This window comes from Micrococcus sp. FDAARGOS_333 (assembly GCF_002206575.2).
Classification (GTDB): Bacteria; Actinomycetota; Actinomycetes; order Actinomycetales; family Micrococcaceae; genus Micrococcus; species Micrococcus lylae.
The window spans coordinates 788,852-904,194 of sequence record NZ_NJFJ02000001.1; the positions used below are offsets into that span (position 1 = coordinate 788,852).

General features: G+C 70.6%; 80 protein-coding genes, 4 tRNA genes and 2 rRNA genes (2 of these 86 running past the window's edge). 47 read left to right on the forward strand and 39 right to left on the reverse strand.

The genetic code is table 11. From position 1 onward, the window contains the following. Both CEQ11_RS03600 and rrf read left to right on the forward strand, forming a co-directional pair. Window positions 1–2,732: ribosomal RNA gene (locus CEQ11_RS03600) — 23S ribosomal RNA — on the forward strand (it extends 362 nt beyond the left edge of the window). A gap of 173 nt (window positions 2,733–2,905) precedes the next feature. Beyond that, window positions 2,906–3,022 (forward strand): 5S ribosomal RNA (rrf, locus tag CEQ11_RS03605). 215 nt (window positions 3,023–3,237) lie between these two features. Here rrf and CEQ11_RS03610 read toward each other — a convergent pair. Continuing rightward, window positions 3,238–3,591, reverse strand: a complete 354-nt coding sequence (locus tag CEQ11_RS03610; RefSeq protein WP_067191572.1) for a hypothetical protein — start codon at window positions 3,589–3,591, stop codon at window positions 3,238–3,240. 291 nt (window positions 3,592–3,882) lie between these two features. Between CEQ11_RS03610 and CEQ11_RS03615 the strand changes: the two genes are divergently transcribed. Beyond that, a tRNA-Pro gene (locus tag CEQ11_RS03615) sits at window positions 3,883–3,959 on the forward strand. Window positions 3,960–4,054: 95 nt separating this feature from the next. Here CEQ11_RS03615 and CEQ11_RS03620 read toward each other — a convergent pair. The 4 genes from CEQ11_RS03620 to CEQ11_RS03635 all read right to left on the reverse strand — a co-directional run bounded on the left by CEQ11_RS03620 (window position 4,055) and on the right by CEQ11_RS03635 (window position 8,107). Beyond that, window positions 4,055–4,555 carry a carboxymuconolactone decarboxylase family protein gene (locus tag CEQ11_RS03620; RefSeq protein WP_088477770.1) on the reverse strand — a complete coding sequence of 167 codons (501 nt, stop codon included), beginning with the start codon at window positions 4,553–4,555 and terminating at the stop codon, window positions 4,055–4,057. Window positions 4,556–4,702: 147 nt separating this feature from the next. Then, the gene (locus CEQ11_RS03625) at window positions 4,703–6,406 is read right to left on the reverse strand and encodes a DUF5129 domain-containing protein (protein ID WP_088477771.1); all 1,704 of its coding nucleotides are present in this window, start codon (window positions 6,404–6,406) and stop codon (window positions 4,703–4,705) included. 49 nt (window positions 6,407–6,455) lie between these two features. Then, complete coding sequence (locus CEQ11_RS03630; RefSeq protein WP_088477772.1) at window positions 6,456–7,208, reverse strand: NAD(P)-binding domain-containing protein; 753 nt, start codon at window positions 7,206–7,208, stop codon at window positions 6,456–6,458. Continuing rightward, entirely contained in the window at window positions 7,205–8,107 is a 903-nt protein-coding gene (locus CEQ11_RS03635) for a fumarylacetoacetate hydrolase family protein (RefSeq protein ID WP_088477773.1), read from the reverse strand. Before CEQ11_RS03635 ends, CEQ11_RS03630 begins: the two co-directional genes overlap by 4 nt. A 340-nt stretch (window positions 8,108–8,447) precedes the next feature. Here CEQ11_RS03635 and CEQ11_RS03640 point away from each other — a divergent pair, with 340 nt between their 5' ends. The 5 genes from CEQ11_RS03640 to treZ all read left to right on the forward strand — a co-directional run bounded on the left by CEQ11_RS03640 (window position 8,448) and on the right by treZ (window position 15,239). Continuing rightward, entirely contained in the window at window positions 8,448–9,014 is a 567-nt protein-coding gene (locus CEQ11_RS03640; RefSeq protein ID WP_088477774.1) for a hypothetical protein, read from the forward strand. Window positions 9,015–9,033: 19 nt separating this feature from the next. Further along, window positions 9,034–10,050, forward strand: a complete 1,017-nt coding sequence (locus tag CEQ11_RS03645) for an aldo/keto reductase (protein WP_227718716.1) — start codon at window positions 9,034–9,036, stop codon at window positions 10,048–10,050. A 32-nt stretch (window positions 10,051–10,082) separates the two neighbouring features. Continuing rightward, window positions 10,083–10,562, forward strand: a complete 480-nt coding sequence (locus tag CEQ11_RS03650; protein ID WP_070637965.1) for a hypothetical protein — start codon at window positions 10,083–10,085, stop codon at window positions 10,560–10,562. 67 nt (window positions 10,563–10,629) lie between these two features. After that, entirely contained in the window at window positions 10,630–13,233 is a 2,604-nt protein-coding gene (gene treY, locus CEQ11_RS03655; protein ID WP_227718717.1) for a malto-oligosyltrehalose synthase, read from the forward strand. Continuing rightward, a complete protein-coding gene (treZ, locus tag CEQ11_RS03660) occupies window positions 13,230–15,239 on the forward strand; it encodes a malto-oligosyltrehalose trehalohydrolase (RefSeq protein ID WP_227718718.1) in 2,010 nt (669 codons plus the stop codon). Before treY ends, treZ begins: the two co-directional genes overlap by 4 nt. An 18-nt stretch (window positions 15,240–15,257) precedes the next feature. On the opposite strand, the gene CEQ11_RS03665 is transcribed toward treZ, so the two are convergent. After that, entirely contained in the window at window positions 15,258–16,547 is a 1,290-nt protein-coding gene (locus CEQ11_RS03665; protein WP_088477776.1) for a DUF4032 domain-containing protein, read from the reverse strand. A 201-nt stretch (window positions 16,548–16,748) separates the two neighbouring features. On the opposite strand from CEQ11_RS03665, the gene CEQ11_RS03670 reads away from it, so the two are divergent. Both CEQ11_RS03670 and CEQ11_RS03675 read left to right on the forward strand, forming a co-directional pair. After that, window positions 16,749–17,636, forward strand: coding sequence for a DsbA family protein (locus CEQ11_RS03670; protein ID WP_227718719.1), 888 nt, complete (start codon window positions 16,749–16,751; stop codon window positions 17,634–17,636). A gap of 60 nt (window positions 17,637–17,696) precedes the next feature. Further along, window positions 17,697–17,770 (forward strand) — tRNA-Thr (locus CEQ11_RS03675). A gap of 120 nt (window positions 17,771–17,890) precedes the next feature. Here CEQ11_RS03675 and CEQ11_RS03680 read toward each other — a convergent pair. Next, window positions 17,891–19,063: an acyl-CoA dehydrogenase family protein gene (locus tag CEQ11_RS03680; protein WP_088477778.1), complete on the reverse strand. Its 1,173-nt coding sequence runs from the start codon at window positions 19,061–19,063 to the stop codon at window positions 17,891–17,893. Window positions 19,064–19,282: 219 nt separating this feature from the next. Between CEQ11_RS03680 and CEQ11_RS03685 the strand changes: the two genes are divergently transcribed. After that, entirely contained in the window at window positions 19,283–21,031 is a 1,749-nt protein-coding gene (locus tag CEQ11_RS03685; protein WP_088477779.1) for an AMP-binding protein, read from the forward strand. A gap of 315 nt (window positions 21,032–21,346) precedes the next feature. On the opposite strand, the gene CEQ11_RS03690 is transcribed toward CEQ11_RS03685, so the two are convergent. Genes CEQ11_RS03690 through CEQ11_RS03700 form a run of 3 tightly spaced genes read right to left on the reverse strand, consistent with a single transcriptional unit; the run spans window position 21,347 to window position 24,664 of the window. After that, window positions 21,347–22,138, reverse strand: coding sequence for an enoyl-CoA hydratase (locus CEQ11_RS03690; protein WP_087133564.1), 792 nt, complete (start codon window positions 22,136–22,138; stop codon window positions 21,347–21,349). After that, window positions 22,135–23,109 carry a 3-hydroxyisobutyrate dehydrogenase gene (gene mmsB, locus CEQ11_RS03695; RefSeq protein ID WP_070637980.1) on the reverse strand — a complete coding sequence of 325 codons (975 nt, stop codon included), beginning with the start codon at window positions 23,107–23,109 and terminating at the stop codon, window positions 22,135–22,137. Before mmsB ends, CEQ11_RS03690 begins: the two co-directional genes overlap by 4 nt. Before the next feature lie 28 nt (window positions 23,110–23,137). Beyond that, a complete protein-coding gene (locus tag CEQ11_RS03700; RefSeq protein WP_369804909.1) occupies window positions 23,138–24,664 on the reverse strand; it encodes a CoA-acylating methylmalonate-semialdehyde dehydrogenase in 1,527 nt (508 codons plus the stop codon). A gap of 371 nt (window positions 24,665–25,035) precedes the next feature. Between CEQ11_RS03700 and CEQ11_RS03705 the strand changes: the two genes are divergently transcribed. The 4 genes from CEQ11_RS03705 to CEQ11_RS03720 all read left to right on the forward strand — a co-directional run bounded on the left by CEQ11_RS03705 (window position 25,036) and on the right by CEQ11_RS03720 (window position 31,283). Next, entirely contained in the window at window positions 25,036–27,018 is a 1,983-nt protein-coding gene (locus tag CEQ11_RS03705) for a S8 family serine peptidase (RefSeq protein WP_227718720.1), read from the forward strand. A gap of 468 nt (window positions 27,019–27,486) precedes the next feature. Further along, the gene (locus tag CEQ11_RS03710) at window positions 27,487–28,959 is read left to right on the forward strand and encodes a S8 family peptidase (RefSeq protein WP_067190875.1); all 1,473 of its coding nucleotides are present in this window, start codon (window positions 27,487–27,489) and stop codon (window positions 28,957–28,959) included. A 172-nt stretch (window positions 28,960–29,131) separates the two neighbouring features. Beyond that, window positions 29,132–29,205, forward strand: a tRNA-Val gene (locus tag CEQ11_RS03715). A gap of 176 nt (window positions 29,206–29,381) precedes the next feature. After that, window positions 29,382–31,283 carry a threonine/serine exporter family protein gene (locus CEQ11_RS03720; RefSeq protein WP_227718721.1) on the forward strand — a complete coding sequence of 634 codons (1,902 nt, stop codon included), beginning with the start codon at window positions 29,382–29,384 and terminating at the stop codon, window positions 31,281–31,283. A gap of 102 nt (window positions 31,284–31,385) precedes the next feature. Here the strand turns inward: CEQ11_RS03720 and CEQ11_RS03725 are convergent, their stop codons facing one another. Further along, window positions 31,386–32,063 carry a uracil-DNA glycosylase gene (locus CEQ11_RS03725; RefSeq protein ID WP_088477781.1) on the reverse strand — a complete coding sequence of 226 codons (678 nt, stop codon included), beginning with the start codon at window positions 32,061–32,063 and terminating at the stop codon, window positions 31,386–31,388. Window positions 32,064–32,208: 145 nt separating this feature from the next. On the opposite strand from CEQ11_RS03725, the gene CEQ11_RS03730 reads away from it, so the two are divergent. The 3 genes from CEQ11_RS03730 to groL all read left to right on the forward strand — a co-directional run bounded on the left by CEQ11_RS03730 (window position 32,209) and on the right by groL (window position 35,651). Continuing rightward, window positions 32,209–32,502, forward strand: coding sequence for a DUF3263 domain-containing protein (locus tag CEQ11_RS03730; protein WP_227718722.1), 294 nt, complete (start codon window positions 32,209–32,211; stop codon window positions 32,500–32,502). 6 nt (window positions 32,503–32,508) lie between these two features. Next, entirely contained in the window at window positions 32,509–33,705 is a 1,197-nt protein-coding gene (locus CEQ11_RS03735) for a LytR C-terminal domain-containing protein (protein WP_088477782.1), read from the forward strand. 311 nt (window positions 33,706–34,016) lie between these two features. Continuing rightward, a complete protein-coding gene (groL, locus tag CEQ11_RS03740; protein WP_088477783.1) occupies window positions 34,017–35,651 on the forward strand; it encodes a chaperonin GroEL in 1,635 nt (544 codons plus the stop codon). A 162-nt stretch (window positions 35,652–35,813) separates the two neighbouring features. Here the strand turns inward: groL and CEQ11_RS03745 are convergent, their stop codons facing one another. The 5 genes from CEQ11_RS03745 to CEQ11_RS03765 all read right to left on the reverse strand — a co-directional run bounded on the left by CEQ11_RS03745 (window position 35,814) and on the right by CEQ11_RS03765 (window position 39,923). Further along, a complete protein-coding gene (locus tag CEQ11_RS03745) occupies window positions 35,814–36,746 on the reverse strand; it encodes a DUF4031 domain-containing protein (RefSeq protein ID WP_088477784.1) in 933 nt (310 codons plus the stop codon). Window positions 36,747–36,781: 35 nt separating this feature from the next. Next, a complete protein-coding gene (locus tag CEQ11_RS03750) occupies window positions 36,782–37,072 on the reverse strand; it encodes a WXG100 family type VII secretion target (RefSeq protein ID WP_067190862.1) in 291 nt (96 codons plus the stop codon). Window positions 37,073–37,179: 107 nt separating this feature from the next. Beyond that, window positions 37,180–38,796: a cell wall metabolism sensor histidine kinase WalK gene (locus tag CEQ11_RS03755; protein ID WP_088477785.1), complete on the reverse strand. Its 1,617-nt coding sequence runs from the start codon at window positions 38,794–38,796 to the stop codon at window positions 37,180–37,182. 5 nt (window positions 38,797–38,801) lie between these two features. Further along, a complete protein-coding gene (locus CEQ11_RS03760; RefSeq protein WP_067190858.1) occupies window positions 38,802–39,509 on the reverse strand; it encodes a response regulator transcription factor in 708 nt (235 codons plus the stop codon). A 150-nt stretch (window positions 39,510–39,659) separates the two neighbouring features. Further along, the gene (locus CEQ11_RS03765) at window positions 39,660–39,923 is read right to left on the reverse strand and encodes a hypothetical protein (protein ID WP_227718723.1); all 264 of its coding nucleotides are present in this window, start codon (window positions 39,921–39,923) and stop codon (window positions 39,660–39,662) included. Window positions 39,924–40,153: 230 nt separating this feature from the next. Between CEQ11_RS03765 and CEQ11_RS03770 the strand changes: the two genes are divergently transcribed. Together CEQ11_RS03770 and CEQ11_RS03775 are read left to right on the forward strand one after the other, a co-directional pair. Further along, window positions 40,154–40,537, forward strand: a complete 384-nt coding sequence (locus CEQ11_RS03770) for a cold-shock protein (protein WP_088477787.1) — start codon at window positions 40,154–40,156, stop codon at window positions 40,535–40,537. 3 nt (window positions 40,538–40,540) lie between these two features. Further along, complete coding sequence (locus CEQ11_RS03775) at window positions 40,541–41,188, forward strand: DUF3027 domain-containing protein (RefSeq protein WP_227718724.1); 648 nt, start codon at window positions 40,541–40,543, stop codon at window positions 41,186–41,188. On the opposite strand, the gene serC is transcribed toward CEQ11_RS03775, so the two are convergent. After that, entirely contained in the window at window positions 41,176–42,303 is a 1,128-nt protein-coding gene (gene serC / locus CEQ11_RS03780) for a phosphoserine transaminase (protein WP_088478885.1), read from the reverse strand. The genes CEQ11_RS03775 and serC overlap by 13 nt on opposite strands. A gap of 212 nt (window positions 42,304–42,515) precedes the next feature. On the opposite strand from serC, the gene CEQ11_RS03785 reads away from it, so the two are divergent. From CEQ11_RS03785 to CEQ11_RS03795, 3 genes are all read left to right on the forward strand, one after another. Continuing rightward, window positions 42,516–43,217 carry a metal-dependent transcriptional regulator gene (locus CEQ11_RS03785; protein ID WP_088477788.1) on the forward strand — a complete coding sequence of 234 codons (702 nt, stop codon included), beginning with the start codon at window positions 42,516–42,518 and terminating at the stop codon, window positions 43,215–43,217. 400 nt (window positions 43,218–43,617) lie between these two features. Continuing rightward, the gene (locus tag CEQ11_RS13425; RefSeq protein ID WP_088477789.1) at window positions 43,618–45,420 is read left to right on the forward strand and encodes a C40 family peptidase; all 1,803 of its coding nucleotides are present in this window, start codon (window positions 43,618–43,620) and stop codon (window positions 45,418–45,420) included. A gap of 194 nt (window positions 45,421–45,614) precedes the next feature. Next, on the forward strand, window positions 45,615–47,489 hold the full coding sequence (locus CEQ11_RS03795) for an ABC transporter ATP-binding protein (protein ID WP_088477790.1): 1,875 nt from the start codon (window positions 45,615–45,617) through the stop codon (window positions 47,487–47,489). Window positions 47,490–47,582: 93 nt separating this feature from the next. On the opposite strand, the gene CEQ11_RS03800 is transcribed toward CEQ11_RS03795, so the two are convergent. From CEQ11_RS03800 to CEQ11_RS03810, 3 genes are all read right to left on the reverse strand, one after another. Beyond that, window positions 47,583–47,656 (reverse strand) — tRNA-Arg (locus CEQ11_RS03800). A gap of 33 nt (window positions 47,657–47,689) precedes the next feature. Then, on the reverse strand, window positions 47,690–48,319 hold the full coding sequence (locus CEQ11_RS03805; RefSeq protein ID WP_067190881.1) for a hypothetical protein: 630 nt from the start codon (window positions 48,317–48,319) through the stop codon (window positions 47,690–47,692). A gap of 111 nt (window positions 48,320–48,430) precedes the next feature. Beyond that, the gene (locus tag CEQ11_RS03810) at window positions 48,431–49,462 is read right to left on the reverse strand and encodes an acyltransferase family protein (RefSeq protein ID WP_088477791.1); all 1,032 of its coding nucleotides are present in this window, start codon (window positions 49,460–49,462) and stop codon (window positions 48,431–48,433) included. Between the two features lie 168 nt (window positions 49,463–49,630). Between CEQ11_RS03810 and pcrA the strand changes: the two genes are divergently transcribed. The 3 genes from pcrA (at window position 49,631) to sucD (ending at window position 54,629) form a co-directional block, all read left to right on the forward strand. Further along, window positions 49,631–52,318, forward strand: coding sequence for a DNA helicase PcrA (gene pcrA, locus CEQ11_RS03815; RefSeq protein WP_088477792.1), 2,688 nt, complete (start codon window positions 49,631–49,633; stop codon window positions 52,316–52,318). 190 nt (window positions 52,319–52,508) lie between these two features. Then, window positions 52,509–53,678 carry an ADP-forming succinate--CoA ligase subunit beta gene (gene sucC, locus CEQ11_RS03820; RefSeq protein ID WP_067190441.1) on the forward strand — a complete coding sequence of 390 codons (1,170 nt, stop codon included), beginning with the start codon at window positions 52,509–52,511 and terminating at the stop codon, window positions 53,676–53,678. 30 nt (window positions 53,679–53,708) lie between these two features. Beyond that, window positions 53,709–54,629, forward strand: a complete 921-nt coding sequence (sucD, locus tag CEQ11_RS03825; RefSeq protein WP_070638665.1) for a succinate--CoA ligase subunit alpha — start codon at window positions 53,709–53,711, stop codon at window positions 54,627–54,629. Window positions 54,630–54,748: 119 nt separating this feature from the next. Here sucD and CEQ11_RS03830 read toward each other — a convergent pair whose 3' ends face one another. The 3 genes from CEQ11_RS03830 to CEQ11_RS03840 are packed head-to-tail and all read right to left on the reverse strand — an operon-like array spanning window position 54,749 to window position 56,751. Further along, on the reverse strand, window positions 54,749–55,357 hold the full coding sequence (locus CEQ11_RS03830) for a response regulator transcription factor (RefSeq protein ID WP_227718725.1): 609 nt from the start codon (window positions 55,355–55,357) through the stop codon (window positions 54,749–54,751). Then, window positions 55,354–56,463, reverse strand: a complete 1,110-nt coding sequence (locus tag CEQ11_RS03835; RefSeq protein ID WP_088477793.1) for a histidine kinase — start codon at window positions 56,461–56,463, stop codon at window positions 55,354–55,356. Before CEQ11_RS03835 ends, CEQ11_RS03830 begins: the two co-directional genes overlap by 4 nt. A 39-nt stretch (window positions 56,464–56,502) precedes the next feature. Then, window positions 56,503–56,751 carry a hypothetical protein gene (locus CEQ11_RS03840; protein ID WP_067190449.1) on the reverse strand — a complete coding sequence of 83 codons (249 nt, stop codon included), beginning with the start codon at window positions 56,749–56,751 and terminating at the stop codon, window positions 56,503–56,505. Window positions 56,752–56,971: 220 nt separating this feature from the next. Between CEQ11_RS03840 and CEQ11_RS03845 the strand changes: the two genes are divergently transcribed. Further along, the gene (locus CEQ11_RS03845; protein WP_070638671.1) at window positions 56,972–57,901 is read left to right on the forward strand and encodes an ABC transporter ATP-binding protein; all 930 of its coding nucleotides are present in this window, start codon (window positions 56,972–56,974) and stop codon (window positions 57,899–57,901) included. A gap of 46 nt (window positions 57,902–57,947) precedes the next feature. Next, window positions 57,948–58,655 carry an ABC transporter permease gene (locus tag CEQ11_RS03850; protein WP_070638673.1) on the forward strand — a complete coding sequence of 236 codons (708 nt, stop codon included), beginning with the start codon at window positions 57,948–57,950 and terminating at the stop codon, window positions 58,653–58,655. 276 nt (window positions 58,656–58,931) lie between these two features. Here CEQ11_RS03850 and CEQ11_RS03855 read toward each other — a convergent pair whose 3' ends face one another. The 3 genes from CEQ11_RS03855 to CEQ11_RS03870 all read right to left on the reverse strand — a co-directional run bounded on the left by CEQ11_RS03855 (window position 58,932) and on the right by CEQ11_RS03870 (window position 63,146). Further along, on the reverse strand, window positions 58,932–60,083 hold the full coding sequence (locus tag CEQ11_RS03855; RefSeq protein ID WP_088477794.1) for a VIT1/CCC1 transporter family protein: 1,152 nt from the start codon (window positions 60,081–60,083) through the stop codon (window positions 58,932–58,934). 284 nt (window positions 60,084–60,367) lie between these two features. After that, window positions 60,368–61,732: an aspartate aminotransferase family protein gene (locus tag CEQ11_RS03865; protein WP_088477795.1), complete on the reverse strand. Its 1,365-nt coding sequence runs from the start codon at window positions 61,730–61,732 to the stop codon at window positions 60,368–60,370. Between the two features lie 220 nt (window positions 61,733–61,952). After that, entirely contained in the window at window positions 61,953–63,146 is a 1,194-nt protein-coding gene (locus CEQ11_RS03870) for an alcohol dehydrogenase catalytic domain-containing protein (protein WP_067190459.1), read from the reverse strand. 309 nt (window positions 63,147–63,455) lie between these two features. On the opposite strand from CEQ11_RS03870, the gene CEQ11_RS03875 reads away from it, so the two are divergent. The 5 genes from CEQ11_RS03875 (at window position 63,456) to CEQ11_RS03895 (ending at window position 70,142) form a co-directional block, all read left to right on the forward strand. Beyond that, the gene (locus CEQ11_RS03875; protein ID WP_067190461.1) at window positions 63,456–64,025 is read left to right on the forward strand and encodes an XRE family transcriptional regulator; all 570 of its coding nucleotides are present in this window, start codon (window positions 63,456–63,458) and stop codon (window positions 64,023–64,025) included. Between the two features lie 106 nt (window positions 64,026–64,131). Further along, the gene (gene speB, locus CEQ11_RS03880) at window positions 64,132–65,139 is read left to right on the forward strand and encodes an agmatinase (protein ID WP_067190463.1); all 1,008 of its coding nucleotides are present in this window, start codon (window positions 64,132–64,134) and stop codon (window positions 65,137–65,139) included. Beyond that, on the forward strand, window positions 65,136–66,923 hold the full coding sequence (locus CEQ11_RS03885) for a thiamine pyrophosphate-binding protein (protein WP_088477796.1): 1,788 nt from the start codon (window positions 65,136–65,138) through the stop codon (window positions 66,921–66,923). The genes speB and CEQ11_RS03885 overlap by 4 nt, the downstream gene beginning before the upstream one ends. A gap of 197 nt (window positions 66,924–67,120) precedes the next feature. After that, complete coding sequence (locus CEQ11_RS03890) at window positions 67,121–68,248, forward strand: intradiol ring-cleavage dioxygenase (RefSeq protein ID WP_088477797.1); 1,128 nt, start codon at window positions 67,121–67,123, stop codon at window positions 68,246–68,248. A 94-nt stretch (window positions 68,249–68,342) separates the two neighbouring features. Beyond that, complete coding sequence (locus CEQ11_RS03895; protein WP_088477798.1) at window positions 68,343–70,142, forward strand: FAD-binding dehydrogenase; 1,800 nt, start codon at window positions 68,343–68,345, stop codon at window positions 70,140–70,142. Between the two features lie 70 nt (window positions 70,143–70,212). Here the strand turns inward: CEQ11_RS03895 and CEQ11_RS03900 are convergent, their stop codons facing one another. Both CEQ11_RS03900 and CEQ11_RS03905 read right to left on the reverse strand, forming a co-directional pair. Further along, the gene (locus tag CEQ11_RS03900) at window positions 70,213–70,719 is read right to left on the reverse strand and encodes a pyridoxamine 5'-phosphate oxidase family protein (RefSeq protein ID WP_369804910.1); all 507 of its coding nucleotides are present in this window, start codon (window positions 70,717–70,719) and stop codon (window positions 70,213–70,215) included. A 52-nt stretch (window positions 70,720–70,771) separates the two neighbouring features. Continuing rightward, window positions 70,772–71,740: an inositol monophosphatase family protein gene (locus tag CEQ11_RS03905; protein ID WP_067190471.1), complete on the reverse strand. Its 969-nt coding sequence runs from the start codon at window positions 71,738–71,740 to the stop codon at window positions 70,772–70,774. A gap of 164 nt (window positions 71,741–71,904) precedes the next feature. Here CEQ11_RS03905 and CEQ11_RS03910 point away from each other — a divergent pair, with 164 nt between their 5' ends. Then, window positions 71,905–74,022: an acyltransferase family protein gene (locus tag CEQ11_RS03910; protein WP_180525359.1), complete on the forward strand. Its 2,118-nt coding sequence runs from the start codon at window positions 71,905–71,907 to the stop codon at window positions 74,020–74,022. Between the two features lie 222 nt (window positions 74,023–74,244). Here CEQ11_RS03910 and CEQ11_RS12680 read toward each other — a convergent pair whose 3' ends face one another. Next, window positions 74,245–74,715 (reverse strand): hypothetical protein, encoded by a 471-nt coding sequence (locus CEQ11_RS12680; RefSeq protein ID WP_127913450.1) that lies wholly within the window; start codon window positions 74,713–74,715, stop codon window positions 74,245–74,247. 640 nt (window positions 74,716–75,355) lie between these two features. Here CEQ11_RS12680 and CEQ11_RS13340 point away from each other — a divergent pair. The 6 genes from CEQ11_RS13340 (at window position 75,356) to CEQ11_RS03945 (ending at window position 93,678) form a co-directional block, all read left to right on the forward strand. Then, window positions 75,356–78,352, forward strand: coding sequence for a helicase-related protein (locus CEQ11_RS13340; protein ID WP_304442128.1), 2,997 nt, complete (start codon window positions 75,356–75,358; stop codon window positions 78,350–78,352). Window positions 78,353–78,356: 4 nt separating this feature from the next. Next, window positions 78,357–82,994: a DNA methyltransferase gene (locus tag CEQ11_RS03925; protein ID WP_088477801.1), complete on the forward strand. Its 4,638-nt coding sequence runs from the start codon at window positions 78,357–78,359 to the stop codon at window positions 82,992–82,994. Continuing rightward, the gene (locus CEQ11_RS03930; protein WP_088477802.1) at window positions 82,994–89,392 is read left to right on the forward strand and encodes a DEAD/DEAH box helicase; all 6,399 of its coding nucleotides are present in this window, start codon (window positions 82,994–82,996) and stop codon (window positions 89,390–89,392) included. The genes CEQ11_RS03925 and CEQ11_RS03930 overlap by 1 nt, the downstream gene beginning before the upstream one ends. Continuing rightward, complete coding sequence (locus tag CEQ11_RS03935) at window positions 89,389–91,740, forward strand: 3'-5' exonuclease (RefSeq protein ID WP_227718726.1); 2,352 nt, start codon at window positions 89,389–89,391, stop codon at window positions 91,738–91,740. Before CEQ11_RS03930 ends, CEQ11_RS03935 begins: the two co-directional genes overlap by 4 nt. A gap of 151 nt (window positions 91,741–91,891) precedes the next feature. Next, window positions 91,892–93,193, forward strand: a complete 1,302-nt coding sequence (locus CEQ11_RS03940; RefSeq protein ID WP_088477803.1) for an App1 family protein — start codon at window positions 91,892–91,894, stop codon at window positions 93,191–93,193. A gap of 2 nt (window positions 93,194–93,195) precedes the next feature. Next, complete coding sequence (locus CEQ11_RS03945) at window positions 93,196–93,678, forward strand: thioesterase family protein (protein ID WP_088477804.1); 483 nt, start codon at window positions 93,196–93,198, stop codon at window positions 93,676–93,678. Between the two features lie 14 nt (window positions 93,679–93,692). Here CEQ11_RS03945 and CEQ11_RS13065 read toward each other — a convergent pair whose 3' ends face one another. The 4 genes from CEQ11_RS13065 to CEQ11_RS03965 all read right to left on the reverse strand — a co-directional run bounded on the left by CEQ11_RS13065 (window position 93,693) and on the right by CEQ11_RS03965 (window position 98,502). Beyond that, on the reverse strand, window positions 93,693–94,595 hold the full coding sequence (locus CEQ11_RS13065; protein WP_227718727.1) for a PKD domain-containing protein: 903 nt from the start codon (window positions 94,593–94,595) through the stop codon (window positions 93,693–93,695). A gap of 56 nt (window positions 94,596–94,651) precedes the next feature. Beyond that, entirely contained in the window at window positions 94,652–95,425 is a 774-nt protein-coding gene (locus CEQ11_RS03955; RefSeq protein WP_088477806.1) for a DUF6318 family protein, read from the reverse strand. 352 nt (window positions 95,426–95,777) lie between these two features. Next, window positions 95,778–97,118 (reverse strand): NADP-specific glutamate dehydrogenase, encoded by a 1,341-nt coding sequence (gene gdhA / locus CEQ11_RS03960; RefSeq protein ID WP_067187941.1) that lies wholly within the window; start codon window positions 97,116–97,118, stop codon window positions 95,778–95,780. A gap of 172 nt (window positions 97,119–97,290) precedes the next feature. After that, window positions 97,291–98,502, reverse strand: a complete 1,212-nt coding sequence (locus CEQ11_RS03965) for a glycosyltransferase family 1 protein (protein ID WP_088477807.1) — start codon at window positions 98,500–98,502, stop codon at window positions 97,291–97,293. Between the two features lie 238 nt (window positions 98,503–98,740). Between CEQ11_RS03965 and CEQ11_RS13070 the strand changes: the two genes are divergently transcribed. Then, complete coding sequence (locus CEQ11_RS13070) at window positions 98,741–101,377, forward strand: DUF6350 family protein (protein WP_227718728.1); 2,637 nt, start codon at window positions 98,741–98,743, stop codon at window positions 101,375–101,377. A 333-nt stretch (window positions 101,378–101,710) separates the two neighbouring features. Continuing rightward, window positions 101,711–102,655, forward strand: coding sequence for an endonuclease domain-containing protein (locus tag CEQ11_RS03980; protein ID WP_127913451.1), 945 nt, complete (start codon window positions 101,711–101,713; stop codon window positions 102,653–102,655). A gap of 375 nt (window positions 102,656–103,030) precedes the next feature. Here the strand turns inward: CEQ11_RS03980 and CEQ11_RS03985 are convergent, their stop codons facing one another. Further along, entirely contained in the window at window positions 103,031–103,357 is a 327-nt protein-coding gene (locus CEQ11_RS03985) for a hypothetical protein (RefSeq protein ID WP_088477810.1), read from the reverse strand. Between the two features lie 358 nt (window positions 103,358–103,715). Here CEQ11_RS03985 and purN point away from each other — a divergent pair, with 358 nt between their 5' ends. Then, entirely contained in the window at window positions 103,716–104,306 is a 591-nt protein-coding gene (gene purN, locus CEQ11_RS03995; RefSeq protein ID WP_088477812.1) for a phosphoribosylglycinamide formyltransferase, read from the forward strand. 138 nt (window positions 104,307–104,444) lie between these two features. On the opposite strand, the gene CEQ11_RS04000 is transcribed toward purN, so the two are convergent. From CEQ11_RS04000 to CEQ11_RS04010, 3 genes are all read right to left on the reverse strand, one after another. Next, entirely contained in the window at window positions 104,445–104,756 is a 312-nt protein-coding gene (locus tag CEQ11_RS04000; protein ID WP_088477813.1) for an NINE protein, read from the reverse strand. Window positions 104,757–104,767: 11 nt separating this feature from the next. Beyond that, window positions 104,768–105,778: an IS481 family transposase gene (locus tag CEQ11_RS04005; protein ID WP_088477814.1), complete on the reverse strand. Its 1,011-nt coding sequence runs from the start codon at window positions 105,776–105,778 to the stop codon at window positions 104,768–104,770. 142 nt (window positions 105,779–105,920) lie between these two features. Beyond that, on the reverse strand, window positions 105,921–107,351 hold the full coding sequence (locus tag CEQ11_RS04010) for an MFS transporter (RefSeq protein ID WP_227718729.1): 1,431 nt from the start codon (window positions 107,349–107,351) through the stop codon (window positions 105,921–105,923). Between the two features lie 281 nt (window positions 107,352–107,632). Between CEQ11_RS04010 and purH the strand changes: the two genes are divergently transcribed. The 3 genes from purH to CEQ11_RS04025 all read left to right on the forward strand — a co-directional run bounded on the left by purH (window position 107,633) and on the right by CEQ11_RS04025 (window position 112,318). After that, window positions 107,633–109,327 (forward strand): bifunctional phosphoribosylaminoimidazolecarboxamide formyltransferase/IMP cyclohydrolase, encoded by a 1,695-nt coding sequence (gene purH / locus CEQ11_RS04015; protein WP_088477815.1) that lies wholly within the window; start codon window positions 107,633–107,635, stop codon window positions 109,325–109,327. Window positions 109,328–109,452: 125 nt separating this feature from the next. Next, the gene (locus CEQ11_RS04020) at window positions 109,453–109,938 is read left to right on the forward strand and encodes a hypothetical protein (protein ID WP_088477816.1); all 486 of its coding nucleotides are present in this window, start codon (window positions 109,453–109,455) and stop codon (window positions 109,936–109,938) included. A 157-nt stretch (window positions 109,939–110,095) separates the two neighbouring features. Continuing rightward, complete coding sequence (locus tag CEQ11_RS04025; protein ID WP_088477817.1) at window positions 110,096–112,318, forward strand: NADP-dependent isocitrate dehydrogenase; 2,223 nt, start codon at window positions 110,096–110,098, stop codon at window positions 112,316–112,318. Window positions 112,319–112,653: 335 nt separating this feature from the next. Here the strand turns inward: CEQ11_RS04025 and CEQ11_RS04030 are convergent, their stop codons facing one another. Then, a complete protein-coding gene (locus CEQ11_RS04030) occupies window positions 112,654–113,259 on the reverse strand; it encodes a methylated-DNA--[protein]-cysteine S-methyltransferase (RefSeq protein ID WP_227718730.1) in 606 nt (201 codons plus the stop codon). Window positions 113,260–113,370: 111 nt separating this feature from the next. Between CEQ11_RS04030 and CEQ11_RS04035 the strand changes: the two genes are divergently transcribed. Next, window positions 113,371–114,987 carry a TIGR01777 family oxidoreductase gene (locus CEQ11_RS04035; RefSeq protein ID WP_088477818.1) on the forward strand — a complete coding sequence of 539 codons (1,617 nt, stop codon included), beginning with the start codon at window positions 113,371–113,373 and terminating at the stop codon, window positions 114,985–114,987. 95 nt (window positions 114,988–115,082) lie between these two features. Here CEQ11_RS04035 and CEQ11_RS04040 read toward each other — a convergent pair whose 3' ends face one another. Then, on the reverse strand, window positions 115,083–115,343 hold the end of the coding sequence (locus CEQ11_RS04040; RefSeq protein WP_088477819.1) for a glutaminase. The gene runs 1,605 nt beyond the window's last position; 261 of the gene's 1,866 nt are visible here — the last part of the coding sequence; its start codon lies off the right edge, out of view — the gene reads right to left on this strand; its stop codon occupies window positions 115,083–115,085.

Genomic DNA, 115,343 nt, shown 5'->3' on the forward strand with positions numbered 1-115,343 from the left:
GGCGTATAGACGAACGATCTTGGATGGTCGACCGTAGAGGGTGACAGTCCCGTAGTTGTAATGCGTTCCGCCGCTGTTGAGTGGTTGCCCGAGTAGGACGGGGCTCGAGGAATCCCGTGTGAATCTGCCAGGACCACCTGGTAAGCCTGAATACTACCTGTTGACCGATAGTGAATCAGTACCGTGAGGGAATGGTGAAAAGTACCCCGGGAGGGGAGTGAAATAGTACCTGAAACCATGTGCCTACAAACCGTTGGAGCCTGCGTGTTCAGGTGACAGCGTGCCTTTTGAAGAATGAGCCTGCGAGTTAGTGATACGTGGCGAGGTTAACCCGTGTGGGGTAGCCGTAGCGAAAGCGAGTCTGAATAGGGCGTTGAGTCGCGTGTCCTAGACCCGAAGCGGAGTGATCTACCCATGGCCAGGTTGAAGCGCGTGTAAGAGCGCGTGGAGGACCGAACCCACTTCAGTTGAAAATGGAGGGGATGAGCTGTGGGTAGGGGTGAAAGGCCAATCAAACTCCGTGATAGCTGGTTCTCCCCGAAATGCATTTAGGTGCAGCGTCACGTGTTTCTTCCCGGAGGTAGAGCTACTGGATGGACGATGGGCCCTACAAGGTTACTGACTTCAGCCAAACTCCGAATGCCGGGTAAGTGAGAGCGTGGCAGTGAGACTGTGGGGGATAAGCTTCATAGTCGAGAGGGAAACAGCCCAGACCACCGGTTAAGGCCCCTAAGCGTGTGCTAAGTGGGAAAGGATGTGGAGTTGCTGAGACAACCAGGAGGTTGGCTTAGAAGCAGCCACCCTTGAAAGAGTGCGTAATAGCTCACTGGTCAAGTGATTCCGCGCCGACAATGTAGCGGGGCTCAAGTACACCGCCGAAGCCGTGGCGTTCAGTTTTTCTGGATGGGTAGGGGAGCGTCGTGCATGAGGTGAAGCCAGCGGGTAACTTCTGGTGGATTGTGCACGAGTGAGAATGCAGGCATGAGTAGCGAAAGACGGGTGAGAAACCCGTCCGCCGGATGACTAAGGGTTCCAGGGTCAAGCTAATCTTCCCTGGGTGAGTCGGGACCTAAGGCGAGGCCGACAGGCGTAGTCGATGGACAACGGGTTGATATTCCCGTACCGGTGAAGGACCGTCCATGCTGATTCGGTGATACTAACCGCCCGAAGCATCCTCGACCTTGTTCTTTGAGCAGGGCGTGTGGTGTGGAGCGCGGGACCTGAACCGAGGAGGCAAGCGCATTAACAGGTGTGACGCAGGAAGGTAGCCGGGCCAGGCAATGGAATCGACCTGGTCTAAGGGTGTAGGGCTGCCGGTAGGTAAATCCGCCGGTTGTGTGCCTGAGACCTGATGGGCGCCCACCATGTGGGTGATCCGGTGATCCTATGCTGCCTAGAAAAGCATCGGCGTGAGGTTCTAGCCGCCCGTACCCGAAACCGACACAGGTAGTCAGGTAGAGAATACTGAGGCGATCGAGAGAATCATGGTTAAGGAACTCGGCAAAATGCCCCCGTAACTTCGGGAGAAGGGGGGCCCTGACCTTGAGCACCACGTGCTGGTGTGAGGGGGTAGGGGCCGCAGAGACCAGGGGGAAGCGACTGTTTATCAAAAACACAGGTCCGTGCGAAGTCGTAAGACGATGTATACGGACTGACTCCTGCCCGGTGCTGGAAGGTTAAGAGGACCCGTTAGCTTCGGCGAAGCGGAGAATTTAAGCCCCAGTAAACGGCGGTGGTAACTATAACCATCCTAAGGTAGCGAAATTCCTTGTCGGGTAAGTTCCGACCTGCACGAATGGAGTAACGACTTCCCCGCTGTCTCAACCGTGAACTCGGCGAAATTGCATTACGAGTAAAGATGCTCGTTACGCGCAGAAGGACGGAAAGACCCCGTGACCTTTACTATAGTTTGGTATTGGTGTTCGGTGTTGCTTGTGTAGGATAGGTGGGAGACTGTGAAGCCGGCACGCCAGTGTTGGTGGAGTCATCGTTGAAATACCACTCTGGTAACTCTGGATATCTAACTTCGGCCCGTGATCCGGGTCAGGGACAGTGCCTGATGGGTAGTTTAACTGGGGCGGTTGCCTCCCAAATGGTAACGGAGGCGCCCAAAGGTTCCCTCAGCCTGGTTGGCAATCAGGTGTTGAGTGCAAGTGCACAAGGGGGCTTGACTGTGAGAGTGGCAGCTCGAGCAGGGACGAAAGTCGGGACTAGTGATCCGGCGGCTCGTTGTGGAACGGCCGTCGCTCAACGGATAAAAGGTACCTCGGGGATAACAGGCTGATCTTGCCCAAGAGTCCATATCGACGGCATGGTTTGGCACCTCGATGTCGGCTCGTCGCATCCTGGGGCTGGAGTTGGTCCCAAGGGTTGGGCTGTTCGCCCATTAAAGCGGTACGCGAGCTGGGTTCAGAACGTCGTGAGACAGTTCGGTCCCTATCCTCTGCGCGCGTTGGAAATTTGAGAAGGTCTGTCCTTAGTACGAGAGGACCGGGACGGACGAACCTCTGGTATGTCAGTTGTACCGCCAGGTGCATGGCTGATTAGCTACGTTCGGGATGGATAACCGCTGAAAGCATCTAAGCGGGAAGCCGGCTTCGAGATGAGATTTCCTTGCCCCTTTGAGGGTGTGAGGCCCCCAGCTAGAACACTGGGTTGATAGGCTGGATGTGGAAGCACGGACTGACGACGTGTGGAGCTGACCAGTACTAATAGGCCGATGACTTACAAACACTTTTGTTGTGGTGTTCGCGTCCACTGTGCGGTTGTCTGATTGCAGCCTTGGGTGACTGTGGTGTATGGTTGCTTGAGCGTGTAAGTGAATATGTGTCGCGATGTGTTGTGACTTGTGAGGTTTACCCGCCCCCGTTCCGTTGTTTGGGTGTTGGGGGTGTGGTTCTAGGGTTACGGCGGTCATAGCGTGGGGGAAACGCCCGGTTCCATTCCGAACCCGGAAGCTAAGGCCCACAGCGCCGATGGTACTGCAACCGGGAGGTTGTGGGAGAGTAGGTCGCCGCCGGACATTCTTTGTGGGTTGAGGCCCCGTACCTGTGTGGTGCGGGGCCTCCCCTTTTTTTGTGTGGCTTGGTTTTGTTGGTGCCGGGCCTGCCGTGTGGGTGCGGCGTTCGGGTGTGTGTGGGCGTGGTGTGTTGGTGCGCGGGGCCTTCTCTTGTCGGTGCCGGCTGGACCAGTGCCCGTTGTGCCGGCGCCGGGTGGCTGCACCCAGGCGGGCCTGCGTCAGGTGTCCCCGCGCTGCGCGCGCAGCGACTCCAGCCGGATTCGTGAGACGGCGTGGAGTCTGCGTACTGCCTTCAGGTGGGACTGTTCCAGCTGCTCCAACTGCTCGAGCAGCTCCGGTGCAGCAGTCGGCTTCTGGGAGTCGGGGACGGCGAGGAAGGCCTCCAGGCGTCGGGGCAGGTGCCGGCACACCACGTCGTCGACGACGAGCGCCTCGGCTGCCCGTCCTTCAGTGAGTTCCGTCCACTGGGGGAGGAGCTCCGCTGTGCGCTCCACGATCTGTGAGGCACGCTGCCAGGTGTCCGGGCGCAGCCGGGTCCGTTCGACCTTCAGGAGCGTCCGCAGCTGCTCCACAGAGTCGGTCAGCGACTGGTGTTGTTCTCCTGCGGCGTCGTGATGCCCGGATGAGGCCGCACCAGGGCTTGCGAAGGGATTCCACCACGGTCGTCGTGCACGTCCCATCGCCGTCGTCCTCCTTGAATTCTCAGGTCTCTGGTCTGTGTCCCATCCTGTCAGGAGTGAGAGCAGGGACGCCCGTCCTGCAGGACGTCCGGCTCTCCACCAGAATCCGCGTGCTTCCGTTTTGCGCGCGGCTGGGGACGCTGGTAGTGTTGTCCTCTGTTGGAAACGCGCAAGCGTGTCCGACGGGGTGTGGCGCAGCTTGGTAGCGCGCGTCGTTCGGGACGACGAGGCCGCAGGTTCAAATCCTGTCACCCCGACCATATGGGGAAGCCCCTGCTCAGCAGAGCGGGGGCTTCGTCGTGTCCGGGGCCACCATTCGAGCTCGCGTGAGGAGGGACGTCGCGTCCTCGCCGCGTCAGCCCCTCTTCTTCACGGGATGGTGGGAGAGGATGCTGATCCGGTTCGTCGCGTTCATGGTCACGGCGATCCACTGGACCGCCGCGTACTGCCTGTCCGTCAGGTCCCCGTGGGCCATCATCTGCGCCACCTGCTGCTCCTCGGTCTCCGGCAGCCTGGTGGCCGTCTCCGCCAGCCTCAGAGCGGCCCGCTCCTGCGGCGTGTAGACGTCTCCGGCCTCCTCCCACGCCGGCAGCAGGGTCATCCGCTGGGCGCTCAGTCCGGCCTTCTCCGCCAGGCGGGTATGGATGTCCAGGCAATAGGCGCAGCCGTTGATCTGGGAGATCCTCAGGGAGATCAGCTCCACGAGCTCGGCGTCCAATTCCGCGTCCTCTGCGTACGCCGCCACGGCCTTGCGCAGGGCCGTCATGGCATCCCACACCTCAGGGGACGCCTTGTCCAAGTAGAAGCGCAGCGGGTCCTCGCGGTCGTCCGCCGGCGTGGGCGCATCGGTGCTCATACCGGACACTGAAGCACGACGACGGCCTCCCCGCCAGGTCTTCCCGTCCTCCTCGGCCTGTCCCTCACCGGCGTCGGCTCGGCGTCAGAGGCGATGTCCGGCGTGGACGGGCGCCCGTCTCTGCAACCAGGAGCGGTCGGTCACGACTCAGAAGCGCCCGGAGGACCCGGAGCCGGAGAAGCTGCCGCCTCCGCTGCCGTAGCCGGTGCCGCTGGACGAGGAGGAGCTGCTGCGGGACTCGTCCACGGAGCTCCGCCCGGCGTTGTAGCCGGCGCTGTAGGACCAGACTCGCCAGTAGAAGCCGGAGTCGTGGGTGGTGTCCAGGATGGATCCGCTTCGCCCGGGCCTGCGCGTGCGGCGCTGGTCGTCCATGCTGCGGCGCATGGCGACCCTCTCCTTGGACGTCTTCGCGTAGGCGTCGATCTGCGCCTCGGCCAGGGCGTCGAGGCGATCGGTGAAGTCCTGGCGCATCCGGTCGAGCTCGTCGAGGGCCGCCTCAGGCGTGGTCCGCTGCTCGGACAGCTCCGCGCCGAGGGCGGTCAGCCGCTGCCTCATGCTCGTCACCGAGGAGCTCAGGGCCTGGGCGGCGGGGGAGCCGTGCACGGACGAGTCCAGGTCGTCGAGGAGCTGTTCGGCGCCGTCGAGGTCCTCACGCAGGGGTGTGGTCTGCAGGTCCCAGGCATCCTCCCATCCGGGGTGGCGGTTGAGGAAGGTGTTCGCGGCGCCGATGGTGTCGTCGAGGGCGTCGAGGGTCTGGGCCTCCGTCTTCAGCCGCGAGGCGCGGCGGACGATGTCGGCCTTGTGGTGCTGCTTCCGGTCGAGTGCCTCGAGGCTCTCGAGCTCCTCGGTGAGGTCGATGGAGCGCTGCTTGAAGCCGCGGAAGCGCTCCATGAGCGCGGCACCGTACGGGTTGTCCGTGGGCACGGTGGAGGCGTTGACCTCGGTGGCCTCCATGTCCATGGTGACGTTGGTCAGGTGGGTGCGGGACGCCTCGAGATTGCTCCGGGTCTGCTTCCGCAGCGTTCTGCGGTGGTAGGCCAGACCGGCACCGACGCCGCCGCCGGCCAGCGCGACGCCGCCGGCCCCCAGGTAGACGACCGGGTTCTGGTACCAGGGGCGGGCGATCAGCTCGGCGGCCTCGTCCACGGCGTCCACGGCGGCGTCGGTCCACTTGGCCTCCCGGGCGGCGCCGGTGGCCGCCTCCCGGATGCTCTCCTGCTGCCCCAGGCTCAGGTCGAGGTCCTCGCCGGCGTAGACGCCCATGATGCGATTGTCCGGGTCCAGGGCGTAGATCAGCAGCCCGTCGGCCCACTTCTGCCCGTCCGGGCTGATCCATTCCGGGCGTGCGGAGCGGGCGTGCTGCAGCACACGGCCGTTGAACTCCTGGGAGGCGCGGTCGTCGCTCAGGTGGTCCAGGCTCACGCCGCGCTCGGTGTACACCGCCACCTTCACCGGTCCGCGGAACTCGATCTCCGCCAGGTCCCGCTCCAGCTGAGCCGGATCGATGATCCCGGCGGTGTCGTCCAGCACCACCTCGGTGATCGGCTGTCGGTCGGTGCTCCGCTCACCGGCGGCCTGTTCGGCGGCGGCCGGCCCGTGCTCCTGCCCCGTTGCCGAGGCGGAGAGCAGGGAGGCGCCGACGACGGCCGTCCCCCCGGAGCGCGACGGCCCGCCGGCCGCCGTCGTCTCCGCGAGGGCCTGGGAGGGGCCGAGCATGGCCAGGCCGAGGACGGCGCCCGCCGCCACCGCGACCGGGAGGCGGGGCCCGTCGGCCTCGAGACGCGCGGACGAGCCGTGCGGCGGCGTGCTCGCCTCGGTGGCGCGGATCTCGGGGCGGTCGGCTCGGCTCATGGCGTTCCTCCAGTGCGGGCTGTCCAGTTCACGGCCGGCGTGGCCGCGCTCACCACCCTAGATGAGAGGAGGCTGTGTCCAGCAGGTGCCGGAGCTCGTCGGCGGTGTGTTCCCCGCCGAAGCCGGGGCCCTCCGGCTCCACGACGGCGGCGCGGCGCAGGCCCGTGAACTGCACCGGGGCGTAGCCCATGGCGGCCACGAGCAAGGCCAGCGCCGCCCGGGCCTGCTCGCCGCCGTGGTCGCTGCCGACGGCCAGCGCGCGGAGGGGTTCCTCGGCCCTGCCGGCGCTGTCCAGGTCGTGGTGCGAGATGTCGAAGAAGGCTCGCAGCACAGGGACGGTGACGCCCCGGTCGCGCAGCCAGGCGGCCACGGCGAGCGTGTCGTCGCCCGGCCGGGAGCCGCCGGCGACGTCGGGCAGGAAGGAGGTGACGTCGTCGGGAAGGCCGTAGCCGCCCCAGGAGTTGGTGAGGTCCACGACGCCCAGCGTGCGCGGGCCGACGAGGTCGGGCACCTCGATCTCGTCGAGGTCCTCGCGGGGGACGGCGATCACCGTCAGCTGCGTGTCCGCGGCGAGCTGGTCGGGACGCACGGCCTCGGCCTCCGGCGCGTAGATGCCCAGGTGGTGGCGCAGTGCGGCCGGCGGTCGGGTGGCGGCCAGGAGCACGCGCGGGGCGTCCGTGCCGGGGGCCAGCCGGGGGATGCGTGCCAGGGCGCGGGCCAGCGATGTGCCGGCCCGGCCGGCGCCGAGGATCCCGACGGAGTCGGGCAGACCGGGCGCGGAGGTCGGTGTGGAGCCGCTCAACGGATCTCGGTGCGCTGACGGCCCAGGCCGGAGATCTCCACCTCGACGACGTCACCGGCCACGAGCCAGGGGCGCTTGCCGTCCTTGCCCTTGCGGCCGAGGGCGACGCCGGCCGGGGTGCCCATCATGATGAGGTCGCCCGGGTGCAGGGTCACCATCTGGGAGATGTAGGAGACGATCTGCTCGGGGGTGAACACCACGTCGAGCGCCTTGGCGGACTGGCGCTTCTCTCCGTTGACCGTGGTGGTGATCTGGGCCTTCGAGGAGAACTCGTCCGGCGTCACCAGCCAGGGGCCCACCGGAGTGGAGGCGTCCCAGACCTTGCCCTGCAGCCACTCGGAGGTGCGGCCCTGGAAACCGCGGACGGACACGTCGTCCGCCACGGCGTAGCCGGCGATGTGCTCACCGGCCTGGGACTCCGGGATGCGGCGGCCCGGCTCGCCGATGACGATGCAGAGCTCGCCCTCGTAGTCGAGGCGGTGGTCCTCCTGTGGGATCTCCACGTCGTCCAGGGCTCCGGTGAGGGACTGGGCGAACTTCGCGAACAGGGTCGGGTGCTCGGGGGCCTCGAGTCCGGTCTCCTTGACGTGCTCCCGGTAGTTCAGGCCTACGCCGATCACCTTGGTGGGGAACGGCACGAGGGTGTCGTACATGAGGGTGGAGACCTCCAGCACGCGGGCGCGGTCCTGCTCGGCGGCGGCCAGGGCCTCCTCGACCATACGGCGCTGCTCGGCCGGCTCGGCGGTGAGGTACTCGCCCACGTCCGTACAGCCTTCGATCTCCACGGCCTCGACGGCGATCTGCGGATCGGCCTCGTCGACGGCGGTGATCACGGCGGCGAACGTGTTGCCCGGGTAGGCGGCGTCCTCGGACGGGCGGCGGAACGTGGCGAGCTTCATGCGTCCCATCACATCACAGCCGGGCCGATCGGCGGCACCGGGTCGTACCCCTTGCGCGGCATCCCCGCCGGGCGGCCCCGCCCTGCGCCCGGCCGCGGAACGGCCTCGCCGCGTGATGCGGCTCACACCGTCTTGCTAAGGTGGACCTGTGGAGCGCCCCCGGCGGGGCCGTCCGGTCCCCGCTCCCGCTCCGCCCGCTCGGCCCTGGGCGGCCGAGGTGCAACGAGAGAAGGTCGGACGACGAGCCGTTCGTCGGCGGCGTCCAGGTCGAGCTCGAGGAACAGACTCGAGGAGCAGAACTGAGCGCGCGCTCGTCCTGACCGGAGGAGGGGAGGACGCCGTGGTCCTGGTCTACGGCTACCGCACCGTCTACACCTGGGAGCCCTGGGCGCTCTACGTGGGCGCGGTGCTGCTGCTGGTCGCAGGCATCGGCCTGTTCGTGTGGGGCCGGCGCCGCGCCGCCGAGGAACGGGAGTCCATCCGCGCCGCCGAGGCCGCCGCAGGTCCCGGAGCGGACCGGCGGCGCACCCTGGAGCGGGACGACTGGCGGCGCCTGCGCCGCTGGGAGCTGGTGTGCACCGCGGGCATCGTCGCGGCGTGCGGGTTCCTCCTGCTCGGCTTCCTCGGCCTCCACACCCGGGACGAGGCCCACGTGAACCTGCGGGACAACCTCAAGGCACGCTACGGCGCGGCCCTGATCGTCGCGGACGAGGTCGAGGCGGTGGACGGCGGCTACCTCGTGGAGCTGCACTGGCGTCGCCCGGAAGCGCGTCCGGACCTGGCACCGGACGTCTACGACGCGATCGTGGTCCCGGACGTCCTGGTGACAGTCGAGGACCGCCGCGTCCCCACCGCCACGCAGATCCCGCCCGAGGTGCTGGCGGAGTACCCGGAGCTGAGCGGCTGAACGTGGCACCATGACCGCCATGGACCTGCACCACGACGACGTCCGCGCGCCGCGGCAGACCGCCTCGCCCCTCGTGCTCGGCACCATGGGGTGGGGCACCGACGGGGAGCGCTCGGTGCGCGCCGCGGCGGCCCTGCACGCCGCGCTGGCAGCGGGCGTGGGCGTGCTGGACACCGCGGACATCTACGGTGACGGCGACTCCGAACGCGCCGTGGGCGCCGCGCTCGCCGGCCTCGCCCCACAGGTCCGCGACGGACTGCGGGTGCAGACCAAGTGCGGCATCGTGCTGCCGGGGACCAGGCCGCCGGGTGCGGCGCCCGGCACCTGCCCCGCGCCGACCACCCGCTACGACTCCTCGCCGCACCACCTGAAGGCCTCGCTCGCAGCCTCGCTCGAACGCCTCGGCACGGACCGGGTGGACACCCTGCTGATCCATCGCCCGGACGTGCTGACCCCGGTGGAGGACACCGTCCGCGCCTTCCTGGCCGAGCGCGAGGCCGGCCGGGTGGAGCGCCTCGGCGTCTCCAACCTGCCATGGGAACGGGCGCAGCGGTTCCACACGGCGTTGCGCAGCCTCTCCGCGGACGGCACCGGCCTGGACTGCGTGCAGGTCGAGCTCGGCCTGCACCACCGGGCCCTGGTGGAGGCCGCGGTGCTCGCCAACCACGACGACGCCGTCCCCACCTCCGGAGCGGCCACGCTGCCGCAGTGGTGCGCGGACGAAGGCATCGCCCTGCAGGCGTGGGGTCCGCTGGGCCAGGGACGCTACACCCGCCGCACCACGGACGAGGCGAGGAGCCCCGAACAGGAGGCGGCCGTCGTCGTGGAGGAGATCGCCGAGCGGCTCGGGCTGCCGGGTGAAGCCGTGGTGCTGGGCTGGCTTCGCCGGCTGCCGTGGGACGTGCGGCCGGTGGTCGGGACGATGGACCCGGGGCGCATCGCGGCGTGTTCACGCGCGGACGACGCCGCCGCGGCCCTCGACCATTCAGACTGGTACCGACTGCTCACCGCGGCCCGCGGTGTTGCCCTGCCCTGACCGCCCCCTGGGCCCTGCGAACGGATTCCGCCATGGACGAGAACATCCACTACGAGACGATCAGCTTCACCCTGCCGTGGGTCGGCCTGTGGGCGACGCTGATCTGCGGGGCCATCGCGTTGACGCTGATCCTCGTGGCCGTCGTGCGGGTGCGCCGCCACCGCGCCCACTCGGCCCGGGAGAGTCGCAACGTGGACCCGAACCTGCTGCACGACACCGCGATCCAGCGGCGGGTCGGGTACGGCTTCGCCGTGCTCGCGGCGGCCGCGGCGGTCATGGGCGTGGTGGTCTTCATCCAGGACCGGGCGGCCTTCGAGAGCAACGTGAAGGCGAAGTACCCCGAGATCGTGGAGGTCACGAACGTGAAGCAGACGGGCACGTCCTTCACCGCTGACCTCACCTACGCGGACGGGCACACCGCCGTCGGTGAGCTGGTCATGGTCGAGCAGACGACCGGCGAGCCCCGGATCGGCGAGGACATCCTGGGCGAGCCCGGCACCGGCGGGATGTGACCCCACGTGCCGGCACCGGGCGCGCACCCGCAGCCCGGACGGGCACCCGCCTGCTAGCGTCGCTGCCGTGAGCAGCACCGTTCCCGCCGCATCGTCCGGCCGTCGCATCCCCTCCTCCACCTACCGCCTCCAGGTCGACGCGAGCATGGACCTGGCCCGCGTCCGCGCCCTGGTGCCCTACCTGCGCCGCCTCGGCGTGGACTGGATCTACCTGTCCCCGCTGCTGGCCGCCGAGCCCGGCTCCACCCACGGCTACGACGTGGTGGATCCGACCACCCTGGACCCCTCCCGCGGCACGGACGAGGACTTCGCCGCCCTGGCCGCGGACCTCGAGGCCGCCGGCTCCGGCCTGGTCCTGGACATCGTCCCCAACCACGTGGGTGTGGCCACCGCCGCCGCGAACCCCGCCTGGTGGGACCTGCTGCAGCACGGGCAGGACGCCGCGCACGCCGGCTGGTTCGACGTGGACTGGGGGGCCTTCGACGGCAGGGTGATGGTGCCGATCCTCGGCGAGGGCACCGAGGAGGACCCGGAGGCCGAGCTGGCGCACCTGCGGATCGTGGACCATGAGGGCGAGCCTGCCCTCGGCTACTGGGACAACGTCCTGCCCCTGGCTCCGGGCAGCCTGGACGCCGCCCGCGCCGCGCTGGGGGAGCGGGCCGATGCCGCAGATGCCGGGGACGAGGGGGCACAGAACGAGCTCGCCCGCGCCGCCCACGACCGCCAGCACTACCGGCTCGTGCCGTGGACCCGCGGCGACGCGCAGCTGAACTACCGCCGCTTCTTCACCATCACCACCCTCGCCGGCGTGCGCGTGGAGGACCCCGAGGTCTTCGCGGCCACGCACGCCGAGGTGGCCCGCTGGATCGACAACGGCTGGGTCCAGGGCCTGCGCGTGGACCACCCGGACGGCCTGGCCGACCCGGGCCAGTATGTGGAGCGCCTGCGCCGCCTGCTGCCGGGCGGGCCGATCTGGATCGAGAAGATCCTCGAGCCCGGCGAAGACCTCCCGGCCGCCTGGGACGTGGAGGGCACCACCGGCTACGACGCCCTCGGCGCAGTGGACCGTGCCCTCACCCCGGCCCGCGCCGCCGGCACCGCCGAGGAGGACGCCGCTGAGAAGGACCGCTGGAACTCGATGGTGCTCGAGGCCAAGCGGGACGTGGCCGCCGGCCAGCTGGCCGCCGAGACCGCCCGCCTGGTCCGCGAGGTCCGCCGGAGCCTTCCCGACGACGGCGCCCTCGCCTCCGCCGCGGAGGCAGACCTGGCCGCGGCCCTCGGGGAGGTCATGGCCCACCTGCACGTGTACCGCACCTACCTGCCCACGGGCCGGGCACGGCTGGACGGCGCGCTGGCCGATGCCGCCGCGGCGCGCCCGGAGCTGGCCGGGGTGCTGGACGCGCTCGCTCCGCTGCTCACGGACCCGGCCCATCCGGCGGCCCGACGCATGCAGCAGACCTCCGGCATGGTCATGGCCAAGGGCGTGGAGGACCGCTGCTTCTACCGCTACACCCGCTGGGCCCACCTCAACGAGGTCGGCGGCGACCCCTCGGACGCCGGCGGAGACGCCGAGGCGCTGCTGCGTGCCTGGGCCCGCCGCTGCGCCGAGTGGCCGCACGCCATGACCGCGCTGAGCACCCACGACACCAAGCGCGGCGAGGACACCCGCGCCCGGATCATGGCGCTCGCCGAGCACGCCGACGACTGGGCGGAGGCGTTCGACGAGCTCGACCGGCTGCATCCGCTGGCGGATCCGGACTTTGCCCGCCTGCTCTGGGAGTCCGTGCTCGGCGTGTGGCCGGTGGACGGCACCGCCCCGGAGCCACAGCGCCTCGTGGACTTCGCCCTCAAGGCGGCCCGCGAGGCCGGCCGGCACACCACGTGGACCGCGCAGGACGAGGACTACGAGGCCCGCGTCACCGCCGCCATGGACGCCGCCTGCGCCCAGGACGGGCGGGTCCGCGAGGTCCTGCAGTCCTTCGCCGACCGCATCGCGGCCACCGGCCAGGTGCTCCAGCTGTCCCAGAAGCTGCTGCAGCTCACCGGCCCCGGCGTCCCGGACGTGTACCAGGGCACCGAGCTGCCCACCCCCACCCTCGTCGACCCGGACAACCGCCGCCCGGTGGACTACGAGCGCCGCGCCGCCCTGCTGGAGCGGATCGACGCCGGTCTGGTTCCGGCCGGCCCGGTGCTGGAGGCGACCGCCGAGGGCCTGGCCTGGACCGCCGCGAGCGGAGACGCAGCCGATGCTGCGAAGCTGGCCGTCGTGGCCGCCGCACTGCGTGCCCGCCGGGACCGCCCGCACGCCTTCACCCGCGCCCGTCCGCTGGACGTCACCGGCGCGGCCGCGGACAAGGCGATCGCGGTCGACCGGGGCGGGGCGGTCGTCGTCGTGGTCCGTGAGCCGCTCGCCCTGGCCGCCGCCGGCGGCTTCGGGGACACGGTCGTCCAGCTGCCCTCCGGGCCCTGGCGGGAGGTGCTGACCGACCGCCTCGTGGCCGTCGGCGGGGACGGCTGCGTGCGCCTGGCGGATCTGCTGGCGCGCACCGGGCAGGACGGCACCGTGGCCGGCACCGGGGCCGTGGCGCTGCTGCTGCGGGACGAGACGACCGAGACCGAGACCGAGACCGCGCTGCCGGAGACCGCCGGCGAGGAGGCCGAGACCGCATGACCGACCGTTCCGTGACCGGGCCGATGGCCCCGGCCGAGCAGACCCCGTACAACGACGCCGCAGTCACCGGCGGCGCCGCCTGGTCCCGCCTGGACGGTGCCCGGCTGGACCCCGGTGCCCAGGCCAAGGCGGCCGCGGACGCCGCGCGCGAGGTGCCCTACGCCGTGTGGGCGCCGCATGCCGAGACGGTCGAGATCGTCCTGGTGGACACCGAGCCCGGCGAGCTGCACGACGCCGAGGACCGCTGGCCCGTCAGCGCAGCGGTGCGCATGGAGCGCGCCGGCGGCGGCTGGTGGACGCCGGCGGCGGACGTGGAGGAGGCCGCCGGCAGGGCGAACCCCGGCTACGGCTACCGGGTGGACAGGTCCGCCCCCGTCCCGGACCCGCGCTCCCGCCGACAGCCGGACACCGTGCACGGTCCCTCCCGCCGGGACGTCGAGGCGGCGGACTTCGCGTGGACCGACGCCGGCTGGGCCGGCCCGGACGGCGTGGAGCGGGACCCGTCCGCACCGCAGGGCGGCGGCCTGCGTGGCGCCGTCCTCTACGAGCTGCACGTGGGCACCTTCACCGCCGAGGGCACACTGGACGCGGCGATCGGGCACCTGGACGAGCTCGCCGAGCTCGGCGTCACCCACGTGGAGCTGCTGCCGGTCAACAGCTTCGGGGGTGAGCACAACTGGGGCTACGACGGCGTCGGCTGGTATGCGGTGGACGAGTCCTACGGAGGCCCCGAGGCCTACCGCCGGTTCGTGGACGCCGCCCACGCGCGCGGCCTCGGCGTGGTGCAGGACGTGGTCTACAACCACCTCGGCCCCTCGGGGAACTACCTCGGCGTCTTCGGCCCCTACCTGTCGGCAGGCACCGGCTGGGGCGAGGGGCCCAACCTGGACGGACCGGACTCGGACGAGGTCCGCCGGTTCATCCTGGACAACGTCACCCTGTGGCTGAAGGACATGCACGTGGACGGGCTTCGGCTGGACGCCGTGCACGCCCTGCGCGACACCCGGGCCGTGCACCTGCTGGAGGAGATGGCCGCCCACGCGGACGCCCTGGCCGCGCAGCTGGGCCGCCCGCTGCCGCTGATCGCCGAGTCCGACCTCAACGACGCCTCCCTCATCACCCCACGCGCGGCGGGCGGGCTGGGCCTGGCCGGCCAGTGGAACGACGACGTCCACCACGCGATCCACGTGGCCACCACCGGGGAGACCCACGGCTACTATGCCGACTTCGCCGCCGACGGCGCCCTGGCCAAGACGGTGGAGGCGGGGTTCTTCCACGACGGCACCTTCTCTTCCTTCCGCGGCCGTGACCACGGCCGCCCGGTGGCCGAGGACGTCCCGAACCACGCGTTCGTCTCCTCGATCCAGAACCACGACCAGGTGGGCAACCGCGCCGCCGGCGACCGCACTGCCGCCGCCCTCTCCGAGGGGGCCCTGGCCGCCGCGGCCGCCCTGCTGCTCACCGGGCCGGCCACCCCCATGCTGTTCATGGGGGAGGAGTTCGCCTCCTCCGCGCCGTTCCCGTTCTTCACCGCCCACCGTGAGCCCGAGCTCGCCGAGGCGGTGCGCACCGGACGCCGGCGCGAGTTCGCCGCGCACGGCTGGGACGAGGCGGCCGTGCCGGACCCGCAACAGACCGCCACGCGGGACTCCGCCGTGCTGGACCGCGCCGAGGCCGTGGCGGGGCGTGGGGCCCGGATCCGCGGGACCTACCGCGAGCTGATCCGTCTGCGCCGCACCGTGCCGCAGCTCACCGAGCCGCGGCGCGCCGCCACCGCCGTGCAGTCTGCCGCCGAACAGCGGTGGGTGCGCTGGGACCGTCGGACGGCCGGGGGAGGCGACGGGTCCGTCGTCGTGCTCCTGGCGGCGCTCGGCGAGGAGCCGATGCCCCTGCCGGAGGACCTCGTCGGCGTCGAGCTGCTCGCCGGGCACGACGACGACGGCCCGCTCACCGCGGTGCCGGACGTCCTGCCCGCCCCGGGGTTCCTCCTGCTGCAGCGGGGCTGAGCCCGGGACGACGATGCGTCAGGCGTCGTCCGAGGCGAAGGGCGTGGGGATCGCCTTCAGCATGGTGGTGGTCGGGTGGAGGACCACCGCGTCCTCGTCCCGGCGGGCGCGCAGGACCTGGTCGATGTAGTCCTCCACGGCCTCCCAGAAGTGCACCTCGCGCTCCTGGCGCTCGGCCATGTACCAGCGGTGCTCCAGCACCTGGTGCATCACCTCCGCCGGCTCGAGCTTGTGCCGCAGGTCCTTCGGGACCTGCCGGGCCAGCGGCTCGAAGATCTCCACGAGCCAGCGGTGCGCGGCCTCGGACTCCGAGGCGTCCGGGTAGACGGCCTGCCGGCGGGACTCGATGTCCTGCAGCAGGCGGCGGGCCTGGTTCTCCTGCACGTCCAGGCCCGTGAGCTGCATGAGCCGGCGGTGGTGGTGGCCGGGGTCCACGACCTTCGGCTGCAGGACCAGGCGGGCGCCGTCGTCCACCGGGCGCAGAGCGTACTCCTCCACGTCGAAGCCCAGCTCGTTGAGGCGGCGGATGCGCTCCTCCACCCTCCAGGCCTCGTCCGGGGTGAACTCCGTGTCAGCCGTCAGCTCCTCCCAGAGCCGGGTGTAGGCCTCCACGAGCATCTCGGAGGTCTCGAAGGGGTCCACGTCCGCGTCCGCCATGTCCCCGGCGGCCAGGTCCATCAGCTCGCCGACCACGTTGGTGCGGGCCACCTCCAGGTCATGGGCGCGCTGGCCGTCCGAGAGCCGCTCGCGCAGTTCGCCGGTCTCCGCGTCCACCAGATAGGCGGCGAACGCGCCGGCGTCCCGGCGGAACAGCACGTTGGACAGGGAGACGTCGCCCCAGAAGAACCCCTCCAGGTGCAGCTGCACCATCAGCAGGGCGAGCGCGTCCATCAGGCGCACCAGGGTGGGCCGGCGCATCCGCTGGGAGAACACGGCGCGGTAGGGCAGGGAGAAGCGCAGGTGCTTCGTCACCAGGATCGCCGGCAGCGGCCGGCCGTTCGCATCCGTGCGACCGGTGACCACGCCGACCGGCTCCACCGAGGGGACCTCCTTGCGTTCCAGCGCGCGCAGCAGGTGGTACTCGCGGAACGCCAGGTCCTCGGTGGTCTCCTTCACCGCGACCGTCGCGTCCCCGAGCCGGGCGAAGCGCACCACGTGGCGGGAGATGCCGCGGGGCAGTGCCGCCAGCACGTCCTCGGGCCACTGGGCCAGCGGGACGGACCAGGGCAGGGTCAGCAGCTTCGCCGCCGGCCCCGAGGCGCGGCCGGGCGCGGTGATGGACAGGCCGGTGCGGGCGGTGCTCGCCATGGCGGGTCTCCTCGTGACGGCGATCGGGACGGGCCGGAACGTGACGCGCGTCGGCCCGGACCACGATCCTCCCAGATCGGCCCAGTATGCTCACATGGCAGTTCACCCCGCTCGACGCGTTCCGTCACGGCGCCGCCGTGTGCCCTGCGCGGCCGGGTGCGGGGACGCCGCATGAGAACACCCGTCCCTCAAGGAGGACCCGTGGCCACCAACAACTCCCGGAAGACGAAGGCCGAGCGCGTGGCCGACTCGCGCGCCCGCGCCCGTCAGATGCAGGAGCAGCAGCGGCGCAGGGAGCGCCGCAACCGCACCATCGCGATCTGGGGCACCATCGGTGCCGTCGTCCTGGTGGTGGGCCTGGTGATCGCCTTCGTGCTCACCCGCGGCTCCCAGGACATCCCGGACCAGGGCAGGGCCGCCTCCACCGCCAACCAGCAGGGCGGCGTGGTCATGACCGGTGCGCAGGAGCTCGGCGAGCCGGAGGACGGCCTCGGCGGCGAGGTCGACGCAGCCGCCGTGGACGTGCCGGAGGAGGCCACCGACCAGCAGCCGGAGTCCGTCCCGGGCGCCGAGGCCCCCGCCGACGGCGAGCCGGCCCAGATCGTGGTCTACGCCGACTTCAACTGCTCGTACTGCGCCGACTTCGAGCAGGCGAACCACTCCTACCTGCAGGGCCTGATCGCCGAGGGCGAGGCGACCGTGGAGTACCGCATGCTCGGCTTCCTGGACAACCCGGGCACCGGCAACTACTCCTCCCGTGCCGCCGCCGCCTCCTACTGCGTGGCCGAGGAGTCCCCGGAGTCCTACGACGCCTTCGTGTCCGACGTGTTCGCCAGCTTCTCCCAGAAGTCCGGCGCCGGCCTCTCCGACGAGGAGCTGACCGAGATGGCCTCCGCCGCCGGCGCGGACGTCTCCTCCTGCATCGAGGACAACACGTACCGCCCGATGGTGAAGTACACGACCGCCAAGGCCCAGGAGGCCGGCGTGCGCGGCACCCCGACCGTCTTCGTCAACGGCAAGAACTGGGCCGTCGAGGGCCAGGACCAGTCCTTCCAGGACTTCACCGACGCCCAGCTCGGCGGCGAGTGACCCGGACGCCGCACCCGGTACGCTGAGAGGACCCGCCGACGCGCTCGGCGGGTCCTCCTCGCCTCCTTAGCTCAGCTGGCCAGAGCATCTGTCTTGTAAACAGAGGGTCACCGGTTCGAATCCGGTAGGGGGCTCTGGAAGATGCGGGGTCATGGGGTGTCGAGCATGACCATCCTGCTGACAATCCGATCGGGCACCGCACACGCAAGGACCCCCGGAACCGCGGTTCCGGGGGTCCTTGCGCGTCCGGCGGCTCAGCGGAAGGCGGAGACTCCGGTGACGGCGCGGGCCACGATCAGCGAGTTGATCGCGTAGGTGCCCTCGTAGGAGTAGATGGCCTCGATGTCGTTCATGACCTTGGTCATCTCGTAGTCGGCCACGATGCCGTTGCCGCCCAGGGCGTCCCGGCCGAGGGCGGCGGAGGCGCGGGCCAGGCGGGTGGAGGTCGACTTCGCGGCGGCGGCGTGCATCATCACGAGGTCGCCGGACTCGCCCAGGCGGGCGATCTGGCGCATCATGCCGGCCGCGGCCATGAGGTTGCCGACGATCTCGGCGATGTGCTGCTGGATGATCTGGAAGCCGGCCAGGCGCTTGCCGAACTGCTCGCGCTCGAGGGCGTAGGAGCGGAGGATGTCGAACACGGCCTGCTGGGCGCCGACGCCCTGCCAGCCGACCCAGGCGCGGGAGGCCAGGAGCAGGTCGTTGGCCTGCGCGAAGGTGGTGGCGCCCGGCAGGAGTGCGTCCTCGCCGACCTTCACGTCCTCGAACACGATGTCCGCGTTCTGCATGATCTTCAGGCCGGTCTTGTGCTCGATCTTCGTGGCCTTGTAGCCCGGGTTGTCCGTGGGCACGAGGAAGCACTTGATCTGCTCGTCCGCGGTGTCACGGGCCCACACGAGGGCGATCTGCCCGAGGGTGCCGGCGCCGATCCAGCGCTTGGAGCCGCGGATGGTCCAGCCGTCCTCGGTGCGCTCGGCGGTGGTCTCCAGGCCGCCGGCGATGTCCGAGCCGTGCTCCGGCTCGGTGAGGCAGAACGCGCCGATGGCCTCGAGGGCCTCGAGCTTCGGCAGCCACTCCTCCTTCTGCTCCTCGGAGCCGAGGTGGGCGATCGTGCCGACGATCAGCTCGTTGTGGATGCCGACGAGGGCGGACAGGGACAGGTCCACGCGGGCGATGGCCGCGTGCACGAGGCCCTGGAAGAGGGCGGAGGAGCCGTCGGTGAAGATCCGGCCCAGGCCCAGGGCGCCGAGGCCCGGGAGCAGGTCCGGGACGAACTCGTCCCGGGTCCAGGGCTCGATCACGGCCGGGCGCACCACGGTCTGCAGATGCTCCTCGATCTGCTCCAGGCGGGAGCGCTCCTCGGCGGAGAGCTCCGCGCGCAGGTCGAGCAGGTCCGCGCTGGGAAGGTCGGCTGCGGTCTGGGACATCGTCGTCTCCTTCGATGGGCGAGGGCACCGCGCCCGCGCGGTGCATGTCTGGTTCTCCAGGCGCGCTGCGTGCCACGCCTGTGCGGGCTTCGGGCCGCTGGTCCACGAAGGGCCGTTCACTGGCTGAAACAGTCTTCCGCGTGACCTTGATCACGCCTATGGTGGACACCATAGAAAACCCGAAGTTCCAACCATTGTACGTCCACAGGAGGTTCCACGATGACTGTGACCGAAGAGCTCCGCGCCGCACGCGACCTGCTCGTCAGCCACCAGCAGGACTATGAGGCCGCGCGTCGCGAGTTCGTGTGGCCGCGCTTCACCGAGTTCAACTTCGCCACCGACTGGTTCGACCAGCTGGCGGCGGACCCGGAGCGCGGCAGCACCGACGCCCTCGTGATCGTCGAGGAGGACGGCCGCGTGATGCGCCGCTCCTACGCGGAGCTCTCCGCGTCCTCCAAGAAGGTCGGCGCGTGGCTGCAGCAGGCCGGCGTGGAGCGCGGCCACCGCCTGATCCTCATGCTGGACAACCAGGTCGAGCTCTGGGAGACCATGCTCGCCTGCATCCGCATCGGCGCCGTCATGGTCCCCACCACCACCCAGATGACCGCCGTGGACCTGCAGGACCGCGTGGACCGCGCCGAGGCCCGCTGGGCCGTGGCCAACGCCAAGAACCTCGCGAAGTTCGACGACGTGGAGGGCGACTGCACCCTGATCCACGTCCCGGGCCTCTACGCCGCCGACGCAGAGAAGGAGGCCCCCGAGGTCGAGGGCCGCACCGTGCTCTCCTACGAGGACGCCTACGCCGTGGACGCCGAGCCCACCCTTCAGACGCCGACCGCCGCGGACGAGACCCTGCTGCTCTACTTCACCTCCGGCACCACCTCGAAGCCGAAGCTCGTGGAGCACACCCACACGTCGTACCCGGTGGGCCACCTCTCCACCATCTACTGGATCGGACTGCAGCCCGGAGACGTGCACCTGAACGTGGCCTCCCCGGGCTGGGCCAAGCACGCGTGGTCCAACGTCTTCGCCCCCTGGCTGGCCGAGGCCACGATCTTCGTGCTGAACTTCGGCAAGTTCGAGGCCGGCGCGCTGATGAAGGCCATGCAGGACGGCGGCGTGACCAGCTTCTGTGCCCCGCCGACCGTGTGGCGCATGCTGATCAAGGCCGACCTGACCCAGCTGAAGACCCCGCCGAAGAAGGCCATCTCCGCGGGCGAGCCCCTCAACGCCGAGGTCATCGACCAGGTGCAGCGCGCCTGGGACGTCACCATCCGCGACGGCTTCGGCCAGACCGAGACCACCCTGCAGATCGCCAACACCCCCGGCGCCCGCATGAAGATCGGCGGCATGGGCCGCCCGCTGCCGGGCTACGAGATCGTCCTCATCGACCCGCTCACGGGTCAGGAGGCCGACGAGGGCGAGATCTGCGTGAAGCTCGACCCGCGCCCGGTGGGCGTGCTGAAGTCCTACTTCGGCAACAAGGAGAAGACGGATGAGGTCTTCCGCGACGGCCTCTACCGCACCGGCGACATCGCATCGAAGGACGAGCAGGGCGTCTACACCTATGTCGGCCGTGCGGACGACGTCTTCAAGTCCTCGGACTATAAGGTGTCCCCGTTCGAGCTCGAGTCCGTGCTGGTGGAGCACCCTGCCGTCATGGAGGGCGCGATCGTCCCGACTCCGGACGAGATGCGCCTGGCCGTGCCAAAGGCCTTCGTGACCCTCGCCGCCGGCTATGAGCCGAACGAGGAGACGGCGCGCGAGATCCTGCAGTACACGGTCACCAAGCTGCCGCCGTACAAGCGCATCCGTCGCATCGAGTTCCGTGAGCTGCCCAAGACCATCTCCGGCAAGGTGCGCCGCGTGGAGCTGCGCTCCGAGGAGGTCAAGCGCCATGGCGGCGAGGGGGTCGGCGGCGTCGAGTACCGCGAGGAGGACCTGGGCATCCAGCGCCCGAAGCGCTGACGCAGGTCTCCGCGCGGCGACACCTGCCTCACGAGGGGACACCTGCCTCACGAAGGGACACCTGCCGCACGAGGGGACACCTGCCGCACGAGGGGACACCTGCCTCACGAACTGGTGAGGACACACCGTCATGACGGGGCCTGAGGGGGCTCGAGACGGCGTGTCCTCACCAGTTGGCGAAGGGCGGTGACGGGACAGCGGCAGGCACGCGCACCCCGGGGCAGGCGGTGGGGCAGAACGCCGGCGGGACGACGACGGCCTCGCACCTGACGCTGTCAGGTGCGAGGCCGTCGTCGGGAAGGAACGGGCGGGCCGTCAGGCCTGCTCCCACTCGGGCTTGCGCTTCTCGGCGAAGGCACCCATGCCCTCCTTCTGGTCCGCGGTGGCGAACAGGGAGTGGAAGATGCGGCGTTCGTGGACGATGCCCTGCTGCAGGGTCGTCTCGAACGCGGCGGCCACGGCCTCCTTGGCCATCTGCGCGGACGGCTTGGAGAAGGACGCGATCTTCTGCGCCACCTCGCGCGCCTCGTCCTGGACCTTCTCGTCCTCCACCAGGCGGGAGACGAGGCCGATGCGCTCGGCCTCCTCGCCGTCCACCTGGCGGCCGGTCAGCACCATGTCCATGGCCTTGGCCTTGCCCACGGAGCGGGTCAGTCGCTGGGAGCCGCCCATGCCCGGGATGACGCCGAGCTGGATCTCCGGCTGGCCGAAGCGGGTGCCCGGGCCGGCGATCAGCACGTCCGCCATCATGGCGAGCTCGCAGCCGCCGCCGAGGGCGTAGCCGGTCACGGCCGCCACGACCGGGGTGCGCACACGGCCCAGACGCTCCCACGCCTGGAACCAGTCCGAGGCGTACATCTGGGTGAAGGTCCGGTCCTTCATCTCCTTGATGTCCGCGCCGGCGGCGAACGCCTTGGGGGAGCCCAGCAGCAGGATCGCGCCGACGTCCGGGTCCATGTCGAAGGCCTCCGCGGCCTCGACGACGGCGTTCATGGTGGCCTCGTTGAGGGCGTTCAGCGCCTTCGGACGGTTCAGGGTGATGACGCCGACGCGGCCGTCGGTCTCCGTCAGGATCACGGGCTCGTCAGCGGTGGTCTTCTCGGTCACGCGGTGTCCTCCTTGGACTCGAGGGAGGCCGACGCCTGGTCGGCACGGACGGTCTCGATGATGCCGGAGAAGTCCTTGCGGGCGCCATCGCCGTCGGCGTACGCCTGGTACAGGCGCTGGCTTGTGCGGCCCAGCACGGCGTCCACGTTCTCGCGGTCGAGGGCGGACAGGGCCAGGCCCAGGTCCTTCGCCATCAGCGCACCCATGAACCCGCCGGCGAAGTCCCGGTTGGCCGGGGAGGTCGGCACCGGGCCCGGGACCGGGCAGTTCACGTTCACGGACCAGCACTGGCCGGTGGACGTGCTCATGACGTCGTACTGGACCTGCGGGTCCAGGCCCAGGCGCTCGCCCAGCACGAACGCCTCGGCGGCGCCGATCTGGGTGATCGCCAGCATCATGTTGTTGCATATCTTCGCGGCCTGGCCCATGCCGTGGTCGCCGCAGTGGACGATCTTCGCGCCCATGATCTGCAGCAGCGGCTCGACGCGGGCGAACGCGGCGTCCCCCGCGCCGACCATGAAGGCCAGGGTGCCGTTCTGGGCGCCCACCACGCCGCCGGACACCGGGGCGTCCACGGAGTCGAAGCCCGCGTCCTTCGCCATCTGTGCGGCCTCCTGGGCCTCGGCGATGTCGATGGTGGAGCAGTCCACGAACAGGGTGTTCGGCTTCGCGACGGCCAGCAGGCCCTCGGAGCCCTCACCGCCGGCGTAGGTGGCCTTCACCAGGCTGCCGTTCGGCAGCATGGTGATGACCACGTCCACGTCCCGCGCGGCGTCCGCGCCGGTCGCGGCGATCTCGACGCCGGCGGCACGGGCGGCCTCCACGGCCTCCGGCACCGGGTCGAAGCCGGTGACCTGCACGCCCGCCTTCACCAGGTTCGCGGCCATCGGGCCGCCCATGTTGCCCAGGCCCAGGAAGGCCACACGGCGGGCATCCTCGGGGACGACGACGTTCTCGGTGTTCTCGCTCATCTCGGAGTCCTCCTCAGCGGTCTGCGGATCAGGAGCCCTCGGGCATCACGAACGAGGCGCCGGAGCGGATGCCCGAAGGCCAGCGCGTGGTGACGGTCTTGGTCTTGGTGTAGAACTTCAGGCCGTCGGTGCCGTACTGGTTCAGGTCGCCGAAGCCGGAGGCCTTCCAGCCGCCGAAGGAGTAGTAGGCGATCGGCACCGGGATCGGCACGTTCACGCCGACCATGCCGACGTTCACACGGGTGGAGAAGTCGCGGGCCGTGTCGCCGTCGCGGGTGAAGATCGACACGCCGTTGCCGAACTCGTGTTCGGACGGCAGGCGCAGGGCCTCCTCGTAGTCCTTCGCGCGCAGCACGCAGAGCACCGGGCCGAAGATCTCCTCCTTGTAGATGCGCATGTCCGCGGTGACGCGGTCGAACAGGGTCGCGCCCACGTAGAAGCCGTTCTCGTGGCCCTCGACGGTTGCGCCGCGGCCGTCCACCAGCAGGTCCGCGCCCTCGTCGACGCCGGCCTGGATGAGTCCCTCGATGCGCTCCTTGGCCTGCGCGGTGACCACGGGGCCGAAGTCGGCGCCCTCCTGGTCGGAGGCGCCCATCGTCAGGTCCTTCATGCGCTCCTGGAGCTTGGCGACCAGCTTGTCCGCGGTCTCTTCGCCCACCGGGACGGCCACGGAGATGGCCATGCAGCGCTCGCCGGCGGATCCGAAGGCGGCGCCGATGAGGCCGTCCGCGGCCTGGTCCAGGTCCGCGTCCGGCATGATCACGAGGTGGTTCTTCGCGCCGCCGAAGCACTGGGCGCGCTTGCCCAGGGAGGTGGCGTGCGCGTAGATCGACTGGGCGATCGGGGTGGAGCCGACGAACGCGACGGCCTGCACGGCCTCGTGCTCGATCAGGGCGTCCACGGCGTCCTTGCCGCCGTTGACCACGTTCACGGCGCCGGCGGGCATGCCGGCCTCGACCGCCAGCTCGGCCAGGCGGACCGGCACGGAGGGGTCACGCTCGGACGGCTTGAGGACGATGGTGTTGCCTGCGGCCAGGGCGCAGCCGGCCTTCCACAGCGGGATCATGGCCGGGAAGTTGAACGGGGTGATGCCGGCGACCACACCGAGCGGCTGACGGATGGAGTGCACGTCCACGCCGCGGCCCACCTCGGAGGAGAACTCACCCTTGAGCAGGTGCGGGGCGCCGGCGGCGAACTCGACCACCTCGACGCCGCGCTGGATGTCACCGTGGGCGTCCGGCACGGTCTTGCCGTGCTCCCGGGCGATGGAGCGGGCCAGCTCGTCCGCGTTCTCGTTGATCAGGCGGACCCACTCGAGCAGGATGCGGCCGCGGCGCTGCGGGTTGATGGTGGACCAGGTCTGGAAGGCCCTCTGGGCGGACTCCACGGCCTCGGCCACGCGCTCGGCGCCGCCCAGCGACACCTGGGCGGACACCTCGCCGGTGGCGGGGGTGAAGACGTCCTGCGTCGGCTCGCCGGTGCCCTCGACACGCTGGCCGTCGATGAAGTGGGGGATCAGGGTGGTCATGGTGCGCCGTCCGTTCTGCTCGTCCATGAGCGTTCGATTCCGGAAGATCTGAGGCGGCCGGCCCTGTCCGCAAGCACTGCGGAGGCGGGGTGTGGGCCACGTCTCAGGACGACCATACGCCCTCGAGACGTCCAGGACACTTTTATGTCCGACTTTCGGAACCGCCGGGCTGATATGGACGTAGGTGCAGCGATCTGTCCGAAGGTGCCGCCGCCTGTCCGATCGTGCCATCGACAGGCACCATGGGACGACGTTTCTCGACGATCGTCCAGGAACGCCCTGCCCTGCTTTCCGGCCTGGTCAGCGGCGCCTACTGTTATCCACATCACCACCGGACCGGGGGGACGCAAGGGTTGCGGCGGTGTGCCATCATCACCTCTTCCATCAGGAGAACCATCATGGTGAAGACGACCATGACCACCGCCGAAGACCGCCCGACCCGCCGTCTCGGCGCCGCTCTGGCAGCCGCCGTCGTCGCCGGCTCCGCCCTCGCGGCCACTCCGGCCGCCACCGCCACCGAGGTCCCGGCCCCCGCCGAGAAGGCCCCGATCCTGGCGACCCCCGTCGCTGACCTGGCGGCCCGGGGCATGGAGGTCCCGGATCCGAACGCGGACGGCTATGACAAGTTCATCGTCACCTACAAGGAGACCGCCTCTGCGGCCGCCACCGCACAGGGCCGTGCCCATGCCTGGGGCAAGGCCGCGAAGCAGGCCGGCGTCTCCGTGAAGGAGCTGCGCGCCACCGCCGTGGGCTCCCGTGTGATCAAGGCGGACAAGAAGCTGTCCCAGGCCGAGTCCGCGGAGTTCATGGAGACGCTCGAGGCCGATCCGGCCGTCGAGTCGGTCGAGCCGGACGTCATCTTCACCGCGGCCCTTGACCCGAAGGACGCCCTCTATAACCAGCAGTGGGGGTTCCACGGCGCCAACGGCATGCGCGTCCCCGGCGCCTGGGACCACTCCACCGGCTCCGGCGTCACGGTCGGCATCATCGACACCGGCCAGACCAGCCACCCCGACCTGGACGCGAACACCGTCCCGGGCTACGACTTCATCTCCGACCCGGGGAACGCCCGTGACGGCGACGGCCGTGACGCGGACCCGACCGACGAGGGCGACTGGTCCGTCGCCGGCGAGTGCAACTCGCCCTACGCGTCCGACTCCTCCTGGCACGGCAGCCACGTGGCCGGCACCGTCGGCGCCGTGGCGAACACCGAGGGAGTCGTGGGTGTGGCTCCGGATGTGAAGCTGCAGCACGCCCGCGTGCTCGGCAAGTGCGGCGGCTCGCTGTCCGACATCGCCGATGCGATCGTCTGGGCTTCGGGCGGATCCGTGCCCGGAGTCCCGGACAACCAGACCCCGGTGGACGTCATCAACATGTCCCTCGGCGGCTCCGGTGCCTGCAGCGCGACCTATCAGAACGCGATCGACTCGGCCGTGTCCCGCGGCGTCCCGGTCGTGGTCGCCGCCGGCAACGACAACAGGGACGCCTCCGGGGCCACCCCGGCCAACTGCGACAACGTCATCACCGTGGCCGCCTCGGACTCCAGCGGCAACCGTTCCTCGTTCTCCAACTACGGATCCCCTGTGGACGTGACGGCCCCCGGCACGGACATCATCTCCACCGTGAACGCCGGCAAGACCACCCCGAGCTCCTCGACCTACGCCGCCTACAACGGCACCTCCATGGCCACCCCGCACGTGGCCGGCGCGGTAGCGCTGATGCTGGCCAAGGACGGCTCCCTCACCCCGGCCGCCGTCGAGTCGGCGCTGAAGGACAACGCCCGTTCCATGCCGGGATCCTGCTCCGGCGGCTGCGGCGCAGGCCTGGTGGATGCCGCCACGACCCTCGCCTCTCTGGGCGGCGGCTCGGACCCTGCTCCGGAGCCGGAGCCGGAGCCGGACCCGGAGCCGGACCCGGACCCGATCGGCGGGGAACTGCTGACCAACGGCGGCTTCGAGCAGGGTGCCACCGGGTGGCTCGGCACCGGCAACTCCACCCCGGTGTACTCCGCGGCGGGCTCCCACTCCGGCAACTACCACGCCGCCATGAACGGACTGGGCTACCGCAACACCGCCACCATCGAGCAGCGGGTGTCCCTGCCGGCCGGCAAGACCTCGACCCTGTCCTACGCCCTGCGCGTGGACTCGAACGAGGGAACCTCCGCCGTCTATGACCGCATGAGCGTGATGGTCAACGACGGCATCGCCTCCTACACGCTGAAGACGCACTCCAACATGGAGCAGGGCCGCGGGTACGCGACCCACACCGTGGACCTGTCCCGCTTCGCGGGCAAGGACGTGACCGTGTTCTTCCGTGGCGAGGAGGATGCGTACTCCGCGACCGTCTTCCGTCTGGACGACGTCTCGCTGACCGCCCGCTGAGTCTGCTGACGCGTCGGTGACGCCGCAGGTCCCGCCGGCCTGCACTGACCCGACGGCCCGGCCCGGGGAGCGCCCGCTCCCCGGGCCGGGGTCGTCTGTGCCGGCGCCTGATGTCAAGTACCCCTAGTGCCCGACGACGGCCGCCCACCCCGCGGGGGTGCGCGGCCGTCGTCGTGGGTGCCCCCTCCGGCACCACGGTGCCGGTCACGGTGTACCGGCGTGCAGGCGGACCGTCCCGGCCGACGGGACCAGGGTGCTGACCGTCGGTGCCGCCGGACGTCGACGACCGTGCCGGGATCCGGCACCAAGGTGCCGGATGTGCGCCCACGGATTGAAAGTGACCTGGCTCACCTGCCTAGCGTGAGGGCATCGCCGGACGTCGCGGCGAGGGGAGCTCCCCCAGGGGAGTTCAGGCCGCGACGGACGGAAGCAACCAGATCACCGATCACCTGTCAGAGGAGAAGCCCGATGGCTGCCCACCGAGACAACACCCGCAAGACCGCCCGCCGCGCCGGCGCCCTGCTCGCCGCCGCAGCGCTGGGAGGCAGCGCGTTCGCCGCCGCCCCGGCCCTCGCCGACCAGATCGCGGCCCCGGCCGAGAAGGCCCCGACCATCGCCACCCCGGTTGCCGACCTCGTGGCCCAGGGCATGGCCGCCAAGGACCCGAACGCGGACGGTTACGACAAGTTCATCGTGACCTACAAGGAGGGTGCGCAGGCCGCGACCACCTCCCAGGGCCGCGCGAACGCCTGGGGCAAGGCCGCCAAGGCCGCCGGAGTCTCCGTCAAGGAGCTGCGCGCCACCGCCTCCGGCTCCCACGTCGTGCAGGCGGACAAGAAGCTGGACCAGGCCGCCTCGAAGGCCTTCATGCTCCAGCTGGCCGCGGATCCGTCGGTCGAGTCCGTCGAGCCGGACGCCATCATGACCGTCGCCGCATCCACCCCGTCCGATGCCCTGTACTCGGAGCAGTGGGGCTTCCACGGGGAGAACGGCATGAACGTCGAGGGCGCCTGGGACGCCGGCACCGGCGAGGGCTCCACCGTCGCCGTGCTGGACACCGGCATCGTGGACCACCCGGACCTGAACGCCAACGTCTCCGGCGGCTATGACTTCATCTCGGACGCGGACTCCGCCCGTGACGGCGACGGCCGTGACGCGGACCCGAGCGATGAGGGTGACTGGATCGAGTACGGCGAGTGCAACGCCATGATGGAGTCCGGCTCCTCCTGGCACGGCACCCACGTGGCCGGCACCATCGGTGCGGTCGCGGACACCGAAGGCGTGGTGGGCGTGGCCCCGGACACCACCATCCAGCCGGTCCGTGTGCTCGGCAAGTGTGGCGGCTCCCTGTCTGACATCGCCGACGCGATCGTCTGGGCCTCGGGCGGCTCCGTGCCGGGCGTCCCGGACAACCCCGAGCCGGCCGATGTGATCAACATGTCCCTGGGAGGCTCCGGCATGTGCGGCACCGCCTACCAGAGCGCCATCGACCAGGCCGTGGCCAACGGCACCACCGTCGTGGTCGCCGCAGGCAACGAGTCCCAGCCGGCCGCCAACTCCCGCCCGGCCAACTGTGACAACGTGGTCACCGTGGCCGCCTCCGACGAGCAGGGCTCCAAGGCCTCCTTCTCGAACTACGGCGACGCCGTGGACGTGACCGCCCCGGGCGCGGAGATCATCTCCACCGTGGACTCCGGCACCACCACCCCGGCCGGCGCGGACTACGCCGCCTACCAGGGCACCTCGATGGCCGCCCCGCACGTGGCCGGTGTGGCCGCCCTGCTGGTCGCCAACGGCACTGCCGACCCGGCCGCCGTCGAGCAGCAGCTGAAGGACACCGCCCGCACCATGCCCGGCACCTGCGCCGAGGGCTGCGGTGCCGGCCTCGTGGACGCTGCCGCGGCACTGGGCGGCTCGGACGTCGGCGGCCGCCCTGAGTGATCCGCTGACCTGACACACCGATTCCCCTCGGCGTGAGGGGCGGGGCGGGGACCTGACGGTCTCCGCCCCGCTCCGTGCCCGGGGCAGGGCCCGGTCGACGGTTTGGACGACCGCCGGGACATCGTGTATATTTCAGCGAGTTGCTCCGCCCGCTGTGGGGGAGTCAGACCATGGATCTTTAGCTCAGTTGGTTAGAGCGTTCGCTTCACACGCGAGAGGTCGCTGGTTCGAGTCCAGTAAGATCCACCGCCGCGAGGCCCTCCGTCATGGAGGGTCTCGCTTTTTTCGTGGAGGTGCCTTCCGTGGAGGCGCCCAGGGCGACGGCCGTGCCGGGCCCGGCCCAGACCGGACCGCGCCACGTGCCCGGCGCACATGGTGTACTGGACCGCGTCAGCGGAGCCCAGCAGAGGCAGGAGGTCACGGTGTCACAGGATCCCCAGCAGGAGTCCTTCGACCCGCGCATCCCGGAGGCGCCCGTCGAGGTCTCGGCCATCCCCGTCATCCGGTCCGCCCACGCCGATTCCGACCCCGTCACGTCCCCGGTCCCGGCCGTCCCGGACGCCGCCCTCGACCCCGTGGAGACGGACGCGGGCACCGGCATGGTGGAGATGTCCACCGAGCCGGTGGCGGACTCGCCCCTCACCCAGCCGCCGTTGTCCGAGCCGGTGACCACCTCCGTGCTGGCCCCTGCCGACGGCGACGGCCGCGTCCCTGCCCCGCAGGCCGTCCCCGACCCGGACGCCAACGCCCTCGAAGCGTTCGCCGACGCGGCCCTGCACGAACCCCAGCTCGAGGAGTCCGGCTTCGCCGACGCCCCGTTCGCGGTTCCGGGAGAGCGGTCGCGGGGCCGCCGCCTGCCCCGTCCGCGGCTGCGCCGTTCTCCCAAGCCCGCGGCGGACCCGAATCCAGACCGGGTCGTCTACGGCGAGCACATGCCCACCCAGGCGATCGCCCTTGTGGAGCGCCTCGGCAGCTCCGCCTACGGCCGCCGTATGCGCTCCCGGCTCAGCGCCCGCAAGGCCGATCAGGACGCGGCCGTGGACGCCCGCACCACCCTGGACTTCGCCCTCAAGCTCGGTGAGACGATGTTCAGCTTCGGGGCGAGCTCCATGGACGTGGAGTCCTCGATCATCGTGGTCACCCAGGCCTTCGGCATCCACGAGATCGAGATCGACCTGACGAACCAGGCGATCTCCCTGAACTACGCCCCGGACTCCTCACGGGGAGAGGTGCCGTACACGCTGCAGCGCGTGGTGCGCTCCTGGTCCACGAACTTCGCCGGCCTCGGCCTGCTCCACCGACTCGTGGAGGAGATCGCCGACGGGGAGACGACCCGTGCCGAGGCGCAGCGCCGCCTCGTGGAGATCCGGCGCACGCCCAAACCGTTCCCGGCCTGGTCCGAGGTCATCATGGCCGGCGTCTTCTGCGGCCTGTTCGTGCCGTTCATCGGCGGCACGTGGCGAGGGGCACTGGTGGGCATGGTGTCCACATGGATCGTGTTCTGGCTGAAGATCAAGGTGGAGAAGCGCGGGCTCCCGGAGATCTTCAGCACCATGCTCGGCAGCTTCCTCGCCACCACGATCGCGCTGACGCTGCACGCGGTGAATGTGGGCATCGACCCGTCCCTGGTGATCGCCGGCGGCATCATGATCCTGCTGCCGTCCTCCCGCTTCGTGGCCGCCGTGCAGGACGCCATCAACGGCTTCCCCCTCACCGCGGCAGGCCGCCTGACCTCCGCGCTGCTGGGCTACATGGGCCTGATGGGCGGCATCATGATCGGCGTCATCGGCTCGGAGATCGCAGGCCTGCCGACGTTGGACCTGGCCGAGGCGCCGACGGGATCGGAGCTGCCGGCCATCGTCCTGATGCTGCTCGTGGCCTGCGCTGCGATGTCCGACTCGATCGTCGAGCAGGCCACATGGAAGGCACTGATCGCCTCTGGCCTGGTGGCCTCCGCCGCCTACGGCGTCTGGCTGCTGTTCGACGGCATCGGCACGGGCCCGCGCCTGACCCCGGCGATCGCCGCCATGGCGGTGGGCTTTCTGGGCCGCATCGCGGCCCTGCGTCTGGGCTTCCCGCAGATCGTGGTGGTGCTGCCCAGCATGCTCTTCCTGCTGCCCGGTCTGGCGATCTTCCGTGCTCTCTACGAATTCACGGTGGAGTCCGGCTCCACCCTGCTCGGCGTGGCCGGCATCTTCAACGCGACCGTTGTGGTGGCCGCGATCGCCGGCGGCGTGGTCTTCGGCGACATCCTCGCCCGGCCGCTGACAGACCGGATCTTCGTGGGGTCGCGGCCGGCCACCGGCGTCGGCCACGTCCGCTGACCGGAGGCCGCCGCCCGGACCCGGCCGTCGGGTCGGGTGCGCCTGAAGGCGGCGGCGCGTGCCGTCGTCGGGGCGGACAGGGGACGACGACGGACGCCCGCCTCAGGCGGGCAGGCTCCAGTCCACCGGCTGCGCACCGTGCTCCGTCAGCCACGCATTGGCCCGGCTGAACGGCCGCGAGCCGAAGAACCCGCGGTGGGCGCTCAGGGGAGACGGGTGCGGGGACTCGACGACGCCCACCCCGTGTGCACGCAGCGGCGCGGCGAGCCGGCGGGCGTCGGCGCCCCAGAGCAGGGCGACCAGCGGAGCGTCACGCTCGGCGAGGGCCTTCACCGCGGTCTGCGTGATCTGCTCCCAGCCGATGCCGCGGTGCGAACCCGGGGAGCCGGCAGCCACGGTGAGGCAGCGGTTCAGCATGAGCACTCCGCGCTCGGTCCACGCGGTGAGGTCGCCGTGCTCGGGTGGGGTGACGCCGAGGTCGTCGGCGAGCTCGCGGTAGATGTTGACCAGGGAGCGGGGGAGCGGCCGGACATCCGGGGCGACGGCGAAGCTCATGCCGATCGGATGCCCCGGCGTGGGGTAGGGGTCCTGGCCGAGCACGAGCACGCGGACCTCGTCGAACGGCTGGCGGAAGGCCCGAAGCACGTTTTCCGCGGCCGGCAGGATCTGTTCGCCGGCGGCGCGGCGGACGCGCAGCTGTTCGGCGACGGCGGCGAAGGCGGCGTCGTGGTCGGCGAACACCCGGGTCCAGCCCGGCTCCAGCGGCGCGATGAGATCCATCCCGCCAGGCTATCCGGACTATCCGGACGCGCTCTGCGCTCGCCTGCGGCGGGCCGCCGTCCGGCGGGCGGGACGGGCCGGACGTGTGCCGCGCCACGGTGACACGTCCGCCGAGGTGGGGGCGGGGGAACGTACCATGTGGGGCATGCCGACGACCCCACGAGACGAGCTCACCCCGCTGGAGCGGGAGGTGCTCGAACTCGAGGACCTGCGCTGGCGGTACCCGGGGGCCAAGGACCAGGCCATCCGCGAACGATTGGGACTGACCCCCACCGCCTACTATCAGATGTTGAACGGCCTGCTGGACCGGGAGGCCGCGCTCGCCTGCAGGCCCCTCCTCGTTCAGCGGCTTCGCCGCAGGCGAGGGACCCGTCGACGTGCCGGACGACCTGCCCGACCGGCCGCCCCTACTTCCCCCACTGTCGCCCAGGAGACCTGATTCACGATGGCCTACACGCCAGATCGCTTCGACGACGTCCCCGAGTACACGGACCAGCGCGGCGCCCACCGCGACCACTTCGAGGGGGCGGCGGCCGCCGGTGCCAGTGGCCGTCCGTTTCTGCTCATCGCCGTGGCCGCCATCTTGGTGGGTCTGTTCGTGGGCGTTGCCCTTCCGTTCCTCCAGCGCGGGGACGACTCCACCACCGCCGACGCCACCGCGTCCGTGACCGCCACTGCGTCCGACGATGCCGCCTCCGCCTCTGGTGACGACGAGCGCGAGGGCACGGCCGCCTCCGAGACGGACGAAGCGAAGAAGTCCGAGGACGCCGAGGAGTCGAAGAAGGCGGAGGCGTCGAAGGGGGCTGAGGAGTCCCGTAAGGCGGAGGAGTCGAAGCAGGCTGAGGAGTCCCGCGAGGCTGCCGAATCCGACAAGGCCGCCGAGGAATCCAAGCAGGCCGAGGAATCGAAGAAGGCTGAGGAGTCCCGCAGGGCGGAGGCGTCGAAGCAGGCTGAGGAGTCCCGCGAGGCTGCCGCCGCGTCAGAGAAGGCCGCCGCCGCTGCCGCTGCCGCCGAGGAGTCTCGCAGGGCGGAGGCGTCGAAGCAGGCTGAGGAGTCCCGTAAGGCGGAGGCGTCGAAGCAGGCCGACGAGTCCCGCGCCGCCGCCTCGCGTGCCGCAGAGGAATCCCGCAAGGCCGCCGAGGCCCGCGAGGCCGAGGCATCGAAGAAGGCGGAAGCGTCGAAGAAGGCTGAGGCGTCCAAGAAGGCCGAGGCGTCGAAGAAGGCTGAGGCGTCCAAGAAGGCCGAGGCGTCGAAGAAGGCCGAGGCGTCGAAGAAGGCCGAGGCGTCGAAGAAGGCCGAGGCGTCGAAGAAGGCCGAGGCGTCTAAGAAGGCGGAGGCATCCAAGAAGGCGGAGGCGTCCAAGAAGGCGGAGGCGTCGGTCAAGAAGAACCGCGTGGTCGTCTACAACGCCACCCGCGTCAACAAGCTCGCCGCCGGCTACGCCGACCGGCTGGAGAAGGCCGGCTTCACCAACGTGACGGCGGAGAACTGGAACGGCTACGGCCTGAGCAGCTCTGCGGTGCTGTACAACCAGTCCACGTTCAAGGGCACCGCCGAGGCGGTCGCCAAGGAGCTGGGCATCCCGGCGTACCAGACCCCCAACCTGAAGCTGAACGGCGTCGCGGCGGTCATGTTTAAGTGACCGACGCCTGATCCCCGCGCCGCCCCGGCCGCCGCGGATCTCCTCCGGCGCCCCGTCCACCCGCTCTCCGGCGGGCAGGCGGGGCGCTGTTGCGCCGTCAGCGGACCTTTTGCACTCACCGAGCGAGAGTGCTCATAATGGCTTTAGCACTCCGGTGTGCCGACTGCCAGCCGCGTCCCGCGGCAGACCAGGGCGCATGCGGAGCAGGACCTGACAGCGGTGAGGCGCTCCCGGTGGGACGCCGTCCGTCGCGGGCACTGCACAGGTCACCGACCGCTGAGAACGCAGCCGTCCAGAAAGGACATGCAGACATGGCCAAGACCATCGCATTTGACGAAGAGGCACGCCGCGGCCTGGAGAAGGGGCTGAACACCCTGGCCGACGCCGTGAAGGTGACCCTGGGCCCCCGCGGCCGCAACGTCGTGCTGGAGAAGAAGTGGGGCGCGCCCACCATCACCAACGACGGCGTCTCCATCGCCAAGGAGATCGAGCTCGAGGACGCATACGAGAAGATCGGCGCCGAGCTCGTCAAGGAGGTCGCCAAGAAGACCGACGACGTGGCCGGCGACGGCACCACCACCGCCACCGTGCTGGCCCAGGCCCTGGTCCGTGAGGGCCTGCGCAACGTGGCCGCCGGTGCCGATCCGATGGCCCTGAAGCGGGGCATCGAGAAGGCCGTCGAGGCCGTCACCTCCGAGCTCCTGGGCGCCGCCCGCGAGATCGAGACCAAGGAGCAGATCGCCGCCACCGCGTCGATCTCCGCCGCCGACGAGCAGATCGGCTCCCTCATCGCCGAGGCCCTGGACAAGGTCGGCAAGGAGGGCGTCATCACCGTCGAGGAGTCCAACACCTTCGGCCTCGAGCTCGAACTCACCGAGGGCATGCGCTTCGACAAGGGCTACATCTCCGGCTACTTCGTCACCGACGCGGACCGCCAGGAGACCGTCCTCGAGGACCCGTACATCCTGATCGTCAACTCCAAGATCTCCACCGTGAAGGACATGGTGTCCGTCCTGGAGAAGGTCATGCAGTCCGGCAAGCCGCTGCTGATCATCGCCGAGGACGTCGAGGGCGAGGCCCTGGCCACCCTCGTGGTCAACAAGATCCGCGGCACCTTCAAGTCCGTCGCCGTGAAGGCCCCGGGCTTCGGCGACCGCCGCAAGGCCATGCTGGCCGACATCGCGATCCTCACCGGCGGCCAGGTCATCTCCTCGGAGGTCGGCCTGTCCCTGGAGACCGCGACCCTGGACATGCTGGGCCAGGCCCGCAAGGTCGTCGTCACCAAGGACGAGACCACCATCGTTGAGGGTGCCGGCGACGCCGACCAGATCGCCGGTCGCGTCTCCCAGATCCGCTCCGAGATCGAGAACACCGACTCGGACTACGACCGTGAGAAGCTGCAGGAGCGCCTCGCGAAGCTGGCCGGCGGCGTGGCCGTCATCAAGGCCGGTGCCGCCACCGAGGTGGAGCTCAAGGAGCGCAAGCACCGCATCGAGGACGCCGTCCGCAACGCCAAGGCGGCCGTGGATGAGGGCATCGTCGCCGGTGGCGGCGTGGCCCTGATCCAGGCCGGCGCCAAGGTCTTCGACGGCCTGCAGCTCGAGGACGACGAGGCCACCGGCGCGAACATCGTGAAGGTCGCCATCGAGGCCCCGCTGAAGCAGATCGCCCTCAACGCCGGCCTGGAGCCGGGCGTTGTGGCGGACAAGGTCAAGGACCTCCCGGAGGGCAACGGCCTCAACGCCGCCACCGGCGAGTACGAGGACCTGCTGGCCGCAGGCATCAACGACCCGGTGAAGGTGACCCGCTCTGCCCTGCAGAACGCCGCCTCCATCGCCGGCCTCTTCCTCACCACCGAGGCCGTCGTGGCCGACAAGCCGGAGAAGGCCGCCCCGGGCGCCGACGCCGGCATGGACCCGATGGGCGGCATGGGCGGCATGATGTGACCGCCTGCTGACGCCTGACCCGGCCCGCAGCCGGGTCGACCGACGCAGGCGAGGCCCGGTCCCCTCACAGGGGGCCGGGCCTCGTCGCATGTCTGGAGACATTGCCGGTCAGCCAGGTGGGCGGCTTCCCAGCCGGGGCGGCGAAGCGGCAGGAGCGGTGCCTCAGCGCAGCAGGTCGCGCTCCCGGGTCAGGTTGGCCCGTGCCGCCTGCTCCCAACGACGACGGCCGCTCGCCGTCGTGTACAGCCGTTCTGTCGCCAGCAGGTCGTCCAGAACGGCGGAGCGTCCGCGGCGCCAGTCGGGTTCGGCCACGTGGGCGAAGTCCTTTCGAACGAGGGCCACGTAGGCGTCGTAGGCCTCCGGGTCTCGGCCCAGGACCTCGAGGTCCGCGTCCGAGAGTGCGGCGCCCGCGGAGTCCTCTTCGTCCGGCCGGTGGCGGGCTGTGAGCCGCACCAAGCGGGCGGTCTCGGCGATCTCCGCGTCCGGCACGGCCAGCCGCGGTGCGGAGAGCAGGTCCTCGGCCAGACGGGCGGAATCCTCCTCGTCCTGACCGGCGGGGCGGGACGGGTCGGCGTCGTAGACGGCGTCATGGAACCACGCCGCCAGCGGCACGGCACGGGGGTGCGGACCGAGCTCCTCGCCGTCCGTGCGCAGCCGGTCCACGGCCTCGAGGACCGCCAACAGGTGGTCCGGAGCGTGGTAGTGGCGGTGCGGCTGGCTCCACCGGGCCAGCAGGTCTCGGCCGAGCTCCCCGACCGCGGCGGGGTCGGCGGCCGGCCCGGTGGCGAAGAGATTCGCCCATCGCCGCAGGAGCATGGGATCCCGACGCTTCGGCCGGCGCCGCGAGGGCACCCGCAGGCCGGAGCGGGCCAGCCGCCGGGTCAGGTCCCGTCCGCTGACCGGCACGGCCCCCGCGGCGATCAGCTCGTCGTATCGGTGAGCAGGCACGTCGTAGTGGTCCAGGTCGAACGCCCGTCGGGTGATCCCTGTGGCCTCGGCGAAGGCGTGCAGCTCCTCGAGGCTGGCGTCCGAGACCAGGTGGGAGAACACCGTCCCATGCGCGGGCCAGACGGGCGGGTCAATGTAGACGGCCATGGAGGCCACCTTAGACCCGCCCGTCGGCCGTCTGCTCAGAAGCGGAACATCGCGGCGTTCGCCTGCTCTGCCTCGGAGTACTGGGCACCGGCCTGGTCCATGGCACGGCGGATGCCGGCCAGGGCCTCCTCCACGCGGGCCTGGGTGCCGCGCCACTCGGTGAGCACGGTCTGGAAGTTCGTGGACGCCTGGCCGCGCCAGGTGTCCTGCAGCTGGCGGAGGTTGGCCTCCATGGCGTTGACCTCGGCCTGCAGCCGGCCGATCGAGCCCTCCACGGCGGCGCTCTTGGCGAACAGGTCCTCAATGTCGATCTGGACGACGGTCATGACAGTCTCCTTGCGTCTCGTCTCCGGCGGCGGGGTGCCGCCGTGACCACCACGCTGACAGAAGGAGGGACCCGGGCGCTCGGCCGGGTCCTGCTGCTGTGGACGGATCAGGCGGTTCGGTCGCCTGTGGAGGAGGGGTCGTCCTGCTCGAGCACCTCGTCTGGCTCGAAGTCGTCGTCCTCGTCGTCGAAGGCGTCCTCCACGTAGGACCAAGGAAGGTGCACCGAGAAGGTGGCGCCGCCGCCCTCGGTCTCACGCAGTCGCACAGAGCCGTCGTGCTGCGCGACGATCGCGGCGACGATCGCCAGTCCCAGACCCGTGCCGCCGGTCTCGCGGTGGCGGGAGCTGTCCGCACGGTAGAAGCGCTCGAAGATGCGGTTCGCTTCCTCCTCGGACACGCCGTGGCCGTGGTCCCGGATCTCGATGACCGAGTCGCGGGCACCCTTGACCTGGCGTCCCGAGGCGTCGGTGGAGCCGGGCAGCACGTCCACGGTGCCCACGGCGATCTCGATCGGCGTGCCGGCCGGCGTGTAGCGCAGCGCGTTGGTCATCAGGTTCACGACGACCTGGCGGATGCGGCCCTCGTCGCCGTACACGGTGGCGGAGGTGGCGCGGCCCCCGTCCAGGCCCACCATGGTGACCTCGCGGTCCGGGGCGTTGACCTTCGCATCCAGCACGGCGTCCATCGCGAGCATCTGCAGGTCCAGCGGCTGCGACTCCAGGGCGCGCTGCTCGTCCAGCCGGGCCAGTGTCAGCAGGTCCTCCACCAGCTGGTGCATGCGGGTGGCCTCGGACTCGATGCGGCCCATGGCCGCGGCCACGTCCTCCTCCTTCGTGATGCCGCCGTGTCGGTAGAGCTCGGAGAAGCCACGGATGGTGACCAGCGGGGTGCGCAGCTCGTGGGAGGCGTCCTGCACGAACCGGCGCATGGTGGACTCGGACTGCTCCTTGTCCCGGAACGCGGACTCGATGTGCGCGAGCATCGCGTTGAGCGAACGGGAGAGGCGGCCGACCTCGGTGTCCGGGGGCGCGTTCTCCACACGCTGTGAGAGGTCGCCTGCGGCGATCATGGAGGCAGTCCGCTCCACGCGGTTGAGCGGACGGAAGGCGCGGCGCACCCCCATGTTCGCGAGGATCACCGCGCCGGCGGTGGAGATCAGGCCGATCGTCACCACGAGCGTGGTCACGCGCTCCACGGAGGAGGTCACGGTGCGCAGGGGCAGAGCGACCGCCACGGTGCCCTCACCGCTGCGGAGGCGGTACAGGCGGACGCGCCAGCCGTCGGAGTTCTCGGTGCTGCCGGGGACTTCGAAAGCCTCCGAGCCGCGCTGGGTGACCTGCTGCTCGGTGAGGGCGTCCAGGCGGGGGCCGTCCATGTCCGCGGCCACCGGGGTGCTGACCAGCTGGTTGCCCTCGTTGTCCCAGAGCTCGCCGTAGAAGCGCAGGATGGAGTGCGGCGGCGTGTAGTAGCCGCCGGACTGGCCCACCGACGTCAGGTAGATGGAGACGTTGTCACGGTTGGACTGCAGGTCCTCGTCCAGCTGGCGGACGAGCTCGTTGCGGAAGAGTGTGGCCGTGAACAGCGCGGTGAGGGCCACCGTGAGCAGCATCAGTGCGGTGATGAGCACGATGAGCTTGCTGCGCAGCGAGGAGTTCTTCCACGTGTAGCGCAACGAGGCCCACGGGCGGATCCCGGGGCCTCTCGCGGCGCTGAGGCCGGTCATGCGCCTCAGCGCTTGTCCGCGGTGCGCAGCATGTAGCCCACACCGCGCTTGGTGTGGATCATGCGCTCGCGGTCGCCGACGTCGATCTTGCGGCGCAGGTAGGAGATGTAGGACTCGACGATCGAGGCGTCGCCGTTGAAGTCGTACTCCCAGACGTGGTCGAGGATCTGGGCCTTCGAGAGCACGCGGTTGGGGTTCATCATCAGGTAGCGCAGCAGCTTGAACTCGGTGGGGGACAGGTCCACCACGTCGCCGCCGCGGCGGACCTCGTGCGCGTCGTCATCCAGTTCGAGGTCGTCCACACGCAGCACGGCGGCGTCGTCCTCGGCGGGAGCAGTGCGGCGCAGCACGGCGCGGATGCGGGCCACCACCTCGTCGAGGGAGAAGGGCTTGGTGACGTAGTCGTCGCCGCCGACGGTCAGGCCGGTGACCTTGTCCTCGGTGCCGTCGCGGGCGGTGAGGAAGACGACCGGGAAGTGGCGGCCGGCTGCGCGCAGGCGGCGGGTGACGGTGAAGCCGTCCATGTCCGGGAGCATCACGTCCAGCACGGCCAGGTCCGGCTGGAATTCCTCGGCGGCCGCGAGGGCGTCGTGCCCGTTCTCAGCGGCGACGACGTCGAAGCCGGCGAACCGCAGGGAGGTGGAGAGCAGCTCGCGGATGTTCGACTCATCGTCCACGACGAGGAGGCGGGCTTCGGGGTTCTTGTTCTGCATGCGTCCAGTGTGGCCCCGGAACCTGGGGGTTGTCTGCACGTCGCCTGCGGGTCTGCCACGGGATTTGTGGGAGGCCTGCGACGACGGTCGCCTGCGCTCCCGGGGCGGGGCGCCCCGGTCGCCGGGCCGGGTGGCGTCGGGCATCGCCGGTCAGAGGCGGGAGCGGCGGATCGCCGCGAGGATGACGTAGAGCAGAAGCAGGGCGAAGCCGGCAGGCATGCCGAACAGGGAGAGCCCGTACAGGGCGGCATGGCTCGGAGCGCCGGCGAAGTAGCCGACCAGCAGCCACACGAGGGCGATCAGGGAGACCGCGGTGAGCAGCACGCCGACGACCAGGACGCCGGTCAGCAGCGTCGAGCCGGAGCGGTCGGTCGGGCGGGCGGGGGAGTCGTGCTGCGCAGGGGTGGAGGACATGCCGCCCATGGTAGGCCGAGCGGGTATCCTGAGCCGTCAGAGAAGACACGTCCCCTCGTCAACGGGAGCCCTCCCCGGCAGGAACGGTCCCACCGATGCCGCGGCCTCGCCGCGCCGGTGTGTTGGACCCCGCCCGCTCCCGGCACGACGGCCACCGTGCACGCCGGAGGACTCGGCGGTGCCGGAGCCGCAGTGGGACGCCACGACGACTGAAGCAGGGAAGTGATCCGATGCCCACCGGACGCATCAAGTTCTACGACGCCGCCAAGGGATTCGGCTTCGCACAGGCGGACAGCGGCGAGGAGGTGCACGTGCCCTCCTCCGCGCTGCCGGCCGGGGTGAAGGAGCTGCGCGCGGGCACCCGCGTCGAGTTCGGCATCGCCGAGGGCCGCCGCGGCCTGCAGGCGCTCTCGCTGCGCGTGCTGGAGTCCGGGCCCTCCTCCGTGCGCAATCACCGTCCCAAGCCGGACGAGATGGCGATGCTCATGGAGGACCTCATCAGGTGGCTCGACCAGACGTCCAACGGTCTGCGCCGCGGCAGGTACCCGCAGCGCGCCCATGCCGAGAAGATGGCGCAGGTCCTGCGCCGCGTCGCCGACGACCTGGAGGCCTGAGCCGTGACCGAGCAGACCGTGACAGATGAGGTGCCGCAGAACGGGCAGGTGGCCGAGGAGAAGGCCGCCGGGGAGAGTGCCGCACACCAGAAGGCGGCTGACAATCCGGTGAAGAAACCGGCCCGTCGCAGGGCCCCGCGCCGTGACGAGGTCCTCGCCGAGGCCATCCACACCGCACGGGCCGGCCTGGCCGGTCTGGCCGAGGACGAGCAGATCGGCGAGCATCGCGGCGCCACCGTGGACGACGACCGCCTCATGACCCACCGCTGGGACGCGAAGCTGCCCGGCTACCGTGGCTGGCAGTGGTATGCCACCGTCGCCCGCGCGCCGCGTTCGAAGCTCGTCACCGTGTGCGAGGTCGGCCTGGCAGCCGGCGAGGACTCGATCGTCGCCCCGGCCTGGGTGCCCTACGCGGACCGCGTCTCCGAGGAGGAGCGCGAGCGCATGAAGGCGGTCGCCGAGGGGCGCGACCCGAACCGCGCAGCCGAGAGCGACGACGAGGAGACGGCCGCGAAGGACGACGGTGCCCAGAAGCTCGCCGATGAGAAGGCCCCTGCCGGCACTGAAGCGGCCCCGGAGACGGGCTCGGCCTCCGACGCCGAGGCATCGGAGGCCGAGGAGGCTTTGGAGGAACCGACTCAGGCGAGCTGACCGACCACGTGGTCGATGCAGCCGAGCAGGGCGGACACGTCGTCCGGCTCGATGGCGGCGAAGGTCGCGATGCGCAGCTGGTTGCGGCCGAGCTTGCGGTACGGTTCCACATCCACCACGCCGTTGGCGCGCAGCACCTTGGCGATCGCGGCGGCGTCCACGGCGTCGTCGAAGTCCACGGTGCAGATGACGTTCGAGCGCTCGTCCGGGTTCTGCACGAACGGGGTTGCGACGCCCGAGGCTTCGGCCCACGCGTAGACCCGGGAGGCCGACTCCGCGGTGCGGGACGTGGTGAACTCCAGTCCACCGTTGCCGTTCATCCACTTCAGCTGCTCGTCCAGCATGACGAGGGTGGCCAGCGCCGGGGTGTTGTAGGTCTGGTCCTTGACCGAGTTGTCCACGGCGATGGACAGGTCCAGGAACTCCGGGATCCACCGGCCCGAGCCCTTGATCTCCTGCACCCGGTCCAGGGCCTTCGGAGAGAACAGAGCCAGCCACAGGCCGCCGTCCGAAGCGAAGTTCTTCTGCGGCGCGAAGTAGTAGACGTCGGCCTCGGCCATGTCCACGGTCAGTCCGCCCGCGGCGGAGGTGGCGTCCACGACCACGAGGGAGTCCGCGTCGGCTCCTTCGGGGCGGACGACCGGAGCGAAGACACCGGTGGAGGTCTCGTTGTGCGGCCACGCGTACACGTCCACACCGGCCACCGCCTCCGGGGCGGGACGCGTGCCCGGCTCCGCGGTGCGGATGTCCGAGGATTCCAGGAACGGGGCGTTGTCCGTCGCCCGGGCGAACTTGGAACCGAACTCGCCGAAGCTCAGGTGTTGGGCCTTCGATCGGACCAGGCCGAAGCTCGCGGCGTCCCAGAAGGCGGTGGAGCCGCCGACACCCAGCACGACCTCATAGCCCTCCGGTGCGGAGAACAGGGTGGAGACGCCCTCGCGGACGCTGCGGACCAGGTTCTTCACCGGGGCCTGCCGGTGCGAGGTGCCGAGCAGCTTCGGGCCTGCGGCGACGAGCGCCTCGACCTGTTCGGCGCGGACCTTGGACGGGCCGGCGCCGAAGCGGCCGTCGGCGGGGAGCAGGTGGGCGGGCAGGGTGATGGCGGACGGATCCATGGCCACGGCGGGACACCTCGTCTTCTCTTGCCTGGGGAGCCGGGAGGGGAGAGTGCACGGTGCGCGGGGCACGTGCATCAGGCCATTGTGCTCCGGCCCGCCGGGGGCGTGGTGAACGTGACGACGCGCAGACGGGCAGCGCTCGCTAGACTGGGGCGGCGCCGAGACGCAGTCCGGACGCGGTGGCAACGAGTTGAGAAGGGCGACGGCGGATGACCGATCTGATCGACACCACGGAGATGTACCTGCGCACCATCCTCGAGCTCGAGGAGGAGGGCATCCCGCCGCTGCGCGCCCGCATCGTCGAACGCCTCGAACACTCCGGACCCACCGTGTCCCAGACCGTCGGCCGCATGGAGCGCGACGGGCTCGTGCATGTGGGCGAGGACCGGCGTCTGCAGCTCTCCGAGCAGGGTCGTGAACGGGCCGTGGCGGTGTTGCGCAAGCACCGGCTCGCCGAGCGCCTGCTGGCCGACGTCATCGGCCTGGACTGGGCCTATGTCCACGACGAGGCCTGCCGCTGGGAGCACGTCATGAGCGACCAGGTCGAGCAGCGTCTGCTCGAGATCCTCGACGACCCCGACACCACCCCGTACGGCACCCCGATCCCGCCGCGGCCGGACCGTCAGTCCGCCGCCGAATGGAGCTCGAGCATGGGGCTGTCCTCCATGTCTCTTGTGGACGCCGCTGGAGGTCGGGCGACCGTCGCCAGTCTTGCCGAGGCGGTGCAAGCGGATGCGGAGCTGCTCGAGGAGCTGTTCCGGGCCCACATTCGACCGGGCGTGGTGCTGGAGGTCAGTGAGACGTCAGACCCGGAGTACCTGCGTGTGCAGGCCGTGGACGTAGAGGGCGCCCCTGCCTTGGAGCTGGGCCGCGAGACCGCCGCCCACGTGCGGATCGCCACCGGAGCCTGAAGGGCGGCAGCTCAGCGGTGCAGAGCCTGAGACTCCGGAGTCGCGGACGGGGGTGTTCCAGCTGCGACTCGGTCTCGACCGTGATGATCGGTCACGGTCTGCGTCACGGGGGACCGATCGGTCGTTATTTCTCATGATTGCTCCTGACATGGGGCGATCATGTCTGACCGATGGAAAGGGATGCGACGTTTCGTGATGAACGCGTGACATTCCTGTGACCTTGTGTGTAGCCTGAGCCGGTGCCCGGATGCAGGAGTCGGTCCGGGCGCCCCGTGTCCACACCGTGTGCGTCCTCCGAGTGGACAGCGGGGAGTCACTCGTTTCGACGGCAACCGCCATGGTCGGAGGCTCTGCAGGGAGCGCAGGGATCGCACACGGACATGCTCGGAAGAGGATCACCGTGACTGACAACCGGCACTCGCGCAATGCAAAGCGTTCCGGCCGCACTGCAACCAAGGCGACCGTGGCCGTCCTCGCCGGCGGCCTGGTGGTGGCCGGCGGCGTCGCTCAGGGACAGATCGGCAAGGGCGAGGACAACGTCATGGCCGAGGAGGCCAAGGTCGAGGTCGAACGCAGCGCGCAGGTGGAGCGTCAGGCCTCCGTGGACGCCGAGGCCGCGGAGAAGGCCGCCGCCCAGAAGAAGGCTGAGCTCCAGAAGAAGAAGGCGGAGGCCGCCAAGAAGGCAGCCGCGAAGAAGAAGGCCGCTGCGAAGAAGGCTGCGCAGGACAAGGCGGCCCAGGAGGAGGCGGCCCAGGAGGCCGCCGCTGAGAAGGCTGCCGCTGAGAAGGCTGCGCAGGAGAAGGCCGCAGCTGACAAGGCCTCTCAGGAAAGGGCAGCCGCCAAGAAGGTTGCCGCCAAGAAGGCTGCCGCGAAGAAGATCGCAGCTGAGAAGGCTGCGCAGGAGAAGGCCGCTGCCGAGAAGGCGGAGGCGGAGAAGCAGGCTGCCGCCGAGCAGCGCTGGCGCGAAAAGGTTGCCGCCCAGGAGGCGGCGAAGGAGGCCGCCGCCGAGCGCGCCGCCGCCCAGCGTGCTGAGCAGGCCGCTGAGCTCCAGGCCGCTGAGGAGGCTGCCGAGCGCCAGGCCGCTGAGGAGGCTGCCGAGGCCGCTGAGCGTGAGGCCGCGCAGGAGGCCGCTGAGCGTGAGGCCGCCCGGGAGGCTGCTGAGCGTCAGGCCGCGCAGGAGGCTGCTGAGCGTCAGGCGGCTCAGGAGGCTGCTGAGCGTCAGGCCGCGCAGGAGGCTGCTGAGCGTCAGGCCGCGCAGGAGGCTGCTGAGCGTCAGGCGGCTCAGGAGGCCGCCGAGGCTGCCGAGCGTCAGGCGGCTCAGGAAGCCGCTGAGCGTCAGGCGGCTCAGGAGGCCGCCGAGGCTGCCGAGCGTCAGGCTGCCCAGGAGGCCGCTGAGCGTCAGGCGGCTCAGGAGGCTGCTGAGCGTCAGGCGGCTCATGAGGCTGCCCAGGAGGCCGCTGAGCGTGAGGCTGCCCAGGAAGCCGCCGAACGTCAGGCCGCGCAGGAGGCCGCTGAGCGTCAGGCCGCACAGGAGGCTGCCGAGCGTCAGGCTGCGCAGGAAGCTGCCGAGGCTGCCGAGCGTCAGGCTGCCCAGGAGGCCGCTGAGCGTCAGGCCGCCCAGGAGGCTGCTGAGCGTCAGGCTGCCCAGGAGGCTGCCGAGGCTGCCGAGCGCCAGGCTGCTCAGGAGGCCGCCGAGCGTCAGGCTGCCCAGGAAGCCGCCGAGCGTCAGGCTGCCCAGGAGGCTGCCGAGCGTGAGGCCGCTGAGCGTGCCGAGGCCGAGCGCCAGGCCCGTGAGGCCCGTGAGCAGCAGCCCGCCCCGACTCCGGCCACGGACCCGGCCCCGTCCTCGGGCAAGAACCTCTCGGGTGCCGTCGAGGCCGCCTATTCCGGCATCGGCGGTCGCTACGTCTACGGCGGCAAGGTTCCGGGCGGTTGGGACTGCTCCGGCTTCGCTGCGTGGGCCTACGCCCAGGCCGGCATGTCCATCCCGTCGCAGACCTCGGCCATCCGCGCCTCGGCCAACACCGCTCCGACCTCCAACCCGCAGCCGGGCGACCTTGTCTTCCAGCGCGGCGGCGGTCACGTGGGCATCTACGTCGGCGACGGCATGATGATCTCCGCGCTGAACCCGTCCCGCGGCACCTTGCTGCACCCGGTTTCCTGGATGCCGGTCTCGGGCTACTACACCTACGTCGGCCCGTGATCGGCGGCGCCCGCGGCTCGGTCCTCGACTGACTCCGCTGCGCCCGCAGCGGAACGAGGCATGCCCATAGCTGAAAACGCCACGAAGGCGCGCATTCCCGCCGAATGCGCGCCTTCGTCGTCCCTACGATGGGACGGCCTGCGGCGTCGGCCGCGCGCCCCCGGGGCAGGCACGAGGAGAGGAGCGGTGGTCGGATGAGCATGGAGCGAGCCGCGCGGATGTCGATGATGCGGATGTCCCACGGGGGAGCGCCGCAGCAGACCAGCCTCAAGCCGGGCACGGTCAGAAGAACCCTGGGGTTCGCCGCGCAGTACAAGGGCAAGCTTGTGCTCTTCCTGCTGCTCTCCGTGGTCTCGGCCGTCCTCGGCGTGGCCTCGCCGGTGCTCGCCGGTGACGTGGTCAACGCCATCACCGGGGACGGGAACGCGGACCTCGTGGTCCGGCTGGCCCTGCTGATCGCCGCCGTGGCGCTCGCAGACGCCGCTCTGTCCATCGTGACCCGCTGGCTGTCCTCGGGATTGGGGGAGCAGGTCATCTTCGACCTGCGCACCCGGGTGTTCGAGCACGTTCAGCGGATGCCGGTGGCGTTCTTCCAGCGCACCCGCACCGGTGCCCTGGTCTCCCGTCTGAACAACGACGTGATCGGCGCCCAGTCCGCCATCTCCCGCACGCTCTCCGGCGTGGTGGCGAACGTGGTCTCCCTGGCCCTGACGCTCGCGGTGATGTTCTCCACCTCGTGGCAGATCACCGTCCTGGCGCTGATCCTGCTGCCGCTGTTCATGGTCCCGGCCCGCCGGGTCGGTGCGAAGCTGGCGGACCTCACGCGGGAGCGCGCCGGCCACAACGCCGCCATGGGTGACCAGATGACCGAGCGGTTCTCCGCTCCCGGGGCGACCCTGATCAAGCTCTGGGGCGACCCGAAGGCCGAGGCCGAGGAGTTCGGCCGCCGTGCCGGCCGGGTCCGGGACACCGGCGTCACCATCTCCGTGCGCCAGTCCGTGTTCACCACGCTGCTCACCCTGGTCTCCGCGCTCGCCCTGGCCGTGGTCTACGGCGTGGGCGGCCTGCAGGCGATCGCCGGCACCTTGGACGCCGGAGACGTGGTCACCATGGCCCTGCTGCTCACCCGCCTCTACGCGCCGCTGACCTCCCTGGCCTCGGCCCGTGTGGAGATCATGACCGCGCTGGTGTCCTTCGAGCGCGTCTTCGAGGTCCTGGACCTGCAGCCGCTCATCCGCCAGAAGAACGTGACCACCCCGCTCCCGGACGGACCGCTGGGCCTGCGCCTGGACGGCGTGCGCTTCGCCTATCCGTCCGCCCAGGACGTCTCCCTCGCCTCGCTCGAGGAGGTCGCGGTCCTGGACGCCCGTGGCGGCCAGGAGGTCCTGCACGGCCTGGACGTGGACGTCCCCGCGGGCTCCACGGTGGCCCTGGTGGGCTCCTCAGGTGCCGGCAAGTCCACCATCGCCTCGCTCGTCACCCGCCTCTACGACGTCTCCGCGGGCGCGGTGACGGTCGGCGGAGTGGACGTGCGGGACCTGTCCTTCACGGACCTGCAGAAGGCGGTCGGCATGGTGACCCAGGACGGGCACCTGTTCCATGACACCGTCCGCGCGAACCTCACCCTGGCCCGCCCGGACGCCACGGACGAGGAGGTCTGGGACGCCGTGGAGCGGGCCCGACTGCGTCCGGTGGTCCAGGCCCTGCCGGACGGCCTGGACACCGTGGTGGGCGAGCGCGGCTACCGGCTCTCCGGCGGCGAACGTCAGCGCATGACCATCGCCCGGCTGCTGCTGGCCTCCCCGCGCGTGGTCGTTCTGGACGAGGCCACCGCCGCCCTGGACTCCACCAACGAGAAGGCCATCCAGGACGCCCTCGCCGAGGCCCTGGCCGGGCGCACCGCCATGGTGATCGCCCACCGCCTCTCCACCGTGCGGGACGCGGACCAGATCCTCGTGGTGGAGGACGGCCGGATCGTCGAGCGCGGCACCCACACCGAGCTTCTCGCGACCTCCGGGCGCTACGCCGAGCTCTACCGCACCCAGTTCGCCCCGGGCGCGGACGGCTGAGCCGGCCCCACGGCCGGGAGAGCAGACACGAGAAGGCGGGCGGCCGTCGTCGGGAACCAGATCCCGGACGAACGGCCGCCCGCCTTCGTACAGTGCCCCAGACAGGATTCGAACCTGCGACCTGCCCTTTAGGAGAGGGCCGCTCTATCCAGCTGAGCTACTGGGGCCTGCGGCGCCCTCACGGGCACCGACAGACAAGTCTAGCGGCGTGCGCGGCCCCTGCCACCGAACACCAGCAGGACCACCGTGATCAGGACGATCAGCGCCAGCAGGATCCAGCGGGCCACGGTGAGGGAGGAGGCGAGTCCGGTGCCGTCGCCGCCGGCGTGCAGAGCCGCCTCGATCGCGATGTTCTCCCAGATGTCCACCGCTGCGAACACGGCGCCGAGGCCGACCATCGCCCACTTCGGGCCGGCCGGGCGCAGACGCCAGGCGGCGACGGCGATCAGGGTGAGCGCCACGGCGATCGGGAAGATCACGCCCGCGGTCTTGTGCACCCAGTTCAGCTGCCCGAGCGCGGCGTCGTCCATGACGGCGGCCAGCGCGGCCACGTCCGCGGCCGAGTAGCCGAAGAACCGGTTGTCCGGCATCGTCAGGCCGTCGGCGAGCTGCGCCATCTGGACGAGCGCGAGCAGGTGGTAGTAGCCGGCCATGAACAGCGTGGTGCCGATCAGGGCGATCACGGGCATCGCGGGGCTGCCTTCGCGCTCGCCGGCTTCGGCGAGGTCCCTGCGCGGGGACAGGTCGCGCAGGCTGACGCGTTCCGGGGCCTCGGCGGGCGTGGCGGGACGGCCGCCGTGGGCGGACGGGGACTTCTTCTTCTGGGACACGGACACCTCCGGTGGTCCAGTATCCCAGGTCGTCGGCGGCTTCCCGACGACGGCCGCGCACCTTGGGTGCGTCGGGGCGCCCGGCACCGGGTCGGCGGTTCGGTGAGGTGGTCAGGTCGCGCGACGGGGTATCGGGGCGCTGCCCGGCACGGGGAGCAGGCCGCCCCCGGTGGAGGGCAGGGGCGGCATGGGGCGGGTCTTCGCCGTCGGGAACTCGAAGAGCCAGCGGACATACGGGTAGGCGGCGGCGAGCAGCAGCGGGATGAGGAAGGTCGCCGAGGCCATCCACAGGTAGAAGTCGATGGGCCGGATGCTCGCGACGTCCTCCCACAGGCGGCAGGCCACCATGAGCACCGGCAGGTGTGCCACGTAGAGCACGATCGAGCGGCGGCCGCAGAACTCCAGGAAGGGCAGGCGCGGGAGGCGCTGGGCAAGCCAGAGCCCGAAGACGATGCCGCCGAGGCCAGCGAGGAGGGTGACCGGGTGGCCGCTGCCCATGGAGTAGCGGCCGTCCATGTGGGCCCAGATCGCGACGGCCGTGGCGGCGCCGGAGAGGAGCACCAGGCTCCAGTGCAGCTCCTTGATGCGAGGGAGCAGACGACCGAACGCGGCGCCGAGGAAGAAGAACACGCCCCAGTAGAGGATGCGGTGCAGGTCCTTGGGGATGCCCTCGAGGACCAGCAGCAGCGCGACGAACGTGCCCGCGACGGCCCAGGAGGGGATCCAGCGGGTGATCGGGCCGATCAGGTAGCAGGCGATCAGCACCCAGAGGAACCAGAGGTGCCACCTCCCACCGAGCCAGAACTCGGGCTTGAGCAGGCTCTGCGGTCGGCCGAGGGCGAAGGCGACCAGGGCGGTCCACACCAGGTAGGGCCAGAGGATCCTCTCGGCCTTGCCCCGGTAGTAGACCCCGAGGGGCTTCGCCACGGAACGTTCCAGGAGCACTCCCGAGAGGAACAGGAGGATCGGCATCCGGAAGGAATGGAAGAACTGGACGATCCCGGCCAGCGTCTTGGACTGGAACTCTGCGCCGAGGACCTGCGGCATCGTGTACGAGTGCGTCAGCACGACGAGCAGGACTGCCAGTCCACGGACCGCGTCCATCCAGTAGACCCTGGGCTTGGCCGTGGCGGACAGGGGCATGAGGGGCTGCTCCGTGGTCGTGCTCGGGATGGTCTGGACTCAGCATGCGCATTCGTCTGGCCTACAGGGTAGGCCGTGACCGCCGCTCGGCCCGGGAACCGGCGGCTTCCCGACGACGGCCGCGCTCCCCGGTAGCCCGTCCGTGCCCGGAACTAGACTGGATCCGCCATGGATGACCTCTTCGCCGCCCTCGGCCGTGCCGCCCGCCCTGACCGCCGTTCCGGATCTTCGGATCCGCAGACCGCCCTGCCCGGACTCGTGCCGACGTCCGTCACCTCCCGGCAGGCCGATCCGGAGGCGGGCTTCGACCCGGAGGCCGGTGCCGGGCGCCGCGTGGGAGCGCCCGCAACAGGCGGGCCGGCAGGCGGAGCCGTGGCGCCGCCGTCGCCGGAGTCGCTGGTGGAGGGGCTGAACCCTCAGCAGGCCGCCGCGGTGCAGCACACCGGCTCGCCGCTGCTGATCGTGGCAGGCGCGGGCTCGGGCAAGACGCGCGTGCTGACGCATCGCATCGCCTGGCTGCTGGCCACCGGCCATGCCCGCCCGCACGAGGTCCTGGCCATCACCTTCACCAACAAGGCCGCCGCGGAGATGCGCGAGCGCATCACCGGGCTGATCGGCCCCATGGCGCAGCGCATGTGGATCTCCACGTTCCACTCCTCGGCCGTCCGCATCCTGCGCAACGAGGCCTCGGCGATCGGGCTGAAGTCCACGTTCACCATCTACGACTCCGCGGACTCGCTGCGCCTGGTCACCCAGATCGCCAAGGCACAGGACCTGGATCCGAAGCGGTTCCACCCCAAGGGCATCCTGAACAAGATCAGCTCGCTGAAGAACGAGCTGACCGAGGCGGACGACTACGCGGCCACCGTGGCCCAGAACGACCCGTGGGGCCAGGCCGTCTCCGCGGTCTACACGGACTACACCGCACGCCTGCGCCAGGCGAACGCCCTGGACTTCGACGACCTCATCGGCATGACCGTGCACATGTTCGAGGCGTTCCCGGCGATCCTGGACAACTACCGCCGCCGGTTCCGCCACGTTCTCGTGGACGAGTACCAGGACACCAACCACGCCCAGTACCGGCTGATCCGCCTGCTCGCCGGCCCGGCGGGCGTCCCGGACGGGGTGCAGACCCCGGGCGGCGAGCTGACCGTGGTGGGCGACTCGGACCAGTCGATCTACGCCTTCCGCGGCGCGGACATCCGCAACATCGTGGAGTTCGAGGAGGACTTCGCCGACGCGGCCACCATCAAGCTGGAGCAGAACTACCGCTCCACGCAGACCATCCTGGACGCCGCCAACGCGGTGATCTCGAACAACGCGGACCGCCGCCCCAAGTCCCTGTGGACGGCCGAGGGGGCGGGCGAGAAGATCGTCGGCTACACCGCGGAGAACGAGTCCGCGGAGGCCGAGTGGATCGCCTCGCAGATCGACCGGCTCCAGGACGAGCACGGCGTCCGCCCCAAGGACGTCGCCGTCTTCTACCGCACCAACGCCCAGTCCCGGTCGCTCGAGGAGCGTCTGGTCACCCGTGGCATCCCGTACCGCGTCATCGGCGGCACGCGGTTCTACGACCGCAAGGAGATCAAGGACGCCCTGGCCTACCTGCGGGCGCTCGTGAACCCGGACGACGACATCAACGTCCGCCGCATCCTCAACGAGCCCAAGCGCGGCATCGGAGACCGCGCGGAGGGCGCCGTGGCCGCCTGGGCGGACCGCAACCGCATCCCGTTCTTCGCCGCCCTGCGGGACGCGGAGAACGCCCCCGGCATGGCGACCCGCTCGCTCAAGGCCGTCAGGGCCTTCGTGCAGATGATGGACGACCTCGCCCAGGTCGCGGAGACCTCGGACCCGGCCACCGTGCTCGAGGCCGTGCTGGAGCAGTCCGGCATGCTCGCCGCGCTGCGTGAGTCCGAGGACCTGCAGGACGAGTCCCGCGCGGACAACCTCGGCGAGCTCGTGGCCGTGGTGCGCTCCTTCTCCGCCTCGAACCCGGAGGGCACCCTCTCCGACTTCCTCGAGCAGGTCGCCCTCGTGGCGGACGCGGACCAGCTGCCGGCCGCGCCGGACGTGGAGGGCGAGGCGCTCGCCGAGCAGCAGGGTCAGGTCACCCTGATGACCCTGCACACCGCCAAGGGCCTCGAGTTCCCGGTGGTGTTCCTGACCGGCATGGAGCACGGCGTCTTCCCCCATTCGCGCTCCATGACGGATGAGAAGGAGATGGCCGAGGAGCGCCGCCTGGCCTATGTGGGCCTGACCCGCGCCCGCGAGCGCCTGCACGTGACCCGTGCCGAGGTCCGCTCGCTGTGGGGCCAGCACCAGTACAACCCTCCGAGCCAGTTCCTCGCCGAGATCCCCGAGGCCCTCATCGACTGGGAGCGTGAGGGCGCCGTCCGTCCCGGTGGCGCGCAGTTCGGCTCCATCACCTCGCTGGCAGGAGCCGGCACCTCCCGGTACGCCCAGCGCTTCGGCGGATCCGGGGCCACCGGTTCCGGGCGCGGCTCGTCCGGCCGCGCCTCCTCGTACGGATCCGGCGCCTACGGCTCCGGAACCCGGAGGAACGACGACGGCCCCGCGCCGCGTGTGCGGCAGCGCCTCACCCGCGGAGACGAGGCGAAGGACCTCACGGTGCCGACGGGCGTCGTCCGCGGCCAGGCGCCGAGGCGCGTCAGCCCGCAGCGCGAGGTCGTGAAGCTGGTTCCCGGGGACCGGGTGCGGCACGCGACGTTCGGCGAGGGGGCGGTCGTCGGCGTCTCCGGCGAGGGGGACAAGACGGTGGCCACCGTGACCTTCGCGGAGACCGGCGCGCAGAAGCGCCTGCTGCTCCGGTACGCGCCGCTGGAGAAGGTCGACTGACCAGCGGCCGGGAGGCGGACCCTGGCCCGTGATGGCGGGGCTGGTTCTCGGTTAGAGTGGGTTCGGAACGGTTGCCCGCCGGCCGTCGCCGTCCTCGTGCGGGACGGGGCCGGCGGGGTACGTTCGCCCGGGCGGGCACGCCTGTGCCGCGCCGGGCCCACTGTCTTCGACGTAGAAGGACTCCGTAACCGTGGACCTGTACGAGTACCAGGCGCGCGATCTGTTCGAGAAGCACGGTGTCCCCGTGCTCGCCGGCATCGTGGCGCAGACCCCGGAAGAGGCCAAGGCGGCCGCTGAGAAGATCGGCGGCGTGACCGTCGTCAAGGCGCAGGTGAAGGTCGGTGGCCGCGGCAAGGCCGGCGGCGTGAAGGTCGCCAAGACCGCCGACGAGGCCTACGAGCACGCCAAGGCCATCCTGGGCATGGACATCAAGGGCCACACCGTCCACCAGGTCATGATCGCCCAGGGCGCCGACATCGCCGAGGAGTACTACTTCTCCGTGCTGCTGGACCGTGCCAACCGCACCTACCTGGCCATGTGCTCGGTCGAGGGCGGCATGGAGATCGAGCAGCTGGCGGAGGAGCGCCCCGAGGCCCTCGCCAAGGTGCCCGTCTCCGCCCTGACCGGCATCGACGCCGAGACCGCGCAGAAGATCGTGGACGAGGCCGGCTTCCCGGAGGAGCTGAAGTCCGAGGTCGCCGCCGTCATCCAGAAGCTGTGGGGCGTGTTCGACAAGGAGGACGCCACCCTCGTCGAGGTGAACCCGCTGGTCAAGACCGGCGACGGCAAGATCCTCGCCCTGGACGGCAAGGTGTCCCTGGACGACAACGCCGGCTTCCGCCAGGAGGGCCACGCCGCCCTCGTGGACGAGCGCACCGAGGACCCGCTCGAGGCCAAGGCCAAGGAGAACGACCTCAACTACGTGAAGCTCGACGGCCAGGTCGGCGTGATCGGCAACGGCGCGGGCCTCGTGATGTCCACCCTGGACGTCGTCGCCTACGCCGGGGAGAACCACGGCGGCGTGAAGCCGGCCAACTTCCTGGACATCGGCGGCGGCGCGAACGCCGAGGTCATGGCCAACGGCCTCGACGTCATCCTCGGTGACGAGCAGGTCAAGTCCGTGTTCGTGAACGTCTTCGGCGGCATCACCTCCTGCGACGCCGTCGCCAACGGCATCGTGAAGGCCCTGGAGATCCTGGGCGACACCGCCACCAAGCCGCTGGTCGTGCGCCTGGACGGCAACAACGTGGAGGAGGGCCGCCGCATCCTCGATGAGGCGAACCACCCGCTCGTGACCCTGGCCGCCACCATGGACGAGGGCGCCGACAAGGCCGCCGAGCTCGCCCACGCCGCCAACTGAGCTTCTCGGAAAGACTGAGGTAAGACTGACATGTCCATCTACCTGAACAAGGACTCCAAGGTCATCGTCCAGGGCATCACCGGCGGTGAGGGCACCAAGCACACCCGCCTGATGCTCAAGGCCGGCACCAACATCGTGGGCGGCGTGAACGCCCGCAAGGCCGGCACCACCGTGTCCCACGAGGACAAGGACGGCAACGCCGTCGAGCTTCCGGTCTTCGGCTCCGTCACGGAGGCCATGGAGAAGACCGGCGCCGACGTGTCCGTGGCCTTCGTGCCGCCGGCCTTCGCCAAGGACGCCGCCATCGAGGCCATCGAGGCCGAGATCCCGCTGCTGGTGGTCATCACCGAGGGCATCCCGGTGCAGGACTCCGCCGAGTTCTTCGCCCTGTCCCAGTCCAAGACCGGTGAGGACGGCAAGCCGAAGACCCGCATCATCGGCCCGAACTGCCCCGGCATCATCACCCCGGGCGAGGCCCTGGCCGGCATCACCCCGGCCACCATCACCGGCTCCGGCCCGATCGGTCTGGTGTCCAAGTCCGGCACCCTGACCTACCAGATGATGTTCGAGCTGAACGACTTCGGCTTCTCCACCGCCATCGGCATCGGCGGCGACCCGGTCATCGGCACCACCCACATCGACGCCCTCGAGGCGTTCGAGGCCGACCCGGACACCAAGGCCATCGTGATGATCGGCGAGATCGGCGGCGACGCCGAGGAGCGTGCCGCCGAGTTCATCAAGGCCAACGTGACCAAGCCGGTGGTCGGCTACGTCGCCGGCTTCACCGCCCCGGAGGGCAAGACCATGGGCCACGCCGGCGCCATCGTCTCCGGTTCCTCGGGCACCGCCCAGGCCAAGAAGGAGGCCCTCGAGGCCGCAGGCGTGAAGGTCGGCAAGACCCCGTCCGAGACCGCCGAGCTCATGCGCGAGATCATGAAGGGCCTGGCCTGACCCAGACCCTCGGCCGCCGGGCCTGACGGCGCGGCGAGTCAGCGAACGGCCCCCTCACCCGTCAGGGTGAGGGGGCCGTCGTCGTGGTGTGGTCCTGTGCGGTGGCGGCAGAGGCCGAGTCAGAGCCACTCGCGGCGGCGGGCGAACCGCGCCGCGTCATGGCGAGTGGAGGTCTGGGTCTTCTGCATGGCGCTGGAGAGGTAGTTGCGGACCGTGCCCTCCGCGAGGTGCAGCTGTTGGGCGATCCTGGCCACGGAGTACCCCTCGCTCGTGGCACGCAGGGCGTCGAGCTCCCGGTCGGTGAGGGGACAGTCGTCCGAGATCGCCCGGGCCGTGGTGTCCGGATCGATCCATCGTTGCCCGCTGTGCACCTTGCGGATCGCGTCGGCGATCTCCTCCGGCTCCGCTGACTTGGTGACGAACCCGGCGACGCCGGCCTTCAGGGCCCGTCGGAGCACCCCGGGACGGGCGTGGCGGGTGAGCATCACCACCGGGAGATCGGGGTGGGTCTGGCGGAGCGCCTCGACGGCGGCGATGCCGTCCAGCCCGGGCATCTCCATGTCCGTCACCAGCATGTCGGGATCGATGCGGCGCACCGCCTCGACCGCCTCATCGCCGTCGGCTGCCACCTCCTCGACGCGGATGCCGCCCTCCATCTCCAGCAGAGTGGCCAGTGCTGTGCGCAGGAGCTTCTCGTCGTCCGCCAGAACGATCCTGATCTCGTTCACGTCGCCTCCCCCTCGTCCGCGTCCCATCGTGCCTCGAGGGTGAACCGTCCGTCGTCACAGGAGACGTCCAGGCGGCCTCCGACTCCCGCGAGGCGGGACCGGAGGTTGGCCAGCCCTCCCGTGTGGTCCTCGGCGGGGACACCGATCACACCGTCATTGGAGATCACCACGTGCCCGGGGGAGAGGCTGATCTCGACCCGACGGGCGTCGGAGTGACGCAGGATGTTGGTGGTCGCTTCCCGGATCACGACGCCGGCCACGTGCTCGAACTCTTTGCGTCGCGGGCCGCCGGCGTCGTCGGCGGTGACGGTGATGCCTGCAGCTTTGAGCAGCGCGACGGAGTTCGCGAGCTCACCGCGCAGGGTCAAGTCGTGCCCGTCCTGTGCCAGCGCCTTGGTCTCGGCCATGGTCCGGCGCAGGGTCTGCTGGGCCTCGTCGAGTTCCCGCCGGGCCGCGTCGGGGTCCGTGGACAGCAGCCGCTGGGCGACGGCGATCTTGAGCTTCACCACGTGCAGCGCATGGCCTTGGATGTCATGGAGGTCCTGGGAGAAGCGCAGCCGCTCGGCATCGACAGAGGCCGCCCGCTCCTGCTCCGCACGCTCGTCCTGCAGGCGCATGAGATCGAAGGAGGCCCGGGAGTCGGGGATGGTCACGCACGCGACGCTCGTCAGCAGGACGCCCATGCCGAGATAGACCCACAGGGCCTGGGGGTCGGTGACGACCACGAGAGCGCCGGCTGCTGCCCCGACGGTGAGCACCAGCAGGGTCACGACGGCCCTGGCCTGTCGGCTCCACATGACCTCGAGCGCACCGGGGAGGGCGAAGGCCAGTGCGCCGAGGGGAGTCAGCTCCCAGAGGGCGCTGAGAGCCCAGGTGAGGGTGCCCAACGCGAGCACCGCCCAGCGAATCGGGGCGGCGACCTGCCGGTGCCACTGGGACAGCAGCCAGAGGCCGGCGATGAGGCCGGGTGCCAGCACGAGAGGAGGCCACGGCTCCACGGCCGACGTCAGGAGGGTGACGATGGCAGCGACGCCGAAGACTGCGAGCAGGACGAAGCTCGTCCTGCTGCGCAGTCTTCGCGTCTCCGATGTGTGCTCGGAGGTCATCGGCACTCCTGTTCAGTCAGTGCGTGGATCGGGTGCTCCTCAGGTGGCCGCCTGCCCCTGTCGCTCGACGGCCTTGTTGCTGGCCGAGAACGCCACAGCGGTCGCGACGACGGAGACGACCATGCCGACGATCAGCCAGGTGGCGTCGGCGGTGCCCCGTGCCGGGATCCAGGAGGTGATCTCAGAGGGCAGGATCTCAGGGATGGGCAGGTAGTGCAGCGTCAACATGATGCCGAATGCGGTGGCACAGAGGAGCAGGATGAATGCGATGGTCCGGATGGTCTTCATGGGAGCCTCCCGTGTCCAGGTCGATGGCTTGTACTCTTCTTCTCTCCGGTGGCCCCGATCCGCCGGGGGTGCCGCGGGACCGGAACGACATCCACCCTTCCGTCAGCGGTCCACCCTGCACCAGTGACGCAGCGTCACGCTTGCGCACCAACTCTGTCATGCCGCGCAGTGACGTGACCTCACTGCCGGGCAGGCAGTGCCCGTTGGTTGTGTGAGGGTCATGCAGAACACCACGCTTCGAACCACACCCGCCGCCCCCACTGCCGACGGCGTCCGTTCAGAGACGGTCGTCGAGATGAAGGACCTTCGCGTCGACTACGGAGACTTCACCGCCGTCGACGGGGTCGACCTGGAGATCCGGCGCGGCGAGTTCCTTGGTCTGCTCGGCACCAACGGCGCCGGCAAGACCACGACCATCGAGGTGATGGAGGGACACCGGGCCCCGACCGCCGGCTCCGTCCGTGTCTTCGGGCAGGACCCGAGCAACCGGTCCCTCCGCAGCCGAGTTGGGATCATGCTCCAGGAGAGCGGATTCGCCCCGGATCTGACCGTGCGCGAGACCCTCGCGCTGATCGGTCGTCTGACCCGGCGGGACGACGACGTCGACCGTGTCCTGGACCTCGTGGACCTCCGCCGGCGTCGGGACACCCGGACCGGGCAGCTCTCCGGCGGTGAGAAGCGCCGCCTCGACTTCGCCACGGCGATCTTCGGCTCACCGGAGCTGATCTTCCTCGACGAGCCCACCACGGGGTTGGACATCGAGGCACGCGACGCCCTCTGGCACGTCGTAGACCGGCTGCGTGACGAGGGCGCGACGATCCTGCTCACCACGCACTACCTCGAGGAGGCCCAGGAGAGGGCTGACCGCATCGCGCTCATGCACAGCGGCCGCATCCATCGGCAGGGGACGGTCGCCGAGCTCACCTCGGCCTCCCCCTCGACCATCAGCTTCCGGCTGAGCCGTGAGCTCACCGTCCCGTTCGAGGACGCGACGATCGCGCCCGGCGGCGGGGTCACCATCCCCACCACGAACCTCCAGGAAGATCTGTACCGCCTCCTGGTGTGGTCCCGCTCCCGCGATGTGGAGCTCGAGGGCCTGAATGTCGGAGCCAAGGGTCTCGAATCCCTCTTCCGCGCCCTGAACGCCTGATCTCACGTCCTCACGACCGACTCGACCACCACAAGAGGAGCCCGCAATGTTCGCCATCGCCCGCAGCGAGATGACACAGCTCGTCCGCAACCGCCTTGTCGCCGCCTCGTCGTTGTTCATCCCCCTCGCCTTCAGCGCGGTCCTGATCTTCAACCGCGAGAACTTCGGGGGTACCCCGGTGACGGCAGCTCTGATCCTGGTCACCGTGACCGCCATGGGCACTTACATCACGGCGACCACCACTCTGGCCTCCCGTCGCCAGAACCTGTTCCTGAAGCGTCTGAGGTCCACCGCGGCGAAGGACGCCTCCATCCTGAGCGGTCTCGTGCTGCCGGTCGCACTCGTGAATGTGATCCAGGCCGGCGTCATCGTCGCGGTTCTGTCTGCCGTGGGCACCCCTCCGGTGGGGGTCGCGGCCGTCGTGGCCGCCGTCGTCGTCCTGGAGTTGATGTTCGTGGGCGCAGCCATCGCGACGGCGGGTCTCACCAACTCCCCGGACCACGCGCAGGTGACCACGCTGCCCCTGTTCGTGGTCGTCCTCGGCGCGGCCATGTGGGTCGGTCTGACGGGCACGGAGGAGCTCACCGCGGTCAAGCGCCTGCTCCCCGGCGGTGCCGTGACCGAGCTCATCATCGAGGGATGGAGCGGCATGGCCCTGCATGAGACCGTCAGCCTGCTGCTGCCGAGCCTCGCCTTCGTCGTTGCGGCCTTCGCCGCGGCGAAGAGCACGTTCCGGTGGGAGCCGCGGGCCTGACGCCCGCACGGCCGCCTTCCGCTCCCGGAATCCTCTCGACTCAGCGGCCCGCTCCTCGAACATGTCCGGTGCGCGGCCAGGGCTGAAGCCGGCTGCGAAGCGCAGAGTGAGGGCAGGACACGGTGCGAAGCGCGCAGAGTGAGGGCAAGACACGGTGTTGAGATTGAAAAACGTGACCGTGTCGTATCCCCAAAGCGCGGGGTCTTATCCCCAAAGCGCGGGGTCTTGTCTCCAAAACGCCAGGGCCTCAGGCCCAAGAGCCAGGAGGGCGGGTGCTCAGCCCACCTGGGCGCCGAAGAGCAGGCCCAGCACATAGGTGACGCCGGCGGCGCCGAAGCCGATGGCGAGCTGACGCAGCGCGCGGGCCATCGGGGAGGAACCAGAGAGCACGCCCACCACGCCGCCGGTGAACAGCAGAGCGCCGCCCACCAGCACCAGCGCGAGCACGAGGGCGGTCATACCGGCCAAGCCGAACAGGTACGGGAGGATCGGGATGAGCGCGCCCACGGCGAAGAAGCAGAAGGACGAACCGGCGGCGGTCCAGGCCGAGCCGATCTCCGCGTAGTCGTCGGAATGGTCCACCGGGCCCTTCGAGCCGTCCGGGCGGGCGGAGTACTTCGGGTTGCAGTCGCAGTTCAGGTAGCCGAGGCGCTCGAGGGCGCGGTGCTTGGCGTCCTCCTCGGACATCCCGCGGGCGAGGTAGACGAGTTCGAGCTCGTTGGCGTCGATGTCCAGGTACTCGGCGGCCTCCAGGGTCACCTGGGTGGGAGAGGATGCCTCCAGCAGTTCGCGCTGGGAGCGGACGGACACGAATTCCCCGGCCGCCATGGACAGGGCACCGGCCAGCAGGCCGGCCACACCGGTGAACAGCACCACGGAGGGTGCCACACCGGTGGCCCCGATGCCCATCACCAGGGCCAGGTTGGACACGAGGCCGTCATTGGCGCCGAACACGGCGGCACGGAAGGAGCCGGCCAGCTGCTCACGGCCCCGGGCGGCAAGGCCGCGCACGACCTCCTCGTGGATCGCCTCGTCCGCGGCCATGCCCTCCGGCACGTCCGAGTCCTTGGCGTAGGGGCTGTCCGACTCGGCGCGCTGGGCCAGGGCCAGCACGAACACGAAGCCGAAGATGCGGGCGAGCCACCGCAGCAGCAGACGGTGGAAGGAGGGCCGCGGCGGGTTCTCCGCGTGCTTCCCGAGCAGGGTGCGCCAGTGCTGTTCGTGGCGCTTCTCCGCCTCCGCCAGGCCGAGCAGGATCTCGCGCTCCACGCCGTGGCGGCGGGCGGCGATGTCCCGGTAGATCTGGCCTTCGGCGATCTCGTCCGCGAGGTAGCGGCGCCAGCGGCGGATCTGCTGGGGCGTGGGGGCCGCCGAAGCCGCGGCAGCGGTGGCGTCGGCGGAGTCCGGGCCGTCGGTGGACGTGGACATGCAGTCTCTCCTGGGGAGTCGCGGTGGGGCGCCGGGACCCGGCGCACGCGGTGCCTGTGGCGCGGTCTGTCCAGGCCGCGGGCACCGGTCCATCCTAGACCCGCGCCCTGCGTGCCCGCCCTGCGTGCGCGTGCTTGGCTTGCGTGTCCGGGCCCGCCCGGCGTGCCCCTGCCGGAAGCACGCCCCGGGCACCCCGCGCGCCCGTGCCCGGCAACCAGCGCCGCACCCGTTCCGTAAGCCAGCACCGGGCGCTCGTCTTGTCAGCCGGCGCCGCACCCGTTCTGTCAGCCGGTCGCCTCGTCCGCCACACAGAGCGCCTCGTCCAGCACGTCCAGGCCGGTGTGCAGGTCCTCGTCGGACATGTTCAGCGGCGGGGCCAGGTGGATGCGGTTGAAGTTGGCGAACGGCAGCACGCCGCCGGCCTTCAGGGCGCCGACCACCCTGTTCATCTCCTCCGAGGACCCGCCGTAGGGTGCCAGCGGCTCCTTGGTCTGCCGGTCCTTCACCAGCTCCACGGCCCAGAAGGCGCCGAGGCCGCGGACGTCGCCCACGGACGGGTGCTTCTCCTTGATCTCGGCCAGGCGCGGGGCGAAGACCTCCCCACCCATCCGCTTCGCGTTCTCCACCATGCCCTCCTCGTGCATGGCGCCGATGGTGGCCACGGCGGCGGCGCAGGCCAGCGGGTGGCCGGAGTAGGTCAGCCCGCCGGGGTAGACGCGCTCGCCGAAGGTCGTGCGGATCGCCTCGGAGACGATGACGCCGCCGAGCGGGACGTAGCCGGAGTTGACGCCCTTGGCGAAGGTGATCAGGTCCGGGTCCAGGTCCCAGTGGTCCAGGGCGAACCAGGCGCCGGTGCGGCCGAAGCCGACCATGACCTCGTCCGCGATGAACATGATTCCGTGGCGCCGGCACAGCTCCCGGGCGCCGCGGAGGTATCCGGCCGGCGGGACGTAGACGCCGGCCGAGCCCGGCACGGTCTCCAGGATCAGCGCGGCGATGGTGTCCGGGCCCTCCAGCAGGATGGTGTGCTCCAGGTGCTCCAGCGCGCGCTCGGCCTCTTCCTCCTCGGTCTCGGCGTGGAAGTAGGAGCGGTACGGGTAGGAGGGCAGGAAGTGGACGGCGCCCTCGGTGGCGAGGTCGTTGGACCAGCGGCGTGGGTCCCCGGTGACGTTCACGGCCAGGTTCGTGCCGCCGTGGTAGCTGCGGTAGGCCGAGAGGACCTTGTGGCGGCCGGTGTGCAGGCGGGCCATGCGGATGGCGTGCTCGTTGGCGTCCGCGCCGGCGTTGGTGAAGAACACGTGCTCCATGCCCTCCGGGGCCAGCTCGGCGACGAGCCGTGCGGCCTCGGATCGGGCGTCGTTCACGTGGGCCGGGGCGATGGTGCAGATCTTCGCGGCCTGCTCCTGGATCGCCTTCACCACGGCGGGGTGCTGGTGCCCGATGTTCGTGTTGACCATCTGCGAGGAGAAGTCGAGCATGCGGTGCCCCTCGCCGTCCCAGACGGCTGAGCCCTCGGCGGCCACCACGGTCATGGGGTTCAGCGTGTCCTGGGCGGACCAGGAGTGGAACACGTGGGCGCGGTCCAGTTCGGCGGCGCGGCGGCCGGCGGCCTTCAGCTCCTCGGTGACGGGTCCGGTGGTCGGTGACATGGGTCCTCCTTTGTGCGGGGCGGTCCAGGCACGAGTATGACTCTGATCACGTCCGCCCGGGCAGAGGTGACCGTTCCTCGGACAGGGGAGGGGCCGTCGTCGGGAAGGAGGATGCTTCTCGACGACGGCCCCTCGCCTCACGGACGGAGCCTCACCGGCCGCCGGGCACGCTGCTGCACGCAACCTGATCTGCAGACGGCGGCGGCTCGTGCCTGCGCGCTCAGCGGGCGATCATGCCGTGGGGGTCGATGATGAACTTGTCCACGGAACCCTGGTCGAACTCCGCATAGGCCTGGGGCGCCTCGTCCAGGGTGATCACGCGCGGGTTGACCATGTCTGTCAGGTACGGCATCCGGTCCCACAGGATCGACATCATCAGCTGACGGTTGTAGCGCATGATGGGCGCCTGGCCGGCGATGATGTGGGGCGACTTGATCCAGGCCTTGCCGAAGTCCACCGGGAAGGTGCCCTCCTGCTCGGCCTTCGTCTCCGCGATCGGGTCCGGCCCGTAGATGCCGAGGATGCCCGTGGCACCGCCCGGACGGGTGATGTCCAGGACCTGGTTCACGGCGGCGATCGGCTGCATCTCATCTGACGCGGAGCCCAGGCCGTGGGCCTCGGAGCCGACGCAGTCCACCGCGCAGTCCACCATCGGCTCGCCGAGGATGTCGTTCACGGCGTCCTGCAGGTTCTCCGTGGTGGACAGGTCAATGGTCTCGCAGCCGTGCTTGCGCACCAGCTCCAGCCGGGAGGCGTCCTGGTCGCCCACGATGATGCACGAGGCGCCCAGCAGCCGAGCGGCGGCCGCGGCGCACCGGCCCACGGGGCCGGCACCGGCGATGTAGACGGTGGAGCCGGGCTTGGCGCCGGCCTCCATGAGACCGTGGAACGCCGTGGGGAGGATGTCCGAGAGCACGGCCAGATCCAGGATCTTCTCCATCGCCTGCTCCTGGTCCGGGAAGCGCAGCAGCTGGAAGTCGGCATACGGCACGAACAGGTACTCGGCCTGTCCGCCCTGGAAGTCGCCCAGATTGAAGCCGTAGGCGGCGCACGCCTGCTCCGGATTGGCGGTTTCACACACCTCGGTGCGGCCGGCGCGGCAGTTGCGGCAGCGGCCGCAGGCCACGTTGAACGGCACGGAGACGAGGTCGCCCTCCTTCAGAAACTGGACGTCGCTGCCGACCTCCAGCACCTGGCCGGTCATCTCGTGACCCAGCACCATGCCCTCGGGCACGGGGAAGGACCCGCGGTAGATGTGCAGGTCGCTGCCGCAGATGTTGGTGGCGACGATCTTGAGGATGACGCCGTGCGGGGCGGCGGAGCCGTCAGGCATCTGCAGGGTGGGGAAGTCCAGCTCGTCGACGCGCACGTCCTTGATGCCGTGGAATGCCACGGCGCGATTCTTGGTCGTCATGGGAACTGCTGCCTTTCTGTCTACAGCGGGGCCCCGGCGGGGCGAGGGACGGGGCGAACCCGACGGGGAGTCCCGGTCCCAGGCTGTACGCGAACACTAGGGGGCGGGCGGAGGCCGACGGAAGGGTTCCGCACCGCTGGCCGGGGCCGACGACGACGTGCCGCCGGTGTGTTGCCGACCACATGGCGGGGGTCTACGGTAAACAGGTGTTGCTCGACGGGCAACACGCGGCCCGAGCCACGCACGATGCGGGCTTGCGCTGGAACAAGGACGGGTGCGTAGACGCCACCGACGCGAGGAAGGAGCGCGATGAAGGTCCTCCCTCTCGAGGCCGCGCCGGACCAGGCGCTGATCGGCCGCCGGCTGCGCGCCCTGCGCGAGGCACGGCGGCTCACGGTCGCCCAGCTGGCCGAGGCGGCCGGCGTCAGCAAGGGCTTCCTCTCCCGGCTCGAGCGGGATCTGACGAGTCCGTCCGTCAGCACGCTCATCACCCTGTGCCAGGTGCTCGGCGCGAGCCCGGGCGAGGTCCTGGACGCCCCCGAGGTGACGGTCGTGCGCCTGTCCGACGCCCCCGCGGTCAGCCTCGGCGGCGAGGGCATCCGGGAGCGCCTGATCACCCCGCGCGGCCGCCGCGACCTGCAGATCCTGCGCGCTGACATCGCGCCGCGCGGCCGCGGGGAGGCGGAGCTGTACACGGTGGACTGCCGTGTGGAGGCGGTGCACGTGGTCACCGGCCGCCTCGAGCTGCGGACCACCGAGGCCGTGCACCTGTTGGAGGAGGGGGACACCGTCACCTTCTCCGGCCGCGAGCCTCACTCGTGGGCCAACCCGGACGACCGTCCCGCCGTCGTGCTGTGGACCCTCGTGGGCCACGCCTGACCCCTCCCGGCGCCCCCGCCGGAGAGACCAGACGGACCCGATCGACCAGACCAGACCGAACCAGGCAAGACCAGACCGAACCGAACCACCCAGAGAGGACATCCAGATGCTCGAGATCCCCCGCGTCGAGGAGAACGGCCGCCTCGGCCCCGTGAACTCCGCCCTCGTGCCCCGCTTCGGCGGCGCCCCCACCTACGCCCTGCTGCCGCGCCTGGACGAGGCGCAGGCCGCCGGCATCGACCCGGAGATCAAGGTGGTCGGCGTGCCGTTCGACGCCGGCGTCTCCTACCGCCCGGGCGCCCGCTTCGGCTCCGGCCACGTCCGCCAGTCCTCCCGCCTGCTGCGCCCGTACAACCCCGCCACGGACACCTCCCCGTTCGCCCAGGCCCAGGTGGTGGACGCCGGGGACATGGCCGTGAACCCCTTCAACATCAACGAGGCCATCGAGATGATCCAGCAGGACGCTATGGACCTCACCGAGGACGGCTCCTCGCTGATGACCATCGGCGGCGACCACACCATCGCCCTGCCGCTGCTGCGCGCCGCCTCCGCCCGCGCCGGCGAGCCGGTGGCCCTGCTGCACTTCGACGCCCACCTGGACACCTGGGACACCTACTTCGGCGCCGAGTACACCCACGGCACCCCGTTCCGCCGTGCGGTGGAGGAGGGCATCCTGGACACCGAGGCGATCTCCCACGTCGGCACCCGCGGCCCGCTGTACGGCAAGAAGGACCTGGACGAGGACCACCGTCTCGGCTTCGGCATCGTCACCTCCTCCGACGTCTTCAGGAAGGGTGTGGACGAGGTCGTGGACGCCCTGCGCCAGCGCATCGGCGACCGCCCGCTGTACATCTCCGTGGACATCGACGTGTTGGACCCGGCCCACGCCCCGGGCACCGGCACCCCGGAGGCCGGCGGCATGACCTCCCGCGAGCTGCTGGAGATCCTGCGCGGCCTGCGCGGCATGAACCTCGTCGGCGCCGACGTGGTGGAGGTCGCCCCGGCCTATGACCACGCCGAGATCACCGGTGTGGCCGCCTCCCACGTCGCCTATGACCTGATCACCCTGATGGCCGACCGTCGTGCCGAGCAGGCACAGGAGGAGACCGCATGAACGCCGCAGACGCCCCGCGCCGCAACGGCGGGGACCTCGCCGTCGAGACCCTCACCGCGCTCGGTGCACGCACCGTGTTCGGCATCCCGGGCCAGCACGCCCTGGGCCTGTTCGACGCCCTGTCCCGCTCCTCGCTGGAGTTCGTCTCCAACCGCGTGGAGAACAACGCCGCGTTCGCCGCGGACGGCTACGCCCGCGCCACCGGCGAGGTCGGTGTGCTGTTCCTGTCCACCGGCCCCGGCGCCCTGACCTCCCTGGCCGGCCTGCAGGAGGCCTACGCCACGGGCGTTCCCATGGTGGTCATCGCCTCCCAGATCCCGCTCTCAGGCCTGGGCGCCCGCCGCAAGGGCATGATCCACCAGCTGGACGACCAGAAGGCCTCGGCCAAGAACGTCACCAAGGCTCAGCACACCGTCCACCACGCCTCCGGCATCCCCTCGGCCATCCAGGACGCCTGGGCCGAGGCCATCACCGTGCCCCAGGGGCCGGTGTGGGTGGAGATCCCGCAGGACGTGCTGCTCGGCGAGGTCCAGGTCCCGCCGGTGCGCGACGCGCTCGCCGTTCCCTACGAGCACCCGCCGCGCGCGGAGCTCGTGGAGGAGGCCGCCCGCTGGCTCGGCGGCGCCGAGAAGGTCGCTGTCGTCGCCGGCGGCGGTGTGCGCCGCTCCGGCCGTGAGGCGATGGAGTCCCTGAAGCAGGTCGCCGAGCATCTGCAGGCCCCGGTGGTCTGCTCGCCCGGCGGCAACACCGCGTTCCCCTGGGAGCACCCGCTGTCCCTGGGCGCGTGGGTGGAGGACCGCTACGTGACCGAGGTCCTGGAGGAGGCTGATGTTCTCCTGGTGGTCGGCTCGTCCCTGGGCGAGGTCACCTCGAACTACTTCACCCTGGAGCCGCGCGGCCGCCTGATCCAGATCGACGCGGAGCCGCGCGTGCTGGAAACCAACCACCCGACCCTCGGCATCCGTGCGGACGCCGGTTCGGCCCTGGCCGCCCTGGCCGCCGCCCTGCGTGGCGAGGTCCTCGAGCCGCACCCGTACCTCGAGGGGCTCAACGTCCTCGGCATGAAGTCGATCTCCACCGAGCTCGCGGTGCCGGCACGCGAGGCCGACGCCGCCGCCTGGGGCGGGAAGTCCGCCCGGCAGAAGGTGGCCGAGGTCAACGCCCGCGTGACCGCCCGCCTGGACGCCCAGGACCTGAGCCGTGAGCGGCAGTTCATGGAGGACATCCGCGCCGCCGTGCCGGAGTCAATGCAGACCTTCTGGGACATGACGATCGCCGCGTACTGGGGCTGGAACTGCTGGGACGCCCGCTCCGGGCAGTTCCACTCCGCGCAGGGCGCCGGCGGCCTCGGCTACGGCTTCCCCGCCGCCTTGGGCGGTGCGCTCGGGCTGGCACAGCAGGGCAAGACCGGCATCGACGGCCGCGTGCTGGCCGTGGCCGGCGACGGCTCCTCGATGTACTCCATCGCCGAGCTCGCCGCCGCCCGGCAGCACAACGCCGCGGTCACCTGGCTGATCATCGACGACGGCGGCTACGGCATCCTCCGCGAGTACATGGAGGGCGCCTTCGGCCAGGCCACCGCCACCGAGTTGGACCGCCCGGACTTCGCGAAGCTGGCCGAGTCCTTCGGCATCCCGGCCGAGACCGTGGCCGTGGAGGACGTCCGCGAGGCGCTCGAGCGGAACTTCGCCGCCGAGGGCCCGAACGTGGTTGTCGTGCAGACCACGCTCGCCATGTGGGCCCCGAGCCACCTCGGCGAGGCCCCGGAGGTGCCGGTGGCCTGACGCCGGACGCCTACGTTCTGCCGCCCCCGCCACGCCTTCCGGCTGCGGGGGCGGCAGGGCGTGGGGTGCAGAGTGCATCGGTGTCACGTCCAGGAACTTTCGAAGGATTATCCTGCTCTGCTCCTGTAGGAGCACCGGAACAGTCCAGGTGCTGCGCGCAGACTGAAGTCCACGACTTCCCATGAAAGGACCCTGCCATGACAGCGCGCCGCCCCTTCCCCTCCGCCTCCGAGGGCACCGCCCCTGATCCCTCTGAGGCGGCGAAGCGCTTCGAGGGGCGCCTGTTGCACCGGCAGGGCGAAGACGTCGAGGACCAGGGTGCCGCCTTCGACATCGGCACGGTGGTGACCCGCCGCAATGCCCTCGGCGTGTTCGGTGCCGGTGCCGGCGCCCTGCTGCTCGCAGCCTGCGGAGCCGGAGCCTCCGAATCCTCGTCGTCGGGGTCGTCCTCCTCGTCCGCTGCGGCATCGTCCTCCACCTCGGGTGCCGCCGCGTCCTCTGCCTCCGGGAAGGACTACACCGAGATGAACACGGAGACCGCAGGCCCCTACCCCGCAGACGGCTCGAACGGGCCGGATGTGCTGGAGGAGTCCGGCATCGAGCGTGCGGACCTGACCTCCAGCATCGACGGCGGCGACGCGGTGGACGGTGTGCCGCTGACGCTGACCCTGAACGTGATCGACATGGCGGAGGACAACGCGCCCATGACGGGGGCGGCGGTCTACATCTGGCACTGCGACGCCGAGGGCCGCTATTCCATGTACTCCGACGGAGTCACGGACGCCACGTGGCTGCGCGGCGTCCAGGTGGTGGGCGACGACGGCACCGTCACCTTCACCACGATCATCCCGGGCTGCTATGCCGGCCGATGGCCGCACATCCACTTCGAGGTGTTCCCGGACAAGGCGTCCATCACGGACGCCACCCATGCGGTGCTCACCTCGCAGATCGCCCTGCCCAAGGAGGCCTGTGACGCCGTGTATGCCGAGTCTGCGTACACCGGGTCCGCAGAGAATCTGGCCAACGTGTCCCTCGATACGGACAACGTCTTCTCCGACGGGTATGACCAGCAGCTGGTCGCTCTCACCGGCTCGGTCTCCCAGGGCTATACCGGCACCGTGGACGTGCCGATCGACACCACCACCGAGCAGCAGGAGCCGTCCATGGGCGGTGGGCAGGGCGAGGGCGGCCCCGGTGGTCCCGGCCAGCAGGGCGGCCCCGGTGGTGCCGGCGGCCAGGGCGGCCCCGGTGGTGCCGGCGGCCAGGGCGGCCCCGCCGGTGCCGGTGGCCAGGGCGGAACCCCGCCTCAGCCGCCGACCGACTGAGGCCCGGCCGGGGCGGCCGCCCGGACCTCCCGCGGCTCGGCGGCCGCCCTGCCGTCCGGGAGCAGGCACCTGTGCCCTCCTCTAGGCTGTCTGTATGACTGAGACCCCCGCCACATCCTCCTGCGGAGTCGCCCTCGGCGGTCAAGGCCGGGCCACGGGTACGGACCCCTCCTCGGCCTCCGCCCAGAGGTCCTCCGCGTCCACCGTGCGCGGTGCGGACGCCGTGGTCCTGGGGCATGGCCTGGCCGGGCTGGTGGCCACGGTGGAGCTGTTGGAGGCCGGCCGTCGTGTGGTGCTGGTGGATCAGGAGCGCGCCGCAGACCTCGGCGGCCAGGCGTACTGGTCCTTCGGCGGCCTGTTCCTGGTGGACTCGCCGGAGCAGCGCCGGCTGGGCGTGAAGGACTCCGTGGAACTGGCCTGGTCCGACTGGCAGGCCACGGCCGGCTTCACCGGCCCGGAGGATGCGCTCCCGAAGGCCTGGGCGGAGGCCTATGTGCACTTCGCCCACCAAGAGAAGCGGGCGTGGCTGCGCGAGCGCGGCCACCGGCTGTTCCCGGTGGTCGGTTGGGCCGAGCGCAAGGTCCCGGCTCCGGGGGTGGGCGGCAACTCCGTGCCGCGCTTCCATATCAGCTGGGGCACCGGCCCGGGTGTGGTGGAGCCGTTCTCCCGCGTGGTGGAGCAGGCCGCCTTCGACGGCCGCCTCACCTATCTGCCCCGTCACCGCGTCACTGAGCTGCTCACCTCCGGCGGTGCCGTCACCGGCGTGGCAGGCCAGGTCCTGGCGGACGACGACGGCGCCCGCGGCACCGCCTCGAACCGCACCGTGGTGGGGGAGTTCCGCGTCGAGTCCGTGGCCGTGGTGGTGGCCACCGGAGGTGTGGGCGCGGACCATGAGCGGGTCCGGGAGGTCTGGCCGGACCGCCTCGGCCCGGCCCCGCAGGACATGCTTTCCGGCGTGCCGGAGTATGTGGACGGCTCCGGCATCACGGTGGCCGAGCGGGCCGGTGCTCGCCTGCTGCACCCGGACCGCATGTGGCACTACACCGAGGGCATCAAGAACTGGGACCCGATCTGGCCCGGCCACGGCATCCGCATCCTGCCCGGCCCGTCTTCGCTCTGGCTGGACGCGACTGGCCGGCGTCTGCCGCATCCGCGCTGGCCCGGCTTCGACACTCTCGGCACCCTCGGTGAGCTGCGCGGTGCCTCGGCCTCGGCGCCGCAGGGCGTCCGCACGGACCCGGCCGGCGAGTGCTCCTGGTTCGTGCTGAACCACAGGATCATCGGCAAGGAGTTCGCCCTGTCCGGGGCGGAGCAGAACCCGGATCTGACCGGTCGCTCCGTCCGCCAGGTCCTCGGCCGCGTCACCCAGGACATGCCGGGCCCGGTGCGTGACTTCCTGGAGAAGGGAGAGGACTTCGTCACCGCGGACACCGTCTCCGAGCTCGTGGCGAAGATGAACGCCCTGGTCCCGGAGGGGCCGCGGGTGGATGAGGACGCCGTGCAGGCCGCCGTCGCCCAGCACGAGGCCGGCGCCGAGAGTCCTGGCGCGGACCCGCAGCTGGACGAGGTCCGTGCGGCCCGGAAGTACCTCGGGGACAAGCTGATCCGCACCGCGCCCCCGCACCGTCTGACCGACCCGAAGGCCGGCCCGCTGATCGCCGTGCGCCTGCACACCCTGACCCGCAAGACCCTCGGCGGCCTGCACACGGACCTGCAGTCCCGTGCCCTGGACGCCGGCGGCCAGGTCATCCCGGGCCTGTATGCCGCGGGTGAGGCGGCCGGCTTCGGCGGCGGAGGCATGCACGGGTTCCGTGCCCTGGAAGGTACGTTCCTCGGCGGCTGTCTGTTCTCCGGCCGCACCGCCGGCCGGTCCGCGGCCGCCGAGACCGCCTGAGCCCGGACTCCTTCACACGCAAGGCCCCGGTGAGCCTGTGCTCACCGGGGCCTTGCTGGTGTCCGGCTGATCAGTCGTTCGGGTGGGTGCCGTCGCGCTCCGGGTGGGTGCCGAAGGCGAAGTGACGGCCGGTCACAGAGGTGATGTCGACCTCCACGTAGAAGTCCTTGAGGGTGGGGACCCACGGGGCGATGCAGAGGGACTCGGCGTGGGCGATCTCCGCCTCGGTCTCCAGCCTGCGGGCGGTGCCGCGGGCCAGGACGGACCAGGCCTGGTCCGAGAGGATGCCGTCCGCCTGCAGCACCACGCTCGGGTTGATGGTCAGCTCGGCGAGCTTGGAGCCCGGCGCCGTGCGGAAGTAGGCCTTGCCCTCGCCCCAGGCGACGTTCACGGGCACGATGTCCGGCTCCCCGTTCACGGCCAGGCCGAGGCGGGCGTGTTGGGTGCGGCGCAGCAGCTTCCAGCACTGCTCCTCGGACAGGACCAGAACCGGCTCCCCGTCGGCGTGCTCGAACATCATCGGCGAACCCGACTCGCGGGCGACGTTCATCATGGACGGCTTGTCGGTGTCAGTCATGCGGGGACCTCCTCGCTGCCTGTTCCCAGGCGATCTGGTTCCTCTCCCCAGTCTAGGTCCCGGCGGTGAGCCGCGTCCGGATGATGTCGTCCAGGACCCGCAGGGCTGTGGGGGCGCTCCGGCCCGGGGCCAGGGCCAGGGCGAACGGGGTCGTGTGGTCCCCGCCGACCCAGGTGCCGCCGGCGGCGCGCAGCAGGTGCACGCCGGCGGCCACGTCCCACGGCTTCGTGTCCACGTAGAGGGCCGCGTCTGCCCAGCCGGCCGCCGTGTACGCCAGCTCCAGAGCGCCGGAGACCGTCCGCCGGACCGTGGCGTAGGTGCGCACCAGCTCGCCGAACCGCTCCAGCGCCGCGGACCCCTCCAGGGCCAGGGCCTCGCCGGCAGGGTAGGAGGTCACCAGGTTCAGGCCGTGCTCGCCGAGTGCCGCGTCCGGGGCCGGGCGGGCCGCCTCGGCCAGGGGACGTTCGTCCGTCACGACGACGGCACCGACCTGGCGCGCGTCGCTCGCCTTCTCGGGGCTGTCGGGGCAGGGTGGGGCAGCGGTGTTGGGGGAGGGCAGCCGGAGGGCGGCGAGCCAGGCGCCGGTGTCGTCCGAGGAGAACACCTGCCCCGCGGCCGGATCCGCGATCGCCGCGGCGACGAGCTCGCCGTCCACCTCCGCGGCGATCGAGACGGAGAACATCGCGAAGCCGTGCGTGAAGTTCGAGGTGCCGTCGATCGGGTCCACGATCCACCGCAGCGGATGGTCCGGGTCCCCGTGGGCGCCGGTCTCCTCGCCGAGGACCTGCGACCCCGGGACGGCGTCCGTCAGGGCGCGCACCAGTGCGGCCTCGGTGGCGCGGTCGTACTCGGTGACCAGGTCGTGGTGGTTGGTCTTCAGGCTCGGGTGGGCGGCCGTCGTCGGGACACAGGGGCCGGCGCGGAAGGCGGCCCGCAGGGCCGGCACGCACCCGGCGGCGGCGTCCACGGCGACCCGCCGCAGGACGGCGGGGGAGGGGGTGGAGGGCAGGTCGCGGGCCATGCGTCCACAGTAGTGAGACGTCGCACGAACGCGTGCACGCGCGGGCGCACTGTGAGATTCTTGGAGACTGTGGTCCGTCTCCGCCGAGGGCGGCCGCGCCCTCGTCCGTGCCGGAGCATCGCCCCGCGCGGGCGTTCCGTCCCCCGCACGTGAGGAGCGTCCCCTTGCCTCGTCCGGTCAACAAGTCTGCGGCCTACTATCCAGGTCTGGACGGTCTCAGGACGATCGCCGTGGGCCTCGTGGTCGCCTACCACATCGGCGTGCCCGGAACGAGCGGCGGCCTGCTCGGCGTCGGCGTCTTCTTCACGCTGTCCGGCTTCCTCATCACCATGCTCCTGCTCAACCGCTGGGAGAAGCACGGGGACCTGGACCTCAGGCACTTCTGGATCCGCCGCTTCCGCCGCCTGCTGCCGGCGGTGGTGCTGCTGCTGATCGTGGTGATGGTGGCCACCATGGTCGTCCACCCGGACAAGCTCGGGGACCGCGGCGAACAGGCGTTCTTCGCCCTGATCTACGTGGCGAACTGGCACACGATCTTCACCGGCGGCTCCTACTTCGAGCAGTTCGACGGGCCCTCCCCGCTGGACCACCTGTGGTCCCTGGCGGTGGAGGAGCAGTTCTACGTGGTGTGGCCGCTGCTGCTGCTCGGCATGCTCACCCTGTTCAAGGCCAAGAAGGACGGCGAGGGCACCGGGGCCGCGTTCGCGAAGGCCGCCGTGACCACCTTCGTGCTGGGCGCGCTCTCCTTCGTCCTGCTGGCGATGCTGGCCGACCCGACCGGCGACTCCACCCGCGCCTACGAGGGCACCGACACCCGCGCCGGCGGCCTGCTCTGGGGCGCCGTGCTGGCGATGCTGTGGCGGCCGAAGAAGGTCGCGAAGATCCAATCCGAGAAGGCCCTGTGGACCCTGGACATCCTGGGTGCGCTCGGCGTGGCCGGCATCCTCTACCTGGCCGCCACCACCGACCAGCTGGACCACAGCCTCTACACCTGGGGCATCGCCGCGCTGACGGTCTCCACGATCCTCGTGCTGATGCCGCTGATCCACGCCCAGTCCTGGACCAACCGGGTCCTCGGCATCGCGCCGCTGCGCTGGATCGGCGAGCGGTCCTACGGCATCTACCTGTGGCACATGCCTGTGGTCGCGTTCCTGCCGGAGCGCACCCTGTACGGCCAGGACGTGTGGCGCGGCCTGGTGGTCGTGGCGCTGACCGTGGTGTTGGCGGAGCTGTCCTGGCGGTTCGTGGAGGACCCGATCCGCCGGCACGGCTTCCTTCCGCTGATCACCGGCAAGGCCCAGCGCAAGGCCCGTGCCCAGCGCGCCGAGGTGTCTGAGGGCGACGTCCGTGCCTCCCGCGCCCAGGTGGAGCAGACCCCGGTGCCGAAGGTCGCCGGCCGCGGCGTGCTGGCCGCCGGATCCGTGGGCGTGACACTCCTGGCGATCGGCGCGATGGTCGGCATCGCCGCGTTGCCGCAGAAGTCCGTGGTGGAGATCGCCCGGGAGGAGCAGGCGAAGCAGGCCGAGACCTCCGCCGGGGAACCGGACGGCGAGGGTGCCGTGGCGTCGCCGACGCCGACGAAGCCCGTGGCCCGCCCCGCCGCGACCGAGACGTCCTGTGAGACCGTGGTCCACATCGGTGACTCCACGTCCATCGGCCCGTCCAACAACTCCCTGACCATGGTGAAAGACCCGGCCAAGCGCATCACCGCCCAGTACGAGGCCGTGGGCGTGCAGACCGTCGTCGAAGAGGTGGCCGGAGGCCGCTCCATGATCGAGACCCTCGAGCCGTCCGAGCTCAACCCCGGTGAGAAGGGCACCAACGCCCCGGACACCATGCGCGAGCACGCCGGCGAACTCGGCGAGAACGGCTGCTGGGTGGTCAACGTGGGCCTCAACGACGCCGCGAACATGGCCAGCCAGGACGACTTCTCCAGCACCGAAAAGCGCATCGCCGGCGTGATGGAGGCCTCCGAGGGCAAGCCCGTCCTCTGGGTCAACGGCATCACCATGCCGTGGACCAACAACCCGCACTACGCCAACGAGAACATCCAGAAGCTCAACGCGTCCCTGGTGGAGGCCACCGACCGGTACGACAACCTGCGCATCTACGACTGGTCCGCCGACGCCACCCCGCACCCCGAGTGGTTCCTGGAGAACGACGCGAACCACAACAACGCCGAGGGCTCCGAGGCCAAGGCCGAGCACATGGCCAAGGCCCTGGTGGCGGCGTTCCCGAAGGACGAGGACCCGGTGGAGGAGAAGGTCGTCCGCGTCGAGTGACGAGGCGTTGGGTCCCCGGCGTTTTCGTTCGGGAAACCGTCGAGTCCCGGGGCGCTTTCGTTCGGGAAACGGTCGAGTTCCAGGGCGCTTTCGTTCGGGAAACGGTCGAGTTCCAGGGCGCTTTCGCTGACGACACGGGAGGCGCCCGGACGGGGACAGCCGAGACGATCAAGGGCGGGACGAGCTGCAGCTCGTCCCGCCCTTGCGTGCTTTCCGGCCAACTCAGAGCAACGTCAGCTGGGCGACCCAGAGACCGTAGGTCTGGGTGCTCGTCGTCTTGCCCTTGGCGTTCTTCTCCGTCGCCGGGATGTTCTCGACGAAGGCGAATCCGAATGCCTCCAGCAACCTCTGCGCTGGCACGTTGGACTGATGAACCACGGCCTGCACCAGCACCTCGGACGGCGCCGAGCCATCGACGTGGCCAGTGGCGTCGTCCGCGACGCAGTCGAGGGCCTCTGCGAGGACTTCATTGCCAAGCCGGGAACCCTGGCTCTCGAACGCGACGGCCATGAAATCGACTGTGTAGATCAGATGTCTTCCTGACGCATCGGCAGAGGCAACCGGTCCGCTGACGACGGTGACTCCCAGGAGGGCTCCCTCAGGCTCGGCGTATCCGAGCCTCATCCGCTTGTGTCGATTGCGCGCGAAGTTCCACCGGCGTAGAGACCTCTGGACTTCGAGCGCCCATGGCATGGAGTGGACCTTCTGCCGCCGAAACCTGTCGAAGGTCGTCCCGTTGGGATCGGCGCACGTGAAGGTCTTCAGATCACGATGGTGCCGTGTACTGCCTTCGACCCATTTCATAGCGCCGGCAGCAGAAGGTCAGGAGCTCCGGAGCTTTGAGGAATCCACCGAGGGCGCCGCGGCGCGCAGTCGCTGAACGTAGGCAGGGTCCGAAAGCCGAGCGTGGGCGACCCTGAGGGCCTGCGAATATGCGGTCTTCTGCTCAGCGCGCTTGCGCTGGATCTTGCGCATGCGGGAGCTGACACGGTTCCGCTGTGCTCCCGCAGTGGTGGGCTGCGAGGTCATGATGGGCTCTCTGGGGTGGTGGGTGGTGATCGCGGAGGCGCGGACGGTGTGCCCTGGCGATGTCGAGCCAGTCTATCCGCGCGGAGATCATCAGGCGAGGGATCCGGCGGGACTGTGGATACCACAGATGAGAGAACCCAGTACTCGTTATGGAGACCGGCCAGGGTCTTCGACCTCCTTCCCCGGATCTTCCCGGCCCACCTTTCCGCCCCCACCATTCCGCCCCCACCTCCCCGTCGCCCGGCCCTGCGTCCTTTGCATAGAGTGAGTCTCACCCCTGTCTCTCCCTGACGAAGGAGTCCCCGTGACAGAGACCGCTGAGCTTGCCGTTGCGCCGGGATCGGTGGTCGTCGTCCGTGATGAGGAGTGGCTCGTCACCGGCGTCGAACAGACGCAGGACGGTGTGCTCCTTTCGGTCCGCGGCCTCACGGAGCTCGTTCGGGACACGCACGCCTCCTTCTACCAGCGCCTCGACCACATCCAGGTCCTGGACCCTGCGGCCGCCACGGTGGTCGGCGACGACTCCCCGTCCCACCGCACCTCCCGCCTCTGGACCGAAGCGACCCTGCGCAAGTCCCCGCTGCCGGTGAACGACCAGTCCATCACCGTCTCCGCCGAGTGCCTTGCGGACCCGTTGCCGTATCAGCAGGAGGCGGTCCGCCGCGCCCTGGACCCGGCGAACCTGCGTCCTCGCATCCTCCTGGCGGACGCGGTCGGCCTCGGCAAGACCCTGGAGATCGGCATGATCCTCTCCGAGCTGGTCCGCCGTGGCCGGGGCGAGCGCATCCTGATCGTCACCCCGCGCCATGTGCTCGAGCAGATGCAGCATGAGATGTGGACCCGCTTCGCGCTTCCGTTCGTGCGCCTGGACTCGCTCGGCATCCAGCGGGTGCGCCAGCAGCTGCCGGCCACCCGCAACCCGTTCTCCTTCTTCAAGCGCGTGATCATCTCCATCGACACCCTGAAGTCGGACCGCTATGTCCAGCACCTGCGCCACCACCGTTGGGACGCGGTGGTCATCGACGAGTCGCACAACATCACCAACTCGTCCACCCAGAACAACCGCCTCGCCTCCGTCCTCGCCCCGCAGACGGATGCCCTGATCCTCGCCTCGGCCACCCCGCACAACGGCAAGGCCGAGTCCTTCGCGGAGCTGATCCGCCTGCTGGAGCCGACGGCGGTCCGTCCGGACGGCACCGTGATCGAGGACGAGGTGGACCGGCTGGTCCTGCGCCGCCACCGTCACAGCCCGGAGGTCGCCCGGGTGGTGGGCGCGGCCTGGGCAGAGCGCAAGGAGCCCCGCAACCGCCTGGTCCCGGCCTCCCCGGAGGAGGACGCGGTCGCTGCGGAGCTCGCGGATGTCTGGTTGCACCCGGCCGCCGGCCGGTCCCCACACTCCAAGGGTTCCGGCCTGTTCCCGTGGACCCTCGCCAAAGCCTTCCTCTCCTCCCCGGCGGCCCTGGAGGAGACCATCGCGGAGCGCATCTCCCGCCTGCACCCGGAGAACCACGCCGAGGCCCAGGAGATCGAGCACCTCAGCCGCCTCCGCACCCTCAACCAGGCGTCCCTCACCACGAACTCGGGCAAGTACGGCGCGCTCCTGGATCACCTGTCCACCATCGGCGTCGGCCCGAAGAACCCCACGCGCGCGGTGGTCTTCGCCGAGCGGATCGCCACGCTCAGCTGGCTGGCGGACAAGCTCCGCAAGGACCTGAAGCTCCCCAAGGACGCCGTCCGCATCCTCCACGGCGGCCTGAATGACCAGGAGCAGTTGGAGATCGTGGACTCCTTCAAGCAGGCCCATTCGCCGATCCGCGTGCTCGTCACCGGGGATGTGGCCTCGGAGGGCGTGAACCTGCACCTGCAGTGCCATCAGCTGGTGCACTATGACATCCCGTGGTCCCTGATCCGCCTGGAGCAGCGCAACGGCCGCGTGGACCGTTACGGTCAGCGCACGCCTCCGCAGATCACGGCGCTGCTGCTCGAGCCCACGCACCCGACGTTCTCCGGGGACCTCCGCGTCCTCACCCGCCTGGTGGAGAAGGAGCACGAGGCGCACACCACCCTCGGGGATGCCGCCTCCCTGATGGGCCAGTACGACGTCGAGGCCGAGGAGAAGGCCATCCGCAGGGTCCTTGCCGGTCAGGCGGATCTGGACGCGGTGGTGGACAGCCCGGCGGAGGTGGCTTCTCGCCCGGGCCCCACCGGCATGTTCGCGCGCTTCGCGGCCAAGGCCGCTGCGCGTCAGGCCGGAACCACGACGACGGCACCGGCCTCCGCCTCGCCCCTCACCTCGTCTTCGTCGGACTCGGCCAGCGCGTCGCCCACCTCCGCCCCGCCCACCTCCAACACGCCCGGCTCCGCCCCGCCCACCTCCACCAGGTCCGGCTCGTCGGCCGAGGTCACCGCCACCTCCACGCTCGAGCCGCTGACCTTCCTCAGGGAGGGGCTGCTGCAGGTGTTCGAGCGGCCGGAGCAGGCGCCGGCCGAACGCGGCGGCGGCGTCCTGTGGCGTGAGCACGCGAACGAGCACATCGCCTCCCTGGTCCCGCCGCCGGATCTGGCGGGCCGCCTGGACGTGCTGCCGCAGTCCTACCTGAAGGACCGGCACGTGAAGGAGAAGTTCACGTTGGCCACCACCCGGCAGAAGGGCAAGGACCTGCTCGCCAGGGCTCTGGCGGACACCTCGGACTCCACGTGGCCGGAGGCCCACTTCCTCGGCCCGCTCCACCCGGTGTTGGACTGGATCAGCGACCGCGCGCTCGCCTCGCTCGGCCGCAACGAGGTCTTCGCGGTCCGCGGCACGGTGGAGCATCCGACCGTCCTGCTCAACGGCACGCTCACCAACCGCGCGGGCCATGTGGTGACCTCGGCCTGGCTGTCCGTGGCCTTCCCCATGGGCCAGGACGGCTTCGCCCTGGTGGATACCCGCGCCTCTGCCCTGGAGCTGCTGGACTCCGTCGGCCTGTCCGGCACCGTCTCCAACCCCGGCGCCGTGGCGGACCCCGCATCCTTGACCGCCTACATCCGCCCGGCCGTGGAGAAGGCCCGGGAGCAGCTGCGCTCGCTGGTCTTCCCGGCCGCGGAGGCCGCCGCCCAGGACCGCGTGGACCAGTGGGTCCGCCGCACCGCCGACTGGGACGAGGAAGCGGACGCCCTCGTCCAGCGCGTGCAGGTGCAGCAGCGCCGCGTGTCCGTAAAGGACCAGGAGAAGATGGCCCGCGACCAGTCGCCGGCGCGCCAGCTGGTGCGCCCGCTGCTGCTCGTGGTCCCCGCCGACCACCCCGTGCAGGAAGGCTGACGTCATGGCAGTGAGCGACGCATTCGTGGTGGTGGGGGACTGGCTCTCCGAACACTTCTTCACCTCGGACGCCACCAAGGAGTCCTTCCACGCCCTGGTCCTGGCCCGCCGCAAGCAGTGGGACGCCGCTGAGGGGGAGACCTCCCGCACCCGCTTCACCTCCGAGCGCGCGGAGCTGGAGCGCCGCATCGGCGCCCTCGCGGACGCCGAGGACCATCAGGACCTTCAGGACCACCAAGACCCGGACGCCGCCTCCGCGACCCCGAACCTCGCCGAGCACCTGCTGCGTGTGCTCGGCTACCGCACCGGCGAGTTCACTCTTGCCCAAGACGGCCCGCTGCTGCGCGTCTCCTCCACGGGCATCGAGGGCCCCGCCCCGCTGGCGATCGTCCAGGCCCGCCCGGCCGAGTCCGTGGAGGACGCGGTCGCCAAGGACGAGCCCACCCTCGCCACCCCGTACGTCACCGACACCGAGACCTTCACCTCCACCGCCCGCCTGCTCTCTGCCCTGTTCGTGGCGGAGGACGGCCCGCAGTTCGCGCTGGTCCTGGCCGGCCGCTGGTGCATTGTGGCCGAGGCCTCCCGCTGGGCCGAAGGCCGCTACCTGGGTGTGGACCTGCAGCTGGTCGCCGAGCGCAATGACGCCAAGCGCGGCGGGGAGATCGACCGCGCCCTGACCATCCTGGAGGCCGCGTCCCTGGCCCCGGACGCCGAGGGCGGCATCTGGTGGTCCACGGCCCTGGAGGAGTCCGTCCGCCACACGGTGGGCGTCTCGGAGGACCTGCGCGAGGGCGTCCGCCGCTCCATCGAGATCATCGCCAACGAGGTCGTCGCCCGCCGCGCCGCAGCCGGCTTCGAACCGCTGCCGAAGGACCAGGCGCAGCCGTTGGCGGTGCAGTCCCTGCGCTACCTCTATCGGATCCTCTTCCTGCTCTACGCGGAGGCCTCCCCGGAGCTCGGCGTCCTGCCCTCCGGCGCCGCCGAGTACGACTCCGGCTACTCCGTGGACCGCCTCCGCGAGCTCACCCTGGTGGATCTGACCACCGGCCAGGCCCGCAACGGCACGCACCTGTATGAGTCCCTTCGTGTGCTCACCGAACTCGTGGACCGAGGCCCCCGCCCCTCGGATACGGACCCGGACGCCGGCGCCCCCGGCCTGGACTTCCAGCCGCTGCGCGCGGACCTGTTCCGCCCGGAGGCCACCGCCCACATCGACCAGGTCCGGCTCGGCAACGCCGCCCTCCAGCAGGTGCTGCAGCACCTGCTGCTCTCCAAGGAGCAGAAGGGCAGGGCCCGCGGTTTCATCTCCTACGCGGAGCTCGGCATCAACCAGCTCGGCGCGGTCTATGAGGGCCTGATGTCCTACACCGGCTTCTTCGCGGAGGAGGACCTCTACGAGGTCGCCCCGGGCGGTGACGCCTCAAAGGGCTCCTGGGTGGTCCCCGTGGACCGTTCGGACCATCTGGCGGCCAAGGACTTCGTCCGCGCCGAGGACCCGGTCACCGGCGAGCTCAAGGCTGTCCGCCACGCGCAGGGCACGTTCGTCTACCGTCTCTCCGGCCGGGAGCGTCAGCAGTCGGCGTCCTACTACACACCGGAGGTGCTGACCCGGTTCACCGTGCAGCAGGCGCTGGAGGAGCTCCTCGACCAGGGCGGCACCACCACCTCCGCGGAGGACATCCTGACCCTGACCGTCTGCGAGCCGGCCCTCGGCTCGGGAGCGTTCGCCATCGAGGCCGTGGACCAGCTGGCCCGCGAGTACCTCGCCCGCCGCCAGGAGGAGCTGGGCAGGCGCATCGACCCGGAGGACTACCCGCACGAGCTGCAGAAGGTGAAGGCGCACATCGCGCTGCACCAGGTGTACGGCGTGGACCTCAATGCCACGGCGGTGGAGCTGGCCGAGGTGTCCCTGTGGCTGTCCACGATGGTGACGGGCCTGCAGGCCCCGTGGTTCGGTCTGCGCCTGCGCCGCGGCAACTCGCTGATCGGCGCCCGCCGGTCCGTCTATGCCGGCAGCGCGCTGCGCAAGGACCGGTCCTGGATGAAGGCGGTCCCGGAGGACCGCCCGCTCTCCGGGCTTCACGACGACGGCTCCGGCACCTCCGGCTCTGTCTTCCACTTCCTGTTGCCCTCCGAAGGGTGGGGCTCCGGTGTGGAGGTCCCGAAGCAGGTGCGGGACCTAGTGCCGGACGAGGTGAAGGCGCTGAAGGCGTGGCGCTCGAGCGTGCGCCGCAAGCTCTCCGCCCAGCAGGTGAAGGATCTCGAGGCCCTTACCCAGCGGGCGGAGAAGCTGTGGGCGCTGGCCCTGCGGCGTCTCACCATTGCCGAGCAGCAGTCCGGGCGCGACCTGGACCTCTGGGGCTGCGAGGTGACGGCCACGCAGGGTGCTGTGACGCGCGAGCAGATCGAGGAGTCCCTGGCGGACCAGGACGGCGCCTACCGCCGCCTGCGCCACGTGATGGACGCCTGGTGTGCGCTCTGGTTCTGGCCGTTGACCGAGACCGAGGTGTCGCCGCCGAGCATGAAGCAGTGGATCGACGCGCTGCAGATGCTGCTGGGCCGGGACACGGAGAAGCGGTCTCGGAAGTGGATGACGAGCTTCACGGCGGACGATGACTGGGAGGGGCTGGCAGACACCGAGCAGCGGGATCGCGTGCTGGCGGACGCGAAGCCGGTGGACCAGGTGCTGCAGGCCCATCCGTGGCTGAAGGTCTGCGAGCGAGTGGCGCAGGCCCAGGGCTTCTTCCACTGGGAACTCGACTTCGCGGCGGTGTTCGCCCGGGGTGGCTTCGACCTGCAAGTGGGCAACCCGCCGTGGGTGCGGCCGCGCACGGACATCGAGGGTCTCCTTGCTGAGGGCGACCCCTGGTGGCAGCTGGCCCACAAGCCGTCGGTGGCGCAGAAGAACGAGCGTCGTCCCATCGCGCTCGCAGTGGAGGGCGTGAAGGATCTGGTGGTGTCGGCAACCGCGGACACCATGACCGTAGCCGAACTTCTCTCTTCAGCTCCGGAGTACCCGTATCTCTCCGGCCAACCAGACCTCTACCGCGCGTTCATGTGTCAGGTGTGGCGACATGCGGCACCGACGGGCATGTCGGTGCTGATCCATCCGGAATCGCACTTCACGGATGACAAGGTTTTTGAGCTCCGAAGGCAAACCTATGGGCGTCTTCGTCGTCATTGGCAGTTTGGTAATGATCTACTACTTTTCGATATAGACAACCATGTCAAGTATGGTGTCCACATCTATGGATCTCCTGGGCGGGTTGGATTCCTGAATGCTTCGGTTTTATACCATCCGGAGACCGTAGCTCGCTCGCTTGTCCACGATGGAACTGGCGAAGAACCAGGGTTCAAGTACATGGGTTCCTGGGATCGCAGACCCCATGCTGCGCGCATCCAGAAGGTTACTTCTGAGACTCTCAAGCTTTGGAGCGCCGTCACAGACCCTAATGCGAGCGATATGTCGGCTGGTCGAATGCTCTATACCGTGAACTCGGCGGCCGAGCGAGTGCTGGAAATCGTTTCTCGAGCTACGCGTATCTCGGTCCTAGATCTCTCTTTTTCGCGGGGTTGGGACGAATCAATCGATAGATCAGCAGGACGATTTATTAGTAGCTGGGGGGTGGTAGATTGGGATGACGCCATCTTGCAGGGTCCACTATTCAGCGTCGCCACGCCGTTGGCCAAGTACCCGAACGAGACGCTGAAAAGCAACAAGGACTGGACCCCTGTGGACCACGAGGCACTTGCCGTCGATGAACGCCCCCTCGCGTCGTACAAGCCAGCTGGAGACCGAGGTGTGTATGACGCTCAGTACACTCGCTGGGGTGCTGAGCGAGAGTATTCAGCAAGAGATTTCTACCGGATCGTTTGGCGCTCCATGGCTGCCAATACGAATGAGAGAACGCTCTTTCCGGCAATCATTCCGCCCGGTGTCGCACATATTCATGCCGTAACAGCAGTTGGTGCGCCCGCAGGCGGGAAGACTCAACTCGCGATCGTTGCGGGCTTACTCAGTTCGTTGATCGCCGACTTCTCAGTGAGGTCTGCTCCGAAGGGAACTATCTTCCCCTCGACAATCAACCGCCTCCCCATGGTCCCGCTTGACCACCCGCTCCTGCCGTCGTTGATCCTGCGGACCCTGCAACTCAACTGCCTCACGGACGCCTACGCGGATCTGTGGGAGGAGTGCTGGGATCCGGCCTTCGCCCAGGATGAGGCGATCCTGCCGCGGTACGGGAGTGCCGTCGTCGGGAAGCAGTGGACGGCCCAGACGCCGCTGCGGCGGGCCGAGGACCGGCGCAACGCGCAGGTGGAGATCGACTCCCTGGTGGCCCTGATGCTCGGCGTGGACGTGGAGGACCTCTGCACGGTGTACCGCACCACCTTCGCCGTGCTCCACGGCTACGACCAGGACAGGTACACCTATGACCGCAACGGTCGTCTGGTCCCCACCGAGGTGCTCTCCGTGTGGAAGAAGAAGGGCGAGCGCACGACGCAGGAGGAGCGCACCGCGGTCCACCCCGGCTCCGGCGTGGCCTACGAATACGAACTGCCCTTCGCGACCCGGGACCGCGAGGAGGACTTCCGCACCGCCTACGCCGAGTTCCAGCGCCGACTGAAGGAGGCTGAGGGCTGATGCCCGAGCTGCTCCCCACCCTGCAGGCCCGCCGCGTCGCCGACGGGCTGGTGGACTACCTCACCACCACCTTCTCCCTCGCGGACGCCCAGCCCCGCCAGCAGCTCCAAGAGTTCCTGGAGGACCAGGCCAACGGCCTGTTCAAGGGCCCCTACACCCGGCTCCGCCTGCCCTTCCGGCCGGCAGACCAGGACTGGACACGGCACCTCGAGTGGCGGCCGCCGTTCACCCCGTACCGGCACCAGGCGCAGGCCTACGCCCGGCTGACCTCCCTGGGCAGGACAGGCCCGGGGCAGCGGCCCGAGCCCACGCTCATCACCACCGGCACCGGCTCCGGCAAGACCGAGGCCTTCCTCCACCCGATCCTGGACCACGTGCTGCGTGCCAAGCGCGCCGGCGTGACCGGCACGAAGGCGATCATCCTCTACCCGATGAACGCCCTGGCCGATGACCAGGCCCGGCGCCTGACCGCCACCCTGACCGGGGACCCGGCGCTGAGCACCGTGACCGCCGCGATCTACACCGGCAACCAGGCCGGCACCCGCGGCACGGTCTCGGACAAGGGGCTGATCACGGACCGCCACGCCATCCGGGACACCGCCCCGGACATCCTGCTGACCAACTACAAGATGCTGGACCAGCTGTTGCTGCGTGAGGACGACCAGCCGATCTGGGCCCAGTCCGCCACCTCCCTGCAGTACCTGGTGCTGGACGAGTTCCACACCTACGACGGCGCACAGGGCACCGACGTGGCCATGCTCCTGCGCCGCCTCGGCCTGGCCCTGAAGAGCCACTGGCACCAGGACGATCCGGCGCTGACCGCCGAGGACTGGGCACGGCCGCTGGGGAAGATCACCCCCGTGGCGACCTCCGCGACGCTCGGAGACAAGTCCGACCCCACCGTGATGCTCGACTTCGCGCACACCGTGTTCGGGGAGAAGTTCGGCCCCGACGCCGTGGTGACCGAGACACTGCTGAGCCTTCACGAGTGGGCCGGGCTGGCGGCGGGCGAGGCGTTGGAGCCAGTGCGTCTGCGCGAACTGCGCGGCGCGCCCCTGGCCGAGCTCGCCGCCGGTGTGAAGGCGCTGGGGGAGGACCCCGCCGCCGTGACCAGCCACGTGCTGCGCGCCCTGCACGCGGACCCGCACGCGATCGACCGCGCCGGTGCCGAGGGGGAGCCGACCCTGCTGGATGTGGTCCGCCGCCACCCGGACGTGCACACCCTGGTGGAGACCGCCGCCCAGGCGACCGGCTACCCGGAGCTGCTGCGTGAACTGGTCGGGCCGGTGGAGGACGCCGAGACGCTCGCGCTCTACCAGACCGCCCTGGAAGGGCTGATCGCCGCACTCAGCCACGTGCGTGCCCTGCACGGCCGGGACGCGCTGAGCGTGGACCTGCACTTCTGGGTCCGTGAGCTCACCCGCATCGACCGCGTCGCCTCCCCGGTGCCGCACTTCCTCTGGTCCGACGACGGCACCTGGGCCGGTGCCGACGACCCCACCGACGCGCGCCAGACCTTCCCGGCGGTCTACTGCCGCCACTGCGGCCGCTCCGGCTGGGGCGTGACCCTGGCGGCGGTGGGCGACGAGCTCTCCGCCGAGGACACCGACATCCGCCGCGACCACATGCGTGGCGACGGCCGGTTCCGTGCGCTCATCCACGCCCCGGGCGAGGAGGACCGCGCCGTGGCCTCCCCGTCCGAGACGCCCGAGGGGCTGCGCTGGTTCTCCCTGGCGAGCCGCCGGCTGCTCTCCACCCGCCCGGACGAAGACGACCCGCACATGCAGGCCGGCCACGTGCTCCCCGTGCTCACCCGCTCGGACAGCCGCGCCGACCGGGAAGGCGACTCCGGCACGGACGACTGCCCCGCCTGCCTGGGCCAGGACGGCATCCGCTTCCTCGGCTCGGCGATCGCCACCCTGCTCTCCGTGTCCCTGTCCGTGCTGTTCGGGGACGCGACCCTGGATGACCGGGAGAAGAAGTCCCTGGTCTTCACCGACTCCGTGCAGGACGCCGCCCACCGTGCCGGATTCGTGCAGTCCCGCTCCCACACCATGAGCCTGCGCTCGGCGCTCGGGGGCCAGCTCACCGCCGCCGGGGCGAGCCTGGACACGCTGGTGGAGGACGTCCTCCGCGCCGCCGGGGACGACCCCTTCGACCGCTTCCGTCTGGTCCCGCCGGACTGCGAGCGCCTCGAGCCGTTCCAGCGGTTCTGGGCGGCCGAGAGGTTCGCGGCGATCGCCGGGCGCGACCGCGCCTGGGTGAAGCGCCGCCTGCTCTTCGACGCCGCCCTCGAGTTCGGCCTGCAGTCCACCTACGGGCGGACCCTGGAGGCCACCGGTGCCGCCGCCGTCCAGGTGGAGGCCGGCACCGGTGCCCGCCTGGCCGCGATCGCCCGCACCGTGCTGGAGGAGGACGAGGTCCAGCAGCTCGGCGAAGCGGTGGTGGGGGAGAAGTCCCTCACCGCCTGGGTGCGCGGCGTGCTGGAGTATATGCGCCTATCCGGGGGCATCGAGCACGAGTGGCTGAACAGGTACATCTCCGAGGACGGCCGCCGCTTCCGCATCTGGGGCGGCCGCCCGAAGAACGGCATGCCGGCGTTCCCCGCCGGCCGCAGCGCCCCCGCCTTCCCGCGCGTGGGCGCCCCGCTGACCGGCAAGGCCCAGGAGCAGGGGCTGGACACCGTGCGCTCGGCGAACAGCTGGTACGCCCGCTGGGCCGCGAAGTGCCTCGAGGTGCTGCCCCAGCACGGCGCCAAGCTCAGCGAGCGCCTGCTGGCCGAGCTCGCCCGCCAGGACGTGCTCACCGTGACGGACACCGAGACCGGCGCCAAGGTCTACGGCATCCCCGCCTCCGCGGTGACCGTGCGGGCCCTGGAGCTGTCCGAGCTGGAGGCCGGCCGCGCCCTGCTGGTCTGCGACGTCTGCCAGTCCCGCACCCCGGGGACCGCCGAGACCGTGGCCCAGCTGACCGACGCCTGCTGCTTCACCGTCCGCTGCAACGGACGACTGCACCCGGAGACATCCGGTGCGAGCTTCTACCGGGAGCTCTACACCGCCGCCCAGGTGCGCCGAGTGGTGGCCAAGGAGCACACCTCCCTGCTGGAGGGCAAGGCCCGCCGGCAGATCGAGGAGGGCTTCAAGTCCGGCACCCCCGGACCGAAGGACCCCAACGTGCTGGTGGCGACGCCGACGCTGGAGATGGGCATCGACATCGGCGACCTGTCCACCGTCATGCTCTCCTCCCTGCCCAAGGCCGTGGCCCAGTACGTCCAGCGTGTGGGCCGCGCCGGCCGCCTGACCGGCAACGCCTTCTCCCTAGCGTTCGTCACCGGCCGCGGCGACCAGCTGCCCCGCCTGGGCAACCCGCTGTCCCTGATCAACGGGCAGGTGCGTCCACCGGCCACCTACCTGGACGCCGAGGAGATCCTGCGCCGCCAGTACATCGCCTCCCTCGTGGACGCCGTGGCCCGTTCCGGGCAGACCGCCATGCCGACCCGCGCCCAGGAGGCCATGCGCACCGCCGACGGCACCTTCCTGCGCGCGGTGCTCACGCTGGCCGCCGAGCAGTCCGCCGAGCGCCTCGACGCGTTCCTCGGCTCCTTCGACACCCTCGACTCGGACGTGGCCGAGGGGTTGCGCGCCTGGGCGACCGCCTACGCCGACGGCGACTGGGCCCCGGAGGACTCGCTGGGCGCCCTGCTGCACCGCGCCGCCCACGAGTGGCAGCGCGAGGCCGAGCAGCTGCAGCGCCACGTCAACGAGGTGGAGAAGGCCCTCCCGCACCTGCGGACCGTGGCCGAAGGGCCGGCGGCCGACGAGGACGACCGTCGCGACCTGCGCCTGGCCGAGGGCGCCTACCGCACCGCCAAGAGACGCCTGAGCGAAGTCCGGGACGCCCACTGGGTGTCCGCCTTGGAGGAGCGCGGCGTGCTGCCGAACTACACGCTCCTGGATGACACCGTCACCCTGGATGCCCGCGTGACCACCATGAACTCGGAGACCGGTGAGTTCGAGACCGAGAACACCCCGGTCCGGCGCCCGTCCGCCCGCGCGCTCACCGAGCTCGCCCCGGGCGCCGTGTTCTACACGCATGAGCTGGCCATCCGCATCGACGGGCTGGACCTGGGCAAGGACGGGGACAAGATCCGCACCTGGTCCTGGTGTGCCGCCTGCGGCTACGGCCGGGACCGGACCGACGAGACCGCGAAGAACCCGGGCCCATGCCCGCGCTGCCAGAGCGCCTCTTTCGGAGACGTGGACCAGCGCCACCAGGTGGTCCGCCTGGAGCACGTGTTCGCCGAGGTCCGCCGTGAGCGCGACCGGATCGACGACCGTGAGGACCAGCGCCGCCGCGTCCAGTTCGCCACCGTGGCGGCCGCGGACCTGGACCCGCAGCACGTCAGCCGTGCCTGGCATGTGGGCCAGGAGTTCGGCGTCACCCACCACCGCCGCATGGACCTGCGCTGGCTCAACCTCGGGCAGCGCGCCGCTGGCGGCATCACCGACCGGCACATCGCCGGCCAGGAGATCGGCGCCAAGCCGTTCCGCGTCTGCGCCGGCTGCGGCAAGCTCGACGCCACCGCCGGAGCCAACTCCCGCGAGGAGCACCGCCCCTGGTGCCGCTACCGGCAGAGCCAGGACGAGGACACCCGCCAGGTGGTGCTCAGCCGCGAGCTGCGCACCGAGGGCGTGGTGGTCACGCTCCCGCCACACGTGGTGGGTGGGGACTCCTACGCCGTGCCCTCCCTGGCCGCCGCACTGCTGCTCGGGCTGCGGGAGGACATCGGCGGCGCACCGGACCACCTCCAGGTGACCTCCGTGACCGTTCCCCTGCAGGGCGGCGGCACCGCCCCGGACGAGGCGCTGCTGCTGCACGACGTGGTGCCCGGCGGCACCGGCTACCTGGCCGACCTCGCCTCGCCCGAGCGCATCTGGCGGATCCTGGTGAAGGCCTACCGTGTGGTGGAGGACTGCGCCTGCCAGGACGAGGACCGCCGTGCCTGCCACCGCTGCCTCATGCCATACGCCGTGGGCGCCCGCGCGGACAGACTCTCCCGCGTGGCCGCCGCCCGCCACCTGCGCACCCTGTTGACCATGCAGGAGGGCGAGACCGGCGCCGACCTCCACCCCGAGCGGATGCGCTGGGACCCGGAGGAGGGTGCGGTGGTGATCCAGGACGGCGAGTCCAGGCTCGAGCGCCGATTCCGCCAGGTCTTCCGCGAACGCGTCACTGCCGCCGGCGGCACCGTCAAGGAGGTCCCGGACGAGGGCGGCAACCACTACGTGGTCACCGGGCTCGGCGGCGGCCGCACCTGGCGCCTGGTGCCCCAGCTGAACCTCGCCGGCTCCCGCCCGGACTTCGTCCTGCTCACGGACGACCCGGCCGTGCAGGACGTCGCGATCTTCACCGACGGGCACCGCTTCCACGCCAGCGCCGGCACGAACCGGATCGGCGACGACGCCGCCAAGCGGCAGGCCCTGCGCGACCACGGCTACAGCGTGCTCTCCATCGTGTGGGAGGACCTGGAGGACGGCGCGGCCCGCCAGCGTCCCGAGTGGCTCGCCGACGAGTCCGTGCGCAGCCTCTTCGAAGAGAGCCCCGGCCACCTCGCCACCACCCAGGGCGTGGTCGACGACGTCCGCAACGGGCCACTGGACATCCTGCTGGGCCGACTCCAGCGCCCGCAGGACGCGGACGCCCGCCGGAACCTGGCCGAGCGGCTCGGCATCCTCTTCATGGGGCACTCCGAGTTCGCCTACGTGAACGCCGTCCGAGACCTCGGCGAGGTCGCAGCCGGGCTCCTGGCCGGCACGGACGTCCACGGCATCGGCCAGGCCTTCGTCTGGCGCCGCGGGCCGCTGCAGGTGCTCACCCGCCTCAACGCGGACGAGACCTTCTCCACCGTGGTGATGCTGGACGACGGCTCCGACGCCGTGGACTCCCCGGACCACCACGAGGCGTGGAGGCAGTGGCTCTGGATCGCCAACCTGCTCACCGCCGACGCCGCCGGCGTGCGCGTCATGGCCCGCAGCCAGGCCGACGCCGGCGTCACCGTGGCGGCGCCGCAGACCCCGGTGGCCGACGACGGCAGCCGACCCGAGGAGAAGGCGACCGAGCTGACGGGGGCGTGGGCCGCCGTCGTGGACGACCTCATCACGGACGACGAGCGCGCCGCCGCAGCCACCCTGGCCTCCCAGGGCATCCCCGTGGCGGAGGTGGGCGAGGAGATCGGCGGCGTGGTCACCACCTTCAGCTGGCCCGCCCAGCACGTGGCCGTGCTCGTGGACGCCGACGCCGGTGACGCCGACGACCTCCGCGCCGCCGGCTGGACCGTGGTGGACGCCGACCCCACCGCCGTCCGCGCCGCACTCGACTCTGAGGAGAACACCGCATGAACAGCGTGATCATGTCCAAGATGGAGCTGCCCGCCGACCCCGCGGTCAAGATGAAGGCCCTCGCCTTCCTGGACAAGCTCACCAAGGACGACACCCTCCCCGGACTCCACATCGAGCCGATCAAGGGCAGCGCCGACTCGCGCATCCGCACCGGACGCGTCGACCGGGGCTACCGGGCTGTGCTCTTCAAGCTCACCGAGGGCGGCGCCGTCACCTACGTCTTCCACGGCGTCTACGAGCATGACAAGGCCAACCACCTCGCCGAACGCGCCGTGCTCAAGACCAACCCCGTCAACGGCGTCACCGAGGTCCGGTACGTCGAGCCCGCCCCGCTCGCCGACTGGGAGAAGGAGCACGCCGAGTACGAGGCGATGGCCCGCCGCGAGGCCGAGAAGGCGGCGGCTGAGGGTGCCCAGGCCGAGGCGCCGGAGCAGGCGGAGGAGACGGTGGCCGCTGAGGCGGCCGAGTCCGCACAGGCCGAGGCGCCGGAGCAGGCGGAGGAGGCGGCCGTCGTCGGGAAGCCGGCGGAGCCGGGGGTCCCCGCCGAGCCGCTGCTGACCCGCCACGGCGTGGACGCCGCCGCGCTCGCCCAGCTCGGTGTGGACGAGGCGCTCGCCGCGCGGGCCGTGCAGGCGCGCACCGAGGAGGAGCTGCTCGCCGCGGCTGAGGACGCCGAGGCCGAGTGGCAGGAGCTCGTGCTCATCGCGCTCGGCAGCGGGCAGAGCATCGACGAGGTGCGCCGGGAATTCGGGCTTGACGCCGCCGTGGACACCACCGGCACGGAGGAGCAGCGGATCCTGCGCGGCCTGCAGCACCCCGCCGCACTCGTCTCCTACACGTGGATCGAGGACGACGAGGAGCTGCGCCGCGTGGTGGAGGACGGCGACTTCTCCGCCTGGCGCGTGTTCCTGCACCCGCTGCAGAAGGAGTTCGTGGAGCGGGACTACAACGGTCCCGCCAAGCTCGCCGGCGGCGCCGGCACCGGCAAGACGGTGGTGCTGCTGCACCGTGCCCGCCGGCTGGCCGCCGAGAACCCCGAGGCGCGGATCCTGCTGACCACGTTCACAAGGAACCTGGCCGATGCGCTGCGGCGGGACCTGGTGAAACTGGACCCGACCGTACCGATCGCGAAGCAGCTCGGAGAGCCCGGCGTGCACGTGACCGGCGTGGACGCGCTCGTGCGGGCCGTGGCCATGAAGGCCGGGCGGGATATGGGCGCGGCGACGGAGACCGTGCTCGGAGCGGAGGGGTACGACCTGAGCGACCGGCGGGACGCCAAGGCATGGAGCGAGGCCGTGGACGCAGCCGGAGGCGACCTGCCGGCCGAGGTGGCGAACGAGACGTTCATGGCCGCCGAGTACGCGATGGTCGTGCTGCCGAAGCGGGTCCGGACGGTGGAGGAGTACGTGCGCGTGCCGCGGCGCGGGCGCGGGACCGCCCTGAACCGGAAGCAGCGTCTGCAGGTGTGGAAGGTGATCGAGAAATACCGCGCCGCAGGCCGGGCCAAGGGGGCGCTGGACTTCGAGGAGATGGCGGCTGTGTCTGCCGCGTCTGCGCAGCAGCGGGCCGAGAGCGGCGGAGGACGGTTCTTCGACCACGTGCTCGTGGACGAGGGCCAGGACCTCACCCCGGCCAAATGGCAGTTCCTGCGGGCCATGGTGGAGCCGGACCGCAATGACATGTTCCTGGCCGAGGACACCCACCAGCGGATCTATGGGCAGAAGGTGACGCTGAGCCACTACGGGATCGAGTCCCGCGGGCGGTCCCGCCGGCTGACGCTGAACTACCGGACCACCCAGCAGAACCTCGGCTGGGCCATGAAGGTGCTCGACGGCGGCGAGTTCGAGGACCTGGACGGCGAGGCCGAGTCCCACACCGAGTACCGGTCCGCACGCTCCGGGCCGAAGCCCGTGGTGCTGGCCGCGCGGTCCTTCGCCGAGGAACTGGATGCCGCAGCCGACCTGATTGCCAAGTGGAGCCGGCAACCGGGTGTGAAGCTCGAGACCATCGCCGTGCTCGTACGGACCAAGCCCACTCTCACCAAGGTGGTGACCGGGCTGGCCGAACGCGGCGTGAAGATCCGAGCCGTGGAGCAGGAGTCCGTGCGGGCTGGGGCCGTGGTGGGTATGACCATGCACCGCGCCAAGGGCACCGAGTTCTCCCACGTGCTGCTCATGGACGTGCGCGACGGCGCCCTGCCCGTGGGCATGAGGAAGGCGAACTTCAGCGAGGCCGACCTGGACGATGCGCTGCTGCGCGAGCGGTCACTGCTGTACGTGGCTGCGACCAGGGCGAGGGACGTGCTGGCCGTCAGCTACCACGGGGAGAAGTCGCCGCTGCTGGGGTGAGTGTGGGGTGCGTGTAGGGTGCGAGGCCCGCCCCTGCGTTTTCGCTTGTGAAACGGGAGGAGGGCGGTGCCGAGTGGGGGTGCTGATGAACACGTCTCTGCGACACCCCTCCTGCTCACGCACCGCTGCTCCATGCGGAATACTGGATCCCATGTCAGCGCCCGACCCGCACGCGACTGCGTCCCCGTCTGCCCGCACTGAGGTTCATGGGGAAGACCAGACCGCCCATAAGGCCGCCCCGGGGCACGCGCCGGGGCAGGGATCCTCGGAGCAGACCGCCCCGGAGCACGCGCCGGGGCAGGGATCCTCGGAGCAGACCGCCCCGGAGCACGCGCCGGCCCCGCGCAGCGCCCTGCCGGAGAAGCGGGAGAAGGGCGAGCACATCGGTGTCCGGCTGCAGAACAGGTGGAACGTCTGGCAGCGGGGGAGGGCGGAGAAGCGCGGCCACGTGCCTACCGCGATCGCGTTCACCGGCTACGGCACCACCGAGTGGGTCCGGGTGCTCTCTCGCGTGATCGTGGCCCCGGACGAGGACTTCCTCAACGGCCGTCGTGTGCACCAGGTGGTGGCGGACGGCATCCGCGGTTGGCGCAACTTCTCCTCCCCGCCCATGGCCGGCGCGCAGGTGCAGGTGACGGTCAAGGGCCAGGTCCACACCGTGACCACGGACCGGATGGGTGTGGTGGATGCGGTGATCCCCGCCTCCCTGAAGCCGGGGTGGCGCACCGTCACCCTGGCCGTCGGGGATGACGAGGTCGTCTCCTCGGACGTCTACATCACGGATCCTTCCGCGGACGTCGGGATGGTGTCCGACATCGATGACACGGTGCTCGTCACCGCCCTGCCGCGCCCGATGCTCGCGGCCTGGAACTCGTTCGTGCTGGACGAGCACGCCCGCACGCCCACCCCGGGCATGGCCGTGCTGCTGCGCCGCATCGCCACCGCCAACCCGATGGCCCCGATGCTCTACCTGTCCACCGGGGCGTGGAACGTGGCGCAGATGCTCACCCGCTTCCTCGGCCGCAACCTCTACCCGCTCGGTCCGCTGCTGCTGACCAGCTGGGGCCCCACCCAGGACCGCTGGTTCCGCTCCGGCCAGGAGCACAAGTTCGCCCAGCTCGAGCGCCTGGCGGAGGAGTTCCCGCACATCAAGTGGATCCTCATCGGCGACGACGGCCAGCACGACCCCGAGATCTACGCCGACTTCGCCAAGCGTCACCCGGACCGGGTGAAGGCGATCGTCATCCGCCAGCTGACCCCGTCCGAGGCGCTGCTGGCCGGCGGCCGTGCGCAGCACACCCGCCATTCGACCCCCGGCGTGCCGTGGTGCTACGGCCCGGACGGTGCCGCCCTCGCCTCCCAGCTGGAGGAGCTCGGCATCCTCGAGACCGAGTTCGTGGACGTCCGTCCGGAGGGCTGGAAGAACGAGATCGAGGGCGTCGACGAGGAGTGACCATGACAGCAGCAACCCCTTTCCTGGACGACGACGGCCGCCTCGCCGTGGACGTGTACGTCCCCTTGCGCTGGAAGGACATGGACGCCTACGGGCACATCAACAACATCCAGGTCGTCCAGCTCATGGAGGAGGCCCGCGTGGCCGCCTTCGGCGTCCCCGTCGGGTCCGGCAGCGACGCCGAGGCCGGCCCGGCACCGCTGGACCTGACGGCCGGCGCGGGGGAGGGTGTGCGCGCCTTCGTCTCCGAACACCGGGTGAAGTACCGGGCGCAGATGAAGTACCGCGCGAAGCCGGTGCGTGTGCGCGTCTCGGTCGACGAGGTTAAGGGCGCATCCGTGCATGTGGGGTACAAGATGCACGACGGCGTGGACGATGCGCTGCTGGTGACCGCTACCTCCGTGATGGTGTACGTGGATGCCGAGACCGGCCGTCCCATGCGGCTGACGGACGAGCAGAAGAAGGCGCTGACTGGGGGACAGTGAGCGGATGTCCGCGTTCAGTCCGTTGGCGTGCTGCCCGGGGGACCGCAGCCCCAGCCGCTGGGGTTGGCGACGCAGTCCTCCGCCACATTGCGGGTGACCGAGCGGAAGATGTCTGCCTGGGCCGGGGCCGAGCCGATCACCAGCTGTCCGGGGACGAGCTCCCAGGTCTCGCCGTCGTTGTAGGAGACCTCACCGATGAACACCGTGGTCAGGGTCACCGTGTATGTGCCGGTGTCCTCGTAGACGTGGCTGGTCGAGGTCGCCGTGTTGAAGTCCACGGCGTCTCGGCCGGGGTCCGTGGTGGTGCGGGTGGTCCCGTCGCCATAGTCCCAGCGGAACTCGACCGGGGTCAGTCGCATCAGCGTCAGCTCGCCGAACTGGGTCTTCCGCTCGAGGATCTGCTCCGCGTCCGCGTAGATGTTGGTGTGCGCGTTCCGCATTCCGCGGCCGCCGTTCTGCAGGCGGATGTCGACCTTGCTGGGAGCGACCGCGGCGAGGTCATCCATGGTGATGGCCGGCCGTCCCTCTGAGCCGCCCCCAGCGGCGTCAGCGGCGCAGAAACGCGATCCGTGTTCGATCGGTTCGTCGGGGTTCTCCCTGCGTACCCGTACCTGTTGCACCCATGTGCCGTCATCCCCGCAGAAGACATCCTGCTGGCGCTGACAGTCGCCGAAGTCGAGGTTCTGGAGCTGGTCCGGATAGCAGCCGGACACATGGCGCGAGTAGACGGGATTGGACGTGTCGTAGTTGCTGGCCTTGTTCGCGGTGCTGTTGGTGCTGTCGCTCGACGAGCTGGCAGGCTGCGGCGTTGTTGCACATTCTTTTCTGACATTAATTGCCTTCTGGCGAGAATTTACGGACGCTTCTGCGTGGCATCGACGTTCGCCTTCCCAATCTGCCTGAGCCGGGCCGGCCATTGAGGCAGTGAGTGCAAGCAGAAGTAGCGACGCTAGAGATCCAAGGACACGCTGCCTCATGACTTTCCTTCGAAGCTCACCTGGGTGGCACGCCAATGACCGGCTTTGGAATCGAACTGAACGTACGTCACCCAAGGATCATCGGTATAAGCCTTCTCTCCCTGCTCCTTGTCCTCGAGGCCGTTGTTGTTGAAGACCTTTGCCTCGCTCGTGTCCAAGAGGGTCGTGATTTGAAGGATTCCCTTGTTGCTGTCGTGAACGCCTGTCAATGCCGATGTGACATCGACGTCCACGCCTGTATGCCAGCCGCCGTCTTCATAATGGTCGACGACATCTAGCGCGTAGTCGTGGCAGAAGTCGCATTCATCAGCAGAGACCTCTCTCAGGGGTTCCAGGTCCCCAGTCCGTTGCAGGTAGGTCACCGTGTCCCACCAGTACTGCACTGCAGCCTTGGCGCCCTCCGGGGTCTCCTCCTTCATCTCCTCGGGCATGACGGGCTTGGGCACGTTCTTGGCCGGTCCGTCGGCGGAGGCGGGGACGTACTCGCCGGTGTCCTCCCCGTCCGGGTCGCTGTCGTCGCCATCGGCGACCGGAGACTCGTCCTCGTCCGGGTCGTCGGGTGTGGGTGTGGTCTCCGTGGACGCGTCGGCCCCTTCGGCCTCTGGTTGCTCCTCAGTCCCGTCGGACGAGGCTCCCTGTGAGGCGGGGGCCGTCGTTGACGGCGATGCGGTCTCCTCCGGCTCCTTGTCCTCACCGCCGGAGCAGGCGGTGAGTGCCAGTGCGAGTGCGGCGGTCAGTGCCAGGCCACGGGCGGGTGCGCCACGGCGCATGAGAACCCCTCCAGATGTCTCATCGTCGGTAGGTCACCGGGACGGCCGCTGATCCCGCAACGGCCGCCGACCCCCTCGGCCGGCGGTGACACAGACCACAGTCTAGACAGATGCCACCGCGGAGGTGCGGTTCTCCACAGGCCCTTCCCCGCCGGGTCACCGGAGAAGGTGACGAGCCGTCGTCGGGGAGGGGTCCGTCGTCGGGAAGGGGGGGCCGAGGGCCGCGAATGCGGCCTCACCTGCGGTCTTGAGGGGAAGACACGGTGCCGTTCTTGGATCTCAACGCCGTGTTGCATCCCCAAAGCGCAGTGAAAGGTGTATCCCCGAAGCGCAGTGAATGGGCGGCGCAGGCTCAGACGATGCCCTGGGCCAGCATCGCATCGGCCACCTTGATGAAGCCGGCGATGTTCGCGCCGGCCACATAGTTGCCCGGGGCGCCGTAGCTGTCCGCCGTCTCCACACAGCGGTCGTGGATGGAGTGCATGATCTGCTCCAGGCGCTCACGGGTGTAGTCGAAGTCCCAGGAATCGCGCTGGGCGTTCTGCTGCATCTCCAGGGCGGAGGTGGCCACACCGCCGGCGTTCGCCGCCTTGCCGGGCCCGAACAGCACGCCGGCGTCCAGGAAGGTATGCGTGGCCTTCTCCGTGCACGGCATGTTCGCGCCCTCGGCCACCGCCTTCACACCGTTCTTGATCAGCATGCCCGCAGCCTTGTTGCCCAGCTCGTTCTGGGTGGCACACGGTAGCGCCACGGTGCCCGGCACCTCCCACACGTAGCCGCCCTCCACGAAGTGGGCACCGTTGCCGCGGCGCTCGGCGTACTCGGAGATGCGGCCACGCTCGACCTCCTTGACCTGCTTGAGCAGGTCCAGGTCCAGGCCGTTCTCATCCACCACGTAGCCGGAGGAGTCCGAGGCGGTGATGACCTTCGCCCCCAGGGCCATCGCCTTCTCGGCCGCGTAGATCGCCACGTTGCCGGAGCCGGACACGAGGACCTTCTGCCCGTCCATGGACTCGCCGCGGGTGCGCAGCATGGCGTCCGTGAACATCACCGTGCCGTAGCCGGTGGCCTCCTTGCGGACCAGCGAGCCGCCCCAGGTCAGGCCCTTGCCGGTGAGCACACCGGCCTCGAACCGGTTGGTCAGGCGCTTGTACTGGCCGAACATGTAGCCGATCTCGCGGGCACCCACGCCGATGTCACCGGCCGGGACGTCCGTGTGCTCGCCCACATGGCGCCACAGCTCCGTCATGAAGGACTGACAGAAGCGCATGATCTCACCGTCCGAACGGCCGGACGGGTTGAAGTCCGAGCCGCCCTTGGCGCCGCCGATCGGCATGCCGGTCAGCGAGTTCTTGAAGATCTGCTCGAACCCTAGGAACTTCACGATGCCCAGGTACACCGACGGGTGGAAGCGGATGCCGCCCTTGTACGGGCCCAGCGCCGAGTTGAACTCCACCCGGAAGCCGCGGTTCACCTGGACCACGCCCTGGTCGTCCACCCAGGGGACGCGGAAGATGATCTGGCGCTCCGGCTCGCAGAGACGGTGGAGGATACCGGCCTCCACATACTCAGGATGGCGGTCCACCACCGGGTCCAAGGCCTCGAAGACCTCGGAGACGGCCTGGTGGAACTCCTTCTCACCGGGGTTGCGGGCGAAGACCTCGTCACGGAGTTCGGAGAGTTCGGCATGCATGAAGGCGGCTCCTGGGGTCGGCCGTCACCGCCGCTCAAGCAGAGCCGGAGCGGCGCGGACGGCGGTGGTCACGGTGAAGTGCCGGAACGCGCAGGCACCGACACTCCATCTTCACAGGGGCCGGAGGCTGCCCGCAGGTGTGTGTCGGCAGGTGGACACACAAGCTGCAGTCTCAGAAGGTCAGCGGCCAGGTGGTGTGGTGCTGCAGATGACGCAGCGCCACCTCGTCCGCACGGCGGTGCTGCACCCTGATCGCCTTCGCGTAGTACCCGAGCAGCTGCTCACACAGCACCGGCCAGGTGCGGCCCTGCACGGACTCCCAGGCGGCCTGGGCGAAGGCGGTGCGCTTGGCGTCGTCGTAGACCAGGTCCGCCACCTGCTCGCGCAGCTGGGCGAGGTTCTTCGGCTCATACAGCCAGCCGGTGCGGGAGGAGTCCACGAGGTCCAGCGGCCCGCCGCGTCCCACGGCAACCACCGGCACGCCCGAGGCCATGGCCTCCTGCAGCGTCTGCCCGAAGGTGTCCGACTCGCCCGGGTGCACGAACAGGTCCAGCGAGGCCACGTGGCGGGCCAGGTCCTCGCCCCCCTGGAAGCCGGCGAAGTGCGCACCCGGAAGCTTCTCCTGCAGCTGCTCCTTCAGCGGGCCCGAGCCGATGACCACCAGACGGGTGCCCGGCAGGTCCGCCAGCACGGCCAGATCCTCCACCTGCTTCTCATGGGCCAGCCGGCCCACGAAGCCGATCAACCGCTCGCCGTTCGGGGCGAGCTCGCGGCGCAGCTGCTCGGACCGCTTGGACGGGTGGAACCGCTCCGAGTCCACACCGCGGGCCCAGCGGTGCACCCGACGCACCCCATGGGAGTGCAGCTGGCGGACGGTGAAGCTGCTCGGCGCCACCGTCAGCGTGGCGGTGTTGTGCAGGCGCGCCACGTGGCTCCACAGCACGTCCTCCAGCCACGGCGCCCCATAGCGCGCCGCGTAGCGGGGGACCTCGGTCTGGTAGACGGCCACGGACGGGATGCCCAGCTGGTCCGCAGCCTGCACCGCCCGCCAGCCCAGCACGAACGGGGAGGCGATGTGCACCACGTCCGGGCGGAACCCCGCCAGGATCGAACGCACCCGCGCCACCGGCCCGGCGGCCACGCGCACCGAGGCGTAGCCGGACAGCGGCACGGACGGCAGACGGTGCACGTCGAAGCCCTCGACCTGACTGGGCGCCGTGTCCTGGCCGACCCGCTGCGTCCAGCCGGCCATCCAGGAGGACGCGGGGGCGATCACCATCGCCTCATGGCCCTCCCGGCGCAGATGCTTGAGCACCTGGAGCACGGAGTTGGTGACCCCGTTCATGTGGGGCAGGAACGACTCGGCGACCACTGCAACGCGCATGTCCCGCACGCTACGCCTGCCGTACGACCGGCCCATGGCCGCACCATGACCCCGCCGTGAACACTCGCCACGCCGGGTGAACGAGCGGTGACACAGCGCCCGGCCGGCGTCACCACGGCGGGCGAGGGCCGACGTCGCGAAGGAGGGCGGTCAGCCGTGACGCACGCTCCCTGTGAGCTCACCGGACCGGCCGCGCCCTGAAGGCCCCGCGCCGCCCGGCGGTGGCACCATAGTGAGGATGACTTCCCCCACTCCACGCGCCTCCCGCCTGCTGCGCCCCCTGCCTCTTCCCCTGTGGGTGCAGGGGGTGATCGAGGCGCTGATCGCGGCGCTGTTCAGCCTGCTGCTCGTGGTGGTCCCCACCCTGCTCGTCTGGGTCACCGGCGGCTTCCACATGGAGCGCATCGACGACGTCCTGCAGACCGCCGGCGTCCTCTGGCTGGTCCTCCACGCCGCCCCCGTCTCCGTCACCTCCGGCATGCCCGTGGTGGACGGCGACGTCTCCGCCGGACTCGCATGGATGGTCCCCTGGGGCCTGTCCCTGCTGCCGATGGTCCTGAGCTGGCGCGCCGGCCGGAAGCTGGCCCGCGCGAGCTACCGCGACCAGGCCTGGCAGGCGCTCGCCGGCGGCATGGTCGCCTACGCGCTCGTGGGTCTCACCCTCGCGCTGCTGCCCGGCAGCACCGGCGACACCGTGAACCCGGCCGTGGGCGCGATCTTCCCCGCCCTGTTCTTCGCCGTCTGCGCCGTGGCCGGTGCCCGCCGTGAGGCCGGCACCTGGGCGCACCTGGTGGGCGTGGACGTGACCGAGCGGATCGCCAGACGCTCCCAGTACGAGCGCTGGGCCGGCTCCTACGCCTGGTCCGTGCTGCGCGCCTGCCTGGTGGCCGTGCTCAGCCTGGTGGCCGTGCACGCGCTGCTGGTGGCCGTGACCCTCGCCGTCCGCTGGGCCGAGGCCGTGCACATGTACCAGCTCGTGGACGCCGGACCGGTGGGCGGAACCATGCTCACCCTCCTCGAGATCGGCTACCTGCCCGCCATGGTCGGCTGGGCGGTGGCCTGGTCGGCCGGTCCCGGGTTCTCCATCGGCTCCGAGAGCCTGTACTCCGCCTTCGGCACGACGACGGCCCCCGTCCCTGCGCTGCCCGTCTTCGCCGCGCTTCCCGCACCCTGGGAGCCGTGGCACCCGGTGTTCGTGCTGCTCCCAGTGCTGGCCGGTGCCGTGGCCGGCTGGTGGCTGCTGCGCGAGGGCGAGAACCACCTCGACGACTGGATGGTCCGTCGCGTGAAGACCCGGTGGATGTCCCTGCTCGCGTCGACCGGCGTGCTGGCGCTGCTGCTCGGTGTGGTCTCCGGTGCGATCGCGATGGTCCTGCTGGCCCTGACCTCCGGGTCCATGGGTGTGGGCACCTATACGGTGATCGGGTCGAATGTGTGGCTGGTGGGGCCTGCGCTGGCGGGGTGGATCGCCCTCGGCGGGTTCGTGGGCTACCTGGTGGCCATGGGCCTGCAGTCCAGGTCCCTCGAAGCGGACGTCCGCAAGGCCGAGAGGGCGGAGGCCAAGGCGGAGAAGAAGGCCGAGAAGGCGGAGGCCAAGGCGGAGAAGAAGGCCGACAAGGCGGCCGCCAAGAGCGCCGAGAAGGACGTGAAGGATGCCGCCGCGGACGCTGAGGATGGCGGCGACGGAGCCGGCGACGGGGACGGCGCGGACCGCGGTGACGGAGCCGGCGACGTGGACGGCGCGGATGACACCGATGGCGCCAGCGCCGACGCTGGAGTCGACGGTGATGCTGGTGCTGGGGGAGCCGGTGCCGGTGAGGCCGAGCGCGACGGTGCGAAGGGCGCCGGGGGTGAGGGTGCCGTCGTCGGGAAGGACGGGGCGAAGCCCGGCACGGCGACGGCAGACGGCAAGGGCACGGCCGGTGCCGCCGACAAGGACAAGGGCCACGGCGCGGACGAGGGGGCGGACGCCCCGCAGGAGGACGCCGAGCGTGCGGGTGCCGAGGCGGAGAAGCCCGTGGCGCGCGCCGCCGAGAAGGCCGCGGACGTCACCCCGATGCCGCCGGTGAAGGCGCGCATCCCGCGTCGCCCGCGGTCGTCGCGTGGTGGGTCGGTGCCGGTGGCCAAGGCCGTGGGCGTGAAGGCGCGTGCCGAGCGCGACCAAGCGGCGACCGACCAGCCGAAGGGCGCGCAGGCCGGTGCGGAGACCGTGCTGAAGCCGACGGCCGAGAAGGCGCAGGCTGACAGGACGCACGGTGCTGCCGCGCAGCCGGGCAAGCCCAAGGGTGCTGAGGGCGGAGCGGCGACGGGCGCGAAGGGTGCGTCGGAGACGGCATCGCAAGGGGCCGCGGACAAGGCGGCGGAGAAGGCAGCGGAGAAGGCGCCGGAGCAGGCTGCTGAGAAGGAACCCGGGAAGGCGCCCGGGCAGGCACCGGAGCAGCTGGCCGCCGATCGGCGTGACCGCGTGGCCGCGCTGGCGCGCCGCAACCGTGAGAAGCAGTCGCCGAAGGACGAGCCGCGTCGCCGTGTGTACCGGGACGAGGACGAGCGGGCCGCAGGCCGGACCGGAGCTGCGGGCCAGGGGCGCGGGAAGGGCACCGTGAAGGGGCTCGCGACGGGCGAGAAGGCGACGGGCGAGAAGGCGACGAAGCCGAAGCCGAACTTCAACGCGATCGTCGCGACCCGCGACCCGCGCTCCGGGACCGGCGCCGCCGACGGCCCCGAGAACGGTCGGGGAGGCGCCGTCCGCCGGGCACGGGCCGACGTCGAGGACCAGGGCGATGGCGCCGGGAACGGCCGCCGCTCCGCGGGCCGGCAGGGGGGTGCGTCCGGCGAGGACGGCCCCGATCGTCCGCGTCCGCGCCGTGCGCGGTGAGGTGCTGCTGCCGTTCCGGGAGCGGGGGCGCTCACAAGGTAACGGGCGCCGGGAGCGGGGCTTGCGTGTATCGAAGTTGGGTCGCAGGGGGCCTGAGTTCTGCGAATCGGCCCAACTTCGATACACGGACAACCTCACACGTGGTCGGCAATCTGCATCCGAGGTGTGCACACCGAGCGCGCTGCCGGTGTACCGCCGGTTGTCCACAGATTCCGGCCACTTGCTCGTCGGTGCGGCCGCACGAACCAGAGTGGAGCCATGTCCCGCTCTGCTCCGATCCCTGACGCCCTGCTCTGGAAGGCCTTCACCATCGCCGAGGCGGAGGCGGCCGGGGTGAGCTACCACCGGCTGCTCGGCCCCTCCTTCGAGAGGATCGGACACGGCCGGTACCGGTGCATCGACTCGCAGCTCGTGCGTGCCGCCGCTGAGCAGGCGGGGGTGAGCGATCAGGAGATCTATCGTTGGAGCCCGGTGGTGCCGCCGCCGTCGGCGGTCATGCTCCTCGAGATCTTGGCGCGGTGCCCGGACGCCGTGGTGTCCCATGCGACGGCGGCCCGGCTGCGGAACTTCTGGCTGCCGTCTCGGCTGGTCGCGGACGACCGACTGCATGTGACGCGGTCGAGAAGCCGTGGAGTCCTCAAGGACCGGTGGGTGGTCACCCACCGCAGTGACCTGCCGCGGCACCATTCCACGCCACTGGTCCTCGTCGGCCACAGCATCAGGGTGACTGCCCCGGAACGGCTCTGGACGGAGCTGGCGACGGAGCTGACCGACGACGAGCTCGTCATCCTCGGCGACCACCTCATCCGCAGGAGCGGCAGGAGCCGGAGGGCCGTGCGGGAGAAGGGTCCTCACCTCCTGGAGAGGTTTCGCCAGGCACTCGACAGCCCAGGAGCGCGGCCACAGCGGCGCAGGCTTCGTGCAGCGCTGCGGCGCATCAGGATCGGAGCCGACTCGCCCAAGGAGACCGAGCTCCGGCTCGCCCTCATCGCCGCCGGACTGCCCGAGCCGGAGCTGCAGATCGAAGAATGGGACGCAGACTACTCCGCGGACTTCCCCGCGACTGCAGACATGGGGTGGCGCAGTGCCAGGCTCGTCCTCCAGTACGAGGGTGCCCATCACAGCCACCGGATCGATGAGGACGTTCGCCGGGATGCGGTGTTCCAGCGCAAGGGGTACACCGTGATCCGCGTGTCTGCATCCGATGCGAAAGACCGGTTCCGCGGAGTCATCGCCAGGGTCCGCGCGCTTCTGGGCGCGGAGAGACAGCCGGGCTGAGGCTCCGCAGACGACCGCCTCGATCGAACGTGCATGGAGCATCGTGGGTGTGCCGGACGTCGTCGATCGTGGGTGTGCCGGACGTCGTGCGTGTATCGAACTTGGGTCATGTGGAGCCCTGGAGGCCGAATCCGGGCCAACTTCGATACCCGCAACCAGAGGGGTCGCGTGCCGTCCAAGGCTGCGCCGCATCGGTCGAAGCCATCCAGCGTTGTGCCGTGCGAGGAGGCACCCAGCCTGCGGGTCCAGCCCCACGCAACCACGGGTCCAGCCCCACGCAACCGCGGGCCCGGCACGACGCAACCGCGGGTCCAGCCTCACGCAACCGCGGGTCCAGCCCCGCCCAGCCCCACTCAGCCTGCGAGCCGACTCGGCTCAGCCGCCGAGGCCGCCGATATCTCCCATGGTCTTGGTGAACTCAGCCTGGCACACGGCCTCGGACTTGAGGGTGAGGGCCTGGCGGAGGCACTTGTCGTAGGCGCTGGCGGCTTCCCAGAACAGCAGTGGTGTCAGCGAGGCCACCGCCACGAACGTGCCGAGGGCCAGCCCGGCGCCCAGCATGACGCGCAGGAACCCGGGCTTCGCGAGCTTTCCGGCGCGGATCCAGGCCACGAAGCCCACAGCCACAGCGCCCACCGCGAACGGTGCGGCCAGCAGCTTCCAGGGCAACAGCAGGTCCATCGCGAGGATGGTGCACAGCAACAGGCCGCACTGCCACAGCAGCAGCCGCCCGACGTTCTTGCGGAGCTTCAGCTCCTCGGCCTCGTTCGCAGGCTTGCCGGAGCCCTTCTTCCCAGGCCTGTTCCTGCCGGGCCAGCCGCCACCGGCCGGCCCGCCGGGCCCGCCGTTCCCGGGACCACCAGGCCCGCCGTCGGCCGGCCCACCAGGCCCACCAGGCCCGCCAGGCCCACCAGGCCCGCCGTTCCCGGGACCTCCGCCCTGACCGCCGGGCTCTGCGGACCTGCTGGAGGCAGGGTCCTGCCCGGGCTTCTGCGTCGGGTCGGGGTGCGGACCTGCGGGCGGCGTGGGAGCGGACACGCTTCCACCCTACGATGAAGGCATGCGCATCGTTGCCCTCATCTCCGGTTCCGGCACCAACCTCCAGGCTGTCCTCGACGCCGTCGCGGGCGGCCACCTGCCTCTCGAGATCGCCGCGGTCGGCGCGGACGTCCCGGGCGTGCAGGGTCTGGCCCGGGCGGAGGTGGCCGGGGTTCCCACGTTCACGGTCTCTGTGAAGGACCACGCGGACCGGGCCGCCTGGAACGTCGCGCTCGCCGACGCCGTCGCCGCCTATGAGCCGGACCTCGTGGTCTGCTCGGGCTTCATGCGGATCCTCGGCGCCGGGTTCCTGGAGCGCTTCGCCGGCCGCATCGTGAACACGCATCCGGCCCTGCTGCCGTCCTTCCCGGGCGCGCAGGGCGTCCGCGACGCCCTGGCCTACGGCGTGAAGGTCACCGGCTGCACGGTCCACTGGGTCGATGCCGGCGTGGACACCGGCCGCATCATCGCGCAGGCCGCCGTCCCGGTCATGGATACAGACACCGAGGACGAGCTCCATGAGCGCATCAAGGTGCAGGAGCGCGCCCTGCTGGTCCGCGTCCTGGGCGACTTCGCCGCCCGCCACGCCGCCGGCGAGACCGTCAGCGCCTGACCGCCTGCCACGCTGCCGGCGAGACCGTCAGCGCCTGACCGCCCGCCACGCCGCCGGCGAGACCGTCAGCGCCTGACCGCCTGCCACGCTGCCGGCGGGACCGTCAGCGCCTGACCGTCCGCGCCCCACCTCGCCCGCTCACCAGCCGCGCTGGTACTGCCGCACGGCCCGGTTCCGCTCGCGGGCGTTGAATGCGGCCACCTGCAGGGGCAGGGTGACCAGGTCCCAGACCATCACGAGGCCCCAGATGATGAGGGGGATCCAGCCGATGAGGATCGCGGCGGTCGCGGTGCCGACGCCGAACAGCACGGCCAGCGTGATGCCGGTGATCCACTTGCCGAGGTACATGCGGTGCACGCCCAGCCACCCGAGCAACACCAGCAGGACGTAGGCGAGCACGACGCTGCGCCCCGCCTGGACGATCACGGTCGGCGGCTGAGGGTAGGTCATGGTCCGCGATTCTAGGTGTAAGAGGGCATGACGTTGTTGACTCGTGCCGGGGCCAGCGAGGCCGGAGGAGCACCCCCGCAGGAGGTATGCGGTCGATGGTAGTTGTAGTGATTCACCCAGACCTGCATGGCCTCACGCCGGGCCGTCTCTGAGGAGTACGGGCGAGCGTAGAGGACCTCGTCGACCATCAGCCGGTTGTACCGCTCGACCTTCCCGTTGTGACGCGGGGTGTAGGGGCGGATCCGGTGGTGCCGGCCCCCGAGCGAGACCACCTTCGCGGTGAAATCAGCGGCCCGGTAGTTGTTCCCGTTGTCCGTGATGACCCGGTCCAGGGTGATGCCGTGGGCAGCGAAGAACGCACGAGCTCTGCAGAAGAACCCGATCGTGGTCACCGCACGTTCGTCCTCGAGTGCCTCTGTGTAGGCCAGACGGGTGAACCCGTCGATCGCCGAGTGCAGGTAGGTGTACCCGACCCGACGGCCTGCACCTCGTTTGGAAGCCCTCCCGGCCTGGCTGTCACGACCGTGGGCGCGCCAGCCGCCCCCGTCAGGGATCTTCCCGATCTTCTTCACGTCCAAGTGGACCATGTGTCCTGGGGCCCTCGCGGTGATCTTCTTGGCCGGGCGTTGCCGCAGATCTTCTCCTGCCGGGGTCAGATCTCGTAGGCGGGAGATGCCGAGTCGGTGCAGCCACCGGCCCACGGTGCGAAGGCAGAGCTGGTGGCCCTGGGCGAGCAGGTGGTGATGGATCCTTCGTGCGGACCACTTGTGGTCCCGGCGCAGTGTCTCGAGTTCAGTGACCACCTCAGCATCGAGCTGGTCAGGGCAGTGATGGGGCCGGCTCGAGCGGTCCTGCAGTCCTGCTGCGCCCTCGGCCAGGTAGCGGGCCACCCAGGTGGCCACCGTGGGCCGACTGACACGGAACTCCGCAGCCACGTGTGACTGCGGGATCCCGTCAATCAGGTGGCGTTGGACCATGCGCAGTCGGCCGGTAGGGGTCAGGGGTGCATTAGCGTGAGTCATGAGTGGGTCTCTTCTGGCAGGTGGGTGGTGTAGGAACTTCCATCCTGCGGGAGAGACCCGCTCGTCTCATCTCAGCCCGTGCCTCGTGGCAAGAACGTCATGACCCACAACATCTAGGCCCCGGGCTGGGAGAACGCCTCCCTCATCTCCTCCCAGCAGGCCCAGGGGTTTCTCGGGCTGCCTCGTCCTCGGCCCCGGCCAGGTGCTCGCCGGCGGTCTCGGGTGCGGCCACCGCCATCGCGGCCAGGGACAGCGCCACGAGCAGGCCGGTGAGCACGAACGCCCCGGTCAGGCCGAGCATCGGCACCAGCCAGCCCACGAACAGCAGCGGGCCCACGCCGGCGGCCACGCGGGAGGCCGCGGAGGCCCAGCCGAAGCCGGAGGCGCGCAGGGTGGTCGGGTACAGCTCGGTGACATATGTGTAGAGCACCGGCACGGCCACCTGCACGAGGAAGCCGAACAGCAGCACCAGCGGCAGCGCCGCCGCGGGCACGCCCAGCACGGAGCTGAGCCATACGAGCACCGCGCAGGACGCCAGGGAGCTGACGGCCAGCAGCCGGCGGCGCCCGGTGCGCTCCACCAGGACGGCGGAGGCCACCACGCCCAGCAGGCCGACGGCCGCCATGCCGGAGGTCATCACGAACGCCCGCGACTGCTCGTGGCCGGCCTCCACGAGGAAGGTCGGCAGCCACTGCAGGGCCAGGTAGTAGGTGAGCATGATCGAGCAGAACAGCGCCCAGGCCACGGTGGTCACCTTCGGCGAGTGCCGCCAGACCGCCACGAGCTGCTCGCCCACGGCCTGCAGCCCGCCGCCCAGTCCGCTGCCGGAGGGCTCGGGCATGGTGTATTCGCGGCGCTCGGCGCCGGTGTCCTCCACCAGCGTGTCGACGACGGCACGCGCCTCCGCCTCGCGGCCCCGGCTCATCAGATAGAAGGGGGACTCGGGGACGCCGCGGCGCACAAGGAACACCAGCAGCGCGGGCAGGACCATGGCGAGCAGCGGCAGCCGCCAGTCGCCCCAGGTGGCCACGAGCCAGGCGGACACCAGGCCGCAGAGGGCTGCGCCGACCGGCCACCAGCCGTCCATGGCGGTGAGCACCCTGCCGCGCAGGTGCCGGGGCGTGAACTCGGAGACCAGGGCGTAGTCCACGGGGATGGTGCCGCCCAGGCCGATGCCGGCGAGGAAGCGGAAGAACGCGAACCAGCCGATGGACGGGGCGAGCGCGCCGGCCAGGGTGAAGATCGAGAACACCAGCAGCGTCAGGGTGAACGCCTTCTTGCGGCCCAGCCGGTCCGCGACCGTGCCCCAGAGGAAGGCGCCCACGCCCATGCCGATGAGGTTCGCGGTGCCGATCCAGGCGGCCTCGGACCTCTCCAGCCCCCATTCGGCAGTCAGCAGCGGGATCATCACGCCGTTCAGCGCGACGTCCCAGGCGTCGAACATGAAGCCGAGCCCGCCGATGAGGAAGATCCGGCCCTGCACGGACCAGCGCCACGGCAGCTCCTGCACGACCTCCTCTCCGGTGGGGAGGCGGCCGCCGGCAGGGTGGGCGGTGGTGGGGGAGGAGGGCATCGGGGTCGGTCTCCTGTGCTCTGGTGTGCGGTGTGGTCTCAGGCCCCGGGCGGGGTCCGTCCGGGCCGGCCCCGCGCGGGGCGAGGCGACACGGGCTCGAAGCCGTCGTTGCGCGGGACGATGGACCCGGCCCCGTCTGCGGGGCGAGGCGCCCACCGGCGGCGAGTGCCGTCGTCGTGGGTCAGGGGAGAGTATGCGCAGGGCCGGTGCGGCGTGCCACCTCTAGACTGGCTTCGTTACTTCACCTCCGACTTTTCCCTGACGCTGAGGAGACCTCTGCCGTGAGCACCGCGCAGCCGACCGCGATCGACGCCCTGGACACCGTCCCGCTGAAGCGGGCCCTGATCTCCGTGTATGACAAGACCGGCCTCGAGGAGCTCGCGACCGGGCTGCACGCGGCGGGCGTCGCGATCGTCTCCACCGGCTCCACCGCGAAGCGCATCGCGGACGCCGGCGTCCCGGTCACCGAGGTCTCCGAGGTCACCGGCTTCCAGGAGTGCCTGGACGGCCGCGTGAAGACCCTGCACCCGCGCGTGCACGCCGGCATCCTCGCCGACCGCCGCCGCGAGGACCACCGCGCCCAGCTGACGGACATGCAGATCGAGCCGTTCGACCTGGTGGTGGTGAACCTCTACCCGTTCGTGGACACCGTGCGCTCCGGCGCCGGCGAGGACGAGGTGGTGGAGCAGATCGACATCGGCGGACCGTCCATGGTCCGCGCGGCCGCGAAGAACCACGCGTCCGTGTCGATCGTGGTGGACCCGGCCGCGTACGGCGAGGTCGTTCAGGCGGCGAAGTCCGGCGGGTTCGACCTGAAGGCCCGCCGCCGCCTGGCCTCCCTGGCGTTCGCGCACACCGCGGCCTATGACAACGCGGTGGCCGCCTGGACCGCCGCCCACTACGGCGCGGACACCGAGGACGAGGACGTCCCGGTCTTCCCGCCGTACGCCGGCTTCTCCCTCGAGCGCGCGGACATCCTCCGCTACGGGGAGAACCCGCACCAGCCGGCCGCCCTGTACGCGGACTCCTCGGCGGCCCCGGGCATCGCCCAGTCCGAGCTGCTGCACGGCAAGGCCATGTCCTACAACAACTACGTGGACGCGGACGCCGCCGTGCGTGCCGCCTACGACCACGCCGGCCCGGCCGTCGCGATCGTCAAGCACGCCAACCCGTGCGGCGTGGCCGTGGCCGGCCAGGGCGAGGACATCGCGGTCGCCCACGCCAAGGCCCACGCCTGCGATCCGGTCTCCGCCTTCGGCGGCGTGATCGCCGCGAACCGCCCGGTGACCGCGGCGATGGCCGCGCAGGTGAAGGACATCTTCACCGAGGTGGTGGCCGCCCCGGCCTTCGACCCCGAGGCCGTCGAGATCCTCACCGCCAAGAAGAACCTGCGCCTGCTGGCCCTGCCCGAGGGCTTCGAGCGTGACGCCGTGGAGGCCAAGCAGGTCTCCGGCGGCATGCTCATGCAGATCACGGACGCGGTGGACGCCGACGGCGACGACCCGGCGAACTGGACCCTGGCCGCCGGTGAGGCCGCGGACGAGGCCACCCTCGCCGACCTCGCCTTCGCCTGGCGCGCCGTCCGCGCCGCCAAGTCCAATGCGGTGCTGCTGGCCTCCGGCGGTGCCACCGTGGGCGTCGGCATGGGCCAGGTCAACCGCCTGGACTCCTGCCGCCTGGCCGTGGAGCGCGCCAACACCCTGGGCTCCGCCGTCACCGGCGGCCAGGACGTGAACTCCGCCGGCGGCGCCGAGAACGTCACCGGCGCCGGCGCCCCGGAGCGCGCCCGCGGCGCCGTGGCCGCCTCGGACGCGTTCTTCCCGTTCGCCGACGGCCTGCAGATCCTCATCGACGCCGGTGTGAAGGCCGTCGTGCAGCCGGGCGGCTCCGTGCGTGACGCCGAGGTGGTCGAGGCCGCGAACGCCGCCGGCATCACCATGTACGTCACCGGCGCACGCCACTTCTTCCACGGCTGAGCCTGTGTCCGACCCGCACGAGGTCCCCGTGCGGCCGGTCGTCGGGATACCTTGGGACCACGACGACGGCCCCTCGCCCTGCGCGGAGCCGTCACCGCCCGCATCGTCGACGCCGGAGGGACACGATGAGCACCCCGTACGAGCCGAACGAGAACGACGCCCGCATCGCAGAGCAGGGCCGCTACAGCTGGGACCGGCCGGACGGGGACCGGACGCACGGGGACCACGGCCTGGACCGGGCTGGCCACGGCGCGGACCGTGGCGCCTACGGGGTGGACCCGCAGGGCGGCTATGCCGCGGCGCCGTATCAGCAGTCCTACGGCATGGCCGTCGCGCAGGAGGGGCGCCGGGCCGGGCAGCTGGCCCTCGCGTTCGGCGTGATCGGCCTGTTCTTCAACCTCGGGCTGATCTTCGGCCCCCTCGCGCTCTGGCAGGCCAACAAGGCGGACCGCGCCGGCGGCGTCGGCCTCGGCGGCCGCGTGCTCGGCTGGGTGGCGATCGGCCTCGCGATCGTGGTGACGCTGTTCTTCATCGCCTACGGCGTCTTCGTCTTCAGCATGCTCGAGTACATGTCCACCGAGCTCGGCAACGAGTTCAGCACCCGCTCCTGACCGCCCCCGGAGGAGCCCGCAGGAGGCGGTGCGGCATCCGGACGACCCGAACGGGCCGCCGCGATGCTCCTCCGGTAGATTTGGGGGAGAGGAAGCCCTTTCCCCCTGACGAAGACCCGGGGCGCCGAGGTGTGCCCCAGAAGGAGAGACGTCCCGCATGTCCAAGATCACCTACACGTTCACCGACGAGGCTCCCATGCTGGCCACCGGATCGCTGCTGCCGATCATCGAGGCCTATGCCGGCACCGCCGGTGTGGAGTTCGAGACCACGGACATCTCCCTGGCCGGCCGCATCCTGGCCGCCTTCAACGACGTCCTGCCGGAGGACCAGCGCACTGCCGACGCCCTCGCCGAGCTGGGCGAGATGGTGAAGACCCCCGAGGCCAACGTCATCAAGCTCCCGAACATCTCCGCCTCCGTGCCGCAGCTGCGCGCCGCGATCAAGGAGCTGCAGGCCGCCGGCTACGACCTGCCGGAGTACGTGGACGAGCCGAAGACCGACGCGGAGAAGGACGCCAAGGCGCGCTACGACTCCGTCAAGGGCTCCGCCGTGAACCCGGTCCTGCGTGAGGGCAACTCGGACCGCCGCGCCCCGAAGGCCGTGAAGAACTACGCCAAGCAGTTCCCGCACTCCATGGGCGAGTGGACCGCCGACTCCAAGTCCGCCGTCGCCACCATGGGTGCGAACGACTTCCGCTCCAACGAGAAGTCCGTGACCCTGGACAAGGACGACGTCCTGACCATCGAGTTCACCTCCGCCGAGGGCGAGACCACCGTGCTCAAGGAGGGCCTGAAGGTCCTCGAGGGCGAGATCGTGGACGGCACCTTCATGTCCGCCAAGGCCCTGGACGCCTTCCTAGCCGAGCAGGTCCAGCGCGCCAAGGACGAGGGCATCCTCTTCTCCGCCCACCTGAAGGCCACCATGATGAAGGTCTCCGACCCGGTGATCTTCGGCCACGTGGTGAAGGCCTACTTCGCCGACCTCTTCGCCCAGTACGGTGACAAGCTGGCCGAGGCCGGCCTGTCCGCCAACGACGGCCTCGCGGCCATCGAGGCCGGCCTGGACAAGCTCGATGCCGAGACCGCCGAGGGCGTGAAGAAGGCCATCGCCGACGCCTACGAGAACGGCCCGGACCTGGCGATGGTGAACTCCGCCAAGGGCATCACCAACCTGCACGTGCCCTCCGACGTGATCGTGGACGCCTCCATGCCGGCCATGATCCGCACCTCCGGCCAGATGTGGAACAAGGACGACAAGACCCAGGACACCCTGGCCGTCATCCCGGACTCCTCCTACGCCGGCGTGTACCAGGCCGTGATCGAGGACTGCAAGGCCAACGGCGCCTACGACCCGACCACCATGGGCACCGTCCCGAACGTCGGCCTCATGGCGCAGAAGGCCGAGGAGTACGGCTCCCATGACAAGACCTTCGTGATGACCGGCGCCGGCACGGTCGAGGTCAAGAACTCGGCCGGCGAGGTGCTGATCTCCCACGACGTCGAGGAGAACGACATCTGGCGCGCCTGCCAGACCAAGGACATCCCGGTGCAGGACTGGGTCAAGCTGGCGGTCACCCGCTCGCGCGATTCCCAGACCCCGGCCGTGTTCTGGCTGGACGCCGAGCGCGGCCACGACGCCGAGCTGATCAAGAAGGTCGAGACGTACCTGGGCGACCACGACACCGAGGGCCTGGACATCAAGATCCTGTCCCCGGTCGAGGCCACCAAGCTGTCCGTGGAGCGCATCCGCCGCGGTGAGGACACCATCTCTGTGACCGGCAACGTGCTGCGTGACTACAACACGGACCTGTTCCCGATCCTCGAGCTGGGCACCTCCGCGAAGATGCTCTCGATCGTCCCGCTGATCAACGGCGGCGGCCTGTTCGAGACCGGCGCCGGCGGCTCCGCCCCGAAGCACGTCCAGCAGCTGCTGGAGGAGAACCACCTGCGGTGGGACTCCCTCGGCGAGTTCCTCGCCCTGGCCGTGTCCTTCGAGCATGAGGCCAAGACGAACGACAACAAGCGCGCCCAGGTCCTCGCGGACACCCTGGACGCCGCCACCGGCACCCTGCTGACCGAGGGCAAGTCCCCGTCCCGCAAGGCCGGCGAGCTGGACAACCGCGGCTCGCACTTCTACCTCGGCCTCTACTGGGCCCAGGAGCTGGCCAAGCAGACCGAGGACAAGGAGCTGGCCGACGCGATCGCCCCGATCGCCGAGGAGCTGGCCGCCAACGAGGAGAAGATCGTCGGCGAGCTGAACGGCGTCCAGGGCAAGCCCGTGGACATCGCCGGCTACTACTACCCGTCCGTGGAGAAGGTCGCCGAGGTGATGCGCCCGTCGCAGACCCTCAACGACATCATGGCCAAGCTGGCCAAGTGACCCGCTGACGGCGCACCCCCGCCCCGGGCGCTTTCGTTCGGGAAAGCGTCGGGTTCCCGGGCGCTTTCGTTCGGGAAAGCGTCGGGTTCTCGGGCGAAAGCGCCCGTACGACGAGGGCCCCGTCCCACCGGAGTGATCCGGTCGGACGGGGCCCTCCGCCATGCCTGCGCCTCTGCCGGCGTGCCGGGCGTCGTCGTCGGTGATAGCGGACGTCCCCGTGGCGCCGAACCAGAAGAATTGGCCTCTTCGCGGCGGGGTCAAGGGGCCGGTTCTTCTGGCTCGGCGGACCGTGTCAGCCGGCCTACCGCCCAGCCTACCGCGCCCGGCCTGACGCCTCACCTGGCGTGCTTCGCCTCGTGCTCCAGCAACGCCCGCTTCGCCTCGGCACCGTAGAGATACGACCCCACGGACCCGTCGGCCCTGACCACGCGGTGGCAGGGCACCACCACGGCCACGAGGTTCTTCGCGCAGGCCGTCCCGGCGGCCCGCACGGCGGTCGGCTTCCCGATCTCCTCGGCGAACCGGCCGTAGCTCAGCGGCGCCCCGGCCGGGATCCTTCGCAGCCCCTTCCACGCCGCCTGGCGGAAGTCGGTCCCCGCCTGCTCCACGGCCAGCCCGTCCAGTGCCCCCACATCGCCTCCCGCATACGCCGCCAGCGCGTCCGCCACGGGCTGCTCCAGCCTCGGGTGGGGCTCCACGGGCATCGGGTTCATCTCCCGCGCCGCCGTGGCCGGGGCGACCTCCTCGAGCCGGTCCATCAGCTCCAGCAGCAGCCGACCGATGGCGGCCGCGTGCGGCTCGTCGTCGGCGGGCACGGCCACGCCGGAGGCCCGCACGGTCTGGTCTTCGGGGGAGAACACGGCCACCAGGTTCAGCTCGGTGTCGGGCAGGGCGGCCGCGGTCCAGCGCAGCTCGGGCAGGTAGTCGTCGAACGCGGTCACGGGGCCTTCCGGTGGCTTCGGGTGTGGGGAACGGCCACCGCCCAGGGATCACAGGATTCCCGGAGCCGACGGCCTCCTGACAGTGTCCCACCCGCATGGAACGCTGGCCACATGACCTCCACGGACGCCCCCACCGCCCACGTCTTCGAGCACCGCACGCTTCTGCGTCACCCGCGCGACGTCGTCTGGCGCTGGCTCACCCACCCCGGCGCCCTGACCCGCCTGACCCCGGACTACGCCGGAACAGTCCTGCAGGAGCCGGCCGCCGGCCTGCCCGTCGGCTCCGAGGCCGTCCTCGCCCTCTCCGCACCCGGCGGCCTCGGCCTGTTCGCCGGCGCGGCGCACGGCACGGTCTCCCAGGCGCTCTCCTCCGTCCTCCCCGGCAGGATTCCCGCCCCGCAGGTCACCTGGCGGGCCCGCCACACCGCCCTCGACCCCGGCGCCATGTTCCGCGACGAGATGGTCTCCGGCCCGCTGCGCTCCTGGGTCCACACCCATACCCTCGCGGACGCCGCACCCGGCGAGGCGGACACGGCCGACGGCAGCCCCGGCACCGTGGTCCACGACAGCATCGCGTACGCCCTCCCTGCCGGCGACGCGCTCTCCCGCATCCCCGGCATCGGCGACCGCACCGGCCGTGCCGCCCGTCAGGCCTTCGAGCGCACCCTGGCCGTCCAGTTCCACTCCCGCGCCGCGACCATGGCCGAGGACCTGGACTTCCACGCCGCCCACCCCGGCCCGCTCCACGGTGCCCCCGCCCGGACGATCGTGGTCACCGGCGCCAGCGGGCTCATCGGCGCCCGTCTCTGCGCGCTGCTGACCTCCGGCGGGCACACCGTGGTCCGCCTCGTCCGTGACGCCGCCCAGGCCTGTGCCGAGGACGCCTCCTTCTGGGATCCGCTGCGGGGAGAGGTGGACAGTGACGTCCTCGCCTCCGCGGACGCGGTGGTCAACCTCGCCGGCGCCTCGATCGCCGGCCGCATGACCGGCGCCCACAAGGAGGCCGTCCACCACTCGCGTGTGTCCGGGACCCGCACGCTGGCCGAGGCCCTCGTCGGTCTCGCCTCCTCTGCGGCCGGCGGGAACAACGACGACGGCCGCCGGGCCCCCGCTCTCGTCAACGGTTCCGCTGTGGGCTGGTACGGCGTCGACGCCGGGGACGGGGGCCTTCCCGGGGGACTCACCGAGGACCTCCCCTGCGGGGAGGACTTCTTGGCGGAGGTCTGCCGGGACTGGGAGGCCGAGGCCCGAGCCGTCGAGGAGGCGGGCATCCGTTGCGTCCGGGTCCGGACGGGCATCGCGCTCAGCCCGGCCGGCGGCATGCTGCGGCAGATCCTCCCGATCTTCCTGGCCGGCCTCGGCGGCTCGCTGTCCACGAAGGGCTCCGGCCCGGACGGCTCCCCGTGGATGAGCTGGATCTCCGCTGATGACGTTGCAGCCCTGTTCGCACACGCAGCCCTTGAGGACTCCGTCTCCGGGGTGCTGAATGCCGCCGCCCCGGATCCGGTCACGGCGAAGGAGTTCGCGGCCACGCTGGGCTCGGTGCTGCATCGCCCGTCCGCCGTCCCGGTGCCCGGCGTCGGTCCGCGTCTGCTGCTGGGCCGTGAGGGGGCGGAGCTGATCGTGGACGCGGACCAGAAGGCGTCGTCGGCCGCGACGGAGGCCGCAGGCCACCGCTTCCGTCACCGCACGCTCGATCAGGCCCTGCGAAGCGTCCTCGGCCGCTGACCTCCGGCGTCAGGCCGGCCGCCGTTGCCCAGGCCGCCCCGCCGCTGCCCAGGCCATCAGCGCACCGCGCACGGGACGGGACATAGCCTCCGGCGTCAGTCCTGCAGCGCGCCGGTCTCCCGGATGAGCTGGGCGAGGGCGGTGAAGGCATCCCGCGCGAGGGCCTCCCAGAGCTTCATGGCCAGCTGTGGGGTGGCCTCCTCGAGGGCGTACATGACCTGAGCGGTCAGGACGCGGGTGGTCACGGGGCCGCGGGCGCGGACGGTGCCGGGCTGGCGGCCGGGCTGGCCGAGGGCCATCTCGCCGAAGATCATGCCGGGGGTGAGGAGCATGCGGCGCATGCGGCGGCCGCCGGT

What these genes read in the sequence shown, in the direction of transcription:
- CEQ11_RS03620 (WP_088477770.1), bottom strand. Translation starts at nt 4,555, where the DNA reads ATGAGCACCGATGCGCCCACGCCGGCGGACGACCGCGAGGACCCGCTG.
- CEQ11_RS03625 (WP_088477771.1), bottom strand. Translation starts at nt 6,406, where the DNA reads ATGAGCCGAGCCGACCGCCCCGAGATCCGCGCCACCGAGGCGAGCACG.
- CEQ11_RS03635 (WP_088477773.1), bottom strand. Translation starts at nt 8,107, where the DNA reads ATGAAGCTCGCCACGTTCCGCCGCCCGTCCGAGGACGCCGCCTACCCG.
- CEQ11_RS03645 (WP_227718716.1), top strand. Translation starts at nt 9,034, where the DNA reads ATGGACCTGCACCACGACGACGTCCGCGCGCCGCGGCAGACCGCCTCG.
- CEQ11_RS03650 (WP_070637965.1), top strand. Translation starts at nt 10,083, where the DNA reads ATGGACGAGAACATCCACTACGAGACGATCAGCTTCACCCTGCCGTGG.
- treZ (WP_227718718.1), top strand. Translation starts at nt 13,230, where the DNA reads ATGACCGACCGTTCCGTGACCGGGCCGATGGCCCCGGCCGAGCAGACC.
- CEQ11_RS03665 (WP_088477776.1), bottom strand. Translation starts at nt 16,547, where the DNA reads ATGGCGAGCACCGCCCGCACCGGCCTGTCCATCACCGCGCCCGGCCGC.
- CEQ11_RS03680 (WP_088477778.1), bottom strand. Translation starts at nt 19,063, where the DNA reads ATGTCCCAGACCGCAGCCGACCTTCCCAGCGCGGACCTGCTCGACCTG.
- CEQ11_RS03685 (WP_088477779.1), top strand. Translation starts at nt 19,283, where the DNA reads ATGACTGTGACCGAAGAGCTCCGCGCCGCACGCGACCTGCTCGTCAGC.
- mmsB (WP_070637980.1), bottom strand. Translation starts at nt 23,109, where the DNA reads ATGAGCGAGAACACCGAGAACGTCGTCGTCCCCGAGGATGCCCGCCGT.
- CEQ11_RS03700 (WP_369804909.1), bottom strand. Translation starts at nt 24,664, where the DNA reads ATGGACGAGCAGAACGGACGGCGCACCATGACCACCCTGATCCCCCAC.
- CEQ11_RS03705 (WP_227718720.1), top strand. Translation starts at nt 25,036, where the DNA reads ATGGTGAAGACGACCATGACCACCGCCGAAGACCGCCCGACCCGCCGT.
- CEQ11_RS03710 (WP_067190875.1), top strand. Translation starts at nt 27,487, where the DNA reads ATGGCTGCCCACCGAGACAACACCCGCAAGACCGCCCGCCGCGCCGGC.
- CEQ11_RS03725 (WP_088477781.1), bottom strand. Translation starts at nt 32,063, where the DNA reads ATGGATCTCATCGCGCCGCTGGAGCCGGGCTGGACCCGGGTGTTCGCC.
- CEQ11_RS03730 (WP_227718722.1), top strand. Translation starts at nt 32,209, where the DNA reads ATGCCGACGACCCCACGAGACGAGCTCACCCCGCTGGAGCGGGAGGTG.
- CEQ11_RS03735 (WP_088477782.1), top strand. Translation starts at nt 32,509, where the DNA reads ATGGCCTACACGCCAGATCGCTTCGACGACGTCCCCGAGTACACGGAC.
- groL (WP_088477783.1), top strand. Translation starts at nt 34,017, where the DNA reads ATGGCCAAGACCATCGCATTTGACGAAGAGGCACGCCGCGGCCTGGAG.
- CEQ11_RS03745 (WP_088477784.1), bottom strand. Translation starts at nt 36,746, where the DNA reads ATGGCCGTCTACATTGACCCGCCCGTCTGGCCCGCGCATGGGACGGTG.
- CEQ11_RS03750 (WP_067190862.1), bottom strand. Translation starts at nt 37,072, where the DNA reads ATGACCGTCGTCCAGATCGACATTGAGGACCTGTTCGCCAAGAGCGCC.
- CEQ11_RS03755 (WP_088477785.1), bottom strand. Translation starts at nt 38,796, where the DNA reads ATGACCGGCCTCAGCGCCGCGAGAGGCCCCGGGATCCGCCCGTGGGCC.
- CEQ11_RS03760 (WP_067190858.1), bottom strand. Translation starts at nt 39,509, where the DNA reads ATGCAGAACAAGAACCCCGAAGCCCGCCTCCTCGTCGTGGACGATGAG.
- CEQ11_RS03765 (WP_227718723.1), bottom strand. Translation starts at nt 39,923, where the DNA reads ATGTCCTCCACCCCTGCGCAGCACGACTCCCCCGCCCGCCCGACCGAC.
- CEQ11_RS03770 (WP_088477787.1), top strand. Translation starts at nt 40,154, where the DNA reads ATGCCCACCGGACGCATCAAGTTCTACGACGCCGCCAAGGGATTCGGC.
- serC (WP_088478885.1), bottom strand. Translation starts at nt 42,303, where the DNA reads ATGGATCCGTCCGCCATCACCCTGCCCGCCCACCTGCTCCCCGCCGAC.
- CEQ11_RS03785 (WP_088477788.1), top strand. Translation starts at nt 42,516, where the DNA reads ATGACCGATCTGATCGACACCACGGAGATGTACCTGCGCACCATCCTC.
- CEQ11_RS03795 (WP_088477790.1), top strand. Translation starts at nt 45,615, where the DNA reads ATGAGCATGGAGCGAGCCGCGCGGATGTCGATGATGCGGATGTCCCAC.
- CEQ11_RS03810 (WP_088477791.1), bottom strand. Translation starts at nt 49,462, where the DNA reads ATGCCCCTGTCCGCCACGGCCAAGCCCAGGGTCTACTGGATGGACGCG.
- pcrA (WP_088477792.1), top strand. Translation starts at nt 49,631, where the DNA reads ATGGATGACCTCTTCGCCGCCCTCGGCCGTGCCGCCCGCCCTGACCGC.
- sucD (WP_070638665.1), top strand. Translation starts at nt 53,709, where the DNA reads ATGTCCATCTACCTGAACAAGGACTCCAAGGTCATCGTCCAGGGCATC.
- CEQ11_RS03835 (WP_088477793.1), bottom strand. Translation starts at nt 56,463, where the DNA reads ATGACCTCCGAGCACACATCGGAGACGCGAAGACTGCGCAGCAGGACG.
- CEQ11_RS03840 (WP_067190449.1), bottom strand. Translation starts at nt 56,751, where the DNA reads ATGAAGACCATCCGGACCATCGCATTCATCCTGCTCCTCTGTGCCACC.
- CEQ11_RS03845 (WP_070638671.1), top strand. Translation starts at nt 56,972, where the DNA reads ATGCAGAACACCACGCTTCGAACCACACCCGCCGCCCCCACTGCCGAC.
- CEQ11_RS03850 (WP_070638673.1), top strand. Translation starts at nt 57,948, where the DNA reads ATGTTCGCCATCGCCCGCAGCGAGATGACACAGCTCGTCCGCAACCGC.
- CEQ11_RS03855 (WP_088477794.1), bottom strand. Translation starts at nt 60,083, where the DNA reads ATGTCCACGTCCACCGACGGCCCGGACTCCGCCGACGCCACCGCTGCC.
- CEQ11_RS03865 (WP_088477795.1), bottom strand. Translation starts at nt 61,732, where the DNA reads ATGTCACCGACCACCGGACCCGTCACCGAGGAGCTGAAGGCCGCCGGC.
- CEQ11_RS03870 (WP_067190459.1), bottom strand. Translation starts at nt 63,146, where the DNA reads ATGACGACCAAGAATCGCGCCGTGGCATTCCACGGCATCAAGGACGTG.
- CEQ11_RS03875 (WP_067190461.1), top strand. Translation starts at nt 63,456, where the DNA reads ATGAAGGTCCTCCCTCTCGAGGCCGCGCCGGACCAGGCGCTGATCGGC.
- speB (WP_067190463.1), top strand. Translation starts at nt 64,132, where the DNA reads ATGCTCGAGATCCCCCGCGTCGAGGAGAACGGCCGCCTCGGCCCCGTG.
- CEQ11_RS03885 (WP_088477796.1), top strand. Translation starts at nt 65,136, where the DNA reads ATGAACGCCGCAGACGCCCCGCGCCGCAACGGCGGGGACCTCGCCGTC.
- CEQ11_RS03890 (WP_088477797.1), top strand. Translation starts at nt 67,121, where the DNA reads ATGACAGCGCGCCGCCCCTTCCCCTCCGCCTCCGAGGGCACCGCCCCT.
- CEQ11_RS03895 (WP_088477798.1), top strand. Translation starts at nt 68,343, where the DNA reads ATGACTGAGACCCCCGCCACATCCTCCTGCGGAGTCGCCCTCGGCGGT.
- CEQ11_RS03900 (WP_369804910.1), bottom strand. Translation starts at nt 70,719, where the DNA reads ATGACTGACACCGACAAGCCGTCCATGATGAACGTCGCCCGCGAGTCG.
- CEQ11_RS03905 (WP_067190471.1), bottom strand. Translation starts at nt 71,740, where the DNA reads ATGGCCCGCGACCTGCCCTCCACCCCCTCCCCCGCCGTCCTGCGGCGG.
- CEQ11_RS12680 (WP_127913450.1), bottom strand. Translation starts at nt 74,715, where the DNA reads ATGCCATGGGCGCTCGAAGTCCAGAGGTCTCTACGCCGGTGGAACTTC.
- CEQ11_RS03925 (WP_088477801.1), top strand. Translation starts at nt 78,357, where the DNA reads ATGGCAGTGAGCGACGCATTCGTGGTGGTGGGGGACTGGCTCTCCGAA.
- CEQ11_RS03930 (WP_088477802.1), top strand. Translation starts at nt 82,994, where the DNA reads ATGCCCGAGCTGCTCCCCACCCTGCAGGCCCGCCGCGTCGCCGACGGG.
- CEQ11_RS03935 (WP_227718726.1), top strand. Translation starts at nt 89,389, where the DNA reads ATGAACAGCGTGATCATGTCCAAGATGGAGCTGCCCGCCGACCCCGCG.
- CEQ11_RS03940 (WP_088477803.1), top strand. Translation starts at nt 91,892, where the DNA reads ATGTCAGCGCCCGACCCGCACGCGACTGCGTCCCCGTCTGCCCGCACT.
- CEQ11_RS03945 (WP_088477804.1), top strand. Translation starts at nt 93,196, where the DNA reads ATGACAGCAGCAACCCCTTTCCTGGACGACGACGGCCGCCTCGCCGTG.
- CEQ11_RS13065 (WP_227718727.1), bottom strand. Translation starts at nt 94,595, where the DNA reads ATGGCCGGCCCGGCTCAGGCAGATTGGGAAGGCGAACGTCGATGCCAC.
- CEQ11_RS03955 (WP_088477806.1), bottom strand. Translation starts at nt 95,425, where the DNA reads ATGCGCCGTGGCGCACCCGCCCGTGGCCTGGCACTGACCGCCGCACTC.
- gdhA (WP_067187941.1), bottom strand. Translation starts at nt 97,118, where the DNA reads ATGCATGCCGAACTCTCCGAACTCCGTGACGAGGTCTTCGCCCGCAAC.
- CEQ11_RS03965 (WP_088477807.1), bottom strand. Translation starts at nt 98,502, where the DNA reads ATGCGCGTTGCAGTGGTCGCCGAGTCGTTCCTGCCCCACATGAACGGG.
- CEQ11_RS13070 (WP_227718728.1), top strand. Translation starts at nt 98,741, where the DNA reads ATGACTTCCCCCACTCCACGCGCCTCCCGCCTGCTGCGCCCCCTGCCT.
- purN (WP_088477812.1), top strand. Translation starts at nt 103,716, where the DNA reads ATGCGCATCGTTGCCCTCATCTCCGGTTCCGGCACCAACCTCCAGGCT.
- CEQ11_RS04000 (WP_088477813.1), bottom strand. Translation starts at nt 104,756, where the DNA reads ATGACCTACCCTCAGCCGCCGACCGTGATCGTCCAGGCGGGGCGCAGC.
- CEQ11_RS04005 (WP_088477814.1), bottom strand. Translation starts at nt 105,778, where the DNA reads ATGACTCACGCTAATGCACCCCTGACCCCTACCGGCCGACTGCGCATG.
- CEQ11_RS04010 (WP_227718729.1), bottom strand. Translation starts at nt 107,351, where the DNA reads ATGCCCTCCTCCCCCACCACCGCCCACCCTGCCGGCGGCCGCCTCCCC.
- CEQ11_RS04020 (WP_088477816.1), top strand. Translation starts at nt 109,453, where the DNA reads ATGAGCACCCCGTACGAGCCGAACGAGAACGACGCCCGCATCGCAGAG.
- CEQ11_RS04025 (WP_088477817.1), top strand. Translation starts at nt 110,096, where the DNA reads ATGTCCAAGATCACCTACACGTTCACCGACGAGGCTCCCATGCTGGCC.
- CEQ11_RS04035 (WP_088477818.1), top strand. Translation starts at nt 113,371, where the DNA reads ATGACCTCCACGGACGCCCCCACCGCCCACGTCTTCGAGCACCGCACG.